The organism is Propionivibrio sp., from assembly GCF_049316945.1.
Classification (GTDB): domain Bacteria; phylum Pseudomonadota; class Gammaproteobacteria; order Burkholderiales; family Rhodocyclaceae; genus Propionivibrio.
The window spans coordinates 1-103,171 of the sequence record NZ_JBMOJE010000002.1; the positions used below are offsets into that span (position 1 = coordinate 1).

Annotated in this window: 86 protein-coding genes, 2 tRNA genes, 2 pseudogenes and 1 riboswitch; of the genes and pseudogenes, 54 read left to right on the forward strand and 36 right to left on the reverse strand. The window is 57.4% G+C overall.

All coding sequences use genetic code 11. The features are described from left to right. Positions 1–172: 172 nt before the first annotated feature. The 4 genes from ACOYNV_RS00645 (at position 173) to ACOYNV_RS00660 (ending at position 4,036) form a co-directional block, all read left to right on the forward strand. Positions 173–1,426, forward strand: coding sequence for an ABC1 kinase family protein (locus ACOYNV_RS00645; protein ID WP_422897798.1), 1,254 nt, complete (start codon positions 173–175; stop codon positions 1,424–1,426). A 266-nt stretch (positions 1,427–1,692) separates the two neighbouring features. Then, positions 1,693–2,166 carry a hypothetical protein gene (locus ACOYNV_RS00650; protein ID WP_422897799.1) on the forward strand — a complete coding sequence of 158 codons (474 nt, stop codon included), beginning with the start codon at positions 1,693–1,695 and terminating at the stop codon, positions 2,164–2,166. A gap of 158 nt (positions 2,167–2,324) precedes the next feature. After that, the gene (locus ACOYNV_RS00655) at positions 2,325–3,344 is read left to right on the forward strand and encodes a radical SAM protein (RefSeq protein ID WP_422897800.1); all 1,020 of its coding nucleotides are present in this window, start codon (positions 2,325–2,327) and stop codon (positions 3,342–3,344) included. A gap of 92 nt (positions 3,345–3,436) precedes the next feature. Next, positions 3,437–4,036: a 2OG-Fe(II) oxygenase gene (locus tag ACOYNV_RS00660; protein WP_422897801.1), complete on the forward strand. Its 600-nt coding sequence runs from the start codon at positions 3,437–3,439 to the stop codon at positions 4,034–4,036. Between the two features lie 112 nt (positions 4,037–4,148). Here the strand turns inward: ACOYNV_RS00660 and ACOYNV_RS00665 are convergent, their stop codons facing one another. The 5 genes from ACOYNV_RS00665 to ACOYNV_RS00685 are packed head-to-tail and all read right to left on the reverse strand — an operon-like array spanning position 4,149 to position 12,680. Beyond that, a complete protein-coding gene (locus ACOYNV_RS00665) occupies positions 4,149–7,058 on the reverse strand; it encodes an NHLP bacteriocin export ABC transporter permease/ATPase subunit (RefSeq protein ID WP_422897802.1) in 2,910 nt (969 codons plus the stop codon). After that, positions 7,055–9,244 (reverse strand): NHLP family bacteriocin export ABC transporter peptidase/permease/ATPase subunit, encoded by a 2,190-nt coding sequence (locus ACOYNV_RS00670; protein ID WP_422897803.1) that lies wholly within the window; start codon positions 9,242–9,244, stop codon positions 7,055–7,057. The genes ACOYNV_RS00665 and ACOYNV_RS00670 overlap by 4 nt, the downstream gene beginning before the upstream one ends. Then, on the reverse strand, positions 9,245–10,510 hold the full coding sequence (locus ACOYNV_RS00675; protein WP_422897804.1) for an NHLP bacteriocin system secretion protein: 1,266 nt from the start codon (positions 10,508–10,510) through the stop codon (positions 9,245–9,247). Positions 10,511–10,522: 12 nt separating this feature from the next. Then, a complete protein-coding gene (locus tag ACOYNV_RS00680) occupies positions 10,523–12,109 on the reverse strand; it encodes a TolC family protein (RefSeq protein ID WP_422897805.1) in 1,587 nt (528 codons plus the stop codon). A 40-nt stretch (positions 12,110–12,149) separates the two neighbouring features. Then, complete coding sequence (locus tag ACOYNV_RS00685) at positions 12,150–12,680, reverse strand: cyclic nucleotide-binding domain-containing protein (RefSeq protein WP_422897806.1); 531 nt, start codon at positions 12,678–12,680, stop codon at positions 12,150–12,152. 351 nt (positions 12,681–13,031) lie between these two features. Between ACOYNV_RS00685 and ACOYNV_RS00690 the strand changes: the two genes are divergently transcribed. Then, positions 13,032–13,673, forward strand: a complete 642-nt coding sequence (locus tag ACOYNV_RS00690; RefSeq protein WP_422897807.1) for a Crp/Fnr family transcriptional regulator — start codon at positions 13,032–13,034, stop codon at positions 13,671–13,673. Between the two features lie 26 nt (positions 13,674–13,699). On the opposite strand, the gene ACOYNV_RS00695 is transcribed toward ACOYNV_RS00690, so the two are convergent. Both ACOYNV_RS00695 and ACOYNV_RS00700 read right to left on the reverse strand, forming a co-directional pair. Continuing rightward, a complete protein-coding gene (locus ACOYNV_RS00695) occupies positions 13,700–13,867 on the reverse strand; it encodes a bacteriocin (protein ID WP_422897808.1) in 168 nt (55 codons plus the stop codon). Between the two features lie 78 nt (positions 13,868–13,945). Then, positions 13,946–14,131 carry a hypothetical protein gene (locus ACOYNV_RS00700; protein WP_422897809.1) on the reverse strand — a complete coding sequence of 62 codons (186 nt, stop codon included), beginning with the start codon at positions 14,129–14,131 and terminating at the stop codon, positions 13,946–13,948. A gap of 59 nt (positions 14,132–14,190) precedes the next feature. Here ACOYNV_RS00700 and ACOYNV_RS00705 point away from each other — a divergent pair, with 59 nt between their 5' ends. Then, positions 14,191–14,472 (forward strand): hypothetical protein, encoded by a 282-nt coding sequence (locus ACOYNV_RS00705; RefSeq protein WP_422897810.1) that lies wholly within the window; start codon positions 14,191–14,193, stop codon positions 14,470–14,472. Positions 14,473–14,643: 171 nt separating this feature from the next. Here the strand turns inward: ACOYNV_RS00705 and ACOYNV_RS00710 are convergent, their stop codons facing one another. After that, positions 14,644–15,495 carry an acyl-CoA dehydrogenase gene (locus ACOYNV_RS00710; RefSeq protein ID WP_422897811.1) on the reverse strand — a complete coding sequence of 284 codons (852 nt, stop codon included), beginning with the start codon at positions 15,493–15,495 and terminating at the stop codon, positions 14,644–14,646. A 237-nt stretch (positions 15,496–15,732) separates the two neighbouring features. Between ACOYNV_RS00710 and ACOYNV_RS00715 the strand changes: the two genes are divergently transcribed. The 5 genes from ACOYNV_RS00715 to ACOYNV_RS00735 all read left to right on the forward strand — a co-directional run bounded on the left by ACOYNV_RS00715 (position 15,733) and on the right by ACOYNV_RS00735 (position 21,774). After that, complete coding sequence (locus ACOYNV_RS00715) at positions 15,733–17,061, forward strand: CaiB/BaiF CoA transferase family protein (RefSeq protein WP_422897812.1); 1,329 nt, start codon at positions 15,733–15,735, stop codon at positions 17,059–17,061. Between the two features lie 24 nt (positions 17,062–17,085). After that, positions 17,086–18,312 (forward strand): CaiB/BaiF CoA transferase family protein, encoded by a 1,227-nt coding sequence (locus tag ACOYNV_RS00720; protein ID WP_422897813.1) that lies wholly within the window; start codon positions 17,086–17,088, stop codon positions 18,310–18,312. Between the two features lie 21 nt (positions 18,313–18,333). Further along, complete coding sequence (locus ACOYNV_RS00725; RefSeq protein WP_422897814.1) at positions 18,334–19,560, forward strand: 2-methylfumaryl-CoA isomerase; 1,227 nt, start codon at positions 18,334–18,336, stop codon at positions 19,558–19,560. A gap of 78 nt (positions 19,561–19,638) precedes the next feature. Continuing rightward, positions 19,639–20,682, forward strand: a complete 1,044-nt coding sequence (locus tag ACOYNV_RS00730) for an HpcH/HpaI aldolase/citrate lyase family protein (RefSeq protein WP_422897815.1) — start codon at positions 19,639–19,641, stop codon at positions 20,680–20,682. A 33-nt stretch (positions 20,683–20,715) separates the two neighbouring features. After that, positions 20,716–21,774: a MaoC family dehydratase gene (locus ACOYNV_RS00735; RefSeq protein WP_422897816.1), complete on the forward strand. Its 1,059-nt coding sequence runs from the start codon at positions 20,716–20,718 to the stop codon at positions 21,772–21,774. Between the two features lie 442 nt (positions 21,775–22,216). On the opposite strand, the gene ACOYNV_RS00740 is transcribed toward ACOYNV_RS00735, so the two are convergent. The 5 genes from ACOYNV_RS00740 to ACOYNV_RS00760 are packed head-to-tail and all read right to left on the reverse strand — an operon-like array spanning position 22,217 to position 26,099. After that, positions 22,217–23,110 (reverse strand): alpha/beta hydrolase, encoded by an 894-nt coding sequence (locus ACOYNV_RS00740; RefSeq protein ID WP_422897817.1) that lies wholly within the window; start codon positions 23,108–23,110, stop codon positions 22,217–22,219. 39 nt (positions 23,111–23,149) lie between these two features. Beyond that, complete coding sequence (locus ACOYNV_RS00745; RefSeq protein WP_422897818.1) at positions 23,150–23,536, reverse strand: rhodanese-like domain-containing protein; 387 nt, start codon at positions 23,534–23,536, stop codon at positions 23,150–23,152. Positions 23,537–23,565: 29 nt separating this feature from the next. Continuing rightward, positions 23,566–23,946: an OsmC family protein gene (locus ACOYNV_RS00750; RefSeq protein ID WP_422897819.1), complete on the reverse strand. Its 381-nt coding sequence runs from the start codon at positions 23,944–23,946 to the stop codon at positions 23,566–23,568. 53 nt (positions 23,947–23,999) lie between these two features. Continuing rightward, positions 24,000–25,421, reverse strand: coding sequence for a cytochrome c oxidase accessory protein CcoG (ccoG, locus tag ACOYNV_RS00755; RefSeq protein WP_422897820.1), 1,422 nt, complete (start codon positions 25,419–25,421; stop codon positions 24,000–24,002). Between the two features lie 24 nt (positions 25,422–25,445). Next, positions 25,446–26,099, reverse strand: a complete 654-nt coding sequence (locus ACOYNV_RS00760) for an MBL fold metallo-hydrolase (RefSeq protein WP_422897821.1) — start codon at positions 26,097–26,099, stop codon at positions 25,446–25,448. A 280-nt stretch (positions 26,100–26,379) separates the two neighbouring features. Here ACOYNV_RS00760 and ACOYNV_RS00765 point away from each other — a divergent pair, with 280 nt between their 5' ends. Then, positions 26,380–27,744 (forward strand): sigma-54 interaction domain-containing protein, encoded by a 1,365-nt coding sequence (locus ACOYNV_RS00765; protein WP_422897822.1) that lies wholly within the window; start codon positions 26,380–26,382, stop codon positions 27,742–27,744. A gap of 164 nt (positions 27,745–27,908) precedes the next feature. Here ACOYNV_RS00765 and ACOYNV_RS00770 read toward each other — a convergent pair whose 3' ends face one another. Then, positions 27,909–28,700 (reverse strand): sulfite exporter TauE/SafE family protein, encoded by a 792-nt coding sequence (locus ACOYNV_RS00770; protein WP_422897823.1) that lies wholly within the window; start codon positions 28,698–28,700, stop codon positions 27,909–27,911. 245 nt (positions 28,701–28,945) lie between these two features. Between ACOYNV_RS00770 and ACOYNV_RS00775 the strand changes: the two genes are divergently transcribed. After that, positions 28,946–29,200, forward strand: coding sequence for a hypothetical protein (locus ACOYNV_RS00775; RefSeq protein WP_422897824.1), 255 nt, complete (start codon positions 28,946–28,948; stop codon positions 29,198–29,200). 187 nt (positions 29,201–29,387) lie between these two features. Here the strand turns inward: ACOYNV_RS00775 and pgeF are convergent, their stop codons facing one another. Together pgeF and rluD are read right to left on the reverse strand one after the other, a co-directional pair. Then, complete coding sequence (pgeF, locus tag ACOYNV_RS00780) at positions 29,388–30,146, reverse strand: peptidoglycan editing factor PgeF (protein ID WP_422897825.1); 759 nt, start codon at positions 30,144–30,146, stop codon at positions 29,388–29,390. Next, a complete protein-coding gene (gene rluD / locus ACOYNV_RS00785) occupies positions 30,136–31,266 on the reverse strand; it encodes a 23S rRNA pseudouridine(1911/1915/1917) synthase RluD (protein ID WP_422897882.1) in 1,131 nt (376 codons plus the stop codon). The genes pgeF and rluD overlap by 11 nt, the downstream gene beginning before the upstream one ends. 1 nt (position 31,267) lies before the next feature. On the opposite strand from rluD, the gene ACOYNV_RS00790 reads away from it, so the two are divergent. After that, the gene (locus ACOYNV_RS00790) at positions 31,268–32,062 is read left to right on the forward strand and encodes an outer membrane protein assembly factor BamD (RefSeq protein ID WP_422897826.1); all 795 of its coding nucleotides are present in this window, start codon (positions 31,268–31,270) and stop codon (positions 32,060–32,062) included. Between the two features lie 65 nt (positions 32,063–32,127). On the opposite strand, the gene ACOYNV_RS00795 is transcribed toward ACOYNV_RS00790, so the two are convergent. The 4 genes from ACOYNV_RS00795 to ACOYNV_RS00810 all read right to left on the reverse strand — a co-directional run bounded on the left by ACOYNV_RS00795 (position 32,128) and on the right by ACOYNV_RS00810 (position 40,142). Then, a complete protein-coding gene (locus tag ACOYNV_RS00795; RefSeq protein ID WP_422897827.1) occupies positions 32,128–34,542 on the reverse strand; it encodes a protein kinase domain-containing protein in 2,415 nt (804 codons plus the stop codon). Positions 34,543–34,623: 81 nt separating this feature from the next. Next, complete coding sequence (locus tag ACOYNV_RS00800) at positions 34,624–35,034, reverse strand: DUF3293 domain-containing protein (protein WP_422897828.1); 411 nt, start codon at positions 35,032–35,034, stop codon at positions 34,624–34,626. Further along, entirely contained in the window at positions 35,031–36,377 is a 1,347-nt protein-coding gene (gene rmuC / locus ACOYNV_RS00805; RefSeq protein WP_422897829.1) for a DNA recombination protein RmuC, read from the reverse strand. The genes ACOYNV_RS00800 and rmuC overlap by 4 nt, the downstream gene beginning before the upstream one ends. Positions 36,378–36,716: 339 nt before the next feature. Continuing rightward, positions 36,717–40,142 (reverse strand): DUF748 domain-containing protein, encoded by a 3,426-nt coding sequence (locus ACOYNV_RS00810; RefSeq protein WP_422897830.1) that lies wholly within the window; start codon positions 40,140–40,142, stop codon positions 36,717–36,719. A gap of 340 nt (positions 40,143–40,482) precedes the next feature. On the opposite strand from ACOYNV_RS00810, the gene ACOYNV_RS00815 reads away from it, so the two are divergent. Next, positions 40,483–41,013, forward strand: a complete 531-nt coding sequence (locus ACOYNV_RS00815) for a phasin family protein (protein WP_422897831.1) — start codon at positions 40,483–40,485, stop codon at positions 41,011–41,013. A gap of 142 nt (positions 41,014–41,155) precedes the next feature. Here the strand turns inward: ACOYNV_RS00815 and ssb are convergent, their stop codons facing one another. Continuing rightward, positions 41,156–41,629 carry a single-stranded DNA-binding protein gene (ssb, locus tag ACOYNV_RS00820; protein ID WP_422897832.1) on the reverse strand — a complete coding sequence of 158 codons (474 nt, stop codon included), beginning with the start codon at positions 41,627–41,629 and terminating at the stop codon, positions 41,156–41,158. A 43-nt stretch (positions 41,630–41,672) separates the two neighbouring features. Beyond that, positions 41,673–42,878: an MFS transporter gene (locus ACOYNV_RS00825; protein ID WP_422897833.1), complete on the reverse strand. Its 1,206-nt coding sequence runs from the start codon at positions 42,876–42,878 to the stop codon at positions 41,673–41,675. 116 nt (positions 42,879–42,994) lie between these two features. Between ACOYNV_RS00825 and uvrA the strand changes: the two genes are divergently transcribed. The 6 genes from uvrA (at position 42,995) to ACOYNV_RS00855 (ending at position 49,067) form a co-directional block, all read left to right on the forward strand. Then, positions 42,995–45,841 carry an excinuclease ABC subunit UvrA gene (gene uvrA, locus ACOYNV_RS00830; protein ID WP_422897834.1) on the forward strand — a complete coding sequence of 949 codons (2,847 nt, stop codon included), beginning with the start codon at positions 42,995–42,997 and terminating at the stop codon, positions 45,839–45,841. A 160-nt stretch (positions 45,842–46,001) separates the two neighbouring features. Beyond that, entirely contained in the window at positions 46,002–46,298 is a 297-nt protein-coding gene (locus tag ACOYNV_RS00835; protein WP_422897835.1) for an HU family DNA-binding protein, read from the forward strand. 209 nt (positions 46,299–46,507) lie between these two features. Further along, a tRNA-Ala gene (locus tag ACOYNV_RS00840) sits at positions 46,508–46,583 on the forward strand. Between the two features lie 113 nt (positions 46,584–46,696). Next, on the forward strand, positions 46,697–46,855 hold the full coding sequence (locus ACOYNV_RS00845; RefSeq protein WP_422897836.1) for a hypothetical protein: 159 nt from the start codon (positions 46,697–46,699) through the stop codon (positions 46,853–46,855). A gap of 403 nt (positions 46,856–47,258) precedes the next feature. After that, positions 47,259–47,522, forward strand: coding sequence for a hypothetical protein (locus tag ACOYNV_RS00850; protein ID WP_422897837.1), 264 nt, complete (start codon positions 47,259–47,261; stop codon positions 47,520–47,522). A 303-nt stretch (positions 47,523–47,825) separates the two neighbouring features. Then, positions 47,826–49,067: a hypothetical protein gene (locus ACOYNV_RS00855; protein WP_422897838.1), complete on the forward strand. Its 1,242-nt coding sequence runs from the start codon at positions 47,826–47,828 to the stop codon at positions 49,065–49,067. A gap of 683 nt (positions 49,068–49,750) precedes the next feature. Here ACOYNV_RS00855 and ACOYNV_RS00860 read toward each other — a convergent pair. Together ACOYNV_RS00860 and ACOYNV_RS00865 are read right to left on the reverse strand one after the other, a co-directional pair. Further along, positions 49,751–55,042 (reverse strand): caspase family protein, encoded by a 5,292-nt coding sequence (locus tag ACOYNV_RS00860; RefSeq protein WP_422897839.1) that lies wholly within the window; start codon positions 55,040–55,042, stop codon positions 49,751–49,753. 24 nt (positions 55,043–55,066) lie between these two features. Beyond that, entirely contained in the window at positions 55,067–56,653 is a 1,587-nt protein-coding gene (locus tag ACOYNV_RS00865) for a ShlB/FhaC/HecB family hemolysin secretion/activation protein (protein WP_422897840.1), read from the reverse strand. 943 nt (positions 56,654–57,596) lie between these two features. Between ACOYNV_RS00865 and ACOYNV_RS00870 the strand changes: the two genes are divergently transcribed. The 8 genes and pseudogenes from ACOYNV_RS00870 to ribD all read left to right on the forward strand — a co-directional run bounded on the left by ACOYNV_RS00870 (position 57,597) and on the right by ribD (position 66,375). Then, positions 57,597–59,210 (forward strand): 4-hydroxyphenylacetate 3-hydroxylase family protein, encoded by a 1,614-nt coding sequence (locus ACOYNV_RS00870; RefSeq protein ID WP_422897841.1) that lies wholly within the window; start codon positions 57,597–57,599, stop codon positions 59,208–59,210. Between the two features lie 384 nt (positions 59,211–59,594). Continuing rightward, complete coding sequence (locus ACOYNV_RS00875; protein WP_422897842.1) at positions 59,595–60,290, forward strand: dienelactone hydrolase family protein; 696 nt, start codon at positions 59,595–59,597, stop codon at positions 60,288–60,290. 401 nt (positions 60,291–60,691) lie between these two features. After that, positions 60,692–61,477 carry a transglycosylase SLT domain-containing protein gene (locus tag ACOYNV_RS00880; RefSeq protein ID WP_422897843.1) on the forward strand — a complete coding sequence of 262 codons (786 nt, stop codon included), beginning with the start codon at positions 60,692–60,694 and terminating at the stop codon, positions 61,475–61,477. Positions 61,478–61,568: 91 nt separating this feature from the next. Continuing rightward, positions 61,569–61,955: pseudogene (locus ACOYNV_RS00885) on the forward strand (IS21 family transposase); the annotation flags it as partial. A gap of 64 nt (positions 61,956–62,019) precedes the next feature. Beyond that, a pseudogene (locus ACOYNV_RS00890) lies at positions 62,020–62,498 on the forward strand (IS3 family transposase); the annotation flags it as partial. Between the two features lie 784 nt (positions 62,499–63,282). Beyond that, positions 63,283–64,545, forward strand: a complete 1,263-nt coding sequence (glyA, locus tag ACOYNV_RS00895; RefSeq protein WP_422897844.1) for a serine hydroxymethyltransferase — start codon at positions 63,283–63,285, stop codon at positions 64,543–64,545. Positions 64,546–64,810: 265 nt separating this feature from the next. Beyond that, a complete protein-coding gene (nrdR, locus tag ACOYNV_RS00900; RefSeq protein WP_422897845.1) occupies positions 64,811–65,281 on the forward strand; it encodes a transcriptional regulator NrdR in 471 nt (156 codons plus the stop codon). Positions 65,282–65,289: 8 nt separating this feature from the next. After that, the gene (gene ribD / locus ACOYNV_RS00905; RefSeq protein WP_422897846.1) at positions 65,290–66,375 is read left to right on the forward strand and encodes a bifunctional diaminohydroxyphosphoribosylaminopyrimidine deaminase/5-amino-6-(5-phosphoribosylamino)uracil reductase RibD; all 1,086 of its coding nucleotides are present in this window, start codon (positions 65,290–65,292) and stop codon (positions 66,373–66,375) included. A gap of 112 nt (positions 66,376–66,487) precedes the next feature. Here the strand turns inward: ribD and ACOYNV_RS00910 are convergent, their stop codons facing one another. The 4 genes from ACOYNV_RS00910 to ACOYNV_RS00925 all read right to left on the reverse strand — a co-directional run bounded on the left by ACOYNV_RS00910 (position 66,488) and on the right by ACOYNV_RS00925 (position 70,506). Beyond that, on the reverse strand, positions 66,488–67,237 hold the full coding sequence (locus ACOYNV_RS00910; protein ID WP_422897847.1) for a HesA/MoeB/ThiF family protein: 750 nt from the start codon (positions 67,235–67,237) through the stop codon (positions 66,488–66,490). Positions 67,238–67,397: 160 nt separating this feature from the next. Further along, positions 67,398–67,832, reverse strand: a complete 435-nt coding sequence (locus ACOYNV_RS00915) for a hypothetical protein (protein WP_422897848.1) — start codon at positions 67,830–67,832, stop codon at positions 67,398–67,400. 20 nt (positions 67,833–67,852) lie between these two features. Then, complete coding sequence (locus tag ACOYNV_RS00920) at positions 67,853–69,253, reverse strand: S41 family peptidase (protein WP_422897849.1); 1,401 nt, start codon at positions 69,251–69,253, stop codon at positions 67,853–67,855. 20 nt (positions 69,254–69,273) lie between these two features. Next, the gene (locus ACOYNV_RS00925) at positions 69,274–70,506 is read right to left on the reverse strand and encodes a murein hydrolase activator EnvC family protein (protein ID WP_422897850.1); all 1,233 of its coding nucleotides are present in this window, start codon (positions 70,504–70,506) and stop codon (positions 69,274–69,276) included. Positions 70,507–70,707: 201 nt separating this feature from the next. Here ACOYNV_RS00925 and ACOYNV_RS00930 point away from each other — a divergent pair, with 201 nt between their 5' ends. From ACOYNV_RS00930 to ACOYNV_RS00965, 8 genes are all read left to right on the forward strand, one after another. Further along, entirely contained in the window at positions 70,708–71,016 is a 309-nt protein-coding gene (locus ACOYNV_RS00930) for an ArsR/SmtB family transcription factor (protein WP_422897851.1), read from the forward strand. 93 nt (positions 71,017–71,109) lie between these two features. Further along, on the forward strand, positions 71,110–71,529 hold the full coding sequence (locus ACOYNV_RS00935) for a rhodanese-like domain-containing protein (RefSeq protein WP_422897852.1): 420 nt from the start codon (positions 71,110–71,112) through the stop codon (positions 71,527–71,529). Then, entirely contained in the window at positions 71,526–71,804 is a 279-nt protein-coding gene (grxC, locus tag ACOYNV_RS00940) for a glutaredoxin 3 (protein ID WP_422897853.1), read from the forward strand. Before ACOYNV_RS00935 ends, grxC begins: the two co-directional genes overlap by 4 nt. 55 nt (positions 71,805–71,859) lie before the next feature. Further along, positions 71,860–72,345, forward strand: coding sequence for a protein-export chaperone SecB (secB, locus tag ACOYNV_RS00945; RefSeq protein WP_422897854.1), 486 nt, complete (start codon positions 71,860–71,862; stop codon positions 72,343–72,345). Between the two features lie 14 nt (positions 72,346–72,359). Beyond that, complete coding sequence (locus ACOYNV_RS00950; RefSeq protein WP_422897855.1) at positions 72,360–72,797, forward strand: SH3 domain-containing protein; 438 nt, start codon at positions 72,360–72,362, stop codon at positions 72,795–72,797. A 2-nt stretch (positions 72,798–72,799) separates the two neighbouring features. Continuing rightward, on the forward strand, positions 72,800–73,789 hold the full coding sequence (locus ACOYNV_RS00955; protein ID WP_422897856.1) for an NAD(P)H-dependent glycerol-3-phosphate dehydrogenase: 990 nt from the start codon (positions 72,800–72,802) through the stop codon (positions 73,787–73,789). Positions 73,790–73,984: 195 nt separating this feature from the next. Then, entirely contained in the window at positions 73,985–75,352 is a 1,368-nt protein-coding gene (locus tag ACOYNV_RS00960) for a hypothetical protein (RefSeq protein ID WP_422897857.1), read from the forward strand. 11 nt (positions 75,353–75,363) lie between these two features. Then, entirely contained in the window at positions 75,364–77,088 is a 1,725-nt protein-coding gene (locus tag ACOYNV_RS00965; protein WP_422897858.1) for a FecR domain-containing protein, read from the forward strand. 207 nt (positions 77,089–77,295) lie between these two features. Here the strand turns inward: ACOYNV_RS00965 and ACOYNV_RS00970 are convergent, their stop codons facing one another. Continuing rightward, a complete protein-coding gene (locus tag ACOYNV_RS00970) occupies positions 77,296–77,430 on the reverse strand; it encodes a hypothetical protein (RefSeq protein WP_422897859.1) in 135 nt (44 codons plus the stop codon). A gap of 95 nt (positions 77,431–77,525) precedes the next feature. On the opposite strand from ACOYNV_RS00970, the gene ACOYNV_RS00975 reads away from it, so the two are divergent. Beyond that, a complete protein-coding gene (locus ACOYNV_RS00975; protein WP_422897860.1) occupies positions 77,526–77,750 on the forward strand; it encodes an AbrB/MazE/SpoVT family DNA-binding domain-containing protein in 225 nt (74 codons plus the stop codon). Then, entirely contained in the window at positions 77,747–78,130 is a 384-nt protein-coding gene (locus tag ACOYNV_RS00980) for a type II toxin-antitoxin system death-on-curing family toxin (protein WP_422897861.1), read from the forward strand. The genes ACOYNV_RS00975 and ACOYNV_RS00980 overlap by 4 nt, the downstream gene beginning before the upstream one ends. On the opposite strand, the gene thiC is transcribed toward ACOYNV_RS00980, so the two are convergent. Then, positions 78,131–80,164 (reverse strand): phosphomethylpyrimidine synthase ThiC, encoded by a 2,034-nt coding sequence (gene thiC, locus ACOYNV_RS00985; RefSeq protein ID WP_422897862.1) that lies wholly within the window; start codon positions 80,162–80,164, stop codon positions 78,131–78,133. It lies immediately after the preceding gene. Next, a riboswitch (TPP riboswitch) is annotated at positions 80,133–80,232 on the reverse strand. Its footprint overlaps the gene before it by 32 nt. Before the next feature lie 363 nt (positions 80,233–80,595). Between thiC and ACOYNV_RS00990 the strand changes: the two genes are divergently transcribed. From ACOYNV_RS00990 to ACOYNV_RS01010, 5 genes are all read left to right on the forward strand, one after another. Beyond that, complete coding sequence (locus ACOYNV_RS00990) at positions 80,596–81,870, forward strand: carbonic anhydrase (RefSeq protein ID WP_422897863.1); 1,275 nt, start codon at positions 80,596–80,598, stop codon at positions 81,868–81,870. Between the two features lie 129 nt (positions 81,871–81,999). After that, positions 82,000–82,896, forward strand: a complete 897-nt coding sequence (locus tag ACOYNV_RS00995) for a glutamate/aspartate ABC transporter substrate-binding protein (protein ID WP_422897864.1) — start codon at positions 82,000–82,002, stop codon at positions 82,894–82,896. 165 nt (positions 82,897–83,061) lie between these two features. Beyond that, complete coding sequence (locus ACOYNV_RS01000) at positions 83,062–83,799, forward strand: amino acid ABC transporter permease (protein ID WP_422897865.1); 738 nt, start codon at positions 83,062–83,064, stop codon at positions 83,797–83,799. A gap of 1 nt (position 83,800) precedes the next feature. Further along, positions 83,801–84,481 (forward strand): glutamate/aspartate ABC transporter permease GltK, encoded by a 681-nt coding sequence (gltK, locus tag ACOYNV_RS01005; RefSeq protein WP_422897866.1) that lies wholly within the window; start codon positions 83,801–83,803, stop codon positions 84,479–84,481. A 34-nt stretch (positions 84,482–84,515) separates the two neighbouring features. Continuing rightward, positions 84,516–85,244, forward strand: a complete 729-nt coding sequence (locus ACOYNV_RS01010; protein ID WP_422897867.1) for an amino acid ABC transporter ATP-binding protein — start codon at positions 84,516–84,518, stop codon at positions 85,242–85,244. 372 nt (positions 85,245–85,616) lie between these two features. Here the strand turns inward: ACOYNV_RS01010 and ACOYNV_RS01015 are convergent, their stop codons facing one another. From ACOYNV_RS01015 to ACOYNV_RS01030, 4 genes are all read right to left on the reverse strand, one after another. After that, complete coding sequence (locus ACOYNV_RS01015) at positions 85,617–86,240, reverse strand: AAA family ATPase (protein ID WP_422897868.1); 624 nt, start codon at positions 86,238–86,240, stop codon at positions 85,617–85,619. Beyond that, positions 86,237–87,571, reverse strand: a complete 1,335-nt coding sequence (locus tag ACOYNV_RS01020; protein WP_422897869.1) for a TAXI family TRAP transporter solute-binding subunit — start codon at positions 87,569–87,571, stop codon at positions 86,237–86,239. The genes ACOYNV_RS01015 and ACOYNV_RS01020 overlap by 4 nt, the downstream gene beginning before the upstream one ends. Then, the gene (locus ACOYNV_RS01025) at positions 87,571–88,545 is read right to left on the reverse strand and encodes a quinone oxidoreductase family protein (RefSeq protein ID WP_422897870.1); all 975 of its coding nucleotides are present in this window, start codon (positions 88,543–88,545) and stop codon (positions 87,571–87,573) included. The genes ACOYNV_RS01020 and ACOYNV_RS01025 overlap by 1 nt, the downstream gene beginning before the upstream one ends. Positions 88,546–89,063: 518 nt before the next feature. After that, a complete protein-coding gene (locus tag ACOYNV_RS01030; protein ID WP_422897871.1) occupies positions 89,064–91,265 on the reverse strand; it encodes a UvrD-helicase domain-containing protein in 2,202 nt (733 codons plus the stop codon). 418 nt (positions 91,266–91,683) lie between these two features. Here ACOYNV_RS01030 and ACOYNV_RS01035 point away from each other — a divergent pair, with 418 nt between their 5' ends. Next, positions 91,684–92,028: a hypothetical protein gene (locus ACOYNV_RS01035; protein WP_422897872.1), complete on the forward strand. Its 345-nt coding sequence runs from the start codon at positions 91,684–91,686 to the stop codon at positions 92,026–92,028. 76 nt (positions 92,029–92,104) lie between these two features. Here the strand turns inward: ACOYNV_RS01035 and ACOYNV_RS01040 are convergent, their stop codons facing one another. After that, positions 92,105–93,001 carry a FecR domain-containing protein gene (locus ACOYNV_RS01040; protein ID WP_422897873.1) on the reverse strand — a complete coding sequence of 299 codons (897 nt, stop codon included), beginning with the start codon at positions 92,999–93,001 and terminating at the stop codon, positions 92,105–92,107. Between the two features lie 191 nt (positions 93,002–93,192). On the opposite strand from ACOYNV_RS01040, the gene fbaA reads away from it, so the two are divergent. The 9 genes from fbaA to cysC all read left to right on the forward strand — a co-directional run bounded on the left by fbaA (position 93,193) and on the right by cysC (position 102,601). Beyond that, a complete protein-coding gene (fbaA, locus tag ACOYNV_RS01045) occupies positions 93,193–94,266 on the forward strand; it encodes a class II fructose-bisphosphate aldolase (protein WP_422897874.1) in 1,074 nt (357 codons plus the stop codon). 110 nt (positions 94,267–94,376) lie between these two features. Next, positions 94,377–95,606, forward strand: coding sequence for an ISAzo13 family transposase (locus ACOYNV_RS01050; RefSeq protein WP_422897875.1), 1,230 nt, complete (start codon positions 94,377–94,379; stop codon positions 95,604–95,606). A 339-nt stretch (positions 95,607–95,945) separates the two neighbouring features. Continuing rightward, on the forward strand, positions 95,946–99,074 hold the full coding sequence (locus tag ACOYNV_RS01055) for a transglycosylase domain-containing protein (RefSeq protein WP_422897876.1): 3,129 nt from the start codon (positions 95,946–95,948) through the stop codon (positions 99,072–99,074). A 149-nt stretch (positions 99,075–99,223) separates the two neighbouring features. Continuing rightward, positions 99,224–99,299 (forward strand) — tRNA-Phe (locus ACOYNV_RS01060). Positions 99,300–99,421: 122 nt separating this feature from the next. Beyond that, complete coding sequence (locus ACOYNV_RS01065) at positions 99,422–99,583, forward strand: hypothetical protein (protein ID WP_422897877.1); 162 nt, start codon at positions 99,422–99,424, stop codon at positions 99,581–99,583. Positions 99,584–100,251: 668 nt separating this feature from the next. Next, a complete protein-coding gene (locus ACOYNV_RS01070; RefSeq protein ID WP_422897878.1) occupies positions 100,252–100,533 on the forward strand; it encodes a hypothetical protein in 282 nt (93 codons plus the stop codon). 97 nt (positions 100,534–100,630) lie between these two features. Then, a complete protein-coding gene (locus ACOYNV_RS01075) occupies positions 100,631–101,590 on the forward strand; it encodes an IS1595 family transposase (protein WP_422897883.1) in 960 nt (319 codons plus the stop codon). Positions 101,591–101,966: 376 nt separating this feature from the next. Then, positions 101,967–102,191 carry a hypothetical protein gene (locus ACOYNV_RS01080; protein ID WP_422897879.1) on the forward strand — a complete coding sequence of 75 codons (225 nt, stop codon included), beginning with the start codon at positions 101,967–101,969 and terminating at the stop codon, positions 102,189–102,191. Next, entirely contained in the window at positions 102,188–102,601 is a 414-nt protein-coding gene (cysC, locus tag ACOYNV_RS01085) for an adenylyl-sulfate kinase (protein ID WP_422897880.1), read from the forward strand. The genes ACOYNV_RS01080 and cysC overlap by 4 nt, the downstream gene beginning before the upstream one ends. On the opposite strand, the gene ACOYNV_RS01090 is transcribed toward cysC, so the two are convergent. Further along, positions 102,591–103,171, reverse strand: a 581-nt coding sequence (locus ACOYNV_RS01090) for a putative transposase (RefSeq protein ID WP_422897881.1), incomplete at its 5' end; no start/stop codon positions are given. The genes cysC and ACOYNV_RS01090 overlap by 11 nt on opposite strands.

Here is a 103,171-nt window from a genome sequence, read left to right on the forward strand (position 1 = left end):
TGATGAAAGGCCCGGCCTATGTCGCCGACGCCTATCCGCTTGAAGATTCGGATACGCCAACGGGTAACAAGAAGGCGGACAGTCCGCATCCACCACTTCCTGAATGAGCGGGAAGAATCCCGACAGCATAACCTCGCCCGTCCCCAGCGGACGCTGGTCACGAATGGCCAGAATGGGTAGCCTGGCCACCGGCATCGCTGGCGGCATGTTGGCCGAAGGGATGCGCCAGTTTGCTCAAGGCCAGCGCCCCCGGCTCGGGGATATGTTGCTGACACCCGCCAATGCCCGTCGGGTCACGGCTCAGCTTGCGCAATTGCGCGGTGCGGCGATGAAAGTCGGACAGATGATGTCCATGGATGCGGGAGATTTCTTACCGCCCGAGCTGGCTGAAATTCTGGCCAGGCTGCGTGCCGAGGCCCGGCCTATGCCGATGAGCCAGCTGGTGGCCGTACTCGATGCCAACTGGGGCGAAGGCTGGGACCGGCATTTCCGGAAGTTCTCCTTCACTCCGCTGGCGGCCGCATCCATCGGTCAGGTGCACCTTGCACAGACGCTGGATGGACGGCACCTGGCGATCAAGGTCCAGTATCCCGGTGTGCGCCAGAGCATCGACAGCGACATCGACAATGTCGCCACCCTGCTGCGCATTTCCGGCCTGCTGCCCAAAGGGCTGGACATCAAACCGCTATTGCAGGATGCCAAGCGCCAGTTGCACGCCGAAGCCGACTACCTGCGCGAAGGTGCCTGGCTGGACCAATACGGAGGCCTGTTGGCCAACAACCCCGAGTTTGTCCTGCCTGAATTGCAAGCCGATCTGACGACAGAGAACGTTCTGGCCATGTCCTATATGGAGGGCGTGCCGGTCGAATCGTTGATACACGCCCCGCAGACCGAGCGTGATCGCGTGGTCGGGCTGTTGATCACCCTGCTGTTTCGTGAGATTTTTGAATTCCAGCTGATCCAGACCGACCCGAACTTTGCCAACTATCACTACAACACGTCATCGCGCCAACTGATCCTGCTCGACTTCGGCGCCACCCGCGCCTATCCGCCCGCCATGGTCAATGCCTATCGTCGGCTGATGGGCAGCGCCATTGCCGGAAATCGACCGGCGATGAGCCTGGCCGCCTCGGATATCGGCTATTTCAAGGCCGCCATTCAGGAAAAGCACCGTCAGGCGGTTCTCGATATTTTCTCGCAAGCCTGCGAACCCCTGAGCCACACCGGCAACTATGATTTCGGACAATCGGACCTCGCCGCACGCATCCGCGATGCCGGTCTGGCTTTGAGCCGGGAAAAGGATCTCTGGCATACCCCGCCGGCCAATGCCCTATTCCTGCATCGCAAACTCGGCGGACTATATCTGCTGGCCGCCAAGCTGAAGGCACGGGTCAATGTACAGAGCTTGGTGGAAGGCTTTTTGTAGCGCCTGGGAGTTATAAAGTAAGGCTCCGTCGCTACCCCATGTACTCTTCCATCAAGCTCGTGCATTCAGGATATTTTTCCTAAGGCATCGCAAACAGCGCGAAATTGCTTAGATCTGCACTGCACTGGAACTCGCGAATTTTCGCTGTCGAATGGATCAATCAGTTCCTATTCTTTTTCTCCAGAACCTATCATGCGCTGGGTGTCGTCGGTTGGTTCGGGTAACCAACGCCCGCTTCGGACTGTAAGCCGCCTGATGACTTTTGCATGACTATTGCTTGGATTCCAGACTTTCTGGCAATTCCATTTTCTTTCGTGAAACTCAGCAACGCAGATAGTCAAGATAGCGCCCTTGAGATACTAAAACATAGTGAATTGGTCACAACAGTGCAGCGACATGTTGCACTCGCCAATATCTTGATACATGTGTATTGTTTGAAAACTGGCTTGAATCTCAGCTCAGCGGGAGGCATCCGACGGGGAACTTACTCGCCACCCCGGTGCAAACGGCGGGAATTTCGTATTTTTTTGGAGACTACAATGACTAAAGACTCGAAGCCAGAATCTGCAGATAAAGAAAAAAAAGGCCCCGATACCAGTGGCGTCAAACTCGATGACGCAGGTCGGTTTGAATTAAACGAAGAGGAGCTTGGCGAGGTGTCCGGTGGCGCGAGAAAAATTATGCAAGTGTGCTGCCCATCAGTGACGAAGTGCACCGTCGGTAGTGCTTGTCGATCGTGATAATGACGCAGCACGAAGCATTCTAAAGTGTTGAACCGGCTGTTTTCCCGGTCCTTGGATCAAGGACCGGGGACTTCTCCGGGTGTGGATCTTGTACAAATGCAAGCATGCTACTCAGGCTTGCATCCATTGTGACACTCATGATTCAAGAGGATTCCATGGAAAATCGAGACTTTCCTTCTCAGCAGGAACTGGCGATAGCCTTGTCGCCCCGGTCGTTGACCTTGATGATACTCCCGACAGAGCAATGTAATTTTCGCTGCGTTTACTGCTACGAGGATTTCAGTGCAGGGAAAATGAAGCCGGAACTGGTTGAAGGAATCAAGCAACTCATTGATCGCCGGATTGACGGACTGACCTACATTGCCTTGTCCTGGTTTGGCGGGGAGCCCCTGGTGGCGAAGGACATTGTCTTCGATATTTCCGAGCACGTTGATCGTCGTTGTCGTGAACATGGGGTTGTTCATACCAGGGGCGTCATGACGACCAATGGCTACCTCCTGACCCCGAGCGTGATGGAGAGGCTGACCAAGGCCAACCAGTCGTATTTCCAGATTTCTCTTGACGGGCTTGGAGAAACGCATGATGCCACCAGACCCTTGATGTCAGGCAAAGGGACTTTTGACACACTCTGGAAAAACTTGCAGGGACTGCGACAAAGCACTTATGACTTTCAAATTGAATTGCGTCTGCATTTCGGCGGGTGTGATCCAGCGGAATCTGAGGCACTCTGCCGCGAAATCAACGGAAGTTTCGGGGGCGATCCGCGCTTTAGCGTCTATCTAAAATGTATCGAAGACTACGGGGGGCCGAACGGCGGTCGCATCAAGCCCCTGCCTCGGGATATTGCCGAGAAAACCAGCGAGCACCTCGCAACGCTCTTGCCGGATATTGTGACGTCGCACATGTATCAGGAAAAAATGCTGGAGATCTGTTATGCCGCACATCCCAATAACCTGCTGATCCGGGCCGATGGACGTGTGGGCAAGTGCGCTCTGGCGCTAAAAGATCCACGCAATACCATTGGGCATCTGGACGAGGAGGGTCGTTTGCACATTGACAATCAGCGGTTTCAGCCGTGGATGGAAGGTTTCAAGGAACTCGATGAAGAGTTGCTCGCCTGCCCTTATCACGGCATCAACAAGACGCCTCACCTCCAGGAAATTATTTTTTCCTGAACAGTGGATAACCGAAAGCGGCTCTTTGACGATCAATAGGGCCCAGCAGCAACGCATAGTAAAGTTTTCTGCACGAGGATAAGCACATCCCGATGGATACAGCACATCAAGAAATCTCAGTTTTTTTTCAGGCAGTGCCTCGTTCGGTTTGCGACGCAATTCTTGAAATGGGAGAAAGCCGAACACCGAGTCAAGCTGAGATCTCCAAGGGAGAAGATGTTACGGAAGATCTGAGTTTTCGCGATAGCGAGGTCTCCTTCTTGTCCCTTGATTCCTGGGTGGCCGGTCTGATGCGACACTTCATAGACTTGGCAAACGCCGGCAAATGGAATTACCCGCTGTCCGAACTGCAAGCACTGCAATATGCGGTCTACAGGGTTAACGGCCATTTCGGCTGGCACCAGGATGGTCGGGAAGTAGAAGGCCCTGAATCCTATGGTTCGGATGCGGAAACAGGGGCGTCGGGATTCGCAAGAAGAGTGACGGGCGTCCTGTTTCTTAGTGACAACACTGAATATAGCGGTGGACGGTTGGAGCTAAGGGATGAACACGGCGTGATACACACTGACCCGAGCTTCCTTGTTGCAGGTACGTGCGTTGTTTTTCCATCGCATGTATTCCATCGCGTCACCCCCGTCGTCTCCGGGATCCGCAAGACCCTGGCAACTTGGGCGCTTGGTCCTGCCGCATAAAGAAGTGAAGCGCTGACGGTGCAGTTGGAACGGCCATCTGGATCATCACCGAATATCTTTGCCAACGTGTTTTATGGAAAATGCCGCTGAGTGCAAATGGCATGGCCCCTCATCATGCCAACTGACGTTCCGCAAGGTCGCGGAAAAGACCTCCCCGCGCCATTAGTTCGGCGTAGGTTCCAGACTGTACGATGCGACCGCGATCCATCACCAGTATTCGGTCAGCATTGATGATGGTGCTTAAACGGTGAGCGATAGCGATGCGGGTAGCCTTCAAACGCTCTACGGAATGACTCACCTGTGCCTGGGTACGGTTGTCCAAGGCGCTGGTGGCTTCATCGAAAAGTAAAATACGGGGGCGCCTGACAATGGCTCGAGCAATCATGATGCGTTGCTTCTGGCCACCGGACAGGGTCGAAGCGCCCTCGGCAAGCATCGTATGCATGCCCATTGGCATGGCTTCGATGTCGGCATCCAAGCCACAGAGGCGTGCGGCTTCCCAGGCATCTTCGACGGTCAGATTCAGGGCACCGACAATATTGGTGTAAATGTCTCCAGGCATCAGTTGTCCGGATTGAAGCACTACCCCCATGTGCTTCCTTAAAGATTGTAAATCCAGATCTTCCATATCCTTGCCGTCGAAGTACAAGGAACCTGATTCAGGCCGATCAAAACCCAGCAACAAGCGCATCAGCGTTGATTTTCCGGAACCCGAAGGCCCAACAATCGCCAGGAATTCCCCCTCCCTGACCGAAAAAGAGACCCCGTCAAGAATTGGCGGCCCATCCTGCCGGTAGCGAAAGACGAGATTCGAAGCTGAAATGTTTCCTCTAAGCTCAGTAACACGCTTTCGAACAGGATCTGCTTCGGGCTGAGCTTCCAGAATAGGTTTGGCTCGTTCCATCTGTGGCAGGATGTGCAGAAGGGAAAGCAGGGTGTTGATCAGGTCGATAAATTGCAGAAAAAAATTGGCAAAAATGCCCGTGAAGGCAACAAATGCTCCGGTGGTGAGCAAGTTGCCCACCGAATTTCCGTCCGGATTAGGCTGTGCTACCAGGTAAAAAATGACTGCGCTCGCCACGACAGAGAATGTGGAGACGAATACGTCTGCTGTATTGCGCAAACGCTGGGCGTCAATGTGTAACGATTTTGCCTGGGCAAAGCTCTCTGCCCAACGGGCGAATCCACGTCCCTCAGCCGCAGCGACGCGAAGCTTGGCAATGCCGTTGAGAAAGTCGAGCACCAGACTGCTGAGTTTGCCCTGAAGCGCGACATACTTACGCTCTTTGCGAAGAATCAGAAATGCAAGAATTGCATTTACAGCGACCGCAATCAGCACCAGGCCAAGGGCCATTAGCGCGAGCAGTGGTGAGAGATAGAACAGCAGTGCGAGATTCAGGAACGAGAACATGCCGCCCAGAAGCCCACTGATTGTTGTGCCGGAGAGGTGCTGGTAGATGTCGTTTACGGCGTTGATTCTCTGCGCGAGATCACCGGCCGAGTAATTACGGAAGAACCGGACGGGGAGTTTCAAGACACGGTCCCAGATGGCCGCCTGGATCGCCAACTCCGAACTGGTCTCCAGACGCAGTAGGACTTCGGAACGAAACAGCGAGAAGAGCAAAGTGGCCAAAGCTGCTCCAAGCAAGGCGGCTACCATTTGCAAGAGCTGGCTTTGATCCGCCTCAGGAATGACGTGGTCAAAAAGATAGCCCATGGCCAACGGGGCGACGGTGCCAAGGATGCCCAATAGCGCAGCCATGGACAAGACCATTCCTGTTTCGCGACTTCGGCCACTGAGACCCAGGCGAACCAGATCTATAATGGCGATGGGCTTTGCCGGAAGACTTCTGAAGAAATCGTAGGCGAAATGGGCTAGAGTCGCTGCCAGCACGGAGTCTATTTTTTTTCGCTCGCCGGTTTGCGGAGATACTGTGGAATAACCCCCAGTCCGATCCGGCAACATGGCGAATGGATACCCGGTTTCCATGTCAAATCCAACCAAGGGGCCGGCATCCTCTTCCCACCAGCGCCCACGCAAGGCCACCCGGCGTTTCTGTACATGTGCCATATCCGCCAAGAGCGACAATTGCTCGTAGCTGGATAGGTCCGCCGCACTTGATGGCAGATCCGGAAAGGTGATTCCCAGTTGTTCGCCAACAATCCGGCAGGCTGACAGCACGGGATCGATGCCTCCATGCCAGGTGGCTTTGGGTAATCCGGGATCCAGGATGCCCGCGAGCCGCCGCAACCCTCCCTCCATCTGCCGCCCGATCTGTTCGCGCCTGAGTTGAATTCGTTGTGCATCGGCCATGTCATCGGCAGTGAGTCGTGCCAAAAAGGCTCGCAATAGCGCCAATTGCATGTTAACCATTGTCAACAGAAGACGGTGGTCGATGAGCAGTTTTTGGAAATCGACCACCTGTAGCAAAGCATTACCGCAACCGACAATCCATGCGTCTGCATGGAGACAAACCATGGAGCCGCTGGAGAAAACCAGATCGGCGTTCCCCATCAGGGTTACCTGGCCCTCGATGACTTCCAGCCACTTCATTCCGGAAGGAACCGCGCATACCTCGGCATCCCGGATCTGGAAAGGGTTCGCTGGCTCGGGCTCCCGGTACTCAGAGGGCGCCAGGCAAGATCGCCCGGCGCGGATCAGGCTGCCAATCGAGCGGGCCGCGCCGGCTTCCAGTTCGTCTCCAGGGGGAAGCGGGCCACCAGCCATCAGCGAATCGAGGGGAAGCAAACGCGTACCCGGTAGAGGCACAAAGCGCGCTTGGTAACCCGGCAATTGATCCTGCAGGTCGTTATTGATTAGGAAGTCACCAGCCGTAATCCGGCATACAGGCCGCAATGCCTGGGCCGTGCCAGCGTGTTTGATCTCGGTGAGAAACAGGTCGACGGCACCGTCGATGACCAGGAAGGCACGAGGAAGCCCTGCGCACACAACCGCAGATCCCGGCACTGCATTAGCTTCCTGTGCCAGCATCCACGACGACCAATCGCTGTTCAGGGTCATTCCGATACCGCCAGGCGCCGGTAGATTCCTGCAGGAATCGCTAAAAGTTCATCATGTGTTCCCGCCTCAACGATCTTGCCTTCTTGCAGAACATAGATACGGTCACAGTCACGCACGGTACTAAGGCGATGTGCGACGATGACACAGGTGCATCCGCGGCGCCGCAGATTCAGATCGATCTCCTTTTCGACTACGGGGTCGAGCGCACTGGTGGCCTCATCAAGAACCAGCATTCGTGGTTCATTGACCAGGGCGCGAGCCAACTCCAGTCGTTGGCATTGTCCGCCGCTGAAATTCCGCCCACCCTGATCGATTGGCCCATCGTAACCACCTGGCCGTTCAACAATGGCTTCATGCATGCATGCGTCGGTAGCTGCTCGCACCAGGGCCTCATCGGAAACCGTACCATCCCAAAGGGTCAGGTTGTCTCGAATACTCCCTTCGAAGAGAACGATCTCCTGATCAACGACCGCCAGCGATAAGGCGAGCAGATCACGAACCCAGAATTGCCGGGGCTGGCCATCAAGCAGCACCTCACCTGACCAGGGTTTATAAAGACCCATCAACAGCTTTGACACCGTAGATTTCCCACATCCCGAAGGGCCAACCAGAGCAATACGCTGTCCGGGCTCTACTGTGAGGGAGAAGTCGTTAATCAGTGGTTGAGCCGTCCGGTTGTAACCAAAAGTAACGTTGCAGAGTTCGATTCGACCTTGGAGCCTGGCATTGCCTTGAGGCATGTCCGTGGTCGACAGAAGACCAGTATCGATTTCGGGAATAACGCGTTGGACATCATCAAGACGATCCATGTCGCCCTGAAGCTGCTGGATTTGCGATCCCAAGTTGACCAGCGACTGTACCGGTCCAGAAAAGCTCTGGGCAAGGCTCTGAAAGGCCACCAGCATGCCAAGAGTCATCGCGCCATCCATCACCCGGAAACCGCCAAGCCCGACAATCGCTGCGGCTTCGACCGCCGAAAGGGTAATGGGTAGCGTATTGAGCAGCAAGGAGGCGCGTGCCTGAGCCTGGGTCGACATCATCCAGCGTGCCTGATAACCCGCCCACTTTTCAAAAAAATCGGATTCTGCACCGGATGCCTTGATGGTTTCCATCAGCATGAGGCCGTTCATCGATGTCCCGACCACTTTGCCGCCGTCGATCGCCAGCCGTTGATTCGCGGCCTTGCGCTGCCCGGCTACCGATTGCAGCAGCCAGATGTTGGCCACGGCAAAGCTCAGACTGACCAGTGACAGCGCGACGTCATAGCTGAGCATCACCGAAAGGAAAAACAGGGCAGTGACCAGATTGAGGCCGGCGGCCGGCAGTTCGCTGGAAACCATCTGTGCAACCCGATCGCTGATGGCCAAGCGTGAGCCGATCTCACCGGCGTAGCGCTGGGTATAAAACTCGATGGGCAGGTGCAACATATGCCAGAAAAGCCGGCTCCCGGTTGCAATGGAGATCGAAGACTCCATGCGCAGCAGGTAATGCTTCTCGATGGCCATCAGTCCGCCGCGCAGCAGTGCGGTCAAGGTCATGCCAATGACTAGGGGCAACAACCACGAATGCTGTCCGCCGATCATATAATCGTCAACGAAAATTCTGGAGAAGGCCGGGATGGCCAGTCCAGGCACGACCATAGTCAGACCGACCAGCGACAAGAAGGCAAACGCAGCCTTGTATCCCGAGACTCTGGACAGCAAGGCCTTGAGCACACTGGGTGGTTCGCCTGAGGGCCGGAATTCCGGAGTGGTCTCGAAAGTCAGCACGACGCCAGTGAATGATTGGTCGAATTCCTCCCAGGATGCATTTCTGCGCCCGCCTGCGGGGTCATTCAGGCATACACCCTCTGCAGTAAAACCCTCGACGACCAAGAAGTGATTGAAGTTCCAGAATACGATCATCGGCAAAGGCAAATCCGACAAGGCGGCCAGTTCCTTGCGGAAGCCGCGGGCGACCAGTCCGTAGCCTCTGGCGGCCTTGATGACGTTGCTGGCCTTGCTGCCGTCCCGAGAAACGCCGCACTGCAGACGCAGTTCATTCAGCGGCACCCAGCATCCGTAAAAGGCAAGAATGCTCGCCAGGGCCGCCGCGCCGCATTCCGCCGCCTCCATTTGCAGAATAACCGGCGTCTTGACCTGCCGTAGCCGAAAACCTTCCGGAGCCGAAGTGGCCGCCTGTTGCATCTATAGCCCCCCCAGGGCCTGGCGTAACGCCGGTATGAGCAAGGAGATGGGCGGCTGTCGTCGCACCACGATTTCGGCTTGCGCGGGTGTGCCGGCCGAAACTTTCACTGGTGGCCCCTGCTTGGAAGACCACTGGTAACCACTGGCCGTATCGGCACGCACCAGCTTGGCGCGAAGTTCGATCGGTGACAGACTGCCAGAGAGCTCTCGTACCAGTTCTTCATTCTGCAAGGTGCTGCGCATACTCTGTTGCGTTGCAGGATAGTCGGAGACATAAAATACTTCGCCGATCAGGTAACCATATTCCTCACGTCGTACATTGGCTGGCGCTACATGCACCGTCATGCCCTTGGTTACCTTCTTGCCGTCACTCGCGGCAAGATAGATCGCCACCTCCAGCCCATCGGCTGCCTCGCCTTCTGGCTCGATCATGACCAAAGGCGTGCCAGGTGACACCAAGGCTCCAGGTGATACACGCACCTCGACGACCCGACCGGCGTACGGACTCTCAACGAGGGTCGTCAGCCGCTCGGTCTCGGCAAGTCCTTCTACGGACCTTTGCGCCTCAGCTACCTGTGACTGTATCTGGCTTAATTGGGACTCGGCCTGCTTTTTTGTGTCCAACTGCTTGAGCGCAAGTTGCCGGACTTGAACACGAACGTTCTCTGACTCAAGCCGGGCGTTGGTCAAGTCCATCTGGGTGGCGAGCAGTGACTGGCGCGTAATCAGTCCCTGCTCCAGCAGGATTCTCTGCGCTGCCACTCGCTCACCCAGAAGGCGGCTACGTTCTTCGGCTGCCTTCTGCTGCTGGTTATACATCTGCTGCTGTTGTTTGAGCGATGCATCGCTGATGTTCTCGCCCTGCAGAAGCAGCGAGTTGATCCGGACTTCCTGGCGATGAAGCTCCGCCAAACGATCTATCGCCTGCCGTTGCCGTTCAGTCAATTCCGGCTGGGATATGCGGACAATCGTCTGTCCACGATTAACATGGCTCCCGATGCCGACCAGCAAATCCGTTACTCGCCCCTGGGCCGCCGAACTAACCTCGGCCAGGCCGCCTCGTTGGAGAAGAATGGCCCGACCCGAGACTACCGTCGGTACTGAACCGAGGAAGCCCCACAAGAGCGCACCAATTACGAGTCCGGCTAGCGGTGTCCAGAGCAACCATCCCCGCGGCGTGATTACATGGACCAATTGATCCAGTTGTTCCGGAGAAGAGAGCCTCTCAAGCGAAACCTGACGGAAGATGTTTTGTCGGACTGACATGGGATTCCGTCCTTATGGCAAGGCAAAGCGCATGAAGCTTGCGAGATTCACTTCTAACTGATCGCCCGTTGTTCCGACCAGGGCATCGACATCATGCCCGAGGCGGGCCAGGCTGGCGGCATAATTGCTGCGGCGTTGTACATCATCAAGCAGCGCGCGGAAGTAGCGATCTTCCACATTGACAACATCGATCAAGGTGGCGACGCCGAGTCGACGCCGGGTGCGCTCATGATCGAGGGTTTTGGCGTAGCGCAAGACGATCTGCTCCGATCCACGCATAGCCTCGGCCGAGCGGCGGACCTGAGCCGATGACGCTTCAACAGCCGCACCAATGTCTGCGCGAAGCGACTCGCGACGGATTTCGGCTTCGGTCAGCAGGGCTGATGTCTGCCGGACCAGTCCGTTGGCGGCATTGTTACCGACCGGAAGCTGAAAGTTAAGAATGGCAGCGACAGATGGTCCCGAGGAATTTCCAGCCAGAGGGTTCGCTGCTCCAGAGAGGCTTGCGCCTTCCTGCAGACTGTTGGAACTAACGAACAGGGACAAATCAATCTGGGGCCGGGCTAGGTCCCTGGCACCGGTCAAGCGTTCTCCGAGAGCCAGGATGCGCAGTTCGATCGCCTGCCAATCCCCGCGCCGGAGCAGCGCCCTTTCCAGCAACAGTTTTAGACCGGGCAGGTCGGAAACTCCGGAAGGGGGTGGCGGCGGGGTGAGCGGTTGGCCGATTTCCCTCTGCAACTGTGAGGTCAGGCCCATACTTCTTCCCATGGACTGCTGGGCTTCCAGCAACGCCTGCTCGGCACTGATGCGAGTATTGATTCGCTCGAAGTGATTGGCTTGGGCAAGGTCGATATCGGCCGCCGGAACCTCATCCGCCGCGACCAGTTTTCGCAACTCCTGGAGCAGACCCAGCGTCCGCTCTTCGCCGCTGCGGGAGATTTCCAACTGTCGCCAACGGCTACTGTATTCCCAATAAGCAATCGCCGCATCCCGTAGTGCCAAGGAAACTGCAAAGCGTTTTTCTGCGGTCGCTGCTGCGAAACTTTGCTCGACCGACTTCAGGTTTGCGTTTGCGGCATTGCTTTCGCCAGCACCTCTGAACAACGGAACACGCAACCCGAAAGCAATAGACCGGGTAGTCTGGGAGGGAAGTCCCAACAGCCTGGAAGTGTTGTTCTGCAGGTAGGTGGAGGTAGCGCTGCCCAAGAGGGTCTGCCCCGATCGCAGGCGCTTCTCCACCTTCGCATCAAAACCGGATCCACTGCCGCTTAGATCGGTAAGAACCGGCGTAAGTAATTGTTCTGCCTGGTTCAAGGGGCGCCGGTCTTCGTTACGTCGCGCTTCGATGGCAAGCAAAGGATCGAAGACGCCCTGCGCCTGCTGCACAACGGCACCTGCGACCTGCACCTGAGTCTCGCCGATCTGCACGTCGCGATTGCTGTGCAGGGTCAAATGAATGGCATCATTGAAAGATAAGCCGCTGACTGTCTGAGCAAATGCCGAAGCCGCGGAGCCGATAAACAATCCTGCCGCAAATGCAGCAACCGCCATGGACTGATGCCGTCGGCAGTAGCCAACCAGAGTTGCAGTGTTGATCATGCCAAGGTTCGCACCCAATGGACTCCGGACCTTTTCCGACTTAACCGATGAGCTTCTTGAGGATGCGATCGAATCTGCTTCCTGCCAGATGCAAGGTATCCAGCACGTGACCATCAAGTTCCCCAAGTCGCATCTCATCGACGTCGTCAGGCGACTCGCCATAACCGAATCGAGAGAGCACATTGCGCATGCGATCAGCTAAGAAAATCGCAATTGACTTATAAAAGCGGGCCGCAAAAGCCGCATCTGACGCCATTTTCTGGCTGATCAGACGATGCTCGACTGCCAGGACCAGCACATCGCTGACTGCCTGCACCGAAGCCGAGGTGGGACTGTCATCAACGAAAGACATTTCTCCCAGGATATCGCCCACCCCAACTTTTGCTATTTCCTGGCCATGAGCAGCGAGGACTTTGAGTTCACCATCGAGGACAATGAACAATTGCTCCAGACGTACGCCTTGTTGAACCAGCATCTCACCGGATTTGACCTGAAGCCGCTTGCCGACCGTCGCCAACCAGTCGGTGTCTTGATCGGTCAGCTGACCGAGAATGTATAAAACTTTGCGCATATACCCCGCCTTCTTGGCGTTTCTGCTGGTTATTGAAAGACTGCGCAAAATGGGCGAACCCTTGTTTATTCGGAGCAAATCCTGTCACCATTGATAATGGTAACAGTAAACTGCATGAGGGCAACCTCCACCCGAGCGAGCAATTAGCGGTTTTATATATCCTGACCAGTTTGTTAACCGACGTGATTTTCTTTTAAATCTCACCGCGTTACTGTATGTTCAATCAATTAACGAATTCACATTGGTGTCCATCGTCAGCATGAACGCTCACTTTAAAGTCAGCAGGCGCCTATTCTTTTCACCGCTTGCACATCAACCTTATGCCTTTCAAGCACTAGTTTCAGGCGATGCATGATGGAACTTCTTCCAGGCTCCTCTGACCTTAACCCCTCCGAGCTTGCCACCCTGCTCGCGAGTGCAGTGATTCGCTCTTATCCCAAAAATGCAGTCATACTCAATGAGGGTGACGAGGGCGACAGCGTTTATTTCGTCCTTGCAGGCAAGGTCAAGATATTCTTGTCAAATGATCAGGGGCGCGAAGTCGTAATTGGTCAGTTCGGGCCGGGTGACTATTTCGGTGAAATGTTACTTGAACCTGGCTCTCGCTCTGCGTCGGTCATGACCCTGGACGCCTCGCGGTTTGCCGTCGTACGACTCGAAGAATTTCGGGAATTCCTGAAAACCCACCCTGATTTCATGCTCGCTCTCGTGGGCAAATTGATACGACGCAGCCGCACCTTGGCGCGCAACGTCAAGAGTTTGGCCTTGCTTGACGTCTATGGCCGCCTTGCCCAGCTTCTGCACGAAATGGCTCGGCCGCATGGAAATACCTGGTTCATTGACGAACCGCTGACGCAGCAGGAAATTGCCAACCGCATAGGATCTTCTCGGGAAATGATTAGCCGTATTTTCAAGGATCTGGTGGCAGGTGGTTACCTGATCGTTTCTCGCCAACGAATCGAGATCAAGCGCCACCTCCCAACCGCATGGTAATCGCGTCCAAAGTGGATCGATGGGAACTACCGTTCAACTTCGAGATCTTTCAGGTCGTCGTCTCCCCCTCGCACCATTCTCTTGAGTCCGCCACTTACTTTGGCAAGTTGTTCGTCTGTCAGTTCGAGGGTTGGATCGTTGTCGATGTGTTGCTTTTTTTGTTTAACGGAATCTTTCGTCTCGTCATTACTCATTTGAATTTCCTCCAAAATGATTCTCAGCAGAGATGTAGTTCGAATTCATCCCTGCGCTGAAGTGCTGTTAGATTGCAATCAACCGACGTAAACATCGTCCTCTGTCTGCGTTCCCGGGCCTGTTACAGATAATCTGCTTGTCCTGATACTTCCCCCAGACACCTTGTCAAGGGCCTCTTCTGATAGCTCGCTCTCCAGAAATGTATCTACTTCCTTATCTTTATCCGCGGTCACATTTGAAGATGGCTGGCTGGTATTCGACATTTTTTCTCCTTTGTTAGTGGGCTCACGCTACCGGGTCGTAACGCTTGATCGCAATATAAATGAATATCACGAGCGTAGCCATTGACTTTCAGCACAACCGATATGTGACGTATTCACCCACTCCCGATAAAGTTAAAACAGTGGAATGCTCGGACACGCTCAAGCCCCGCGAAAACAACCAGGCTCCATGCAATGTTTTTTCGGCAACTTCCCCTGAGGCGGCGATCCGATTTTTCCCGCCGCTCCGATTCTGGAATGGTCTGGAGGATCAGGATGTCGGGGCCGTCGCACATCAGGAACTCGCACTGGATGCGGTTCTGCAGTACCCGCGCATTGCCTGACCAAGGCTGGCTAGTTAGAGTTTTTCATCTATTGCACGGGACGGGCTATCAGGATTCTTGGATAGCCAACCCTGTTGTGTACAAGACGGTGAACTATCACTTTGGTTCGTGATGGATCGCACCAACCCTGGAATGCATATAGCCGTTATAAATCCCTGTTTGGCGGATTGCTTACCCAGCGATTTCGGCGCTGGCGCTCATTGCTGTCACGCCATCCGGGCCCTGCGCTTCCAGGGAAACCTGCCCGTTGTCTGCGCTGCCGACCAGGCGAAACGGGGCCAGGTCGAAGAGGGGCGCCAGTCCCCGGAAGCTGAATCCCTTTACCGGCCGTTGCTCATGCTGTCGAACCAGTTCCATCAGCAGGACGGCGGTCAGCGGCCCGTGCACTACCAGGCCCGGATAGCCTTCTTCGCCGGTCGCGTAGGGGCGGTCGTAATGAATCCGGTGGGCATTGAAGGTCAGCGCCGAAAAACGGAACAGCAGTTTCGGGTCAGGCATCACGATACGTGACCAGGCGCCTTGCGGAGCGGGCGGCCAGTCGATGACTTGCGGGCAGGCAACAGCCGGACCCGGTTCACGATAGACGATGTCCTGTTCTTCCTCGATGCACAACTGGCCATCCTGGTAATAGCTGCAGAGCACGGAAACAAAGGCCAGCGACCCGGAACGCCCCGACTTCTGGCGGATGTCGCGAATCTCGGCTTCGCGGCGCGCTGGCTGACAAATGACCAGCGGTCGATGGAAGCGCATGCGGGCACCGGCGAACATCCGCCTCGGGTAGGGAATCGGTGGCATGAAGCCACCACGCTGCGGATGCCCGTCGACGTCAAGCTGCGTTTGCGGCGCTCTCGGCAGAAAGTAGAACCAGTGCCACAACGGCGGTAGTGCGCTGCCTTTCCCGAAATGCGTCACCGTGTCATCGAGCGTGGCCGCCGCGGCCAGCGCCGGCGTCAGGCTCAGGTCATCTTCGGTTATCTCGCGGCGGCCAATCCACTGGGAGAAATCCGTTGTCGTGTCGGTCATGAACTTATTCCTTTCGTTTTTGCCTTAACAATTTGGCAAGTACAACACAGCATGAGGGCGAACTCAAGTTGCCGCACGATCAGTGCTGAATCGAATAAGACGATCAGTCATTCACCTTAGGCCAATCAATTTCCCCATTTGCCCTTATTTTATTGTTTTGCTATTCTTCGCCGCCGGACCTGGCGCGAAATGATGGTTTTAAAGCGTTTCAAGGCACGGCTGTCGAGAGGAGCGACTATGAAACAGGGAGCAGGTACCACGAAGTCTGCCCCGCTAAGGTCTGGATCTGCGGCCAATGCGGACGAAACACCAGCCAGCCCTCAGCCGCAGCAGGACGGCCAGGATCAGGAGCGCTTGCCCGACAATGAAAACCTGCCGATGAGCGGTGTGCGCGTCATCGACGTCGGCACTTTTCTGGCCGGTCCTTATGCCGCATCGATGCTTGGCGAATTCGGCGCAGAAATTCTCAAGGTCGAGCATCCGATTGCCGGTGATCCGATGCGGCGTTTCGGAACGGCATCGAAACGCCACGATGCGACGCTGGCCTGGCTGAGCGAAGGCCGCAACAAAAAATCGGTGACCCTCGACCTGCGTCAGCAGGAGGGCGTCGAACTGTTTCTGAAACTGGTTGCCAAGTCCGACGTGCTGATCGAGAACTTCCGACCCGGCACGATGGAGGAATGGGGGCTCGGCTGGGACGTGTTGAGCAAGGCCAACCCCGGCCTGGTGATGCTGCGGGTCTCCGGATACGGGCAGACCGGGCCGTATCGCAATCGTTCGGGCTTCGCGCACATCGCCCATGGCTTCGCCGGACTTTCCTACCTCGCCGGTTTTCCCGGCGAAACTCCGGTGGTTCCCGGTACCACGCCGCTGGGTGACTATCTGTCCAGCCTCTATGGCGCCATCGGCATCCTGCTGGCACTGCGTCACAGCGAAGCCACCGGCGAAGGGCAGATCATCGACATCGGCATCTACGAAGCCGTTTTCCGCCAGATGGACGAGATCGCCGCCGCCTACGGCCTGTTCGGCAAGGTTCGCGAGCGCGAAGGCGCTGGCAGCTACGTTGCCGTTCCACACGGACATTTCCGCACCGTCGATGACAAGTGGGTCGCCATCGCGTGCACCACCGACAAGATGTTCGAACGCATTGCGGCCGCGATGGGCCGGCCGGAACTTGCTTCGGCCGAAGTCTATGGCAATCAGCGCAAGCGCCTGGCAGCGCGCGACGAGGTCAACCGGATCGTCATCGAATGGGTTGGCTCGCTGACCCGCGACGAGATAATGAAGTTGTGCATCGACGGCGAAGTGCCGATCGGCAAGGTCAACAGCATTGCCGACATTTTTGAGGACGAGCATTTCCTGGCGCGCGGCAACCTGGCCCGCCTGAAAGAGGAAGGGCTGGGTGAAGTGGTGGTTCCCGGTGTGGTGCCGACGCTGTCCGAGACGCCGGGCAGGATCTCCAATCTTGGGCCACCGCTGGGCAATGCGACGTATGAAGTCCTGCGCGAACTGCTCGGGATTTCGGCGCAGGAAATACAGCGGTTGCGGCAACGCAAGATCATCTGAACAGACCATCGCGAGGACTCCAACATGACCACTGAACAGACCGGAACCCGGCTCCCGCTCGAAGGCATTCGTGTCATCGACGCCGCCACGGTCATTGCCGCCCCCTACAGCGCCTGCATTCTCGGTGAATTCGGCGCCGATGTAATCAAGGTTGAAAACCCCAAGGGCGGCGATCCGATGCGTTACTTCGGCACGCCTACCAAGCGCAAGGACACGCTGGCCTGGCTGAGCGAAGCACGCAACAAGAAATCGGTAACCCTCGACCTGCACCTGCCGGAAGGCGTCGAACTGTTCAAGAAACTGATCGAGCAGTCGGACGTGCTGTGCGAAAACTTCCGGCCCGGGACGCTCGAAAAATGGGGACTGGGCTGGGAGGTGCTGCAAAAGATCAACCCGCGCCTGATCATGCTGCGCGTTACCGGCTACGGGCAAACCGGCCCCTACAAGGACCGCCCCGGATTTGCCCGCGTCGCGCACGCGGTCGGCGGGATCGCCTTTCTTTCGGGCATGCCGAGGGGAACGCCGGTCACGCCGGGTTCGACCACCATCGGCGACTACCTTACCGGGCTCTATGGCTGCATCGGCATCCTGATGGCCTTGCGCCACCGCGAGCGCACCGGCCGTGGCCAGTACATCGACGCTGCCCTGTACGAATCGGTGTTTCGCTGCACCGACGAACTGGCACCGGCCTATGGAATGTACGGAAAGGTGCGCGAGCGGCACGGACCGACACACAACGATTTTGCCTGCCCGCATGGGCATTTTCCGACCAAGGACAACGGCAAGTGGGTGGCCATTTCGTGCGTCACCGACAAACTGTTCGAACGACTGGCGCAAGCCATGGGACGACCCGAACTGGCGGCCGCGCACGTCTATGGGAATCAGAAGGTACGGTTGGAGAGCCGTCACGACGTCAACGAAATCGTCCGTGACTGGTGCGGATCGCTGCCGCGCGAAGAACTGCTTTCGCGCTGCTTCGCGGCGGGAGCACCGGCCGGCCCGTTGAACAGCATTGCCGACGTTTTCGGCGATCGGCAGTTTCATGCCCGGCGCAATCTGGTGGCTATCGACGAGGCGGATATCGGCGAGACGGTCATCGTACCGTCAGTGATTCCGCGCCTGTCGGCAACGCCGGGACGCATCAAGCACCTCGGCCCAAAGCTCGGGCAGCATACCGATGAAGTACTCTCCGATCTGCTCGGAATGAACCAGCAAGAAATTGATGAACTTCGCAAGAAGCGCGTGATCTGAACACCCGCAGGGATAATGAAAATGAAAATGGACGGAATTCTCAAAGGCTTGCGTGTCGTCGAAGGCTCGGCGTTTGTTGCCGCGCCGCTCGGTGGCATGACCCTGGCCCAGCTTGGTGCGGAGGTCATTCGTTTCGACCCGATCGACGGAGGGCTCGACAACAATCGCTGGCCACTGACCCTGGATGGAAAACACAGCCTGTTCTGGGCTGGCCTGAACAAGGGCAAGCGTTCGATCGCCGTCGATTTTCGCAAGCCGCGTGGACAGGAGTTGCTGACCCAGTTGATCTGCGCACCGGGCGAAAACGCCGGCCTGTTCAGCACCAACTTCCCGGCCAAAGGCTGGCTGGGTTATGAAGCGCTGAAAGCCCATCGCGCCGACCTGATCATGCTCAACTTCATGGGGCGCCGTGATGGCGGTTCAGAGGTGGATTACACCGTGAACCCACAGGTCGGCTTGCCCTTCATGAACGGGCCAATTACTTCATCCGACGTTGTTAATGACTCGTTTCCGGCGTGGGATTACATCAGCGGGCAGATGATCGCCATCGGCCTGCTCGCCGCCGAAAGACACCGACGGCTGACCGGCGAAGGGCAACTGGTTCGTCTGGCGCTGAAGGACGTGGCGCTGGCGATGCTTGGCAATCTCGGGTTGCTGGCCGAAGTGATGGTCAACAACACGGACCGGGCAAAGCATGGCAACTATCTCTATGGCTCTTTTGGGCGCGATTTCACGACGCTCGATGGCAAGCACCTGATGATCATCGGCCTGACCGACATGCAGTGGCGGTGCCTGCTCAAAGCCACCGGCCTGCAACAGGCAATGAACGAACTCGGTGCCCGGCTTGACCTTGACCTCGCCGATGATGGCAACCGCTTTCGCGCCCGGCAACAGATCGCCGCGCTCATTGAGCCATGGTTCTGCGCCCGCACGCTAGCCGAAGCGACCAGTATTCTCAATGCCAACCGCGTCACCTGGGGCCCTTATCGCGGCGTGCGCGAAGCGATTGCCAGTGATCCCGATTGCTCGGTCGACAATCCGATGTTCTCGATGACCGAACAGCCGGGCATCGGCTCCTACCTGATGCCGGCGACGCCGCTCGACTTCGATCGGGTACCACGCCTGCCGGCGATGCCGGCACCGGTTCTCGGCCAGCACACCGACCAGATTCTGCTCGACATCCTCGGCTTGAGCGAAGCCGAGGTCGGCCGTCTGCACGATGACGGCGTCGTCGCCGGGCCAGCCTGAAACTGCACTGCATAGCTCAATTACTTCCGTCTGTTTTTCGTCTGTTCCATCCGCGTTCTTTTAATAAAGGAAAATGCCATGAAGCTCCCCGTTCATTTCTACAAGCCACTCGCCATCGGCGCGCCACAACCCTTGCGCGAACTGCCGGTGCGACCGGAACGGATGATCCATTTCTTTCCTCCGCACATTGAGAAAATCCGCAACAAGGCCCCCGAGACCGCCAAACAATGCGATGTGATGTGCGGCAACCTAGAAGACGCCATCCCGATCGAATCCAAGGATGCGGCGCGCGCCGGCTTCATCGAACTGCTGAGCAACAACGACTTCGGCGACACCGCGATGTGGGTGCGCGTCAATGCCTTGAACAGCCCCTGGATACTCGATGACTTGCACGACATCATCAAGCACGTCGGCAACAAGGTCGATGTGATCATGATTCCCAAGGTCGAAGGGCCGTGGGATATTCACTTCGTCGACCAATACGTTTCCCTGCTCGAAGCGAAATATGGCATCAAGAAACCGATTCTGCTGCATGCCCTGCTTGAAACCGCGCAAGGCGTGACCAACGTCGAAGCCATCTGCGGCGCCAGTCCGCGCATGCATGGCCTGAGCCTCGGCCCGGCCGATCTGGCCGCCTCGCGCGGCATGAAGACGACCCGGGTGGGTGGCGGACATCCCGGCTACGGCGTACTGGTCGACGAGGAAGAAGGCAAGGCGACGCGCGCCTTCTATCAACAGGATCTCTGGCACTACACCATCGCGCGCATGGTCGATGCCGCCGTGGCGCACGGCTTGCATTCGTTCTACGGCCCGTTCGGCGACCTCAAGGACGAAGCCGCCTGCGAAGCGCAATTCCGCAATGCTTTCCTGATGGGCTGCTCGGGTGCCTGGTCATTGGCGCCGAACCAGATCGCCATTGCCAAGCGCGTCTTCAGCCCGGACGTCAAGGAAGTGCTGTTCGCCAAGCGCATCCTCGAAGCGATGCCCGATGGCAGCGGCGTGGCGACCATCGACGGCAAGATGCAGGATGACGCGACCTGGAAACAGGCCAAGGTCATCGTCGATTTGGCACGTCTGGTCGCCCAGCGCGATCCGGAACTGGCCACGGCCTACGGCTGGTAAGGTTTTTCAGAGTTTGACAGGGAGGAATGTCCAATGAGCCAGAAAACCAGACTGGGTAACTTCTTTGAGGATTTCAGCGTCGGGCAGAAGATCGCCCACGCCACGCCGAGAACCATTACGGAAGGCGACGTGGCGCTTTACACGGCGCTGACCGGCTCGCGCTTTGCCAGCGTTTCGGCAGACACCTTTGCCCAACGCATGGGTTTCCCGCGTTCGCCAGTCGACGATCTGCTGGCCTTCAACATGGTCTTTGGCAAGACCGTGCCGGACATCTCCCTGAATGCCGTTGCCAATCTTGGTTATGCCGCTGGCCGCTTTGGCCAGCCGGTCTATCCGGGCGATACGCTGACCTCCGATTCGACGGTGATCGGCCTGAAAGAGAACCGCGATGGCAAGACCGGCGTCGTGTACGTGCGCTCGCGTGGCGTCAATCAGCGCGGTGAAATGGTCCTTGATTATTGCCGCTGGGTCATGGTGCGCAAGAAAGATCCAGCGTCTGCGCCACCCGAAGCCATCGTGCCCGAGCTTCCAGATGCCGTGGCCGCCAACGAACTGATCGTGCCGGCGGGTATCCGCGTCGACCAGTACGACTGCGCGCTGGCCGGCAGTCCCGACTTGTGGGACGATTACCAGGTCGGCGAAAAGATCGATCACGTGGACGGCATGACCATCGAAGAAAGCGAACATATGATGGCCACCCGCCTGTACCAGAACACCGCCCGTGTGCACTTCAACCAGCACGCCGAAAAAGACGGCCGCTTTGGCCGCCGCATCGTCTATGGCGGCTACGTCATCAGCCTGGCCCGGTCCTTGTCCTTCAACGGGCTGGCCAATGCCTTCAAGGTCGTCGCCATCAATGGCGGCCGCCACGTTTCACCGGCCTTTGCCGGGATTACGGTTTATGCCTGGTCGGAAGTGCTCGAAAAGCTGGCCTTGCCGGGCCGCAACGATGTCGGAGCGCTACGGCTGCGTACCGTAGCGACCAAGGACCGTTCCTGCGCCGACTTCCCCTACAAAGTCGCTGACGGAAGCTACGATTCGAGCGTCCTCCTCGACTTCGACTACACGGTGCTGATGCCGAGAAAGTTGTAGAAAAGGCCGAGGGGCATCCGGAGTAAGAAAGTTTAAATCGTACTGCCCTGCAGACCGCATGAATAGGCGATCTCCATCATCTATGGCTGGAGATCAGCGTATTCATTGGCTCTAAGAAATAGATGGTTGTAGAACGCCTATCGGCGTGGCTTCCAGCCTGGCACCGTAATCATGGCTAAACAACAGGAATGAACAAAAGGGTTTCTCAAGAAAGTAATGAAAACCGTGGTTTGTCCGGCTGTTGTTTCACACAGGGTTTGCAAACCGCACGATTTGCGAATGCGGATAGCGGGTTTCAAACAGCCATCAAGACATCGCCGCCATGTGCCCACGTGCGGTTTTGTAGGGTGTGAAACGCGAAGCGTTGCGCACCTTCAAGGGGATCAAGCACGTCGGTGCACGCGGGGGATTCCGCGTGCGCAAGGAAAATAATTTGCGCACCCTACCGGGCTTCTCCTGCTCGCCTGGCTTCATCGAGAAAGCTGATCACCGTCCCGATGTGGCGTTCCATTTCTGCGTATTCGTCATGGCTGCCGGGCATCAGCAACAGGCGAACCTTCTCGTCGCGGCGGTTGGCGTAAATTTCCTGCGCTTCGCTGACCGGCACCATGTCATCCTCGGTGCCGTGCGCCAGCAATACCGGGCAATTCACCGCGCTGATGGTGTGGCACGGCGCGATGTCGTCAAAGCGGTAGCCGATGACGCGCTGGATGTAGAAAAGAATGTAGGCGCCGAGCGGCCAGTAGGGAATCCGCTTGAGTTGCAGCCAGCGCCGCATGATCCCCGCCGGATGGGCAAAGGCGGCCAGACTTACAGCCGCGAACAGATCCCGTCGCCGCGATGCCAGCAGCAGCCCGGCGCCGGCCCCTACCGAATGCCCGATAACGCCGACGCGCTGCGCATCCACTTCGGGCTGCGCTTGCAGCCAGTCGACCGCCTGTTCCAGGTCTTCGGCAAAGCGCGGCAAGGAGGCGAAGGTATCGACATCGCTGCGACCATGGCTGCGTGCATCGAATAATAGAAGAGAATACCCGGCTGCATGCAGTGGTTTTGCCAAGGGCAACATCATTTCGGCATTGCCACCCCAGCCATGAACAATGGCCAGTGCCGGCGCACCGTCGGCCGCCGGGATGAACCAGCCGAACAGGGTCATGCCGCGCACCGTGGGAATCTGCACTTCGCGCCACGGCAAGCCATCCGGCATGCCGGTTTCGCGTACGCACGGTGCAGCCAGACTGGAGCGAATCAGGCGATTGATGCCGAGCATGGCCAGACTGGCGAGCAGGACGACAGCAAACGCCCAGAGTACTATTGCAAAGACACCCGCCTCACCCATCAATGGCGCTCTGATGGAAAGTACAGGTTTTCCGTTCTCTTACTCAAAAGCGATCACACGGGGTTTGTCCACTGCCCGGTCATCAGCTACCCAGGCCTCGATTCCACCGGCCAGCGACACCACGTTCTTGAACCCCATCGCCTGCATTGCCACAACGGACAGCGCGGCGCGCCCGCTGTTCTTGCAATAGACGATGATGGGACGTGTCAGATTCTGCAGCGTTGGTTCATTGGAAATCTTGAATTCCAGGAGCCCGCGCGGGATGTTCTCGGCCCCCGAGAGATGCCCCTGCTGATATTCGTCAGGCTCACGAACGTCGACCAGCAGGGTATCCGGAATAGCCATCTTGTCGTGAATCTCGGCAGGAAGGCATTCCTTGATTGATTTCCTGGCTTCTTGAACCAGTTCGTGTGCGCTCTTGAACATCAAGTTCTCCATTGATTGATTGTTACTGCTCAGCTTGCGTCGACCACCGAGAATTGAATGTCGGCACCCAGCTTGACCAACTCCTTGACGGCACAGTTCTCGATTGATTCAAGAATAACGGCACGGGCACTCGACTCGATGTGCGCGGGAAACTTGACCGAAGTCAGCAACTTGTCGGGCATCAGCGGGTTGTTCGCCTTGACGACGGGACGGACGTTAATCGCAATACCCTCATCGGAAATTCCAAGTTTTTTACAGGATTTTTTCGCGTACACGCCGGCACAACCCGCTAAAGAGGCGTAGAAGGCCTCAAGGGGGTTGGGAAATGACCCATCGACTGAATAGCTGAAAGAATAAGCGCGATAGGCCACATCGATGCGTGGACCAGTGTGAAGTTCGACCTTATACATAGCAAAGCTCCGAGTTGTTTAACGGTTTGTATTGAAGGCCCAGTTCAGCGCTTTCAAGGCAGCATGAACGAGGCTTTCTCCCTGGTTTTGATCGCTGCATCCTCGGAGGCTTCGATAGAAAACAGGATCGGATTGGCGCCCTGCTTGCCGGAATCAGCATCGGTATTCACGCCGATCAAAAACGATTGCAGGGTGGCCGCCGGCACTTTCAGAATCTGCCCCGAGGACAGGCTGATGGACTTCAGTCCTTCAACGCCGATGCGGTAGCTATGCTCGAATTCGTCGGTATTCATGATGCGCAAGGTATAGATGTTTTCGATCCGCCCATCGTCCATTTCCTGCGACAGCATCGAACGGTCGCGCAGGACATCGACCTTGAGCGGGATGCGGTGCGCCAGCGACCACCCGGCGGCGGTGATGATGGCCACCAGGATCGCGCTGTAGAGCAGCACGCGAGGGCGACGGACGTGGGCGAACATTTCCTTGCGGCTCATGTGCTGGGCCAGCGCGTTTTCGGTCGAATAGCGGATCAGGCCACGCGGAAAGCTCATCTTGTCCATGATCTGGTCGCAGGCGTCGACACAGGCGGCGCAGCCAATGCACTCGTATTGCAGCCCGTTGCGGATGTCGATGCCGGTCGGGCAGACCTGGACGCAGATGTTGCAATCGACGCATTCGCCGAGTGCTGTTTGTTTTGCTGGCGCGTTTTTCCGGCGCACACCGCGCGGTTCGCCACGCTCGGTGTCGTAGGTCACGATCAGCGTGTCGGGGTCGAACATCACGCTCTGGAAGCGGGCGTAGGGGCACATGTATTTGCACACCTGCTCGCGCATGAAACCGGCAAACAGATAGGTCATTCCGCCATAGCCAAAAATCCAGAAGGTTTCCCACCCGCCGAGGCTGCCGCTGGTAATCGCGTGCATCACCTCCTTGACTGGCGTGAAGTAGCTGACAAATGTCAGTCCGGTCCATAGACCGAGCAGAAGCCATAGCCCGTGTTTAGTGACTTTCAGGCGCAACTTGCGGCTGGACATCGGCTGTTGATCGAGCTTGATGCGGGCTGGCCGCTCGCCTTCGACCTTGCGCTCTATCCACATGAATATTTCGGTATAAACCGTCTGTGGACAGGCGTAACCGCAGAACACCCGCCCGGCCATGGCCGTGAACAAGAACAATCCGTAGGCTGAGATGACCAGCAGGATGGCGAGATAAATCGCATCCTGCGGCCAGAAAACCATGCCGAAAATGTAGAACTTGCGTTCGACGAGGTGGAACAGAACGGCTTGCCGACCGTTCCAGTCGATCCAGCATAGCCCGTAAAAAATGGCCTGGGTTACAAAGACCATCACCCAGCGCCAGTTGTTGAACACGCCGCTAACTGAACGCATGTAAATCGTCTTGTGTTCTTCGAACAGGCTGACTGTTTCGCTGACCTTGGCAACTTCTGGAACAGTTGCCTCATTGACTTGTTTCATATCGACTCTTTCTGACGGGTGGTGTTAGTTGTTTGCTTCGGATGATTGGGGTGTCGTGGCTTGGCGCTGCCGCTGGATGAACTCGTCGCGCGTGATGCCGGTGAGTTTGGGGTTCTTCTCGCGCGCCTCGCCGATGCAACTGACGCGCCGGCCGGAAAAATCATGGGCCGGGTAAACCAGCGTTTCGTCGGGCAAGGTCAGCAGGTGGCGCGTCAGGCTGTCGAACAGCATTCCGGGATCGCTGTCGGCCGCATTGGTTGCCCCGCAATCGCCGATCAGCAGCGTATCGCCGGTAAACACGCGGTCGCGCCACAGATAGCTGATGCAGCCGCGGGTATGCCCCGGGGTGGATAAGGCACGCAGCAACTCATCGCCGAAAACGATGTACTCGCCCTCCTGCAGCAGCCGGTCGGCATGGATCAAGCCGCTTTGTGCACCAGCAGCCAGAATGGCCCCGGTACTCAGACGCAATGTCCCGGCCGCCGGCGCTTGCGGATTGTGTACGTGGGTCAGCAGGAGATGCGTCAGGCGCAACTGCAGTTCATCGAGCAGTGCCAGATAGAGCGTCGCCTTGTCGTCGACCGGGTCGATCAAGATGGCCTCCCGCTTGCCCATGTCCGCCAGCAAGTAAGCGAAGCTGCTCGATCGGGTGTCCGCTATCTGCCGGAAATGCGTCATGCCATTTTGCTCCGCGCCGACTTGCCTGTCAGGCGGCGTTGCGTGTTGTCACAGGAACAGGTCATGGCGGCTAACGAGGATAAGTTAGCTTTCTCTACTCAAGTACCGTGCCAGCTTTTGCACTCTCCTCAATACTCATGCAAGCAATTGATATTCAAGTAATAATTATCATGGCACCCTGTGTTGCCGGCGATGGCATTGAACGCGTAGCGCCAATAGTGGCACTCTCACCTGGACAAAAGTTATAATTACGCCAATTCTGGCACTCGACGAAACGACCATGAGCCAAGCTGTTAAATCGCTGCCCGAACTTCTCTCCTTCCTGGATAGCCAGCCCGAACCGCGCATCGTGATGGATGCGGATTACCGGATCGTTGCCGCGAATCGTGCTTACGTGCGCGAGTTTTCGCAGGGTCGTCCAATCCGCGGCCGCCATTGCTACGAGGTATCGCATCACTTCACCGTCCCCTGCGACCAGGCGGGCGAGTCCTGCCCCTTGCGCATGAGCCAGGAAGACGGCACCTCGCACCAGGTGCTGCATTTGCACCATACCTCGCGTGGCGAAGAACATGTGGTCGTCGAGACCAATCCATTGCGTGACGATCAGGGCGCCATCGTTTATTTCGTCGAAACCCTGCGCGTCGTCAAGCACGCCTCCAGCAAGGCGGCGGCAGAAGGCCTGGTCGGTCGCGCACCGGCGTTCAACCGCATGCTCGGGCTACTCATGCGCGTCGCGCCAACGAGCGCGACTGTCGTCCTCCTGGGCGAAACGGGTACCGGCAAGGAACTGGTAGCGCGTCTGATCCACGAATCAAGCCTGCGCGCCAGCGGTCCGTTCGTCGCGGTGGATTGCTCGGGGCTGACCGAAACCCTGTTCGAGAGCGAACTGTTCGGTTACGAGAAAGGCGCTTTCACCGGCGCGACTCATCGCAAGATCGGGCTGGTCGAGGCGGCCAGCGGCGGCACGCTGTTTCTCGACGAGATCGGCGACATTCCCCTGTTCCTGCAGGTCAAGCTGCTGCGCCTGCTGGAAACCGGAACCTACCGTCGGGTCGGCAGCGTCGAGGCCCTGCACGCTGATTTCCGGCTGGTCTGCGCGACACACCGCGATCTGGCGGCGATGGTCGAAAACGAAACCTTTCGCCGCGATCTCTATCACCGGATCAATGTTTTCCCCGTGCGTACACCCGCGCTCGCCGAACGCAGCGAGGACATACCGCTACTCGCCGCTTCGCTGCTCAAACGGGTTGCCGGCGACCGCGATTTGCAACTCTCGGCGTCGGCCCTCGCGCTGCTCAGCCAACAAGCGTATTCGGGAAATATCCGCGAACTGCGCAATCTGATCGAACGCGCCTCGATTCTGGCCGACGGCAACGAGATACTGCCGGAACATCTTTTCTTCAATGAAACGAGCATTGCCGTGAAAGCGGGTGTGGCCGGGTCATTCGTCGAACCAGGCACAGGAGATATACCTCAGAATTTTCATGTTGATCAGTTGATATCGCTGGAAGCGCTGGAATCAGGCTATCTCACCTGGGCGGCGCTGCGTTTCCCTGGCGGGCGACGAGAACTCGCGCAGCAGTTGGGCATCAGCCCGAGGACGCTATTCCGGAAACTCACACCGGAGATGCCCGGAAAAGGCTGAGAGCCTGTGAAAATATCAAGAATCCACCGCAGAGGCGCAAAGGCGCAGAGAAGACGCAGAGGAAACCCCATATTTTTTCAAGGTTTTCTCTGCGAAACCTCTGCGCCTTTGCGTCTCTGCGGTGGGGGTTAGTTTTTTTTCACAGCCTCTGAGAACAAAACCAATCAGATTCCCGCCAACACCTTGACGAGCAAGGCGAGGCTGGCCAGTAGACAGAGGCTGGCAAAAATCCGGCGCAAGGGGGCTTCGGGAATACGGGGAGAAAGCTGACGGGCAATGGCCATTCCGGCGACAGCGCCCAAAGCGAACGGAATTCCGATCGCCCATTCGACTCCTGAACTGGCCGACCATTGCAGCAAACCGCCGGTCGAAATCAACGCCAGCACCATGAGCGAGGTGGCGGTAACCGAGTGCATGGGCAGCGTGGTGTTCTTGCGTAGCGCCGGAACCAGGATGAAGCCGCCGCCGACGCCGAGCAAGCCGGAGAGAAACCCTGCCCCCATCCCAGAGCGCAGCATGGCCAGCGCACAGGGGCGATTCCAGATGAATCTGCCGGTCGTGCTATCGAGCACGCAGGGCAATTTGACGGTTGTCGATGATTCGCCGCCACGCCAATAGCGCCATGCCTGGTAGGCCAGAAGCGCCGAAAAAGCCAGGACCAGCGGCGTATTGGGCAGAATTCTGGAGAGATGAATGCCGAAGGGCGTTGCCAGCAAGCCGGCGCCGGCCATCAGAAACGCCGCGCGGTAACGAACGATGCCCTGGCGCAGGCCGATGAGCATCCCCAGACCAGCGCCCAATGCCATGGCGATCAGCGATATCGGCGCGCCCTTGGCCAACGGAAGGTGCATGACCAGCATCAGCAAGGGAGCCGCCAGAATGCCTCCACCGGCCCCGGTCAACCCGAGCAGCAGTCCGGTAATCAAGCCCAGAACACCCGGCAGCATGGCTTCCATTGAATATTCCTGTCTTCCTTTTTTTACGGATCAACCTGACCCGCCCGATTCACGGCTTGCAGGCAACAAGCACGATCATTGCCGAACAGAAACTGCTCTCCGGCCTCCCGCTAGCGATTGCTCCATGCGATTTCCTGGTTCATTCAACGCCTATCCTTTCTCATTCACAGGACACCGGATAAACAGGCATCATGGCGCATCTTCTAGTTGCCACAGGCCTCGATCAACTTTCCGGAGTTTCACCCATGCGATCCACCAAGGCCAGCGCGGCCGTCGAGCGACTCAGGAAACGCAGCGGCATTGCACTGTATTCGATGTCTTGCCGCTCGGACGGACTATTTTCCTTGCATCGGATGTCCACCACCGGGCAATCAGAACTCGTCGGCTCTCCCTTGCCGATGGATGAGTTCGTGCATTTCGTCAATGGACTCTCGCCTGAAAAGCCAAGGCGGGTGAGCAAGCTGGATGAAGCATTCAGGAGTCAGTTGAACAAGAAATGAATGCTCAGGACCAAGCCGCAGCAAATGCACAGTTGCTGCGCCGTGCATGACTGCAGGCCTTATGGACAGGTGATCTACAGCCTATACTACTGAAGGATGGCGTATTCATTGGCTAACCGGGGTGCATGCTTGTAGAACGCCTATTGGCGCGGCTTCCAGCGATTGGTATTGATGCAGAATAAATGTCCTACGCTGAATCGAGCCAGATCATCGACGCCATGCGTCCGCTCTGTCCATCCCGCCGGTAGGAGAAGAAACGATCCGCTTCGCTGGCGGTGCACAATGAACCGCCGAAAGCTCTGTCAATGCCTTGTCCTGCGAGACGCTGGCGCGCCAGCAGATAGATGTCGGCCAGCCACTTGCCCGACTCCGATGGCTTGAAGGCCGTAGCCGCATTCCCGTCCCTCCTGACGAACGCCGAACGTACCTCTTCGCCGACCTCAAAGGCCTGCGGCCCGATGGCCGGCCCCAGATAGGCCATCAATTCCCTCCCGGCCACGCCCATGGCCGCGATGGTTTCCTCCAGAACCCCGGCGAGCAGACCGCGCCAGCCGGCATGGGCCGCCGCAACGACGGTACCAGCGTCATCGCAGAACAGCACCGGCAGGCAATCGGCGGTCATCACCACGCAAGCCACCCCGGGCTGGCGCGAAAACGCGGCATCGGCCCGTGGTGCTTGATCGCCTTCCGTCCAGGTCGCCGCATCGATAACCCGGGTGCCATGAACCTGCTCCAGCCAGACGGGAGCGCAACCGGGTTCACCTGCAACCCACCCGCTGACCAGTGCGCGATTGGCGGCCACCGCACGCGGGTCATCGCCAACGTGACTGCCCAGGTTGAGGCTCGCATAAACCCCTGAACTTGCACCGCCGTTGCGCGTCGTCAGCAGGCTGCGCACATTCGGCGGCGCAGGCCAGTCAGGGACAATCCATTCCTTACTGCTCACACTCGTCCTCGTCCTCATCTTCAACAGGGCCATCGCCACGGGCATAGATGATTTCGGGACCACCCTCCAGTTCGTCGTCCCAGTCCTCGTCTTCTTCTTCGATGGCACGTGCCTCGAAAGCCAGCATGCGCGCCGTCTGGACCAATTCGGCCAGGTCATCGGGCAAGTTCGACCGCCACAGCATCGGCTTGCCGCTCGCCGGATGCACCAGCCCCAGGCGACGGGCATGCAGTGCCTGACGATGGAATTGTGGCCCGATCGGCACCCGGCTGGCACCCCCGCCATAAACCGGATCGCCAACCAGCGGATGCTTGATGGAGGTCAGGTGTACGCGAATCTGGTGCGTCCGACCGGTTTCCAGCGCACATTCGATCAGTGTGCAATCGATGAAGCGCTCGACGATACGATAATGGGTTCGCGCCGGCTTGCCGGTTTTCACCACGGCCATTTTGGTCCGTTGCGTCGGGTGGCGGGCAATCGGCGCATCGACCGTTCCGCCGCGTTCAACGCTGCCGCGCACCAGTGCCTGATAGTAGCGTTTGACCGTATGCGCCTGCATCTGGCGCACCAGATCGGTCTGCGCCTCCAGTGTCTTGGCGACGACCATCAGGCCGCTGGTGTCCTTGTCGAGTCGATGCACGATACCGGCACGAGGAATGTTTTCGAGGGCCGGTTCGTGGTAAAGCAAGGCGTTGAGCAACGTACCGCTCCAGTTGCCGCTGCCCGGATGCACCACCAGGCCGGCCTGTTTGTCGAGTACGATCAGCGTGTCATCCTCATGGACGATATTGAGCTCAATTGCTTCCGGAGAATACGCTTGCTTATGCTCATCCGGCGCTTCGGCCAGTTCGATGCGCTCTCCGCCCCAAAGCTTCTGCTTCGGTTCGCTGACAATCGCTCCGTCTACGGAAACCCGGTCTTCACGTATCCAGTTCTGCAGACGGCTACGCGAATGCTGAGGCCGAAGGCGGGCAAGAACCTGATCCAGACGTTGACCTCCGCAATCGGCGGGAACGCTCAGGGCAAGCCGGGGGTTTGCGCTATAATCTGCGCGCTCAATGCTTTCCCCGGTGTTTTCTTTGGCTTGATCGACTTCTGTTTTCTTATGTGGAATTTTCATCATGCGTAGTTTAGCGGTTATCGCAGCGCTTTTCCTGGCCACGCTCATCGGCGGTTGCGGACTTCTACCCGATGTAAAGGATGAAACCGCCGGCTGGTCGGCCAACAAATTGTATTCCGAAGCCAAGGAAGCCCTCAACGACGGCTCCTACGAAAAGGCGATCAAGTATTTCGAAAAGCTCGAATCACGCTACCCCTTCGGCAGTTTTGCCCAGCAAGCACAGATGGACATTGCCTATGCCTACTGGAAGGACAACGAACCCGCTGCAGCCGTTGCCGCCTGTGACCGGTTCATCAAGTTGCATCCGAATCACCCGAACGTCGACTATGTTTATTACCTGCGCGGACTGGTGAATTTCAACGAGGATCTGGGCATCATGGGTCAGATCAGTCAGCAGGACATGACCGAACGTGACCCGAAAGGTGCTCGCGAATCCTTTGATGCCTTCAGGGATCTGGTCACCCGCTTCCCGGACAGCAAATACGCGCCGGACGCCATATTGCGCATGAAGTACCTGGTCAATGCGCTGGCCTCGCTGGAGGTGCACGTCGCGCGCTACTACATGAAGCGCAACGCCTATCTGGCCGCCATCAACCGGGCCCAGTACGCATTGAAAAACTACCCGGAAGCGCCGGCGACCGAAGAAGCCCTGTTCATCATGGTCAAGGCCTACGACCTGATGGGCATGGACGACCTGCGCGACGACGTCGAACGCATAATGCGCAAGAACTATCCGGACAGCGTCTATTACACACGCGGCCTTGAGCGCAAGGAACCATGGTGGAAGCTGTGGTAGGTTGCTGCTGAACCGCCAGCACCACACGAAAACGACCGCCAGCCGGTCGTTTTCATTTTGCACCCTCAGCTTGACTGCTTGATCGCCAGTACCGCCTGATTGCGCAAGGTGCGTAGCAGGGACAATTCCTTCTCGGAGATCACAATCTCACCGGCGCGATCACAGTCGGCATAAATCATCGCGACTGGATTGCTCTTGATGCACAGGGGAAAGATGACAAATGTTCCGGCGTTTACCCCCTTGCGAAACCACTCGGGGATGCGTGCGGAAATTTTTTGATCGCGGCTATCGCTGATCAGAATATCGACGCCTTTGGACAAGGCCGCATGGAAGATATCCGGCGTGAAGGTCAGGGAAAAGTTGAAGCGCCTGGCTATCTCCAGCGCATCCGGGCCAAAGCCGAAACGGCCTAGCATCGTATTGTTGCGTGCATCGCGAACACAAAGGATGACCCGCTTGAATCCTTTGCCGCGGTACATTGTTTCCAGGATGATGCGCAGCACATCATTGATCTTGAAATCTTCGACCAGTGTATTGCTGATGTCCTGAATGCCTGCCATCAGGATGACTTCTGAATCACCGGTTTCAGCTGCCGCCTCGGCGTCATCCTCTTCACCCTCAACTAGCGGGCTGCCTGGGGCGCCTGCGGGAACAACGTCGCAAAGCACGGTTTCCGCGCTTTCATCAACCCCCTCTGGCACCGGCCCCACCACTCCTGCAGGTTCCGGCTTGGCACTCCACGTCTTCATTTGCCGGCCAAACGCGGATTGCTTCAGATTGACACCGATGATGCCGGCGAACTGGGTCACTTCCAGAAACGATTTTTCCATCGTCTCGCGCAAAGCCTGCTCGCTGAGCGCGATGTTTGCGCCGAAACGAGTCTTGACCTTGTTCAACTCTTTTTGCCTTTGCTCAGGCTCGACATCGGAAATCAACGTACACAGCTCATTTGCGAAGGCCGACAGTACCCGCATGCGCTCTTCGATGGTGTTTGCCTTGCGCACGTTACCTGCAGGCAACTTGCGCATGCTATTGACGATAAGACTTGGAAAGCCCCAGGTGCGGGAAATGCCGATGCCCAGATCCTCGAACGAAATGCCGAGCACCTGTACTGTCGCGGCTTCCTCGCTACAGGGCTTTTGCTCGATCACCCGCTTGATTTCTTCGCTTTCATCCGGGAAGTAATACTGGCTCAACATCCGTCCGAGGTTATGAAACATCGAACAGATGAATACCTGCTCCACGTCGCGCGACGAAGATTTCTCGCCAATATCCTTGGCCAGGATGGCGGCCAGATTGGCGCGAAGGAATTCCTCCTTGAGCTGGCTGGCATTCCCCTTGTTTTGCAAGTGCTCGAAGAGCATTACCGTAATCGAAATATTGCGTACTGCATCAAAGCCGAGCACCAGAACGGCACGTGAAATCGTACTGATGTTTCCGCCGCCCGCCTGGCGGTAAAAAACGGAATTGACCAGGCGAAGAATCTTGTTGGTCAGCGAAAAATCCTTGAGGATCGAGTTGGAGAGGTTGGAGACACTCTCCTTGTCGGAACCCGTAATCTTGTTGATCGTGCTGACCGACTCCGACAGGGCCGGAAAATCACTCTTGTGACGCATGCGCCGTAACAGAAAATCGATGGTGCTCTGCTTGGTATCTGCCGAGGCAACCGGATCGCCTGGTTCCAGATAGCTATCCAGCGCCTCGCGCATCTCGATGATCGAGGCGAAACGCTGCTGCGGATTACGTGCAATGGATTTGTAGAGCACGCTGGCAAGCTGGTCATCGAACTCTGTGCCGGCCTTCTTTGGCAACTTGATATCTTCATTGGCCAACCGGTTCATGACTTCATAGACATTGTCGCCCTGCACCGCACGCTGCCCGGTCAACAATTCGTAGAAGACCAGACCGGCCGAAAAAACATCGGTGCGTTCGCTACTTTCCCTAAGGTCGATATATTCAGGAGCCATATAGCAAGGCGTCCCCATGTAGGCTTCACCGTTATTGGACTGCGCCTCGACGCGCGCAGCAATGCCGAAGTCCATCACACGCGGCATGCCATTGTTGTCGATCAGGATATTGTTTGGTTTGAGGTCCCGATGAATGATGCCTGCCGCGTGGGCATGGGCTATCGCATCCAGCACCGGATACAGGATCGCGATCGCTTTCACCGGTGTCAGGTGGCCACCGGACTTCAGGTAATCGCCAAGATTCTTGCCCGGAACGAACTCGAATACGAGGTAAATATCCCCATCTTCTTCACCGGCTTCAAAAATCGGAACGATATTTGGATGGCGCAACTGGCTGACCATGCGCGCTTCGGAAAGAAGTTGCTGATTCTTCTGCGGATCAGGGCGGGAAAAATGCATCGTCTTGATCGCCACCTCGCGCTGCAGATGCGGATCACGGGCCAGATATACAACACTCTGGGATCCCCGACCCAATTCGCGAACGATCTCGAAACGTCCAATTTTCTTGCTCATGGCACCCATCACTTATGTCGTGAATTGATACTACCTGCAACCAGCAGCGAGGAAAAGAGACTAAACACCAAGCCCGTTTTGCTATATCCAGACAAGGCGCGGTGCAGCTCCGATGTTGCCACAAACACAGGCCAACTGAAAAAGCTCTGCAGCCAGATTGCACACCTCCTTTTCACTAACCTGCAAGAGCAGACAACCCGGTTCCGCCGGCCACAGACCATCATCGGCGAGGTTGCAGGCAGTCAGGCAAGGCCAGCCGAGCGCCTGCAATCGTTCCCGCAAACGAGTCTGGCGCAGCGGGTTTTCAGCGTCGCAGCGGACGCCACCCGGGTTGCAGGCGGTGAGCAGTCCCCAGCAAGAAACTCCCTGCTTGCGCAGAAAGTCATCAAACCCGGAATTCAATTCACCAATCCGCAAATCGAAAACCCCTTCAATGGTCTCAACCCGATAGGTCGTCGCCCGAAACGCGGCCTCGATTGCGTCCGTTCTCATACCTCTTCTTCAGCCGACTCGATTTCTTCCAGCGCGCCCAAGCGTTCCTGTGCGTCAATCAACGGCAAGGCTTCGACGCCTTTCAGCTTGCGCTCGATCTGGCGGGTGCGCACGCTGGCTGATTCGATGCTCTTGGTCGCCTGCTCAAGTTTCTTGCGCGTTGCTTCAAGGGCATCGCCAAACTTTCCGAATTCTGTCTTGATCGCGCCCAGCACGCCCCATACTTCCGAAGAGCGCTTCTCGATGGCCAACGTCCGGAAACCCATCTGCAAACTGTTGAGCAAGGCCGCCAATGTGGTCGGCCCGGCAATGCTGATGCGGAAATCGCGCTGCAGGCCATCGGCCAGGCCGGGACGGCGCAAGGCTTCGGCGTACAGCCCCTCGGTCGGCAAATAGAGAATGGCGAAATCCGTGGTGTACGGCGGCTCGACATATTTGTCGCGGATTTTCTTCGCCTCATCGCGCAGACGAAGCTCAAGGGCTTTGGACGCCAACTCAACGGCTACCGGATCTGCTCTGTCCTGTGCTTCGATCAGGCGCTGATAATCTTCCATCGGGAATTTAGCGTCGATCGGCAACCATACCGGACGCTTGTCGTCCTCACCCATCTCGCGGCCCGGCAGGCAAATGGCAAATTCAACGCGCTCATTGCTGTTCGGTCGCGTAATCACATTCTTCTGGTACTGCTCGGCGGTCAGCACCTGATCGAGCAAGGCCTCAAGTTGCACCTCACCCCAGGTGCCCCGCGTCTTGACGTTGGTCAGCACCTTCTTCAAATCGCCGACACCGGCGGCCAGTGCCTGCATCTCGCCGAGCCCCTTATGCACCAGTTCCAGTCGCTCGCTGACCAGCTTGAACGAGTCACCGAGGCGCTGCTCCAGCGTCGCGTGCAACTTTTCATCGACGGTCTTGCGCATCTCCTCCAGTTTGCTCGCGTTATCGGCCTGAATGGCGCCGAGGCGCGCCTCGATCGACAGGCGCAATTGCTCGAAACGCTGCTCGTTGCTTTGCGTCAGGCGAGCCAACTGCTGCGCAAACGACTCAAGCTGCTGGCCCTGCAAGGTACCGAGCTGCCCCACCTGGGCCGACAGCGTTTTAGCCAGACGATCAAGCGACTGCGACTGCTCATCACGATCCCCGCGCGCTGCGGTCGCTGCTTCCTGGCGACCCCGCGCCATTTCCTGCCGCAATTCGCGCTCCACCCTTTCCAGTCCCCCTTCCAGGGAGCGAAAATAAGGATCAAGAGAATCGTCCTTGCGTCCGCTGCGCTGCAATAACACCACCAGCAACAACAACCCGACGATGCCAATCGCTACCAGCCCGTACAACAAGAACTCACCCATGCATTTCTTTCAACAATTGGCCGCGCAGCAGCAAAAACAAAACGTCCACCGCAAAGGCGCGAAGAGCGCAAAGGATTCGCAAAGAAGAGCAATAACCAGAAAATCAGAGGTTTTCTTTGCATTTGCTTTGCGCTCTTCGCGGCTCTGCGGTGGACTCTAGTAGTCAGTCATGCTGAAATCTATGGAAATCCCCGTCATTCCGGGCTTGACCCGGAATCCAGAGGTGCACCACTGGATTCCGGGTCAAGCCCGGAATGACGAATATTTTTTCAGCACATTTCAACATGACTGACTACTAGTGCCAAATAAGACTAACCTTTACACCCTGCGCAGAAAAGCTCACTTCAGTGAGAAATCAACACGACTGCTCTTGGCCTTTTCGTCAGATCCCGACTTCGCTGCGGTGTCACCGAGTTTGCTTGGCAGCAGGAAAACCCGCTCGGCAGATACTTCGCGCTCAATGAGCCAGTCACGCACCGCCTTTGCCCGACGCTCACCCAGTTGGCGCAAATCATCGTCGTCAACGATCGAATTGGCCAGCATCAGTTTTTCCATTTCCTCAACCGGCAGACTCTTGACCATGCCGATCATGTTGCGCGGCTTGGGAAATTTTTCTGCCTTGTACACCCGTTCAAGCAGCGCCGGGTATTCCTGATCGCTGACCTCGACTGTTTCGGCCGAACCGCTTTCTACGCTCTTTTTCGTCAGATCCTCACGCTTCAACGCCCGCACCTTGCGATCGATACGTGCGCTCTTCAAACCCTCGCGATCTTGCTCAAGATCGACACGCCCCTCAACCTCCAGCTTGAGCGCCGGCCGATCAATCAGCGCCTTGGTCAAATTCTCCAGGCGCTTCTGTGACGCTGGTGTAATCGCCGCTCGTCCGTAGTCGAATTCGACGTTCGACAATTCCTCGCTACTGCCGAACATCGAGCCGATCAAGGCAAAGGGCGAGGTCACCGCCTTGATAAAGAGATTGACGATGACCTTGATGACCAGGCTGCCGATGCTGAACTGCGGATCATTGAGCGAGCCGGAAATGGGCAGATTGAGATCGATCTCGCCGTTCCTGTTCTTCAACAGCGAAACCGCCAGCGTTACCGGAAGTTTGGTCGCATCCGGGCTTTCAACCGGGTCGCCGAAAGTCAGTTGATCGAGAAATATCCGGTTCTCGGCTTCCAGTTGATCGTTTTCGATCTTGTATTTCACGGTCAGGGAAAGCTTGCCCTTTTCGATCGCGTAACCTGCGTACTTGCCGGAATAAGAAGAAAACGAAGTCAACTCGATACCTTTGATCTCCGCCTGCAAATCAAGATAAGGCTTGGCCGACAGCGGATTGATCTGTGCCGTTACAGTGAGTGGTGCCACGTTGTCGTAATTGCCGCGCAATTCAAGGCTGGCGATGCTGCCTGGTTCCGACGACAGGCCGGTAATGCGACCGCCAATCTTCTTTAGATTCGCCGTGTAGTTGGGCTTGACGAAGTTATCGCTGAATCTGACATTGCCACCCTGCAAGGTGATCTTGCCGATCTTGATCGGAAACACCGGCTTGCTTTCGGCAACGGTCGGTGCCACAGGATTAAGCGGTGCCACCGCCTTGCCATCTGAAGTTTTCGTTGCCGGTGCTTCTGCTGGAGCCGCGCCCTGATCAGCCGCCGGCGGAACAACGGCAACCGCTGCCGCTTCATCCTTGCGCACGACCTGCATCAGGTTGAGCTTGCCCTCGGGGCTGATAATCACTCGTGCAAAAAAGTCGGAAAGCGCGATCTCGCCGATCGAGAGCGAGTCCGGCTTCAAGCGTGCTTCAACCTTGCCGAAATAAAGCGACTTCCAGCGCAGGAAATCCGCCGAGTTCAGCTTATCCACCGCGTTGAAATCGCCAATCGTCGCCTGCCCGTTGAATCCGCCGGCCAGAACGGGCGGATCAGTCTTCTTGCCGCTCTCTTCCTGTCGCAACTGAACATTGCCATTGACCGTCAACTGCCCACGAGTCACGTCGATGTTCAGTTTCTCGGCAAAATACGGCTGCAGCGGCAGCAACTCAAGTGTCTTGATATCCAGATTCAGGTTGGCATCGAGCGGGAACGGTTTGACGGTTCCATCCAGCGCAATCTCACCCTTGTTGTTGAACTTGAAACGCGCCGCCAGTTTGGCCGTCTGCCCCGGCTCGGTCGACAGGTTCTCTATTTCACAGGCAAAGCCAGATACAACGTGAGTTGCCGCCGGAGATACGGCACGGTCTTCAAAGCGAACACCGATATCCTCGCAGACATACTTGGCCATCGTGATCTTCCACGGCGCCGAGGTATCTTTCTGCGACGCCTCAAGGACACGCAATGCCGGCGTCTGCAGCCAGTCGATCCTGCCCTCGGCAGTACGCCGGATCAGGGCGCGCACACCCCGTGCCTGGGCGTCGCCTACCGATACTTCATGTTTGGCCAGATCAAGCTTCCCGCCCTTGACCGCGAAGCTATCGACCTTCAGCCACTCCTCGGCAATCACCCGCCATGCAGCATCAAATTCGGCCGGCGCCGTGCCTTTGCTGTCGAGCTTCCTTAGATCCAGTTCAACGGCTTCGACACTGGCGTTGAACGGCTTGCCGTGCGACTCGTCTAGCCAGCGCAGCGCACCGCCAGCAACTTTCGCTTCTCCGAGCGACCACTCAAGCGGCGCCGCAGGTTCCACTTTCTCGACGGCTTGCGCCATCGGTTTGCCCGCCTCCAGCTCCTTGCGGAAAAACTCGATCCAGTTGATCGTACCTTGCCGGCTGACCCGCGCATGAATCTCCGGCGAATCAACGGCAACACGATCAATGACGAACTTTCTGCTCAGCACATCGGCCGAGCCGATCACCAGATCAAGCTGCTTGAACGACAGCAGCGAAGCGCCGGACGAATCCTTGACATCAAGGCTCTTGATGGCCGTCGTGCCGGAGAGAACCAGCGTTGAAGGCTTGTCCTTCTCCTGATGGAACACGAGTTTCAGATTCGTATCCAGCGCACCGGACAGCACCTTGATCGGCAAGTCGAACGGAATGTAATCCGCATACTTGGCGATCTGCAGTTCGCTCAGATCAAGCGCCAGTTCACTCTCCAGCGAACTTGCGAAAGGCTTGCTCTTGCCTTTGATGAGCAGCGGCGCACCGTTGATGCTCGCCGAGAATGCCGGTTCGACAAAGCTCTCAACGGCATAAGCCATGCTCGAAATAAAGGGCAAGGTCAGATTGATGTCGCTGACGACATGCTTTTCGTCAAGCAGTCGGTCATCAAACTCAATCACCCCTCCCGTCAACTGGATATTGTTGAGCGAAAACAGTGGCGTCGGATCGTCGTTCTTCGGCTTGGCCAGGAACTCGTCAACCAGGTCGGAGAAGTTATAGCGCTTGTCGGACAAACGCACGACCCTGAGCTTGGGGTTCACCAGCCGGATCTCGCCGATAACCGGTCCGCCCCGAAATATCGAGAGCGCCTCAAGGTTCAGATACAGGCTGTCAAAACTGGCAAAGGTCTCGCTCCCCTCTCGTTCCTTGATGGCAAAGCCCTCCAGGGTAACGGACAGAGCGTAGGGGTTGATGCTGACGCTATTGACTGTAACCGGCCGGTGCAGCGCTTCACCAAGTTTCTCAAGCAGAGTGGATTTGACAAAGGGCGGCAGGACAAAAAAACCAAGCACTCCGACCAGTACAAATGCCACCAGAAAACGCAAAGCGTATTTGCGTGTTTTTTCGGAATGAAGAACCATCTTTATTTTTTCATAATCGATCATGATATCCAGCCGTAATTGTCTTGCAAGAAAGGATAATTTATCACGATCGAACAGTTTAGTTGGCGGGATCAGATGGCTAGCAAAGCAAGAAGCCTGGATATAAAAACACGGACAGGGGAAAACCAAGTGGGCTGATCAGCATTAGACTCAATTTCCCAATTCCAGCGGATGGATTAACCAATATTCCAAATAAATCATGAAATGTTTTTTGCTGCGTCGCAGCAAGGATCACTTGACATAGGTGTTCCCATACATATAATCGCAACATGGTGCAGTGCAGCAAACCACGTGTCTCATTGGATACTGCCTATGCCATAGTTCATTCCAAAGGAGATTTTCCATGATTACGACCCCCGAAAAATTTGTTGCCGCCAACAAGGCAGTTGTTGATTCCCTGCTATCCCTCGCCAACACGGCTCTGTCCAGCGCTGAACGTATCGCTGCACTGAATCTGAATACTGCCCGCTCGATACTGGAAGATGGTGTAGCAAACGCCAAAGCTTTGATCAGCGCCAAGGATCCACAGGAAGCATTCAAACTGTCGGTAGCGCAGGCTCAACCGGTTGTTGAGCAGGTCGTTGCCTACAGCCGCAGCCTTTACGAGATTTCGGCGCATTCGAAAGAAGACATATCCAAACTGCTCGAAAGTCAGTTCAGCGACTTCCAGCAGCAGGTTTCCAGCCTCATTGCGACGGCAGCCAAAAACGCCCCGGTCGGTTCGGATGTTGCTGTTGCCGCCGTCAAGTCAGCACTTGAGGCCGCCAACTCATCGTTTGGCAACATGAGGAACATGGTCAAGCAGGCAACTGAAATTGCTGAAGCCAACATCGTCAAGGCAAGCAATGCGGCGACCAGTTTCGGCAAGAAATAATAAATTCTGATCGACTGATTCTCGCGCTTGCGCAAAGCCAACGGCCATAATTCAATCAACAGTTTTTCCACGTCGACAATGCAAAAAGCCCGCAAATGCGGGCTTTTTTTGTTATTTCTACATTTCGTAGAAAACGTAATCCTCAGAACGGTATGTCATCATCCATATCTTCAAAACTTGGAACCTTTTTGGCTGGTGCCGCGCGTGGTGCTGCCGAGGCTCCCGAGGTAGGCATGCTGCCGCCGTATTCTGCCTCGCCACCAGAGGATGATGCGGTGTTTTGACGGCCGCCGAGCATCTGCATTTCGTTGGCTTCGATTTCAGTCGTGTAACGTTCCTGACCCTCTTTGTCCTGCCACTTGCGGGTGCGGATGCGGCCTTCGACATAGACTGCCGAACCTTTTTTAAGGTATTGCCCAACGATTTCCGCAAGTTTGCGATAGAAGACAACTCGATGCCACTCGGTGAGTTCCTTTTTCTCGCCGGATGCCTTGTCTTTCCACGATTCCGTGGTGGCCAGGCGAATATTCGCAACGGCGTCGCCATTAGGCATGTAGCGGGTTTCCGGATCGGCTCCCAGATTGCCGACGAGAATCACTTTATTGACCGATGCCATGTTGCCTCCATGAAGTGTGTTCGAAACGCGGATTATAGAATATTTATACGGAGGGCTGCCGGGCGCGCGGAGTCGGCATGGTCATGCTCATCGCAAACCCTAGCCAGACGAGCGCCAGCGTAGCGCTGACCAGCCACACGGCGGCCGGGCCCGAGAATTTGACCAGCACTCCGCCGAGGGTGCCACCCAGAAAAAGACCGAGAGACTGAGTCGTGTTGTATATCCCCAAAGCTGCTCCTTTGGCGTGCGCCGGGGCAATGCGAGAAATCAGCGAAGGTTGGGTCGCTTCCAAAACGTTGAAGGCGACAAAGAAAAGTAGCAACCAGAAGAACAAGGCATAAGCTCCAGAACCAAAGAAACCGAAGCCTGCTTGAACAACAAGCAACAGCACAATTGCTGCATTGAATACAAGTTTCATCTTTCCGTGTTTTTCAGCGGCAATAATGGCCGGAACCATCACCACAAAAGACAGCAATACGGCCGGCAGATAGACCTTCCAGTGTTCGGCAACGGGCAGACCAGCGCTGCTGACCAGCGCCGAAGGCACCAGTATCCACATCGCCGTCTGTATCAGGTGCAAGGTAAAAACCCCGAAATTCATGCGCAGCAACTGGGGATGGACAAGTACCTCGACAAAACTGGGCCAGCCAGGCTGTCGGGGAATGGCAGGTGCTGCCGGAACAACCTTGAGCACGACGAAAATTGCCAGCAGCGAAAGAACTCCGGTCAGAGCGAAGATGCCGGGCATGCCGATAGTGGCGTAGAGCAGTGGCGCGCCGACCATCGACAGGGCAAAAACCAGACCGATGGAAGAGCCGATCATCGCCATCACCTTGGTCAGATGTTGCTCGCGGGTGAGATCGGCAGCCAGCGCGGTCACTGCGGCAGAAATGGCGCCAGCACCCTGCAGAACGCGCCCGCCGATGATGCCGTAAATATCATGCGACATGGCAGCTACAAAGCTGCCAACAGCGAAAAGCACAAGGCCGAAAACAATCACCGGCTTGCGCCCGAAACGATCCGAAGCGGCACCATAGGCGATCTGCAGGAAAGTCTGGGTCAGCCCGTAAGCACCGAGAGCCAGGCCAACCAGCGCCATGTCGTTGCCTGAAGGCAATTCCTTGGCGTAAATTGAGAAGACCGGCAGGATCAGGAACAACCCCAGCATGCGCAATGCAAAAATCGAGGCCAACCCGGCACCGGCACGACGCTCGGCAGATGTCATCGAATCATTGGTGGGAGATAACATCGGGGCGACACCGGAAATCAGAGCGAAATAGGAACAAGGAGGAACAAGGATTGGTTTGAGCGGTCGGAATTGCGTATATTAACAGGTTTGCTCCACCCCTCAGGCACTGCTCCCCAATGGATGAACTACGAGAAATCAGGATTCGTGGCGCGCGCACGCACAATCTGAAAAACATAAATCTTGATCTGCCGCGCAACCGGTTGATCGTAATTACCGGACTTTCCGGCTCCGGCAAATCCTCGCTCGCTTTTGACACGCTTTACGCCGAAGGCCAGCGGCGCTATGTCGAATCCTTGTCGGCTTATGCCCGTCAATTCCTGCAACGCATGGACAAGCCGGATGTCGATCTGATCGAGGGGCTGTCGCCGGCCATCTCGATCGAGCAGAAGGCGACAAGCCACAACCCGCGTTCGACGGTCGGCACGGTTACCGAAATCCACGATTACCTGCGCCTGCTTTTTGCCCGCGCCGGCACGCCCTATTGCCCTGAGCATCAGCTACCGCTGGATTCACAGACCGTATCGCAGATGGTCGATCACGTGCTGGCTCTCCCCGCCGAAACCCGGCTGATGATTTTGGCTCCGGTGGTTGCCAACCGCAAGGGCGAGCAACTGGAACTCTTTGCCGAACTGCGCGCACAGGGCTTCGCTCGTTTGCGTGTTGACGGGGCGATTTACGAAATCGACGCGTTGCCCAAACTGGCCAAAACGCAGAAGCATACGGTTGATGTGGTCGTTGACCGCCTCAAGGTGCGCAACGACATGCGCCAGCGTCTGGCCGAGTCGTTTGAAACTGCCCTGCGTCACGCCGATGGGCGCGCCATCGCCTATGAGATGGATTCGCAGAAGGAATACCTCTTCTCGGCCAAATTCTCCTGCCCGGTGTGCTCCTACTCCCTGCAGGAACTTGAACCACGAATTTTTTCGTTCAACAACCCGATGGGGGCCTGCCCGACCTGCGACGGTCTCGGCGTCATCCAGTTCTTCGACCCCAAACGCATTGTTGCCCGACCTGAAATTTCGCTGGCTGCAGGGGCCATTCGCGGCTGGGATCGGCGCAATCAGTTTTACTTCCAGTTGCTGACCTCCCTTGCTACTCACTATGGTTTCGACGTCGAAATGCCGTTCGCCAACCTCCCGGAAAATATCCGGAAAATTTTGCTGTATGGCTCAGGGCGCGACACGATCCCCTTCAACTACCTCAACGAGCGCGGCAAGAGCACCATCAGTGAGCACAGCTTCGAAGGCATCGTTTGCAACTTTGAACGCCGCTACAAGGAAACCGACTCGGTGGCCGTGCGCGAGGAACTCGCCAAGCTGATCAGCAACAAAATCTGTCCAGGCTGTGAGGGCGCCCGCCTTCGTGAAGAGGCGCGTAACGTACGCATCGGAGCGAATGCAGGCGCGCTTACCCTGCATGAAATCAGTCGCCTGCCACTCGGCCTGGCGCGCGACCATTTCCTGGCACTGCAACTGGTGGGTAACAAGGCACAGGTCGCCGAAAAAATCCTCAAGGAAATCACCAGCCGCCTGCAGTTCCTGATCAACGTCGGTCTCGACTACCTCTCGCTCGACCGCTCGGCTGAAACACTCTCCGGCGGCGAAGCACAACGCATCCGTCTGGCCTCGCAGATAGGCTCCGGGCTGACCGGTGTGATGTACGTTCTCGACGAACCGTCCATCGGCCTGCATCAGCGGGACAACAGCCGGCTGCTGGAAACCCTCAAGCAACTGCGTGACATCGGCAACACAGTGATCGTCGTCGAGCACGACGAAGATGCCATCCGTAGCGCCGATTACGTCGTCGACATCGGCCCTGGAGCAGGCGTACACGGTGGCTTTATCGTCGCCGAAGGCACCCCGGAACAAGTGGCCGCCAACCCGGCGTCAATGACCGGCGACTATCTTTCCGGCCGCCGTCGTATCCAGGCACCCGGCAAGCCGCGCCAGCCCGACCCGGCACGCCAGTTGAAGCTGACCGGTGCGCGCGGCAACAATCTCAAGAACGTCACACTGGAACTGCCGGTCGGTTTGCTCACCTGCATTACTGGGGTTTCCGGCTCCGGTAAATCAACACTGATCAACGACACGCTCTATGCCGCCGCCGCAAGACACCTCTATGGCTCGACAGCAGAACCCGCCGAACACGACGAAATCATCGGCCTCGATCATTTCGACAAGGTAATCAATGTCGACCAGTCACCGATCGGTCGCACTCCCCGTTCCAATCCAGCCACCTACACTGGCTTGCTGACGCCGATCCGCGAACTGTTCGCCGGGGTGCCGGAATCGCGTTCGCGCGGCTACAGCCCCGGCCGCTTCTCGTTCAACGTCAAGGGCGGGCGCTGCGAGGCCTGCCAGGGCGACGGAGTAATCAAGGTCGAGATGCACTTTCTGCCCGACATCTACGTCACCTGCGACGTCTGCCACGGCAAACGCTACAACCGTGAAACACTGGAAGTGCATTACAAGGGCAAGAACATCCACGAAATCCTGCTGATGACCGTCGAACTGGCGCGTGAATTTTTCGATGCCGTGCCGGTCATCGCACGCAAACTGCAAACGCTGGTCGATGTCGGCCTTTCCTACATTACGCTCGGCCAGGCCGCAACCACCCTCTCCGGCGGCGAGGCCCAGCGTGTGAAGCTGGCGCTTGAACTCTCGAAACGCGACACCGGAAGAACGCTGTACATTCTCGACGAACCAACTACCGGTCTGCACTTCCAGGATATCGAAATGTTGCTCACGGTACTCCATCGCCTGGCCGATCACGGCAACACTGTGGTCGTCATCGAGCACAATCTGGATGTGATCAGAACAGCCGACTGGATCGTCGACCTTGGTCCGGAGGGCGGTGATGGCGGCGGTCGAATTCTTGCTGCAGGTACGCCTAAAGTCATAGGCAGAGCGGCAGGGAGCCACACTGGTCGTTTCCTGAAACTCCTGCTGACGCGCAGTAAATAAGCGCTCAGCGACTGCCTGCATCAGGCAAACACCCAAAAAAACAACAAAATTCTCATTTTCTTTACAAATACAAGGCTTACCCCCCTTCCCAGCGGGCGCATGAAGTGCAAGAATCGCGGCAGAGTGTCAGTACGGCTCTCAACAATTAACAGGGGATACTATGAACAAGTCCGAATTTATCGACGCAATCGCTGCTCGTACCGAACTGTCCAAGGTTGCTTCCGGCAAAGCGCTGGATGCAGTAATCGAAACAATCGTAGAGGCTGTTGCCAACGGAGATGGCGTGAGCCTCGTTGGTTTCGGCACCTTCAAAGCTGCCGCTCGTGCTGCTCGTGAAGGCAAGAACCCGAAGACGGGTGAAAAAATCAAGATCGCCGCGACGACCGTGCCGAAGTTCTCAGCCGGCGCCACCTTCAAGGCAACTGTTGCTGCTGCTCAGGGCAAGAAAAAGAAGTAATCCGCATCCAAGAAAAACAATAAATTGGCTTGCATTGATGCAAGCCTTTTTTCTTTTAATTGTTTAATTTCATCAGAGTGGATTGCCGCCCAAGTTCTGATGCCTTGATCGCCCAGCAAGGAAATAGGCTGTATTTACTTGCTCTTACTGGATGCGCCGTAGCCACATGATTGACGCGTCATTTCGCGCCGCGTAGAATTTCCGTTTTCGGGGGCATAGCTCAGTTGGGAGAGCGTCTGGTTCGCAATCAGAAGGTCGACAGTTCGATCCTGTCTGTCTCCACCAGTGATACCAAGGCTTACAGCGATGTGAGCCTTTTTCTTTTTTAGACCGGGCTAACACCGGGCTAACAGCGCAGGGGAAAGCGCCCACAAATCACAGTCAAAGAAAAACCAGCAATGAACACAGACAAACAGAAGAAACTCAACCAGGACTACGCTGATTTTCTGGTCGAACATGAAGCGGCCAAAGCACAAGGCAAGTTCATCGGCAACTTCCTCTCATGGATACACGCCACAGGCCGGGGTCAGATAGCAATCAGGGAACGCGGCAAGTAGTCCGGCATTCTGTGACTGTCACGAAATAGAACCACCTCAATTTGAGTAAGTTTTTATCGTTCGTACGATATTCAAGCATCAGCTGAAAATTCAGCCGCTGTGTTTCGTGACAGTCACGCCAGCATTCGTAACATAGCCGTGCAGCACATGGAAACCACCCGCAAATTACAGACAAAATAAAACGGCCATTACAGCCGGTCGGTCGTTACCGCGGAGCGGGTCAGGCATCCATCCAAGCGCATTCAAGAACAACGTCAGCATAGCCCGTTTGCCAGCGCGCTTCGCGCGCATGCTGCATTAGGTGCAGGGTGAGTACACCCTGCACGGATAGAAGTTCGTTCGAGCACTGGCTCAAACTCATGTCATACCCCGACCTTGGATCCGGATGTAACCGCGTCAGACCATGGCTGAACTCGACAGCCACCCATCCGCCTGCCCTTCCCGCCGGCGGGAAGGGAGCGAGTCGCCCTCTGTCGTCAGGCTTGCTGGCCGAAAATACTCGACCAGCAAACCCTCCGTCAGCGTCGGCGGTTGCGATCGTCTCGTCAAGGCCAAGCCCTTCGGGCGGCCTTCGGCCGGCCTTGACAAGCCGCCTGCCACCGCGGGCATCAACCACCGTGCATGCACTGATCAGGGGGCCATGAACTCTGGTCAATGGATGACGTAATCAAAACGGCTTGACAAACAAGTCCCCATAGAAGCAGCCATTGATCCAGCGTATTCACCCGAAAGCGGTCGTTGGAATCGTGCAGTTCAATTCCTTTGATTTAAGGGCCACAGTGCAACGAAAATCACAATTGACAGGGCTTGAGAGAACAACAAAATTTTGATCGACCTCTGTCAACTTCAATCCGCCGTTCAAACGGGTCGAATCAGCAACCGGAATTGATTTCCCTCCTGCCTTGAAATGAGTATGCTTCAATAGTCGCTGGAAACGTCACTTGATCCCTGTTAATCCCGAGGTTGCCACATGAAATTCTCCCTGAGTCGCTCTAGAACAATCTGTTTTTCAGCCGTTGCCGGCCTGTTGTTGCTTACCGGCGCCACGCTTCCTGGCGGGTATGCTGTCGCAGCAGAAACGAAGGCAGCAAACCCGGAAACGGGGAAGCGCTTTGCAGCGGTCTGGCGCATTCGGGGGGAAGTCTTGGCCTCCGGCGGTGTTACCGGGAAGGACCGGCAGTTGCGAGAAGGTGATCCGGTATTCGTCGGTGAGCGCGTGCACGCCACGTCCTCCGCAGAAGCCGTGCTGAAGACCGACGACGCCGGAATCGTCGCCGTCCGTCCCGGAGCCGAGTTTGTTGCCGAGCGCTTTGCCGCGCAAGGCGACGCCAACGACAGCTTGACCCTGCGCATCCTGACCGGATCGCTGCGCATTATTACCGGCTGGATTGGCCGCACGAATCAGGCCGGGCACCGCGTTGTCACGCCATCGGCCACCATCGGCATTCGTGGCACCGACCACGAGCCTTACGTGCTATCTCCCGACATGTTGGCGGCAGCCACAAACAAGCCGGGGACTTACGATAAGGTGAATCGAGGCGGGACGACGCTGGACGTCAACGGCCAGAGTCTCGACATCGATGCCGGCCGGGTCGGCTTCGTTCGCCTGGTTCGTGTCAAGGAGCGTGCTTTGCTGACCCTGTTGCTGCCGGCCCTGCTGGACAAGGTGCCAGACTTTTACGTGCCCGGTGAGTTCGACGCGGAACTTGACCTCTACTCGCAGACTGCCGACGAAACTGCACTCCAGCAACTGGAGAAAAAGCGAAAGTCTGCGTCAGCCAAAGGGGCTGCTGTATGTGTTCCGAAAACAGTCGCCAAGCAGTGGCTAGACCGGCTGGATCGCGGCATCGCCAAGGGCGATGCGGATGCAATCGTAGCGATGTTTGCTCCCGATGTTGAGGTTCGGGCCGTCGTGATCCTGAAAGACGGCAGTACGTCGACTGTAGTTTTCGGGCGTCAGGAGATGGTGCAGAGTACGCTCGCTGCCATGAAGACACTGAAGGACTACAAGCACCGCCGCCTCTCGCTCGACGCCGGACTGGCGAATCCCGAAGCGACAGCGGAATGCACCCGTCTCAAGGTGAAGTCGGTGGTAATCGAACAGGGGATACAGGCTGGAAAACGCTTCAGATTCGAATCGCAAGAGGAGTATCTGCTTGAGTTGCAGGCGGGCACCTGGCTCGCAATCAAAGCCGAAACGACGCAGCGCTAGCCTGCAATCATCCTTAAAACCGCAGTTGGATGTGTGCCAATGTCGCAAGCCCTCATCCCCGGCCCTTCTCCCGCGGGGAGAAGGGTGCAAAACCCCCTCTCCCCGCGGGAGAGGGTTGGGGTGAGGGCCAAGCACGCGTCAAACCTGGCTTTGCGGTCAGTTTGTCGCGGTCAACAGCGCTTTCCAGGATCAACGACGAGGCTTCGCGGCCCATGCCCCGGAATCGGGAGTGCACAGACCCGATGACTTGTGCCACGGAAGCAAGCCGGCATGCTGCAGATATTGGATATGCTCTGAAAGCCTCGCCAATAGGCGTTCAGCAAGCACATGCCATGAAGAGCCAATAAAAACGCCACTCTTCAGGATAATAGGTTGTAGATCGTTTATACATGCGGGTTTCAGCCTTGCGCCCTTGGCTGACTCATCCGGCAGGTGACAAGATTTACCACCGGGTGAACCATCCGGGGTCGGCAGTTCCAATTCACAATAACTGATCAAAAAAGAGGGAGTTGCTGTGCAGCACAGCAACTCCCTCCATCCCGATAAAAGCTTCTCTCAGACAACCGTGGCCAGCATCCTGGCCTGCACCGTCGCCCTGGAGGGTCTCCGACGAAGGCCCCGGTGGCCAATTACCCGGCTAGTACGACGCTGCCTGTCGGATAATGGCCACCGCAATCCCAACGCTACTTGAACGAGCGCGCCTCGAAGAGATAGTCGCCACCGGTCGTGTGACCGGCCGAAACCGCGCCACCATATTGCGGCACTTGCGGGAATTCGCGGCGTACTTCAGTCTTCACCGATTCAAACACCGTGCCGGCGGGCTCGACATCCTTGATCGACTTCAATGCGTTCATGAAGCTGTACGCAAAGATCGAGTGCCCATCCTTGCCTTCATCGGAAACCGGCTCTTCACCGCCCGACGACATGACCGTTACCGAGCGCTTGGCCAGGATTTTGGCCGGATCGGACTGCCCCGCACCCGATATCCACTGCTCCTTGGTCAGCGAGCCGGAGTAACAGGAATCCGAAACCAGCATTATCTGCTTGGCCGGGATATTGGTCAGCAACTTGGCGATGTCGTTATTCGAAATCCATTGATCCGGACTTGAAATCTTCGCGTCCGCCGGAATCCAGTAGCCGGTATTGCTCTTCTCGTTCAAATAGCCGTGTCCAGCGTAGTAAATCGTAACGCTGTCGTCCGGGCCGACTTCACGCGCCAGCCGGTTCAGGCTGGTAACGATATCGGCGCGGCTGGCATCGGGCAGCACGCGCACTTCATAACCCAGTTGGTCCTGAAGTTGCTGAGCGACGGCCTTGGCGTCCGGCTGCGCGGTATCAAGCGCAGGAATGGCCGGATCGCTGTAGTTGTTGATCCCGACCAGCAGGGCCACCTTGCGCTGGATTTGCGGCAGGAAGGAAGCCGTCGGCATCAGCGGCGGCGGCAAGGTGATGGCGCCCGGCATACCGTCCGGCACACAGACAATCGCCGAACCGGCGCACGACGGCAGATTGGCGGCCAGCGGGTTGCGCTCGAGAATGTTGAGTGCCGGCTTGAAAGCTTCGGTCTTCAGTTCATGACGCAGACTAACGAGCGCTTCCAGGCTTTCACGCGAGGCGCCAGCGGTAGTTACCCTGCCGAAGGCCTTGGCCGATTCGCTGCGGCGTTCTTCACCACGCCGGGTTTCAGCGACACGATGTTCTTCGGCCTTTTTGTCGGCGACGACCTTCTTCTGCTCCGCTTCGACTTTCTTCTTTTCGCCTTCCGCTTTCCGTGACTCGGCTTCGGCCTTCTTGCCCTCGGCTCTCTTCTCGGCTTCGGCCTTCTTCTGGTTATTCTTTGCGCTGCTGGCTTCGCTGCGCGCCTGTTGTTCTTCGGAACGTGCTTTCTTTTCGCCGGCCTCGGCCTGCTTCACCTCAGCCTCCGCCTGCTTTTGCTCGCCTTCGGCCTTCCTGGCGTCAGCACGTTTCTCGCTCACGGCACGGCCACCCGGCGAACGCATGGTCTTGGCTTCGGCTTCGGCGTACTTGCCTTCAGCCTTGGCTTGTTTGCCTTCGGCTTCGATCAGCTTGGCCTCGGCCTCGGTCTTCTTGACATCGGCTTCGCTGCGCTTGCTTTCGGCGCGTTTCTCGGCGGCTACCTTCTGCTCGGGCGTTTTGGCTTGCCTGGCTTCGCCTTCGGACTTCCGGGCATCGCCTTCGGCCTTGCGCGCCTGGGCTTCGACCTGCTTGCCTTCGGCTTCTGTCTTGCGGGCGTCGCTTTCGGCTTTGTGGGCCTGGGCTTCGGTTTTCCTGGATTCGGCCTTGAGCGTGGCGGCGAGCTTTTGTTCCGGGGACTTGGCGCTGCGCACTTCCGCTTCGGCCTGTTTGGCATCCGCTTCGGCTTGTCTGGCGCGGGAATCCGCTTGCTTGCCCTTGACTTCGGCTTGTTTGCCTTCGGCCGTGGCTTGCTTGCTCCGGGCTTCGGATGTCTTGACATCGGCTTCGGTGCGCTTGCTTTCGGCACGTTTCTCGGCGACGGCGCGGGCTTGCGGAGTTGGCGCGGCCTTGACTTCGGCTTCGGCCTGCCGGGCTTCGGCATCTATCTTGCGCGCTTGAGACTCGGTGCGTTTGGCATCGGCTTCGACGCGCCTGGCTTCGGCGGTCTTCTGGGCGATTTCCTTCTGCTCGGGCGTCCTGGCGGATTTGGCTTCGCTGGAGGCCTGACGGGCTTCTGCATCGGCACGCTTGGCATCGGCGTCGGCACGCTTGATTTCGGCGCGCGCCAGGCGTGTTTCGGCCTCGCTACGGCGAACGCTAGCGACGGTTCCGGTTCCGGTCCCGGCCCCGGTCTCGGCAACCACCTGCTTGGTGTCGGCGAGGGCGTCGCGGCTTTCGGCTTCGGCACGCTTGGCTTCGGCCTGGGCTTTCTTCACGTCGGCTTCGGCACGCTTGGCTTCGGCGCGGCGCTGGGCGTTTTCGCGCTGCTGCGGGGTCTTCGCCGTATTGGCTTCCGCCTCGGCCTGGAGGGCTTCTTTTTCGGCTTGCTTGGCTTCCATTTCGGCTTTGCCGGCATCGCTCACCGCCTGTTTGGCTTCTTCACGGACTTCTACGCCGGTTTTTTCCTGGTCGGTTTTTTTAGCCTTGTCCGAGGTATTTAACTGGGCGGTGATGGTTTTCTCTGCCGCCGTATCGCTGCGAACAACGTAGCGATCATCGCCGGTGAGTGTGGCGGCAATGCTCAGCGGAGCGTCCAGTGCCGGATTGACGGGGCCGACCGTGGCCTGGATGCTGTTGGGGTTAGTGGCGGTGGGGTCGGCGATCGGGGCGCAGATGGCCGGGTTCAGGACACACGGATCTTCGACGCGGATGATGGGTGTGGGTGTGGGTGTGGGTGTGGGTGTGGGTGGCAAGGAACCGATTACATAAAACGAGGTGTTTTCGTTTCTGTTCCAAATTGAATTCTTTAAGTACCCAGCCGCCTTCAACGCATTGATGTCCGAGTAAAAGGTATATTCATAGCCGGCCAGGCCGCTGACGTCAAACAGCGCTCCCTCCGGGACCATGATCCACCAAGGCTTGCCGTTGCCGGCATTTACCGCATTCGGGCCATACACATTCTTGAACTGCCCGATCAGACCAGTGTAACCCGTGCTATCGCCCAGGCCGAAAATGACCGTCGGATCGATTGCGGTCGGGTTGTAATTGCTATTATCTCCCGGCGTATTGCGCGGTGCCAGTGCACCGGTACCGGTGACGGTGCTATTGAGCTTGATATAGCCGGATTGATCGGTCCCTATCGAGACATAACTGGCTTCCACCGGACTGTTGACGTATACGTTGCTGTAGCTAGAATAGATATCCAGCCAGCCTGCGACGGTGAGCGGGCTTCTGATGAAGACATTTCCCGAAGCTTCGATGGTGAGGTTTGGGGCACGCGGATTGAAGGGTCCCACCACTTCCAGGACGTCAGAGGTTCCAGTCGAAGAACCCCAGGCCGATATGGTTGTTTGCTTCCAGGAACCGGTAAAGAACTGTGCCATATCGTTAAAGCAGAAACTACCTGACGGACAGTTAGCCGAAGTCGCGCCCAGAAGCACAGACGAAAAACTCCGGGGTGAGAGCGCCAACTCCCATGCGTCAATGTTTACCGGGGTTCCGCTGAAGTAATCAACCTCAAATGCGACAAGCCCGGCCTTGACCGTGCCACCAAAATTCTGCGCGTATTGGGCATGCAGCAGAACGGCACCGGAATTGTTCGCCGGGTTGCCGACATCAATCAACGCGCCGGATCGGGCAATGATGCCGCTCTGCGCGTCGATACGAAAGTCAGAGCCGTTATACCAATCGAAATTATTTCCCGGAATCGGCTGCCCCGATCCTGGCAAGAGAAATTTGCTGCCCGAATCCATTTCAACCGTCGCTGAGCTGGAAGAAAACGTTGAACTCGAACCAAGGGCATCGATCCAAAATTTGATATTGACGTTGTTGGTGCGAGCATCAAACGTCCCGTTGCTATAGACATAAGGGGCCTGTATGTTGAGCACTCCGCCGCTGGGTACGGCCATATAGCCACCGACGGTGTAGGTGCCGCCATTCGGCATGAAGGCCAAATAATCGGTTGCCTGAATCGTCAAGCTTCCATTCGATGACAATGCATAATCAAGCATTGTTGGCGTCATCACGGTGGCCATATAAACCATGGGATCTGAACCCCCGCTGCAGGTTGTAACGCCATTCGGCAGGATACAAACTTTGGCCGGGTCAAGCAGCCAAGAGCCGCTTGTTCCCTGTGGCGCCAGGGTATTCACCGTACCCCCAAGCTGCAACTGATTATGCCCCGAGGTTTCCACCTGCCCGCCGTTGCCGCCCTGGGGGCCGCCACGGGCAAAGATGCTGCCCTTGAAGTCGGTCGTATCATTGGCCCACAGCACGACCTTGCCGCCATCGCTGTTGCCGGTGGCATCGGCCTTGATGAGCGCACCGGCCTGCATGGTGGTATTGCTTGCATTCTGGACGCTGGCGTTGCGGCCTTGCCAGTCGCCACCGACGAGCACGCTGCCGCCACCGCTGGTGCCGGAGGCATCGAGGCTGGCGCTGCTGGTCAGGGTTACGTTGTTGCCGAGCACCTGTATCTCGCCACCCTTGCCGGCGCTGTTGGTCGCGCTGATCGTGCCGGAAACAACGGTGCTGTCGCTGGCCTTGAGGATGATGCGGCCCTGCGCGTCGACGCTGGCGCTATCGGCGCTGAGCAGGCCGTGTTGATCGATGAGCGCGCCGAACATGTTGATCTGGCCGCCGGCGGCGGTAATGGTGCCGAGGTTGACCGCGCGGTTGCCGTTGGCGCTGAGCGTCACGCTCAACTCCGGGCCAGCCGAATCGGAAAGGCTGACGCTATTGCCCGCCGCCAGGACGACCTGGCCTTGGGGTGTGGTGATGACGCCTTCGTTGCGCACGTCGGTACCGATCAGGTAGACGTTGCCGCCGAGCGGGGTCGAAATCCGGCCCTGATTGAGCAGGGGACCGAAACCGCCGCCGGCAAAGGAGAAGCGCTTGGCGAGGAAGTCGGTATCGCTCAGGTTGAGGGTGGAGGCCACCAGTTTGTTGACATCGATGATCGAATTGGGGCCAAACAGGATGCCGCTCTGGTTGATCAGGTAGACCTGGCCGTTCGATTGCAAGGTGCCGTAGATACGGCTCATGTCGCCGCCGACGACCCGGTTCAGGATGGCCGAATTGGCCGACTGCTGAACGAAGCGCGTGGTCTCGCTGGCGCCAATGTTGAACTGTTGCCAGTTGATGATGGTTCCCGGCGTATTGGTGACCGAGAGGGTTTGGCCGGTGCTGTTGATCTGGGCACTACCGGCGGCGATTTGTGCCCCGGTCGGGTTGGCCAGGACGATGCCGGAATGGGCGAAACAAGCCGCAACCGCCAGGCTGGCGAGGGTGGGCTTGAAGACGAAAAGCGGACGGGCAGACTCTTGGGTGTGGCGTTTCATGGCGCGACTCTCCGACATGCTGGCTTAGAACTGCAGATTGATGGCGGCGTGACCATAGGCTTCGCCTTGCTGGCGATTGGCCCCGGCCGGATCCGGTGTGACGATGTACTTCTCCTGGGCGAAGCCGACATCAAGGCGAACGTCAAGTTGGCGGTTGAAGTTGAGGCGCAATCCAGCACCTATACTGCTGAGCGGTTGCTGTTTTTCACCGTTGCGGGCGTTGCTGAAGGAAATTTCGCCGAAGTCGTAGAAGAGCAGGGCGCGGGCATTGAGGTCTGTGGTGATGTGCTTGCCGAAGTCGGGCGAATAGAATTCGATGTTGACGGTGTAGCCGTGATCGCCGCTGACCGTACGCTCAATATAGCCGCGCACCGAACTGGCGCCGCCCAGACCAAATTGTTCGCCGGGAACCAGGCGGTTGTTGCTTAACTGGCCAGTAGCGGCGATGCGCGCCTGATAATCGGCGGGAAGTGGCAGGCTCAAGCCAATGTTGGCGCGGACAGCGTTCCAGTCGGGCGTGGCGCCATCGCGTGCGGCCTGGTATTGCTGTTGGCCCCCGTTGGGCCCGCCTTCGATGTTTTGCGCGAAGGTGAGGCCGCCGCTGAGTTGATACTCAGGCTTGGCGAGGGTGGCAAAGTAGGTGAGGCTGAGCGGTTGTGCGGTAACGGTGCCGCAGGTGCCCGCACCTACTCCGGTGCAGGTGTTGTCGAAATCCTTGTAGTCAAAGCCGTAGATCAGGCGGTGACGGAATTCACCCGCGCTGGGCAGTGACTGATTGAGGCGCAGTCCGAGCATGTTGCCCTGCCCCGAGAAGTTGGTGCTGCCGAAGCCGACATTGGTGGTGGCAGTGGATTTGGAGTAGGCGCCGATGACGTCCAGCGAGAGGCCGAGATCGTAGAAGGGAACACGGTAGCCGGCCGAGACTTGCTGGCTCCGCTCCGGGTAATCGATCGATGTACCCAATTGCAGCGTAACCATGTGGTCGAGGTTGAACAGGTTGGCGTTCTGGTAGCCGGCATTGAGCCGATTGACGCCGGTGGACTTGCTGCCCATGTTGTCGTAGGTGAGAATGAATTTTTCCGGGCGGTCTTCGGTGACGGTGACCACGGCATCAATCTCGCCGACTTGTTCGGCTGACTGGAAGTTGACGGCCACCTGCTTGGCCGGGTTTTCGTTGGCGGCGGCAATGGCGGCAACGATTTTCTTGGCGTTGGGTTTCGTTTTTTCCTGCAGGGGCGGCAGGCTGGAACGGATGTTGGCCTCATCGTAGGCCTTGTTGCCCTTGATGGTGATCGATTGCACTTGCCCTTCGATGACTTTGAGGGTGACTCGACCATCAGCGGCCGTTTGCGCCGGCGGGAAGACTTTGATGACCGGGTAGCCCGCGTCTTCATAGGCTTTGCGCAGGGCTTCGGCGGCGGCGTTGATGTCTTCAAGGCTGCGATCGGTACCGAGGTAGCCGGAGAGTATCTGCTCTACCCTGGCTTCCGGCAGGAGGGTGTTTCCTTCAACCTGGTAGCTGGAAATGGCGAATCTGGCACCTTGCGCCCAGGCGCCAGTGGTCAGGGCAAGCAGCATGGCTACCGTCCTTAGTGCAAACCTCTTCTTCATGAAACCCCCGAAATGCCGTGTAGCGGCGATTGAGCTAGAGTGGCTTGAGATGCAGCCGTCTGAAAATTTTTTACCCATAATACGGTATATCCAGCTTCGGCGGCAACAACCATGTAGTCAAATGGGGTAATGAACATTTATTGTTGCAATGGAGTTTCGACGATGCCGATTCGATTTTCTCCAGTCGCAAAAGGGGATGTGCTTAAACTGGGAAATCCTGCGTCAGCTTGAAATGCACTTGGGGTGCAAAGCTGTACTTGGCGACCTCGAAAAAGCGGGCAAGGAAAAGCAACTCAATCGCAGAGCCGGCGACCAGTAACCACGAGCCAGACAATCCAAAAGGAGGGGCAACCAACAACGACTGATTGGCGCCGTCTTGCCTTGGCCACCGTGCTCCGCTACGCTACGCCCGTTGGCCAAGGCAAGACAAAACCAGCAACCCAACGGATCTCATCAGAGATCTTCTTCATGAACCGACTGGCCCCTTTTTACGCCGCCATTCGGCCCCAAATTCCTCCGCCATTTACACCTGCCGTTCGCGCAAAAAATGCTCGGCGTTGCAGCCAGCGGCGGCTTAAGACTGTAAGCGGCCTGATGACTTTTGCATGCCCAGCGACCGCTGCACTCTGATTCCTGCCTTTCGAATGCATCAGCGCTTTATGATGACAACCAGCGACCCATACCTGCCAGTCGGGGTTTTGAAAAGAGGCCATTCGCAGGGAACGCTGAAGAAGTAGAAGCAGCCGATTATTATGTTTATATTGTATATTTTCCTGACCGTCTGTGGATTTGATGCAAATCAAAGCGGGAACAAATTCAGAACCGGCCAGGAAGTGCGGTGAGGTTTGGGCAAAATTTCTGAACACATCGCTTACTATCCCAGAACGTTCTCGGACCATTTTGAATGGTGATCAATTCAGATAAGCGGTGATCAGGAGACCCTATGGAAAAGTCAGCAACAGCAAACCACGATACCCGTAATTTAATGTCGGGCACCGATTTTCGAGAATCCCTGCGGCGCTTGAAGCCGATAGTCTATGTTGATGGTCAACTGATTGAATCCGTGGTCGATGCACCCTCGTTGCAGCCGGGCATAAACGCACTGGCGGTGACCTACGACTTCGCGCTCGATGCCGACAGGTCGCGGTTGATGACCGCCGTCCAGTCGAGTTCTGGCAAGACCGTCAATCGCATGCTGCACATCAACGAGTCGGCTGGCGACCTGCTCAACAAGCTGGAGGCGGTGCGCCTGCTTTGCCAGGAGACTGGCTGCGCCCAGCGCTATCTGGCGCACGATGCACTTAACAGTATTGGACAGGTCGGCGCTCGTCTGGATGACGCCAAGGGCAGCACCGGGAATCGCGCCCGCTTCGCAGCTTATTTGCAGCATGTGCAGGACGAAGACCTCAGCCTGGGCATTGCCATGACGGATGCCAAGGGCGACCGCAGCAAACGGCCCCATCAACAGCTCAACCTCGATGTTTACGTTCATGTTGTCGAGCGTAACGGCAAGGGCATTGTTATTTCCGGCACCAAGGCTATCGTTACTGCGGCCCCCTATGTTCATGAATTTCTGGTCATGCCCTCGCGTAACATGGGCGAGGAGGATGCCGACTTCGCTGTATGTTGTGCCGTGCCTGTCGATGCCCCGGGGGTGACCATCGTTGCCAGGCCCGCAGGGCGGCCCGGTGAAAAGCCTGAGCACGGTTCCCCGTTATTCTCCCGTCGCTATGGCCAGTCCACCGGCGTCGTTATTTTCGATCGCGTTTTTGTGCCATGGGAACGCGTCTTCCTGGATGGTGAATGGGAGTATTCCGGAGCCATCACTTACAACTACGCCACGCATCATCGTCATAGTTGCATCGGCGCCCGTGCGGGCTTCGGCGACCTGCTGATCGGCGCCGGTGCGCTGATGTGCGAGGCAAACGGGTTTGATCCTGGCCGCAAGGCCAGCCTGCGCGACCCGATGGTCGAGCTGATCAAGATTACCGAAGGCTTCTTCGCTTGTGGGGTGGCAGCCAGCGTCTATGCCGTGCATGACCAATACTCCAACAGCTTCATGCCGGAACCGGTCTTCTCCAATATTGGCAAGCTGCTGCTGTCCACCCAGATCTACGATATGCACCGTCTTGCGCATGAAGTATCCGGCGGGCTGATTGTGGCGCTACCGGGACCCGACGAGGATCACAACCCGGCCACTGCCGCAACCCTTGCCGAGGTTCTGCGTGCCAACCCGGACGTTCCCTACGACAAGCGTATCGAAGTCGCACGCTTCATCGAGGATCTGACTGCTTCCTACCAGGGCGGCTGGTACTCATTGATCAGCCTGCATGGCGGCGGCTCACCAAGCGCCTTGAAGCAGGAAATCTGGCGCAACTACCCGCTGGGTGACAAGGTCGATCTGGTCGAGCGCTTGCTGGACCGCGGGGTGCTGGCCGACGAATCACGGGCCATTACCCGCAACCGCCAGCCAGGCCGCTGCTGCGATGCCGGCTGTAGCCAGCCGGGGCAATCGGTAATGGTGCCGTTGCCAACGACACGGCGCGAGGAACCATGAACTCCTAGCTGACCAAGGGTGAACTGCTGAAGCAAGGTTGCGACGAAGGAGTCGTGCACTTTAATGGCGAGGTGGTCGTCCATGCTCATCATCTCCAGCAGCAAGGCTGCGGTCGCGATTTGTAGCGCCTTTTTTCCGTCAGCCTCGTTCTGCCTCGTCCCTGGTTCGATGAATTGCTTGAAAAATTCCTCAATGCTGGTATTCATGTATGTCTTTACGCGTTACTGCGCGATCAAAATTAGCCATCATTCGCAAATTATACTTACCAGCCATTTTCATGCAATTTTCGCGAAGAATCAGGGTTTGAAGGTGCTTTAGTCTGGTCAAACAACAACGCGCAAGATGGTCAATCTGACTCGTGCAAACAACCTTGGAGGAGTCCAAATGAATTGCCTATGGATCGATATTACTCACGCCCAAGGCGAAACCTTTTCTGGCTATCTTTCGCTACCGCCGTCAGGCCGAGGTCCGGGCATCGTGCTGGTACAGGAAATATGGGGTGTAAATGAACACATCCGCGCTGTAGCCGACCAATACGCACTTGACGGCTACGTGGTACTGGCTCCGGATATTTTCTGGCGTTTAGAGCGACGTGTCGATTTGACGTACGATCCGGAAGGCACTGCCCAAGCTCGCGCACTCCTTCAGAAAGTTGATACGGCAAAGGCGGTCGCTGACCTTTCAAGCGCTGTAGATACACTGCGTAAGCTGCCCGAGGTGACCGGCAAGGTTGCCACACTCGGATTCTGCCTCGGTGGTCAATTGGCCTATCGTACCGCAGCGACTGGCAAGTGCGATGCAGCAGTCGCCTATTATGGCGGCGGTATCCAGCAGCATCTCGACGTGGCAGATCAGATCACTCAGCCGATCCTGTTCCACTACGCTGGGCAGGATGCCCACATTCCACAATGTGCAGTAGCCGATGTGAAAGCCAGTTTTGCCGGCAGGACGAACGCCATCTTCTTCGACTACCCGGCTGCCGATCACGGTTTCAATTGCTGGGGTCGTCCAATGTACAACCAAAATGCTGCCGCCCTAGCACATGGCAGGACGCTGGTGTTTCTTGCTGAACATTTGTAGGTCTCCGCACTTTTTTGATTTGTCTTCGGTAACGTTCTGTTACAGAAACAAAGACAACGCACAACAGACTTAATGTCAGTGTGTCAGTAACATCCTGCCGGTGCAGTTTTCAAGGATACGCTCCCTGCTTTTTTGTGCCAAAAGAACTTCCCAAGACATTCAAGCCATGGCACTTGGAAACGTCGCAAGAGCATGAGTTTCTCTTCGCAAATGACTTCCCATTCCTCGATTGGCTGTTGGCGGAGATAAGGTTACAGAGGGAGGCTGACCGACTTCGGAGGATCAGCCCGCTGAAACAGGAAAGCAAGCCAACGCAATCGAAGCACGAAAGTGGGTGCTACGCGAGCCTCTTGTCGAGACACGCGAGATGATCAAACCTTATATAACGAAAGGGCAAATGGATGGAATTCTCAAAAGTTGCCTTTTCAATTCTTTTGATCCTCGCTTCGACGACCAGTAGTGCGGACATCTACGGGTATGTCGATGACCAGGGTGTATCGCATTTCTCTGCTGAAAAACTGGATGCACATTATCAACTGTGGTTGAAAGGCAAGCTTGGGTCGGTGGAGATTGAGTCCGCTGGACGAGAAAGCCAGCCCCAGTCAAATCGTCTTACACAACATCCCAACCTGCGAAAGTACGAGCCGCTACTGAAACTCGCAAGCCTTGAGTTTTCGGTCGAGCCTCACTTGCTCAAGGCGGTCATGGCAGCGGAGTCCGGATTCAATCCTGACGCCATCTCACCCAAAGGGGCCATTGGCCTGATGCAAGTTATGCCTTCAACCGCTGAACGCTATGGCTTATTCGGGGATAAAAGAAAGACTCTCGAACAGAAGTTGCGGGACCCTGAAACCAACATTCGCTTGGGGGCACGCTACCTGTCCGACCTGTCCAAAATATTTCCCGAACAACAGAATCTAGTGATCGCTTCCTACAATGCCGGTGAGGGGGCGGTTAAGCAATACCAGAACACCATTCCGCCCTATCGCGAAACACGCAATTACGTTCAGTTAGTGACGCAGCTATATAAAGTCTATCAACCAAAATTGGTTTCCAGAAAATCTGGAGCAATGGTGTTGAAAGACGCATCGAGTGCAACAAAACGCATTCGTTTGACCATTGATGGGGCAACTAACGTCGTGTCCGCTCGGCCACTCCCCTCTGTGTTGACGCTGACCGAAAACTGACCTACGTAGAGGGTTAATGCCGATCCAAAACTGACCCAGGTGTTCTACTTGCCCTGCCTAATTTTTAGGCAGGAGATAAAGGGTGATCACCATGGAAATGTTCGGCAAGATTCGACGGATGTATTTACGCGACAAGTTGTCGCTGCACGAAATAACGAAGCGCACGGGTTTATCGCGCAACACGATACGCAGATGGCTGCGAACACCCGAGGAGGCGGCTACGCCGACGTACCAGCGGCGTGAGATGCCTGGCAAATTGACGGCATTCCACGAGGCGCTGGAGCAGGCGCTCAAAGCCGATGCCCACGGCACAAAGCAGAACCGGCGTACGGCCAAGGCGCTGTTTGCGCAAATCAAGGAAGACGGCTATGTCGGTGGCTACAGCCAAGTCACCGATTTCATCCGGAACTGGCGTGGGCGCGCAGGCAAGACCCCACACGCCTTTGTGCCACTGAAGTTCGATTTGGGCGAGGCATTCTATAGTGGTCCCTGATTTCAAGGCAGTGGTTTAAGCTGTCCGCTGTCATAAGGAACGAGCAGAAATGAGTGAGCCGAAGAAGAGGAAAGTGCCGACGTCGGAGTTCAAGGCGAAGGTGGGGTTGGAAGCCTTGCGAGGGATGAAGACGTTAAACGAGATTGTCCAGGAATTTGGTGTTCACCCCGGCCAGGTTGGGCTATGGAAGAAGGCCATCCAGGAGCAAGCCAAGAGCCTGTTTGAAGGCAAGCGCGGCCCCAAGCCGATAGCGGCACATCAGGAGCCGGACCTGCTGTACAGCGAGATTGGCAAGCTGAAAGTAGAACTCGACTGGCTCAAAAAAAAGTCTGGGATCAGCCTGCCATGATCCGTCGCACATGGATCGACAAAGGGGATGCGGTGTCTGTCGTCCAGCAATGCGCCCTGGCCGGGGTATCCCGCGCCACGGTCTATGCGCGGCAGCAACCCAAGCCTGTCGATCAAAGCGACCTGCTGCACAGTCATTTGATTGACGAGGAGTTCACACGGCACCCCTTCTACGGAACCTTCAGCCGCACGCCAGCGTTCTTGTCCACGGAAAAGGTCGAAAGGAGCGTTGCTTATGCAAAGTTTGAAACTATGTGCAGGTTGGCGCTGAATCGCTGTATCTGACGGCGTCGAGGCCGGCAATGCTGCACATGGTTTTTGGCATGTCACGTCCCCCAAACATTTTTTTCCTCGCAATCGCCAAGAGCCAATCTTCGGCGTCACTCGCAGGGAATGTCTTCCGTGTTCACCGCCGATGCCGTCAATTCGCGGCATCTGGCATCATGGGTGTCTCCTCGCTTTTGCACAAACCGGATCGCGTTGAGCCGGTCGCCGTATTGCACGAAATGTATTGCTACGCTCCCTGACGCCGAAACTATGTACAGTTTTTCGCTGATGAACTTCGTCCAATGCCAGGCACTGCCGGATTGGCGACCGCTCTATTCACGCGGGGTGCACATAGTTTCAAATTGTGCATAGGGGTCGATGACCGCCATTCGGTTGCTCCATGCAACATACCAGTCGACAATAAACATGTTGCGTTGCACAACGCCATGAGCCTATCACCACTGAATCCGAATAGCCCAATTGATTTACTAACCCACCGCAGTGGTACAGAGGCAGGGAGAAACCGCTCTGCAAAGCTTGATTTCATGGGGTTCTCTGCGATAGCTCAGCGTCTCTGTGCCTCTGCGGTGAAGCCAGGTTTTCGGTCCTTTCCCAAGCATCCCGCCGCCATATGGCCGCTTCACCCTTGCCTCGCGTGATACAATTTTGCCCTTTCTAATGGCTTGTGAGGCATACGATGTTTTCCGCAAAAGACACCCTGGCAAAAGTTGATCCTGAACTCTGGAAGTCGATTGAAGACGAGAATCGCCGCCAGGAAGAGCACATCGAGCTGATCGCCTCCGAGAACTATGTCAGCAAGGCAGTCATGGAAGCTCAGGGTTCGCAGTTGACCAACAAGTACGCCGAAGGCTATCCGGGCAAGCGCTACTACGGCGGTTGCGAATACGTCGACGTTGCCGAGCAGATCGCCATCGATCGCCTGAAGAAACTGTTCGGCGCCAATGAACACCACTACGCCGCCAACGTGCAGCCGAATTCCGGCTCGCAGGCCAACCAGGCGGTGCTGCTGGCCTTTGCCAAGCCGGGCGACACGATCCTCGGCATGAGTCTGGCCGAAGGCGGTCACCTGACGCACGGCATGGCGCTCAACATGTCCGGCAAGTGGTTCAAGGCCGTTTCCTACGGTCTCGATGCCAAGGAAGCGATCGACTACGAGCAGATGGAAGCGCTGGCCCGCGAACACAAGCCGAAGATCATCATCGCCGGTGCTTCGGCCTATTCGCTGCGTATCGACTTCGAGCGCTTTGCCAAGGTGGCCAAGGAAGTCGGCGCCATTTTCTGGGTCGATATGGCGCACTACGCCGGCCTGATTGCTGCCGGCTGCTATCCGAGCCCGCTGCCGCACGCCGACGTGGTGACTTCAACCACGCACAAGACGCTGCGCGGCCCGCGCGGCGGCGTCATCCTGATGAAGGCCGAGTACGAGAAGGCCATCAACTCGGCGATTTTCCCCGGCTTGCAGGGCGGTCCACTGATGCATGTGATCGCCGCCAAGGCGGTGGCTTTCAAGGAAGCGGCTACTCCCGCGTTCCGCGCCTATCAGGAACTGGTGGTGGCCAATGCCCGTGTGCTGTCGCGTGTTTTGTCCGAGGAACGCGGCCTGCGTATCGTCTCCGGGCGCACCGAATCGCACGTTTTCCTCGTCGATCTGCGCGCCAAGAACGTTACCGGCAAGGAAGCCGAAGCGGCGCTGGGCAAGGCGCACATCACGGTCAACAAGAACTCGATCCCGAACGATCCGCAGAAACCGATGGTTACGTCCGGCATCCGTATCGGCTCGCCGGCCATGACCACGCGCGGCTTCACCGAAATCGAGGCCGAACAGGTCGCCCACCTGATCGCCGACGTGCTCGATGCGCCAAACGATGAAGCCGTGCTGGCGCGGGTTCGTGGCGAGGTATCAACCCTGTGCAAGAAGTTCCCGGTTTACGGCAAATAACGGGCATGGCTTTGAAAGGCGCCCCAAATTATGAAAGTCATGCCCGTTTCCCTCCCTTGCAGGGCGCATTCCGGCTTACCAGCCGGAATCGCTCGATGGGCGCGGAGCCATGCTCCGCGAATTCCCCATCTCGCCCCCCGACCCCTCTGATGAAGCTACTAGCCATTCGACTAAGCTGCCAAAAAACGGCAGCCAAGTCGCTGGTTATCCCAATGGGCGAGGGGAGGTTCGAGAGTCGCTCGCGCGACTTTCACGTTAAAACGCGATGAAATGCCCTTTTTGCGGTGCGGCTGACACGACCGTTGCGGATACGCGCATCAATGACGACGGCGACATTGTTCGTCGCCGGCGTCGTTGCCTGACCTGCGAAAAGCGCTTTTCAACCTACGAGCGGGCGGAAATCCGTCTGCCGCAGGTGGTCAAGAAAAATGGTTCGCGCGTCGATTTCGACCGCGAGAAACTATCCGGCAGTCTGTGGCTGTCTCTGCGCAAGCGTCCGGTGACCGTCGAGGCGGTTGATGCGGCGATTACCCGCATCGAAGAAAAGCTGCTGACGCTGGGCGAGCGCGAAATTCCCTCCGAAAAGGTCGGGGAGATGGTCATGCGCGAATTGAAGAAGCTGGACAAGGTGGCCTATGTCCGCTTTGCTTCGGTCTATCGCAACTTTGAAGATGTCGATGAGTTTTCCGAGCTGGTCCGCGAAGTATCGCGTCCTGCTCCGCGGCGTAGCCGGTAGTTCCGCGCATGTTCAGCGCCGCCGATCACGAGTTCATGGCGCGGGCCTTGCGTCTTGCCGAACTCGGCCTTTTTTCCACTACACCCAATCCACGCGTCGGTTGCGTCATCGCCAAGGACGGTACGGTTGTCGGCGAAGGCTGGCACCGGCATACCGGTGAAGCGCACGCTGAAATCCATGCCCTGCAAATGGCCGGCCGCCAGGCGCACGGCGCCACCGCGTATGTAAGCCTCGAACCCTGCAGTCACCATGGCCGCACGCCGCCCTGTGCCGAAGCGCTGATTACCGCCGGGGTGTCGCGCGTGGTCGCGGCCATGCAGGACCCCAACCCACTGGTGGCCGGGCGAGGATTGTCGTTGTTGGCGGCGGCGGGCATTGCCGCTGACTGCGGCTTGCAGGAAGTGGAAGCGCACGAACTCAATATCGGTTTCGTCTCGCGCATGATGCGTGGCCGGCCCTGGCTGCGCATGAAACTGGCAGCCAGCCTGGACGGCAAGACAGCGCTTGAGAATGGCGTCAGCCAGTGGATTACCGGCCCGGCGGCCAGGCAGGACGGGCATCGCTGGCGGGCACGGGCCTGCGCCATTCTGAGCGGCATCGGCACAATGCGCGACGACGATCCGCAACTCAACGTGCGCGGGGTCGAAACATCGCGCCAGCCGTTGAAAGTGGTGGTCGATAGCCGCCTCGAATTGCCGCTGCAGGCCAGGGTGTTGAACGGTGGCGGCGTATTGCTGGCGACCGCAAGCGATGACAGTGAAAAATCAGCGGTACTGCGCGAACGCGGGGCGGAAATCCTGCACCTGCCGAATGCCGACGGCAAGGTGGATCTGCCAGCGCTGATGACGGAACTCAGTCAGCGTGGCATCAACGAACTGCACGTCGAAGGTGGCTTTCGGCTCAACGGCGCGTTGCTGGCGGCCGGTCTGGTCGATGAACTGCTGCTCTATCTCTCGCCCTGCCTGGTCGGCGATACGGCGCGCGGGATGTTCGACCTGCCGGCGCTTGAGTCGCTGGAAGGCAAGCATCGACTGAATGTTCGCGACATGCGCATGCTCGGTGCCGACCTGCGTATCCTGGCGCGTTTCAGTTAGCGGGCATGGCTTTGTCAGGCGCCCCCAAATAATGAAAGCCCTGCCCGTTTCCCTCACCCCCGGCCCCTCTCCCAGAGGGCGAGGGGAGGTTCGAGAGTCGCTGGCGCGACTTTCACGTTGCCGCGCAGACGGCGCACTGCGGGTCCCTGCCGAACTTCACGCTGCGCCATTCCATCTTCAAACCGTCAAGCAACAGGAGACGGCCAACGGCTGGCTCCCCGGCGCCACTGATGACTTTCAGCGCTTCGGCGGCCTGCATGGCGCCGATGATTCCGGTAAGCGGGGCAAAGATGCCCATCACGGCGCAACGTGTTTCTTCGACGTCGTCACCCTCCGGAAACAGGCAGTGGTAACACGGTGAGTTCTCGCGTCGCAAATCGAATACCGAGAGTTGTCCGCTAAAGCGGATGGCCGCTCCGGAAACCAGCGGCGTGCGATGTTTGACGCAGGCACGGTTGACGGCATGCCGGGTGGCGAAGTTGTCGCAACAGTCGAGGACGACATCGGCGTCGGCAACCAGCGCTTCCAGCCGTTCGCCGACCAGGCGTTCACTGATCGGTTCGACCGTCACTTCCGGATTGATCAGCGACAGAGCGGTTTGTCCGGAGACGGCTTTCAACTGTCCGACGCGCTCCTGGGTGTGCAGGATCTGGCGTTGTAGATTGGTCAGGTCAACCGTGTCGCCATCGGCCAGCGTGATGCGGCCAACGCCGGCCGAAGCCAGATAGAGGGCGGCGGGTGAACCCAGTCCGCCGGCACCGATCACCAGTGCGTGCGCGCCGATGATCCTTGACTGGCCTTCGATACCGATTTCGTCAAGCAGGATATGGCGGCTGTAGCGCAGTAACTGTTCGTCGTTCATGCGGAAGGGATCAAGCTACAAGCCGCATCAATTGGCGTTCTGTAAGGACCATGGCAGGATAGCCAATGAATACGCCACTCTTCAGGCGTATGAGTTGCAGATCGCCTATCCATGCGGGTTACAGCCTTGCCGTCTGGAATTGTCTGAAAAATTCTCGGCCTTACTTGTATTCGCGCCATTCCGGCGGCGTGTCGTCGTGATCGCCGTGCGGGTGGCGTTCCCAGGCGTGGGTATAGGCTTCGTGCTGCGACTTCTTGAGCGGGCGATCGGGTGCTTCGAGGTTGTGCAACTGGGTTTCCTCGACGTAGTAGATCAGTGCGCGCATCATCTTGCTCATCAGCGTGTTGTCGAGGTGATAGCCCTTGTCCTCAAGCGTCCCTTCGAGTTCCTGCAGCGAATGATCGTGCAGGTCGTAGGCGACGCCGACCGCACGCCGCTCAACGCGCGGTTCTACTTCCAGGTCATCCATCTTGCCGAGGAAGTCGGACGCTTCGGGCACCTGGCCGGGCGGAAACTTCGAAAACTGAACATTCCGCTCCTTGCGGATCGGTGCCGTTTTGTGCGGATTGTGCGGCGAAGCGACCGGTCGTTTCATGTTTCGCTCCCGCGGAATGCTTAAGGCCTGTTCTGCATGATCTGCAGACCCTTGAGCAGGTTGAGTGCCTGATTGAGCTGGTAGTCCTTCTTCGAGGCCAGTTCGCGGCTCGGTGGCTCGAACACTTCCTCGCCCTCATCCTTGGCCGGGCCGCTCTTCGGCTTGGCTGGCGCCTTGCTTTGCGGTTTGGCCGGTGTGCTGGCTTCTTTGTCCGTGCTGTTTTCCAGATGTTTTTCCAGGTCGACTTCACGCAGGCGTGTTGACGAATTGCCGTTGGCACTTTCTTCGACGACGATGTCGGGAACGATGCCTTTGGCCTGAATTGAACGGCCGGACGGCGTGAAATAGCGGGCCGTCGTCAGCTTGATGGCGGTGTTGCCGGGCAGGGGCAGGACGGTCTGCACCGAGCCTTTGCCAAAGCTGGTGGTGCCGAGCAGGACCGCGCGCTTGTGATCCTGCAGTGCACCAGCCACGATTTCGGAAGCGGACGCCGAGCCACCGTTGATCAGCACGACCATCGGCACCTTGCGCGCTTCAGCCGGCAGACTCTGGATGTAGTCGTCCCGGCTGCCGCGCATGTAATCCTCGGGCAAAGCGTAAAACTGGTGCTTGGCGTCCGGCGTGCGACCATCGGTCGAAGTGACCAGGGTTTTCGGAGGAAGGAACGCGGCCGAGACGCCAATGGCCGTATTCAGCAAGCCACCCGGGTCGTTGCGCAGGTCGAGTACCAGACCCTTGAGGGGCCCCGATTTATAGAGGTCGTTCAGGTGTTTGACCACCGAGGCCCCGGTGTTCTCCTGGAACGAGGCAATGCGCAAGTAACCGTAGCCATCTTCGAGCCGCTTGGATTTGACGCTCTGCACCTTGATGACTTCGCGCGTCAGCGTGAGCTCAATGGGTTTGGCTTCGCCTTTGCGCAGGATGGTAAGCTTGATCTGGGTCTTCGGCTTGCCGCGCATGCGCTTCACCGCATCGGAGAGCGTCAGCCCTTTGACCAGGGTATCGTCGAGCTTGAATATCAGGTCGCCGGACTTGACGCCGGCGCGGTCGGCGGGGGTGTCCTCGATCGGCGAGACGACCTTGACCAGGCCATCTTCCATGCCGACCTCGATGCCGAGCCCGCCAAACTCGCCCTGGGTGCCAACCTGCAAATCCTTGTAGGCGTCGGCATCCAGATAGGCGGAGTGCGGATCAAGGTTGGAGAGCATGCCGCTGATCGCGTGGGTGATCAGTTTCTTGTCTTCTACCGGCTCGACATAGCCCTGCTTGATGGCGTTGAAGACCTCGGCGAAGGTCCGCAGTTCCTCGATGGGCAGACTGGCACGCGTCTCTTTTTCGGCCATTGCCGAAAACTGCAGGCTGATCAGGATGCCGCCCAGTAATCCGGCGCAAATCAGTCCGGCTTGCTTCAACTTACCCATCTACTTCTCTCCAAGACATATCATTTCAGATTGACCCATTTCAGCGGGTCGAGCGGTTGCCCCTGATGACGCAACTCAAAGTATAAACCGGATTCCGGGTTGCCACCGCTGTTCCCCACCGAGGCGATGGTGTCGCCAGCGCGGATGTCGTCCCCGACCTGTTTCAGCAGTGCGTCATTGTTGCCGTAGATCGACAGGTAGTTGCTGCCGTGGTCGACGATCATCAGATTGCCAAAACCGCGCATCCAGTCGGCAAAAACCACGCGACCGCCGGCAATGGCCTTGACACTGCTGCCTGGGTTGGCAAGGATGAACAGTCCTTTCCAGGTGCTGCCCTCCTGACGTGCGCCGCCAAAGCGGTTGCTGACAACACCGCGTGTCGGCAAGCGCAAGTCGCCTTTAAGACGGGCAAAATTTCCGGTGGCTGCGGCTTCCGGCGTGCTCTCGTTACTGATCCCGGTTGTCGATGGTTTCACTGGGGGGGGCGGGGCCGTTCCCTGCCGTGTCACTTTGCGCGGTACGTCACGACGCGGGGCAGGTTTTGCGGCGATGATCTTGGCCAGCCGAACGATCAGTTGTGAAAGCTGTTTCTCGTCGCGCTGCAGGGTGCCGATCTGGCGCCGCTGGTCGAGAATTTTCGCCGAGATATTTTCCAGCACCAATTTTCTTTGTTCACGCTGCGCAACAAGTTTTCCGTGCTGTTCCTTCTGCCTGGCCTCGATGGCCGCAAGTTCATCGGCGCGTTCCTGCGTGTCTGCAGCAAGCGCCTTCTTGCGCTGCAAAGAGGTTTCAATTTCACCCAGGAGCTGGCTGCGTGCCAGGCCAATGGCGGCGAGGTAATGCAGGTCGCGTGCCATCTGGCTCGGGTCGTCGCCGTTGAGCAGCAGCCGCAATGAATCCGGCGTGCCCTGCAGGTATTGACGATAAACGAGCATTTCCAGTTGTACCTGCTGATTGTTCAGGCGGGTTTCCAGTTCGCGCGACTGGGCGCCCAGATACTTCATCGTCCCCTGCAGTTTGTCGCGCTGGGTGGTCAGATTGTGCAAATCGCGCTGGGTGGCCGAAATTACCTGCTCGACTTCTTTCAACTGGTCGGCGGCGTCGGTCCGTTTCCCCTCAGCACTGGCCATTCCCTTGCGCAGCGATTCGATCTGTTCGCGCAGTTCCTTCAGGTCCCCTTTTTTCTCGGTAATTTCGCTACTCGTTGGCGGTACGTTCTGCTTTTCCTTGGTTAGCCCATGGGCGGGGATCATCAAACCAGCGCAAATCAGAGCGCAAAACAAACTGCAGGAAAAACGCCTTCCAAACAGGTTTGGACTGATACTGCGGTAGAAGTGCTTCCTGGATTTGCTGATGAGGTTCATGCGACTGCCTAAGGGGGTTGCCTTGGGGGTGCCCCCCGGATCGTTAATTATTCTATAATGATTCCTCATACTTAACGAGTCTCAGGCATCGTGGCGATACAAGTTAGCCTCATTGACAAGCAGGAACACATCGAACAGGCAGCGCGCGCGCTCAAGTCGATATCACATCCCCTGCGCCTGAAAATACTGTGTGTGGTCGGCGATCAGGAGGCCTGCGTACAGGAGATCGTTGAGGCGGTCGGTACTTCGCAAAGCAATATCTCCCAGCATCTGGCCATTTTGCGCGACAAGGGCGTGCTACTTACGCGCAAGGAAGCCAACCGTGTCTATTATCGTGTTGGCGACACGCGCACCTTGCAGTTGATCGGCATGATGCGTGAGGTTTTCTGCGGTAATTAGTAGCGGCCCGTTTCATGCATATACCCTGATCGGCTTGTCGCGACTAATCCGCAATTAGTCTTTTTTCTTTTTTCGCAGTCTCTGGAGCCTCGCTTGGAATTCATTCAACAAAACATCTACCTTGTAATCATTGCCATCATCAGCGGCACCATGGTTGCCGTCATGTCGTTTCGCCGCCCTGGCGACAGCAATTCACTGACGCCGACCCAGGCCACCATGTTGATCAATCGTGAGAACGCCCAGATCATCGATGTGCGAGAACCCGATGAATATGTGGCTGGGCATTTGCCGGAATCACGCAATTTTCCGGCTGGGCGGCTTCAAGAGCGTGCTGGCGAGCTCGACAAACTCAAGGACACTCCTCTGATTCTTATTTGTCAGTCCGGAGCGCGTTCATCTGGCGCCTGCAAGCAATTGGCAAAGCTTGGCTTTACCAAGGTTCACAATCTGGACGGCGGAATCAATGCCTGGCGCGCGGTCGGTCTGCCCCTTAAAAAAGGCACGAAAAAATGAGTGCTGCGCCTCGCGTCCTGATGTACTCGACGGCTGTTTGTCCGTTCTGCGTGCGCGCCGAACAGTTGCTGCGTGCGCGCGGTGTGACCGAGATCGAAAAGGTGCGTATCGATCTTGATCCGGCGCGTCGTGTCGAGATGATGGACAGGACAGCGCGCCGTACTGTTCCGCAAATCTATATTGGCGACACCCATGTCGGCGGCTGTGATGAACTGGTCGCTCTCGATCACGCCGGAAAACTGCTTCCCCTGCTGTCATGCGGCACTGCTGCCTGACAGATTCTCAGCCAGCCGGACTATTCCTGCTATTCAACTAACCAAGAAAATCATCATGACTGAACAACAAGAAGCTCCCTCATTTGCCATTGAAAAACTCTACGTCAAAGACCTTTCGCTTGAGGTCCCGAACGCCCCGGAAATCTATCTGGAGCGTGAAAGCCCCGAAGTCAACATCCAGTTGCAGACCGGCGTCAAGGTTCTTGGCGACGGCGCCTATGAAGTCACCCTGACGGTAACGGTAACGGCCAAGCTGGTCGAAAAGACCGTGTTTCTTGTTGAAGTCGGTCAGGCCGGGATCTTCCGCGTCAAGAATGTGCCGGAAGACAACCTTGAGCCGCTGCTTTCGATTGCCTGCCCGAACATCCTCTTCCCCTATGCCCGTGAAGTGGTTTCCGAGTCGATTACGCGTGCCGGTTTTGCCCCCGTGCTTTTGCAGCCGGTCAATTTTGAAGCCCTGTACGCTGCTCGCGCCCAGCAGGAACAAGCGGGGGCAGAGGCTGGTGCGACGGCTGCGGCAAGTACGGACACGATTCAGTAACAGGAGTGCTTGAAATGAAGCGACTGCTGACCTTGATGCTCGTCACGGCGGGCTTCTCACTGCCAGCGAACGCCATCGAATACCGCACGGTGGATGCGGCGGCGGTGCTCTACGACGCGCCCTCGCAGCGCGGCAGCAAGCTCTTCGTCATCAAGCGCGACACCCCGGTCGAGGTGGTAGTCAGCCTCGAAGGCTGGTCCAAGGTACGGGATGCCGAGGGTGGCCTGGCCTGGATCGAGAAGAAATATCTGTCTGAAAAGCGATCGGTCATCGTTACGGCCAATCGCGCCGAGGTGCGGCAGAAGGCGGAAGAGGGTTCGCCGCTGGTATTCGCGGCCGAAAAGAACGTAGCTCTCGAGTATCTGGAAGCGATGCCCGGTGGCTGGATCAAGGTCCGCCATCTTGACGGCCAGTCCGGTTTTGTTCGCGCCAATCAGATCTGGGGTCTTTGAGCTTGAATCTCACCGTCATCGCTGCCGGCGCCTGGGGCACGGCGCTGGCCATCACCTTTAGCGCCAGGCATCGCGTTACGCTGTGGACGCGCGAGGACGACGTCACGCAAACCATGCTGGCCGAGCGCGAGAACCGGCGATTTTTCCCCGGCCATCGCCTGCCCGATGCCTTGTTGATTGGTACTGATTTTGACGCTTCGGTTGCCGATGCCGAATTGCTGATTTTTGCCACCCCGCTGATCGGTTTCCGTCCGACACTGCGCCGTTTGCATGAAGCCAATCAGGTGAAGCCGCTGATCTGGGTGTGCAAGGGGATGGAAGCCGAAACGGCAAAGCTCCCGCATCAGATCGTTGCCGAAGAACTGGGTGAAGATGCCCTGTGTGGTGCGTTGACCGGGCCAAGTTTTGCCGAGGAAGTCGGTAAGGGGCTGCCGACGGCAATCACCCTGGCGGCCAATAATCCGGATTTCGCTCGAAAAACAGCGCTCGAATTGCACAGCCATTGCCTGCGGATTTACGCCAATGACGACTTGCCCGGCGTTGAAGTGGGCGGAGCCGTCAAGAACGTCATGGCTATCGCCACCGGCATCTGCGATGGACTCGGGCTGGGTCTCAACGCCCGTGCGGCGCTGATGACGCGCGGCCTGGCCGAGATTGCCCGGCTCGGCGTGGCGCTTGGCGGACACCCGAATACCTTCATGGGGCTGGCCGGCATGGGCGACCTCATCCTGACCTGCACCGGCGACTTGTCGCGCAACCGTCAGGTCGGGCTGGCGCTGGCATCAGGCAAAAAGCTGTCGCAGATTCTCACCGATCTCGGACACGTCGCCGAAGGCGTCAGCACAGCGCGTGAAGTCGCGCGGCTGGCCGAGCAACTCGCTATCGACATGCCGATCACGCAGGCGGTCGATGCCATCCTGCACAAAGACGTGCCGGCGGCTGAGGCGGTTGAAAAACTGCTAAGCCGTGACCCGAAGCCGGAGATGCAGTAACACGGCAGTAACACGGCAGTAAGCGCAAGTCGGTCACCCCGGCTTTCGACAAGTCCGTGGCAGGCCGCTACCCAGAGTGCAAGCCCCACGGTAAATATCACTTTTTGCCTATCACTTTAGCTATACCCCCCTCAAGACCCTGTTATTATGGCGGTCTAATTCCAAAGGTGTTTTTACAAAAAGGGGGGGGGAAGTATGAGAGTTAAATTACTGGCCGCACTGATATCGCTCGTTTGCGCCAATGCGTTTGGCGCGGTTGTCGACGACATCAAGGCGCTGATGGAGGAAAACAAGTTTGCCGAAGCCTATCAACTCGGCAAACAAAACCCGGATCTACTCGGCGATCCGCTGTTCGACTTCTACTACGGTATTGCCGCGCTCGATGCCGGCGCACCGGGCGAAGGCGTCCTGGCGCTGGAACGTTATAGCCTCACTTACCCTGACAATACCAACGCCCGCTTCAACCTGGCGCGCGGCTATTACATCCTCGGCGAAGACCAGCGTGCACGCGACGAATTCGACGGGCTGCGCGGCGACGCCAGCGGCGAGCAACTGGCCGCCATCGAGCGCTACCTCGACGCCATCCGCGCCCGCGAGTCACGTTACCAGCCGACCGCCAACCTGTGGCTGGAAGCCGGTGGTGGTTACGACAGCAACATCATTTCCGGGGTTAATAACAATTCGCTCGTCAGCATCCCGGGCCTCGGGTCGTTCACCCCGATCTCCAACAGCGTTGCCGTCAAGGAGTCCGATGGATTCTATAGTTACGCAGGCGGCGTGCAGGGGACGCTTCCTGTTTCACCCGGTGTGGCACTCTTCGGATCGGCCAGTTTCGATGCGCGGAATTACTTCAAATCCAATAACGACCAGTTCGACCAGCTCAACTACGGTGCAACCGGCGGCGTCTCGTACCTGACCGGGAAGAATCTGTTCCGTGGCGGCGTGGCCGTTCAACAGCAAACGGTTTACCGTCAGAACTACCTGCTGACCTATGGCCTGACCGGCGAATGGACGCACCAGTTCGACCAGTTCAATCGCTTCAACCTGGGGGCCTTCTACGGCCGGCAGGATTTCAGCAATATGGACGTCTATGCGCTCAAGGACAAGAGCGATGCCAAGCAAAACTCCGGCTCGGAGGTACGCACCGCCGACAACTGGGGAATAGCTGGGGGCTGGACGCATGTTTTCGGGATGACCTGGCAACCGGTATTGAGTCTCTCTGCCGGTTATGGGCGTGAAGACAATACAAAGGATCGTCCTGATTACACCCGCGACATTTACACCGCCCGCGCCCAGGTCAGCCTGACCCCGGCACCGCGCTGGGGAGCGTCGATTGGAGCGAGTTATCTGCAGTCCGACTACCAGGGCAATTTCGGCATGTTCCCCACCTCGGAACCCAGGCGTGACCACGGCAACAGCGTCGACGCCGTTGTCTCTTACCGCATCGACAAATTCTGGTCGGTACGCGGCGAAGCGCAATGGACGACCCAGGACTCGAATGTCGGGTTGTTTGACTATTCGCGCACGGCAGCGGCTGCCAAAATTCGTTACGAATTCAACTGAGGAGAACAAAAATGATCAATAACAAGTTGAGTTTTGCCAGCCTGGCCCTGATGCTGGCGTGGGGTTCGCTGCATGCGGCTGAGCCGGCAGGCAAGGTCCTGATGTTGCAGGGAACGGCCGTCGCCGTTCGTGGCGCGCTGGAAGTTCCGTTACTGCGCGGTACCGTCGTCGAAACCGGTGATCTGCTGCGTGTTGCGGCGGACAGTTCGCTGCAGGTGCGCTTTACCGATGAATCGGTAGTGGCCTTGCGCGCCAATACCCAATTCAAGATCGATGAGTACAAATTCAGTGATAAGGGGGCCGGCGACTCGTCCTTCTTCAGCCTGCTCAAGGGCGGCATGCGCACCATTACCGGCCTGATCGGCAAGCGCTCTCCCGACGCCTACCAGATGCGTGGGGTAACGGCGACCATCGGCATTCGCGGCACGCATTTCACCGCCGTCAGTTGCGCGGCGGACTGCAGCAATGCCGACGGTTCGAAAGCCGAAGACGGGCTTTATGGCTCGGTAACCGATGGCCGAATTGTCGTCAGGAATGAAGCCGGCGAATCCGAGTTTATCCGCGACCAGTATTTCGTGGTGACCGCCAAGGACACCCTGCCCAAGGCGCTGCTGGCCCCGCCCAGCTTCCTGCGCGACAAGCTCGATGGCCTGGTCAAAGCAAAGGGCAAGGGAGAACAAGGGAAAGCCGCCGAGGTGACCGTGGCAGGCAGCAGTGGCAGTTCGTCCGTCGCGGAAACTACCTCGCCCGTGGCCGGTGTCGTTCCAGGCGCCATGGTGGCTGCTCCGGCAACCAACTACGTACCGACTGAAACACCGCTTGCCGTAGCCGTCATCACTGGTCTCTCGGCAACCGCGACGAACAACCCGTGGCTTAATTTCATAGATCTCGGTACCTGGAGCAGCAAAGTTGTTCGTACTGGCCCTAACCCAGGATCTTGGCAAGATGTAAATACCTATGGAGAACAAGTCCAACTTGATCCAACAACCTTTTCTGCCAATGTGGATTGGGTAAAACTCCAGGCTGCCGGGTTTTTTAGCATTGCTGATTTTTACAAAGTGGCGTTCAGCGATACCTCTACCGATACTTATGGCGGTGTTACCTACAACTCTAGCTACACCAAATCGGCCTCTACCGAGATTGGATTCAGTGCCGCAGCGGGCAATGTTTCCTGGGGGCGCTATACGGAGCACGAAGTCAAGAATGGCTCGGATGGTTCAGTTGAGACCAGGGACAGCATCTCGCATTGGGCAACGAGTAACGATCTGACTACTGCGCCGCCCACCTCAGGGATTTATACCTACAACCCAATCGGCGGCACCTCGCCGACCGATCAAAATGGCAATGTCGGTTCAATGAGCAGTCGTGGCCAGTGGACGGTAAATTTCGGCGCCAAGACGATGGGCACATCGCTGCCGATTACCTGGTCAATTGCCGGTTCGGCTTACTCAGTCTCAGTACCCTCCCAGACTTATCAGATCAATAGCACTCTTGGACCTGTTGGTATTCCCGGGGGTGGCACCTACCAGACAATTTCAGCTAGCGGTGGGACAGGACTCATCTCCACAACTACATGTAGTGGCGGTTCCTGTATGAGTCCGACTACGCAGGTAAGTGTGATTCCCTTTGGCGCTCAAGCACAAGGGTTGGGCGTTGGTTTGGCGACAAGCTCAACAACTGGTGTTACTTCCCCGGCTCCCCAAAGTATATCTTCTGTGCAAATCTACCAACGCTGAACTGCATCATCCTGAATGATTTGAGGGCGCCAAGGCGCCCTCAAATCATTCAACTCTCCGATACACGTCGGATCCGGCCTTCAATTATTCAGGCCTGAAACGGCAATACTGTCACGATCAACTTATGACTATCCGGACTGGGTAACCAGAACTATTATTTCCGACGAAAGAATTTTTACATTCCGGCCTCTGGCCAGAGGGAATGTTTCAGATTTTACGGTAAACCTGCGCTCCAGCCTTCACGAACTCGACGGCCTTGACTTCCATCCCCTTTGCCAGCGCTTCATTCTCGATAACGCCTTGCGCCACCGCGAACTCGCGCACTTCCTGGGTGATTTTCATCAAGCAGAAGTGCGGGCTAAAGTGCTGATGAGGGCTGACAAGCGCTGTTATTGTGACTATTATTACGTCTGTAATTACACCATCCAGGACAATAAATGTCGGCGCTGAAACTCACGCAAATCGGTAACTCTGTCGGTGTCGTTTTCCCCAAGGAAATGCTGGCACACATGAAAGTCGAGAAGGGCGATACCGTCTTCCTGACGGAGACTCCTGGCGGGTATAAACTGACGCCCTATGACCCTGGCCTTGCCAGGCAACTGGACGCCGGACGCGAGTTCATGCGTGAATTCCGGGATACCTTCCACGAATTGGCCAAGTGAATTGGCGCTGGGTCGACAAGCAGGCGTTGCTGCTACTCCATGACGAGAGCCTCGCCGAGCATGGCGGAGCCTCTGGATTGCGGGATGAGGGCTTGCTCGATTCGGCGCTGGCCCGACCACTGAACCGGGTGGCCTACGAAGTGCCGGACGTGGCGGCACTGGCCGCCAGCTATGGGTACGGCGTCGTCAAGAACCACGCTTTTGTCGATGGAAACAAGCGCGTAGCGTTTCTCTGCGTGGGTTTGTTTCTGGCCATTAATGGCTGGCGACTGAAGGCCTCGCAACTGGAGGCCACTTCGGCGATGCTGGCCGTGGCCGCCGGTGAGCTTGACGAAGCCGCCTTTGCCGAATGGCTGCGGCGGCATCTCGTGGCGCGCTGATCAGATTTTACGGTAAACCTGTGCCCCGGCCTTCACGAATTCCACCGCCTTGACTTCCATCCCCTTCGCCAGCGCCTCGTTCTCGCTGACGCCCTGCGCCGCAGCAAACTCACGGACCTCCTGGGTGATCTTCATCGAGCAGAAGTGCGGGCCGCACATCGAGCAGAAGTGGGCGACCTTGGCCGATTCCTTGGGCAGCGTCTCGTCGTGGAATTCGCGCGCCTTGTCGGGGTCGAGGCCGAGGTTGAACTGGTCGTCCCAGCGGAACTCGAATCTCGCCTTGGATAGCGCGTTGTCGCGGATCTGCGCACCGGGGTGGCCCTTGGCCAGGTCGGCGGCGTGGGCGGCAAGCTTGTAGGTGATGATGCCGACCTTGACGTCGTTCTTGTCGGGCAGGCCAAGGTGCTCCTTGGGTGTCACGTAGCAGAGCATGGCCGTGCCGAACCAGCCGATCATGGCGGCGCCGATGCCGCTGGTGATGTGGTCGTAGCCGGGGGCGATGTCGGTGGTTAGCGGGCCGAGGGTGTAGAACGGGGCTTCGTCGCACTGCTCAAGCTGCAGGTCCATGTTCTCCTTGATCATGTGCATCGGCACGTGGCCGGGGCCTTCGATCATCACCTGCACGTCGTGCTTCCAGGCGATCTGCGTCAACTCTCCGAGCGTCTTCAGTTCGCCGAGCTGAGCTTCGTCGTTAGCGTCGTAGATCGAGCCGGGGCGCAGGCCGTCGCCAAGGCTGAAGGCGACGTCGTAGGCCTTCATGATTTCGCAGATGTCTTCGAAGTGCGTGTACAGGAAGCTTTCCTTGTGGTGCGCCAGGCACCACTTGGCCATGATCGAGCCGCCGCGCGAGACGATGCCGGTCAGGCGCTTGGCGGTCAGCGGCACGTAGCGCAGCAGCACGCCGGCGTGGATGGTGAAGTAGTCGACGCCCTGCTCGGCCTGTTCGATCAGCGTGTCGCGGAAGATTTCCCAGGTCAGGTCTTCGGCCTTGCCGTTGACCTTTTCCAGCGCCTGATAGATCGGCACCGTGCCGATGGCGACCGGGCTGTTGCGGATGATCCACTCGCGTGTTTCGTGAATATTCTTGCCGGTGGACAGATCCATCACCGTGTCGCCGCCCCAGCGGATCGACCAGGTCATTTTCTCGACTTCTTCCTGAATGCTCGAACCGAGCGCCGAGTTGCCGATATTGGCGTTGATCTTGGTCAGGAAGTTGCGGCCGATGATCATCGGCTCGGATTCGGGGTGGTTGATGTTGTTCGGGATGATGGCGCGGCCACGGGCGACTTCGGAGCGCACGAATTCCGGGGTGATCTCGTCCGGGATCGACGCGCCGAAGCTGTGTCCGGGGTGCTGACGGCAGAGGATTTCGGCGAAGCGTTCGCCCTGCTCACCTGACGCTTTTAGCTGCTCGACGTAGGCGCGGCGGTTGTTATTTTCGCGGATGGCGACGTATTCCATCTCCGGGGTGATGAGGCCGCGCCGGGCGTAGTGCATCTGGCTGACATTGGCGCCTGGCTTGGCACGCAGCGGTTTGCGCTGCAAACCGGGGAAGCGCAGTTCGTCGAGTTCCGTGTCGGCGGCGCGGATGCGGCCGAAGTCGGAGGTGAGGTCGGCCAACTCATCGGTATCGCCGCGCTCGGCGATCCATTCGGCACGCAGGGCGGGCAGGCCGTTGCGGATGTCGATCCTGGCTTGTGGATCCGAATAGGGGCCAGAGCAGTCGTAAACGTAGATCGGCGGATTCTTCTCTCCGCCAAAAGCGGTGTCGGTGTCCGCCTGCGAAATTTCGCGCATCGGGACGCGGATGTCCGGACGGCTGCCTTCAACGTAGATCTTGCGTGAATTCGGCAGGGGCTTGATGGCCGCTGCGTCCACGTGGGCGTCGGAGGCGAGAAACTTATCGGTGGCGTTCATGGCGTTTCCTTGCGAAGAGGCGTGATCAATATGACGAAAAACAAAACAGCAGGCAAGGGATGTCGTGGCGGATGCGAAGGCATGAAAACAGGGCCTTCCGCTTCCCTGCGACGGCATTACCCGTACAGGTTCAAAGGGACTGTCTCAGCGACACCGGGTTGGGTGCGGCACCCCTAACGTGACTGCGCAAAATACTGGAATTGCAGACTTTAAGCAAGACTGGACGAGCTTTGTTGCAGGGAAAATTTGTTCTAACCATCCGCCGTCATACCGGCGAAGGCCGGTATCCAGATTCGTCCATCTGATCAAGATGTTAAAAGACCTGTTTGATAAACGAACTGGATTCCGGGTCAAGCCCGGAATGAGCGCGAAGCCTGGCCTCGGGCCACGGTAAATCAATGGGTTAGCGGTAGAATAAATTTACACTGACGTTTGATGTCATCACGTCGAAGTTTGTTCCCGGCGTTTCGGGGAATTCGGCTAAAGTATTCCTCAGCTTTTCCCTGAGATATAAGATGAACAGAATAACCAATAATGGAAGTCCGATCATGCGTCTCAAGCTTGTTGCCGCCCTCATTGCGCTAGCGATTCCGGCAATGGCTTCCGCCGCCTGGCAGGTAGTAGCTGCCGAACAAGGCAAACGCGTCGAGATCGACCGCGCCAGCATCGCCTCCGATCCGGCCGGTGTGGCGACGGCGAAAGGACGGATTGTGCTCGACAAGCCGATCGTCGACCCGAAAACTTCGACGTCCTACCGCATTATCGAAGTGTCGAATCGTTTTAATTGCACGGAGCGCACGCTCGCCACACTGAAACGCAGCTACTTCAAGGACGAGGGCGAATTGCTGCGCCAGGAAGAAGTGAAGGTTCCCTTCGATATGCCGGTGCGCTCGGGAACGCCTGACGACAAGCTGTTTCGCGAAGTTTGCCGCCCGAAATCCGGAAGCGATGCGGCGGCAGCGGCAAGCAAGACTGCCGAGAAGGTCAGCGAGGTAGCCGGTGACTTGCGCCAGGCTAATGAGGCGCTCATCGCCAAGGAGGTCAGGAAGGATTTGCAGCGGTCGACTTCGCGGACAATGCTGCCAGGTTCGGCGAGGCGTGTGGCTGCATCGGGGAGCGCGATGAAAGTGGCGGTTCCCCTGGCGTCAAACAACGCCTGGTCGTACGACGGTTTGGGCGGGCCGGATAACTGGGGCAAGCTGAAGCCCGAGTATGCGACCTGTGCTTCCGGTCGTCGCCAGTCCCCGATCGACATTCGCGACGGCATCGCGGTTGATCTTGAGCCGATTCAATTTGCCTATCGGCCTTCGTCATTCCGGGTGGCTGACAGCGGCCGCAACGTCGAGATGGCCGTGTATGGCGGCAGCTTCAGTCTGCTCGGCAAGAGCTATGAGCTGATCAAGATTCAGTTCCATCGGCCCTCCGAGCTAACGGTAGAGGGCAAGTCGTTCGAGATGGAAGCACAGCTTGTGCACAAGTCGGAGGATGGCCGGCTGGCCATTGTCGCCGTGCTGCTTGATAAGGGGGCGGAGAATCAGGTTTTGCAGACGGCGTTGAACAACCTGCCCCTCGAAAAGGGGAGCGAAATGGCACCCCCGGCCCAGAGTGTTGATGTGAACCGTTTGCTGCCGGAAAATCGGCGCTATTTCACTTTCATGGGCTCGCTGACAACGCCGCCGTGTACCGAGGATGTGCTCTGGCTGGTGCTCATGCAGCCGCAGCAGATATCGCCCGAGCAACTGGCAATTTTTCACCGCCTCTACAAGCCCAATGCACGCCCGGCACAACCAGGGTTTGGTCGCCTGATCAAGGAATCGAGGTAGGATGAAGTGGCCATTTACCTAGACTGGTTACAGGGTTATTTGTTTTCATAATAAGTTGTGCTATACATAACACCCGGCCTGCGCCTGCCGACCATCTGATCCAAAACAGCTTTCAAGGAGATTCTGCTCATGCCTTCGACCCGTATTTTCATGGCGGCGTTGTTTGCCACCACCCTTTTTTCGGCACCAGCATTTTCACTGGAGTCCGGTACGCTCGCCAAAATCAAGGACACCGGGCTGATTACCCTCGGTCACCGCGAGTCTTCGATCCCTTTTTCCTATTACGATGACAAGCAGCAAGTCATCGGTTATTCGCACGAAATCATGCTCAAGGCGGTAGACGCCATCAAGTCAGAACTGAAGATGGCCAAGCTCGACATCAAGTTGATGCCGGTGACCTCGGCTAATCGCATCACACTGATACAGAATGGCGCCGTCGATATCGAGTGCGGCTCGACGACCAATAACACTGAACGCCAGAAGCAGGTGGCCTTCTCCAATACCATCTTTGTCATCGGCACCAAACTGATGGCGAAGAAGGGTTCCGGGATCAACGACTTCCCTGATCTGGCCGGCAAAAACGTCGTCACTACCGCCGGCACGACCTCCGAGCGCCTGCTGCGCAAGATGAACGAAGACAAGAAGATGAATATGAGCGTGATTTCCGCCAAGGATCACGGCGAATCCTTCCTGACGCTGGAAACCGGACGAGCCGTGGCCTTCATGATGGACGACGCACTGCTTTACGGCGAGACGGCGAAGGCCAAGCGCCCGGCGGAATGGGATGTGGTTGGCACGGCGCAATCCAAGGAAGCCTACGGATGCATGATGCGCAAGGACGATCCAGCCTTCAAGCAGGTGGTTGACAAGGCGATCGCCACCGTCATGGCCTCGTCAGATGCCGTGAAAATCTACAACAAGTGGTTCATGAACCCCATCCCGCCGAAAGGCTTGAATCTCAATATGCCGCTGTCGGCAGAAATGAAGACATTGTTCAGCGCACCGAACGACAAGGCTTTCGACTGATATAGAGCCAAACAAGCCGGGCCATCCGGCCGGGAAGCCGCGTGCAGCAACGATCTTCAGGCACGTGCCTCGAAGATCAAGGCTGGGAGCGCCTTCCCGGTGATGCCATCCGGAGATTGCCTGTTGGTGCGGTGTTCGGGGTAGTTCCACTTATTGGAGTGAGCAATGGGCTATAGCTGGAACTGGGGTGTATTCCTGCAGCCATCGGCGACGGGAGACGACACCTATCTTGGCTGGATGATCTACGGCTTCAAGATGACCATTGGCTTGTCGCTATCGGCATGGCTGATGGCGGTGATTCTGGGGGCGGTGATCGGGGTCTTGCGCACGGTTCCCAACAAGCTGTTGTCCGGCATGGCCATGGCCTACGTCGAACTGTTCCGCAATGTGCCGCTGCTGGTGCAGCTCTTTCTCTGGTATTTCGTCCTGCCGGAACTCTTGCCGCAAAGTCTGGGCAACGCCTTCAAGCAAAGCAATCCGGTCGTCCAGCAGTTTCTCGCATCGATGATCTGTCTCGGGCTGTTTACCAGCGCCCGGGTCGCCGAGCAGGTACGTTCCGGGATCAATTCGCTGCCGCCTGGCCAGAAGAACGCCAGTCTGGCCATCGGTTTCACCCTGCCGCAGACCTATCGCTACGTGATGTTGCCGATGGCTTTTCGTCTGGTGGTGCCGCCACTGACCTCGGAATTCCTCAACATCTTCAAGAATTCGGCCGTCTGCTCGACCATCGGCCTGCTTGAACTGGCGGCCCAGGGACGGCAACTGGTCGATTACACGGCGCAGCCTTACGAATCGTTTATCGCCGTGACGTTGGCCTACATGCTGATCAACGTCGTGGTGATGTTTGCCATGCGCTGGGTGGAAGCCCATGTGCGTGTTCCCGGCTATATCGGAGGCCAATGACATGTACGAATTTGACTGGTCTTCGATTCCCGGCGCCTTGCCATTCCTCGCCGATGGCATGCTGATTTCCGTAAAGATAACGGCCACGGCGGTGATTTTCGGCATCGTCTGGGGAACCCTGCTGGCCATGATGCGGCTCTCGTCAGTCACCGTTCTGTCGTGGTTTGCCGCCGGCTACGTCAATTTCTTCCGCGCCATCCCGCTGGTCATGGTGCTGCTGTGGTTCTTCCTGATCGTTCCGCATCTGCTCGAAACCCTGCTCGGTTTCCCGCGCGGCTCCGACATGCGCCTGGGCTCGGCGATTGCCGGTTTCGCGCTGTTTGAGGCCGCCTATTACTCGGAGATCATCCGCGCCGGGATCCAGTCGGTTCCCAAGGGCCAGATGGCAGCGGCCAACGCGCTGGGAATGACCTACGGGCAATCGATGAAGCTGGTTGTCCTGCCGCAGGCGTTTCGCAACATGGTGCCCTTGCTGTTGACGCAGGGCATCATTCTTTTCCAGGACACTTCGCTGGTCTATGTCTCCGCACTGGCCGACTTCTTTGGCGCCGCCTACAAGGTCGGCGACCGCGACGGGCGTCTGGTCGAAATGCTTATGTTTGCCGGTGCCGTCTATTTCGTGATTTGCTTCGCCGTTTCACAGCTTGTGCGCTATTACCAGAAAAAACTCAAGACGGCTTGATACCGGCTGTAAAACGATCCCAGGAGAATCATCAATGATTTCGATGAACAAGGTCAGCAAGCACTACGGCGCCTTTCAGGTACTGACTGACTGTACGACCCAGGTTAACAAGGGCGAGGTGGTTGTCGTATGCGGCCCTTCCGGATCGGGGAAATCGACGCTGATCAAATGTGTCAATGGTCTGGAACCGTTTCAGGGCGGCGAGATCACGGTCAATGGCGTGTCGGTCGGCGATCCGAAGACCAACCTGTCGAAGTTGCGCTCGACCGTCGGCATGGTGTTCCAGAACTTTGAACTGTTCCCGCACATGTCGATAGTCGAGAACTTGACCATCGCCCAGGTCAAGGTGCTCGGTCGGGACAAGGCCGAGGCAGAAGCCAAGGGGATGCAGCTTCTGGATCGCGTCGGGCTTAAAGAGCAGGCCTTGAAATATCCGGGGCAACTTTCCGGCGGACAGCAGCAACGCGTGGCGATTGCCCGGGCGCTGGCCATGGACCCGATTTGCATGCTGTTCGACGAACCGACCTCGGCACTTGATCCGGAGATGATCAACGAAGTGCTTGATGTGATGACCGAGCTGGCGCTGGAAGGCATGACCATGATGTGTGTTACGCACGAAATGGGCTTTGCCAAGCGCGTCGCGCACCGGGTGATCTTCATGGATCAGGGGCGCATCGTCGAGGACGATAGCAAGGATGCGTTCTTTGACAATCCGCGTTCCGAGCGGGCGCAACAATTCCTGGCCAAGATTCTGCAGCACTGAAAAATCGCTTCTCCCGACGACCTGCCTGCACGCCTTTAAATACGGCAGCCTTGAAGTTGCCACCAGCAGGAGTCAATAGCCATGCGGGTGTCCAGGCATTGAACGCGGAGATCGCCTATCGACGGGCATTGCAGGGCAATGAACCTAAAAACCGCAGTTCAAACCACGGCGACAGCGCGAAGCCTCCCTGCAGAGGGACGGCGGGCACAGCGAAAAGCTGCTGCGAAGCAAATACTCTTGGGGTGCTCAGCATTTCAGGATTTCATTGCTCACCCAAAGGGTGATTCATGAAAACATTGCAAGTCATTGTTTTTCCGATGTGTTCGCTGTGTTCGCCGTGGTCAACTGCTTTTTCTAGGATGAACCTCACTGCTAAGCATCAACCCAGTCGATGATCGGCTGCCATTGCGCCATCTCCTTATCGGCGCGTGATGGCGAGAGATCGAAGACGGTCATGCCGTTGGCGACCAGTTGCACGTAGCGTTGCGTATCGCGCAGACAGGTCAGGACGGGCAGTTCGTAGGAAGCCAGAAAGCGCTCCAGTTCGGCAGCGGCCCGCGTGCGCGCATCGACGCGCATGCCGATCACCGCGACAAAGGCTTGCGCCTTGCGCACGGCTTTTTCTTCGAGCAGCATTTCGAGGAAATGGCGTGTAGCGAGAATGTCGAAAAGCGAAGGCTGCACTGGAACAATGACGCGATTGACCTGCTTGAGCACCCGTTCGAGCGATTTGCCGTGCAGTCCAGCCGCCGTATCGAGCACGACATGGGTGGTGCCTTTGGGTGGCCGTGCCGGCAGGCCTTTTACGACGTCCCAGTTGCCGATCGGCGGCAGCATGGGCGGGCGGATAGTGAGCCATTCACTCGCCGATTGCTGGCGGTCGGTGTCGCCGAGCATGACCTGATGGCCGCAACGGGCGAAATAGCCGGCGAGATTGGTGGCCAGCGTCGATTTCCCCGAGCCGCCCTTGGGGTTGGCGATCAGATAGGATTTCATGGCTTGTTGTTGGGTGTAGCCCCGGATTCAAGGTGGGTAAGCTTTTCGCGCACCAGGTTGATGTGTACGCGCAGGGTGTAGAGCATATCGCTGAACGCAAGCGGGATGTTGCGCGTATAAGCGTCTTCCTCGATGCGGTCGAGCCGGAGCAGATAATCTGCGTGGCGCGACGCAACGTAGCTCTGGCGCAACTCGTTCTCCAGGAACTTCAGGTCGCCATAGCAGCGAAATATCTTGGAGCGCACCCGCCAGTTGTAAATTGAAGGCGCAATCTTGAGCAGAGGGAACAGCAGAATGATGATCGGCAGGATCAGCACGAACAGGCGCTCGACCAGTACGGCAATCCAGAAGGGCAGGTAGCGCTGCAGGAAGGGCGGCCCGGATTTGTAGTAACGCTTCGCCTCGTCCGACAGTGCAAAGCTGTGATCCTTGTAGGCCGGAAATTCACCCGCGCGCTGGAAGAAGCCGTTCTTTCCGTTGACCTCGGTCATGGCCTGCAGCATGAGGCTGACCAGTGCCGGATGCAAATCGTCCCGCACCACCACGTTGGCGGTGGTGGCCAGCAGAACGGTATCTCGCGGCGGCGTGTCGCGCACCAGATCGACCACACCACGCGGCAGGACGACTTTCGAGAGAAAGGGGAAGCGCCGGGTATAGGCATCGGCCTGAATGAAACTCATCACCCGCACGTCGGGCAAACGCTGCATCACCTGCACCACAGGAGCCTCCTGCGCAGCGACGATGAAGGCGGCATCGATTTCCCCGCGCTGCAGGGCTTCGGCCGCACTGAGTCCGGCAATCGGCAGCAGATTCTTGCTGTTCGCCGGAATCTCGTTGGCCTCCAGCAATTTCATGGCAAGCCCGCGAATACCGCTGCCCTCTTCACCGACGGCAATACGCTGTGTGCTGAGATGATGCAGTTTGTCGAACCGGTACTCGCTGCGATAGAAGATCCAGACCGGCTCGTAGGACACGCTGCCGAGCGAGCGAAGGTCGCTTTGATCTTCGCCTTCAAGAGATTCCTCAACCCCGCCCTGGATCAGCGCAATGTCGGCCTCGCCCTTTTTGACGCGCTCCAGATTCTGCAGGGAGCCAGCCGAGGTCTTGATTTCCAGCGTGATGCCGTTGACCGCGAGAAGTTCGGCGTAGCGCCTGGCATAGGCATAGTAAGCGCCCGACTCGCTACCCGTCGTAATCGTCATGCTGCTCGGCGGTGCCGGCTCGACAAACTGGTAGGCGACGACAAAACCGATGGCGGTGATCAGTACGATCGGCCAGGCCGTCGCCAGCAGGTCACGTATCGAAACGAACTTGGCGCGAATACTCTTCATCAGGGCAGCAATATCGTCGAACCGGTTGTTTTGCGTGCCTCAAGGTCGCGATGCGCATTGGCGGCATCGGCCAGCGCGTAGGTTTGATTGACCTCGATTTTGACTTTTCCCGAACTGACAACGGCAAACAGTTCTGCGCCGAGGGCAACCAGTTCGTCACGCTTGGCGGTGTAATGCATCAAGGTCGGCCGGGTGAAGAATAGCGAGCCCTTCTGCGACAGCAACAGCGCATCAAGTAGCGGCAAGGGGCCGGAGGCATTGCCAAAGCTGACCATCATGCCGCGCACGCGCAGGCTGTCGAGCGATCCCATGAAGGTATCCTTGCCGACGCCATCGTAGACCACGGCCACGCCCTCGCCAGCGGTGATCTCGCGCACCCGTTTGGCCACATCCTCCCGCGTGTAGTAAATGACGTGGTCACAGCCGTGCGCCAAGGCCAGTGCCGCCTTGGCCTCGTTCGACACCGTGCCGATCACCGTTGCACCAAGTGCCTTGGCCCACTGGCAAGCGATCAGGCCAACACCACCGGCCGCTGCATGCACCAGGACCGCGTCGCCGGGCTGTACAGGATAAGTGCGACGCAGCAGATAGGCACTGGTCAGGCCTTGCAGCATCATTGCCGCCCCGGTACGAAAATCAATGCCATCCGGCATCTTCAGCAGGCGATGCGCCGGCAGGCAGCGCACCTGGCTGTAGGCACCCACCGGGCCACCGGCATAGGCCACACGGTCACCGGGCTTGAGTTCGGTGACGCCAGCGCCAACCGCTTCGACGACCCCCGCTCCCTCCATGCCCAATCCAGCCGGCAAGGCCAGAGGATAGAGTCCGTTGCGATGATAAACATCAATGTAGTTGAGGCCCACCGCCTCATGGCGTACGCGCGCTTCATCGGGCGCTGGATCGCCTGCGGCAACCTCCTCCCAGCGCATGACTTCGGGACCACCGGTCTGATGAATTCGAATGGCAAAGGGCATGATTTACTCCTGGGAAAAGAACGAGGAACGAGGACGAGGGCCGGTCGGGTCAAGAGATTGTATTCGCCCGACCGGTGGTGAGAATGCATACGAACTCTAGCCTAGCCGCTACGCGCTGTCCGGGCAAGTCAGGCAGCATAGCCAGAAACAATCCACAGACTTGCCCACAACCCCTGTGAGAAACCTGTGGATTGTCTCAGAGGCTTTGAAAAAAAACCGGAACATCCACCGCGGAGGCGCAGAGCCGCAGAGGTTTCGCAGAGAAAATCTTTAAACCTAGAAAAAGCAGTTCGTCCACGAAAAGCACCAAAAGCACGAAAAGAATCAAGGAGATAATAAGCTGAAGATCGACACCAAAGGGTGAATAGAGAAAACACATCAAGTTGTTGTTTTTGTTCGTGTCTTTCGTGATTTTCGTGGATAGGCTGATGTTTTTAGGTTAAAAACAATAGGGTTCCTCTGCGTTTTCTCTGCGGCTCTGCGCCTCCGCGGTGGATTCTTGATATTTTCAAAAGGTATCAGGCTGGCGTCAGCTTGGCGATCTCCAGTGCCAGCCACTTCATGCCCTGGGCGCCGAAATTCACTAGCACACGCGCATCCGGCCCGCGCCCTTCAGCCGAAACGATCACGCCCAGTCCAAATTTGGCGTGCTCTACGTTCTGCCCGATGCGAAAGCTGCCTGCGGAGGAGTTGCTGGTTGTGGTGGCGTACGCAGGACTCAACGCAGCACTCTTGTACGGGGGCGCCTTGGTGGCAAAAGCCGGCGTATGGCCGACCTTGCGCAACAATTCCTCAGGCAACTCTTCCAGAAACAGCGAGGGCAGGCAATAGCGCGTCTTGCCGTGCAGCATGCGGGTTTGAGCGTGCGAGAGGTAGAGCCGCTGCCGGGCGCGGGTTACGGCGACGTACATCAGCCGCCGCTCCTCCTCCAGACCGTCGCGTTCCTGCGCGGCGTTATCGTGCGGGAACAGCCCCTGTTCCAGCCCGGTGATGAACACCGCGTCGAATTCCAGTCCCTTGGCGGCGTGCACGGTCATCAACTGAACTGCCTCCTGGCCTTCGCCGGCCTGATGCTCTCCGGCTTCGAGCGAGGCATGCGAAAGGAACGAGGCAAGTGGGCCGCCATTCTGCTCTTCGCCGTCGTCAGTGCTGTTGTCGGACTCTTCCTGCAGGAAATTGGTCGCGGCGTTGATCAGTTCGTCGAGGTTTTCCAGCCGCTCGCTGCCTTCCTTCTCGCTGAGGTAATGCTGGCGCAGACCGCTTTTTTCGATGATGTGATCGATGACTTCCGGCAGTGGCAGATTTTCCGTTTCGACGCGCAGCGTTTCGATCAGGCGGATAAAGGCCCCAATAGACGCGCCCGGCTTGCCGCCGAGGCTTGCGGCCGCGTTGTAGAGGCTGGAGTTTGCGCGGTGCGCAACTTCCTGCAAGGCATCGGTACTGCGCGTGCCGATGCCGCGCGTCGGAAAATTGACCACGCGGGCAAAGGCCGTGTCGTCGTCGGGGTTGCCGATCAGGCGCAGATAGGCCAGCGCATGCTTGATTTCCTGACGATCGAAGAAACGCAGGCCGCCATAAACGCGATACGGCAAGCCGGCAGTGAATAACTGATGTTCGAGGACGCGTGACTGGGCGTTGGAGCGGTAGAGCAGGGCGATCTGGTTACGCGAGAACCCGTCGCGTACCAGTTCGCGCGCTTCATCGACGACAAAACGGGCTTCGTCGATATCCGAAAAGCCTTCGAAGACACGAATCGACTCGCCCGCCCCCGCATCGGTCCACAGGTTCTTGCCGAGACGTCCGCGATTGTTCTTGATCAGCGCATTGGCGGCATCGAGGATGTTGCCGTGCGAGCGATAGTTCTGTTCGAGGCGGATCACGTTGGCGACTTTGAACTCGCGTTCAAGGTCGCGCATATTGCCAACCTCGGCACCGCGAAAGGCGTAAATCGACTGGTCGTCATCGCCGACCGCAAAAAGGCAGGCGCCATTCGTCTGCGTCGTCCGGCCGTCGTGCCCGGCCAGCAGTTTCAGCCACGCATACTGCAAGCGGTTGGTGTCCTGGAACTCGTCAACCAATATGTGCCGGAAGCGCTCCTGGTAGTGGTGGCGCAGTGGTTCGTTGCGCTGCAACAATTCGTAGGAACGCAGCAGCAATTCGGCGAAGTCGACCACGCCTTCTCGCTGGCACTGGCTTTCGTATTCGGCGTAAAGCTCTACGCGGCGGCTGGTGTAATCGTCGTAAGCCTCGGCTTGCGCCGCCCGGATGCCTTGTTCCTTGTGCGCGTTGATGAAACCCGCGAGTTCGCGCGGCGGAAACTTCTCGTCGTCGACGTTAAGGTTTTTCAGCAGGCGTTTGATGGCCGAAAGCTGGTCGGATGAGTCGAGAATCTGGAACTGCGCCGGCAATCCTGCATCGCGGTGATGGGCGCGCAGCAGTCGGTTGCACAGGCCGTGGAAAGTGCCGATCCACATGCCGCGCGCGTTGATCGGCAGCATTGCGGAAAGGCGCGCCAGCATTTCCTTGGCCGCCTTGTTGGTGAAGGTCACGGCAAGAATCCCGTGCGGGCCGACCTGCCCGGTTGAAATCAGCCAGGCGATCCGCGTCGTCAACACGCGCGTCTTGCCGCTACCGGCTCCGGCAAGGATCAGGGAATGCTGCGGCGGCAGGGTGACGGCAGCGAGTTGCGGCGGATTGAGATTGGCAAGCAGATCGGACATTTAAGCACTTTAGCGTGAAAGTCGCCCCAGTGACTCTCGAATCTCCCCTCGCCCTCCGGGAGAGGGGTCGGGGGGCGAGATGGGGATTTCGCGGAGCATGCTCCGCGCCCATCGAGCGATTCCGGCTGGTAAGCCGGAATACGCCCTGCAAGGGAGGGAAACGGGCATGACTTTCATAATTTGGGGCGCCTTGCAAAGCCATGCCCGTTAGGGGGAAGTGCCGTCGATTATAGCTGCCGCACCGATGAGCGAATATTGCACTTGTGTAAAGCAACAAAAAAAGTTTTTCAAAGCAGGAAAAAAATCACGGCAGATTTTCCGGAGTCGAATTATAATTATGTTGCACTGCACCAATACAAGGCTCACAAGGTCGAACATCCCAGTGCCTGGCTACCACCAGAATACAAGGAGCAACACCATGAAAGCACCGAAAATACTACCGTGGGTCGCCCGCAAAGCCGGCATCAGCGACGAGCTTGCGCTGAGAATGTGGCGCCGTGCAGCCGGAGAGGCTGAAGAAATGACCGGTTGCTGCAACAGTTCTGACTATTACCGCCTGGCCGTTGAGCGTTTCATTGATTTGTCGGAAGAAGAAGGCGAGAAGTACGCCGAGCGTGGTCTACCCAAAAATTGTTGCGTTAGCCGGATTTGGCGTTACCAGAAGCGGTTATCGCAAGGGAATCTGCTCGCCGCCCAAAAGATTTGCCGATTATGGCTGACCAGTTGGGAAAGCCTGGTCACCGGCCATAAACAGGCCGCCTGAATGCGCGGACAGCCTGTTGTCACCTGCTGCCGCAGGCGTATACACAGTCGCAGTGCATTGCGCAGTGCAGTGATTTCTAACGTGTTACCACGGGAGCAGTTAGCGCCAGTTGCAGTTTGAGTTTTTCTGCCAGGACAGCCGCCTCCGCTGGTGACGGCAACTGGGTAACGCGCACCGAGTATCGATAGCCACCCCCTGCCGCCGCCCGCGGTTTGATGCGCACCGCGTAACCAGCCGCACGCGCAAGATAATACAAGGCCAGCGTATCGGACTCGCCGTCCAGAGTCGCCAATTCAACATTCCACTTGCCACCCCGCCGAGCGTAGCCGCTACCCGGCCGGACTTCCGTCTGCGTCGCCCATTTGCTGACCTGTTCGGCATCAACCTGGCCAAGCGGGTTGGGCACAAGCCCCTTGGGTGCGACGTAGAAGCTCAGTGCTTCGCTCATCTCGCGCGGCTCGTCCTGAGGATGCACTACGGTAATCCGCCCTTCGAGCAGGCAGACAAGATCACGTTCGGCATCCGAACTTCCCCACAGATCCGTGCCGCGAATACCGGCGGTGATTGTCCCGAGGCGGACATTGACGGCACGTTGTTGGCGCCACGTCGAGAAAACCCCGGTGGTGAAGCGGAAAGCGCCCTGCGCGACATCCAGCGCCGCAGTGAAAACGCGGTTCTCGCGCCGTCCGAGCGCATTGAGATCCAGTTGAGCGTTTTCTCCCAGTTTGACCGCGCTTCCCTCTGCCAACTGAATGAGTACGCGAGCGTCGGCACCAGTCGCCACACGGTCACGGTTTTGCAGCACCTTACCCGGCTCGAGCGGCTGCCGGACGCCGTGGCGCTCGACCCAGGCAGGCATCTGCACACTATCAACAACAGCATAAGCACGCTCTGCTGCCACAACCGCTGGTGCTGAAATGCCGCAGAACAACAGGCCAGCAGCGAGCAAAAAACGCGGGAAGCACTTCTTCATCGAACAACCTTTCACATGAGGGACGAACGCGATTCTAACAGGCTGCCCGACCAGCGGGGATTTCACCCGATCCCATGCCCTGCAAGGTTGTGCCTTTATATTGATCTCACTGGCTCAGCAATGAATTGACCGGAAATAAGTATACATAGTAGGATTAACTTTCTCGATCAACCGTTATTGGAACCGAAACCATGAATGCTCCACAGATAAAGCCGGGTGTTGTATCCGGTGACGATTTGCAAGCCCTGTTCGCGCTGGCCAAGGCCAGGAGTTTCGCCCTGCCGGCGATCAACGTCATCAACACCAGCACGGTCAATGCCGTCCTGGAAACGGCCGCAGAACTCAAGTCCCCGGCCATTCTCCAGTTCTCCAACGGTGGCGCCCAGTTTTATGCCGGAAAAGCCCTGAAAAACGAAGGTCAGCGCGCCTGTGTCGCCGGCGCTGTTTCCGCCGCAAACCATGTCCATGCAATGGCCGGGCTGTACGGCGCGACCGTTGTCCTGCACACCGACCACGCGGCCAAGAAGTTGCTGCCCTGGATCGACGGCCTGATGGATGAGGGCGAGAAGTTTTATAAAGCCAATGGCAAGCCACTGTTCAGCTCGCACATGCTCGACCTGTCGGAAGAGCCGCTGGAAGAGAACATCGAAATCTGCTCGCGCTATCTGCAGCGCATGAGCAAGATCGGCATGACGCTGGAAATCGAACTTGGCGTCACGGGTGGTGAAGAAGACGGCGTCGACAACAGTGATGTCGATAGTTCCAAGCTCTACACCCAGCCTGAAGACGTGGCCTACGCCTACGAGCAACTGTCGAAGATCAGCAACCGCTTCACCATTGCCGCTTCCTTCGGCAACGTGCACGGTGTCTACAAACCCGGCAACGTCAAGCTGCAACCGATCATCCTGAAGAACTCGCAGGAATTCATCCAGAAGAAGTTCGGCACCAAGGCCCAGCCGATCGACTTCGTGTTCCACGGTGGTTCGGGTTCAAGCCTCGAAGAAATCCGCGAAGCCATTTCCTACGGCGTCATCAAGATGAACATTGACACCGATACGCAATGGGCCTTCTGGGAAGGCGTCAAGAACTACTACAAGAAGAATGAAGGCTTCCTGCAAGGCCAGATCGGCAACCCCGATGGCGACGACAAGCCGAACAAGAAGTACTACGACCCGCGCGCCTGGCTGCGCAAGGGCGAAGAGACCTTCATTGCACGCCTCAAGCAGGCCTTTGCTGACCTCAACAACGTCGGCACCCTGGGCTGATCAGCCGTTTGAAATGACCAAAGCCGGCTCAGGAATGAGCCGGTTTTTGTCATTAAGGAGTTAAGCAATAATAACTTGAACAAATAAGACATTTCGTCTATCTTAAGTACATGGATGAGATGACGGTGATCGAAAGCAAGTTTCAAGCGCTGTCAGGCCGGTTGGATGAGGCTACGTTGCGCGTTTGGGCGGCAACGGAAGCGCGCGGTCTTGGCCGGGGTGGCGTGAGCGCAGTAGCCAAGGCCACCGGTCTGTCGCGAACGACAATTCATGCGGGGCTCACTGAACTGAAGGCACCCGCGCCGGTCGGTTTGAGTAAAGGTGATAAACGCCCACGTATCCGAGCGATCGGGGGCGGCCGGAAGAAGCTGACCGACAAGGACGACCAGCTGCTGCACGACCTTGATGCGTTGGTCGAACCGATGTCACGTGGCGATCCCATGTCGCCGCTACGCTGGACCTGCAAGAGTACCTATCACTTGGCGAACGAGCTAAAACGACAAGGACACGAAGTCAGTCAGCGCACGGTTTGTGATCTACTGAGCCAGATGAGCTACAGCCTGCAATCGACGCGTAAAACACGCGAAGGCGGTCGCCACGAAGATCGGGATGCCCAGTTTGCGCACATCGCCAAGACGGTGGCCAACTACCAGGCGGCGGGAGAGCCCGTTATTTCGGTCGATACGAAGAAAAAGGAACTGATTGGCGACTTCAAAAACGCCGGTAGGGAATGGCATCACCAGGGCACGCCGGAGGAAGTCAGGGTCTATGACTTCATCGATCCTGAATTAGGCAAGGTTGCGCCTTATGGCGTCTATGACCTGACGACGAATACAGGGTGGGTCAACGTCGGTATCGATCATGACACAGCAGAATTCGCAGTCGAGAGCATTCGTCGGTGGTGGCGGGAAATGGGTCAAGCCGTGTATCAACATCCCGGTCGCCTGCTGATAACCGCCGACTGCGGCGGCAGCAATGGCTATCGGGTGCGCTTGTGGCATAGAGAGTTACAGGCCCTCGCCGATGAACTGCAATTGCAGATACAAGTCTGTCATTTCCCGCCAGGCACCAGCAAATGGAACAAGATTGAACACCGCATGTTCTGCCACATCACCGCCAACTGGCGAGGTCGCCCGCTGGTTAGCCGAGAAGTCGTCGTCAATTTAATCGGAAGTACGACGACCCAAGAAGGCTTGCGCATCAAAGCAGCTCTCGATGAAAAAATCTATATGCCAGGAATCAAAATCTCCGACGAGGAACTGGCTACGCTCGCCATTGAACGCGACGAATTTCATGGCGAATGGAACTATCGTTTGATGCCTCGAAGTCCGATCGTCTAAATCGTATTGTTCATGTTATTTTTGCTCGACTCCTAAGGGCAATTCCTGCCGGCTCAAGTGTAATGACAAGTCTTTTATTGGGGTTACTGGCCTGGGAACATTTCGTCGTCTCTCAGGGAACGTTGCGAATGCGTGAATGTCCACGCTTGGCCTTGCAAATGGCCGAACCTGTATTGCCTTCTTCGATAGCAATTTCCACTGATCGGTGGCCGGCAAGGGCGATATCTGGAATTCAAGCGTCAAAGCTTTCAACATCAAATATGAAGCGCCATTGATTGGCCAATGAAGTGGTGACTTTTTTTGTGTAAATACTGATTGGCTTTTGAGATGGCAGACAAAATGGAAAGCGAATGCTTCCTCACCAGCACCCGGCTCGCAAAGCGTCGGCGGCGACGCAATATTTTCTGGGGCGCGATCACCGGCACGTTTCTGGCGGCAATGGCGGCGGTGGCATGGGTCGAAGCCCGGGATTCGCACTTGCAGGCGCATTTTTTCTCAGTTATGGCGCGCGGTATCGGCTGGGAGGTGCAGGCCGGGGCCAATGACGAACTCTGGCTGCCCCAATCCGGCCCCTACAGCACGCGTCTCGGTTACAGCCAGATGAAGGCGATGCTGCCGCGTCTGGTTGCGTCGGGCTATGATGTTTCCGCGCAGGCCCGACAGTCAGATGAGTTTCTGAGGATCACTGGCCGCGGCTATTACCCGATCTACCGCGAAAAATCACAGGCCGGCCTGGCTCTGCTCGACCGCAACGGAAAGATGCTCTATAGCAGTCGCTATCCGGAGCGGCAATACGCTTCGTTCGAGGCCATTCCGCCAGTGCTGGTTAACGCCTTGCTCTATGTCGAGAACCGCGACCTGCTTGACCCCGAGCACCCGATGCGCAACCCGGCGGTGGATTGGGGGCGCTTTACTCGCGCGGCGCTGGGTCGGACCTTGCGCGTCCTCAACCTCGAAGGAGGGCGTGCGGGCGGCAGTACGCTGGCCACCCAGATCGAAAAATTCCGGCATTCCCCGGGCGGCCGCACACGCGACGCTGACGACAAATTGCAGCAGATGGTCTCCGCCTCGCTACGTGCCTACCAGGATGGCGAAGATACGCTGGCCGCGCGCAAGCGCATCGTCCTCGACTATCTCAACTCCGTTCCACTGGCCGGGCTGGCCGGCTACGGCGAGGTCAATGGCCTCGGGGACGGTTTGTGGGCCTGGTATGGCCGCGACTTCGACGAAGCCACCCGTTTGCTGGCTGACCCCGAAGCCGACCCGGCAGCCCGGGCGCAGGTGCTCAGGGAAGCGATGTCACTCATCGTCGCGCAACGCCGCCCTTCCGGTCTCCTGCTCGACTCAACCGAGCGTCTCGACAGTCTGACCGACAGTTACCTGCGCCTGCTGACCAGTGATGGCGGCATTCCCGAAGCCCTGCGTGACGATGCCTTGCGCGCCCGGCTGACGCTGGCGCGCAAGGCGCGCGAGGTCGGCGCCATCTCTTTCGTCGAGCGCAAAGCCGTGAACGATGTGCGCGGGACGCTTGGTGACCTCATCGGGGTTGACGACCTTTACGCTCTCGATCGCTTCGATCTGGAGGCGCGAACCACGCTCGATGCGGTTGCACAATCCAGGGTAACAGCCTATCTCGGCCGTCTCGCCAAAACGGATTACCTTCGTTGCGCCGGATTCAAGGCGCATCGCATGCTCGATCGCGGCGATCCGGCCGGGGTCAACTACAGTTTCACCCTTTATGAGCGGACGCCCCTCGGCAACATGTTGCGCGTGCAGGCCGACAATCTCAACCAGCCGCTCGACATCAACGCCGGAACAAAACTCGATCTGGGCTCCAGCGCCAAGTTCCGGACGCTGATCACGTACCTCAATGTCGTCGCCGACCTGCACCAGCGCTACGCCGGCCTCGACGACAAGGAACTGGCCGGCATTGCCACCAAGCCCAGCGACCGGCTGAGCGTCTGGGCCATCGCTTATCTGCGTGGCAACACAGATCGCAGCCTGACGCCGATGCTCGAAGCGGCCATGGAGCGGACCTATTCGGCCAGTCCCGGCGAGGCCTTCTTCACCGGCGGTGGCGTGCACCATTTTTCAAACTTCAAGCATGAAGACGACGGGCAGAATCCGACCGTGGCCGGAGCGCTCGAGCAGTCGGTGAATCTGGTCTTTGTCCGCATCATGCGCGATGTGGTGCATTACCACGCCTACGAGGCAGTTGATGCGCCGGCGCGATCACTGCGTGAGGGCGACGAGAGTAGCAAGGAAGCCCGGCAGGATTTCCTTAACCGTTTTGCCGAGCGTGAAGGCATCGGTTTCCTGCGTACCTTCTGGCACAAGTACCGCGATGTCTCCCCGCAGGATCGCCTTGAAGTCCTGGCCGATTCTGTGCCGGATCGACAATCGCCGCAGGCGGCGGCATTTCTGACGGTGCAACCGGAGAGCGATTTTCCCACCTTCCTCGCCTTCATGCGCCAGCGTCTCGGCGACAAGGCAGGGACCGATGCCGGCCTGCGCCGCATTTACGACAACCATGCGACGCGCAACTACAACTTGTCCGACCAGGGCTATCTGGCGCGCGTGCACCCGCTCGAACTGTGGCTAGTTCGCCATCTGCGTACGAATCCCGACGCCGGGCTGCAGTCGGTTGTCGCGGCGAGTGTCGCCGAACGCCGCGAGGCTTCACGCTGGTTGTTCTCCAGCCGTTTAAAGCATGCCCAGGATGTGCGTATCCACATCATCGTCGAGGTAGCGGCCTTTGAGCGCATCGCTGCCGAATGGCGCAGGCTGGGTTATCCCTTCGAGCACTTGGTGCCCTCGCTGGCGACCGCGATCGGCAGTTCGGCCGACCGCCCGGCAGCGCTTGCCGAACTCATGGGGATCGTGGTCAACGATGGAATCCGGCGCCCCACGGTACGCATCGACAGGCTGCGCTTCGCTGCCGCAACGCCCTTCGAAACCCTGCTTGAGCGTCGTTACGAGCCGGGTGAGCGGGTGCTGCCGGCCGAAATCACCCAGGTTGCGCGGCGCGCCCTGTTGCGCGTGGTTGACAGTGGAACGGCTCGGCGCGTCAAGGGCACTTTCCGTGATGCCGACGACAAGCCCCTGCCGGTTGGCGGCAAGACGGGAACCGGCGACCATCGCTTCCAGGTCATCGGTGCTGGCGGTGCGGTCAAGAGTTCGCGCGTGATGAACCGTGCGGCAACTTTCGCCTTCTACATCGGCGACCGCTTCTACGGCGTCGTCACGGCCTTCGTCCCAGGGGCGAAAGCGGCTGGCTACGACTTCACTTCGGCGCTGCCGGTGCAGATTCTCAAGGAACTCCAGCCGGCGCTGCTGCCCCTGATAGCCGGGAAAGAGGCGCCGCCTTCCGGACGTTGCGCCGAAGCCCCCCGGCGCAACGAAGACCAGCGGACGGTGGAAGGTACGCTCGACGGTCTCGCTGCGGGGATCACCAAAACAGGTGGTTGAATGGTTGAATGGTTCAATTAGCGGGAGGGTTTGGAGCTATTACAGGGGGTGAAAAGTTGGTCGCCTGATAGGTTCCCATTTTAATCACACCTTGGACAATGCTTGTTTTTGACGAAGTTGGGACGACTCGTTATAATTCCACGCTTGTTGGCCAGTTAGCTCAGTTGGTAGAGCAGCGGATTGAAAATCCGCGTGTCCGTGGTTCGATTCCGCGACTGGCCACCAGAGATACCAAGCGATCAGCCCAGCCCACAAGGTTGGGCTTTTTGCTTTCTGGTTTATGTGTAGCCACCATGTAGCCACTTTCCTGCAATACGAATCAACACGTACCAATGAAAGAACCGGCAATGACCACGGACAAGCAAAAGAAATTGAGTCAGGACTACGCGGATTTTCTGGTCGAACATGCAGCGGCCAAAGCGCAAGGCAAGGTTCTAGGCAACTTTCTTGAGTGGATACACGCCACAGGTCGGGTGCAGATAACAATCAGGGAACGCGGCGGCAAGTAGTCCGGCATGTAAGCGGGAACGGCCTAGCATGGCGCGATGATATGGGAATCCCCCACTTCCCCTGTCCTGCATTCTGTGACCGACACGAAATAGCAGCGAGGGGGAACCGTTTGGGCGGCCAATTACGAACGAACGAAATTGAAACTGCCGGAATTCCGGCAATTAAGCCGAACGATATTACCGGCCTGACTGGTAATCACTGCTGGCGTTACTTTTGACGAGTGCAGCCTGCGTGACTATCCAAATCTGGTTCGTCCTCTGTTACCCGGTCGTTGCTGAAACGTTAAACGGGCGTTACTGCGTAACAGCGGGGGAACTGTCAGGCGGTCAATTCCGTGCGAACGATATTACCGGGCAGTACGGTATTTGCCGGGTGGAGTCCATTACCAGCACAGGCGGTAACGGTCGGAAATAAAGTTAGGTCTCCTGCCCACTCGGATTTCAAATCCATGTGGCGAGACTGATTGCCGTTTCAAAGGGTTCGATTTCAAATCCGACCCTTCTAGATTTCAAATCTGAAAGGGCCAAATAGATCGCCTCAAAACTGAGGACATCTTTACACAGGCTTGCACAGTTGCACCTTGCTGCGTCCAGCCATTCACCCCACGGCAAACAAACCGCACAGTGGCCATGCTGCAATGTAATCGCGGCTAACTATAGCGCGTGCTATGCTTTTCCAGTCCGATAACCCGATTCTTTCGCCGACCAATGAGCAAACAAAAGTATTACAAACACTCAAAGATTCCCTTGGAAAAGATTCAGGGCGTGCCAAAGTATCTGATGCTGGCATTCGGTCCATCACTCTCCAGCAGGTGCCTGACGCCTATGATGGATTCGTATCTACCGTACAAAAACTGTTCGGAGTCAGAATCCAGTTCGTCCGAGCCCAAGGACTCACCAGAGGAATAGAGTTTTCAGGCGACTATCGTGCGCAGCATTCCGTTTCCTGATTAGCGCTGATCTTCAGCCAACGGTTTCGAGGCTCATCCTATGAGCCTTTCCATTGTTAGCCTGACACCTGTTAATCCTATCGGAGGACAGGCGATCATGGCAAAGATGAACCGAGTTCAGTTTCAACCGAGCATGAGCTTGACGGAATTTCTGGAGCAGTATGGAACCGAGAGCCAGTGCGAAGCGGCGGTTGAAAAAAACCGCTGGCCCAATGGGTTTGTCTGCCCTGAATGCCAGGGAACGGGCCATTGTGTGGTGTGGCATGACCAGGTGAAAACCTTCCAATGCGCTACCTGTCGCCAACAAACGACGCTGACCGGGGGCACGATATTTCACGCGACCAAGCTGCCGCTGAGAAAGTGGTTCCAGGCCATGTACTTTCTGACCCAGACCAAGAATAACGTTTCGGCGCTCGAACTCAAACGGCTGATTGGCGTTTGTTATCGAACCGCGTGTCGCCTCAAGCACAAGTTGTTGCAAGTGATGACCGAGCGCGAGGCCCCGCGCCAGTTGGATGGGCGCGTTGAGATCGATGACGCCTATCTCGGGGGCGAACTTCCTGGCGGCAAAGCAGGCCGTGGATCGGAAAACAAGGTTTCGTTTATTGCCGCTGTGAAGACGACTGATGATCACCACCCCCTCCTGGCGGTGTTCTCGCGGGTGAAGACGTTCAGTCTGGCTGAGGTGGAAGCGTGGGCGACGAAACATCTGGCGGCCTCTGCCACGGTGGTATCTGACGGATTGGCTTGTTTCAGTGCGGTGACCAAGGCGGGGTGTCAGCATGAGCAAGAAGTAGTTGGCAAAAAACGCAAGAGTACCGACATGCCTTGCTTCCTCTGGGTCAATACGATTCTTGGAAATCTCAAAACAGCGATTAACGGAACGTATCATGCGTTCGATTTTGAGAAGTATGGCTATCGTTATCTTGCAGAGATGCAATATCGATTCAATCGCCGCTTTGATCTCGCCGTCATCCTGCCTCGGCTGCTTCGCGCTGCCACGATCACGGGCAAGCGCACCGAGGTGTGGTTAAGGCTGGCTGAAGATCAGCGCTAATCAGGTTCCGTTTTGTGTGCGGTCTATTGCAACGGCAAACCGTTGGTTGAGGTTGTAACCTTTACGAAAACCATCGGTTGTAACCTTTGATTTGTGCGGTGAACATTGAACGGTCAGCCCACCAGGTCACGTTCCGCCGATAGCCCTTGCCAATATGCGGTATCAGTGGACAGCATGGCAGGCAAACCATCGCGCGGCATCTGGAGGTTATAAAATTTTCCCTGACCGTCTGCTTTGCAGCAGAAAGCTGACGGTCGCTTGCCAAACTTGCCTGGCAGCTCCCGGCCAGTTGCGGACGGTGGCGTTTTTTCTCCAAAGCCGACGTTGAACTGGGCCGCGCACCTGAAAGCGGACGTTGTATTGAGGCGATCTTTTTTTGCTGCTGAACGGCTCTTCCGAAGCGATTGCCGTTCAGGCTCATACCTCATTGGACAACGATGTTCTGGATTTTCCTCTTTGGTTCCGGCTCGTCCGGTTTGGGATTATTCTTGCAGGCACTGCTAAAACAATGCCCAACATTTCAATGATCATCGACAGCCTCATTCATTCTGCCCGGCCGAACCAGGCAGGGCTCGATTTCCCCGGGATTGCCCGGCCATGAACAAGTCGTCCGATTTGGTGCGGCAGCACGCCACCGTTACCCGAGAACGAAGAGAACGGCAGAATGGGCATAAGTCATTCGTGCTGTGTTTCACCGGTTTGTCCGGGGCGGGCAAATCAACCCTTGCGAATGCCGTTGAAGAGCAATTGCATCAGGCGGGTCGACGCACTTTTGTCCTCGATGGCGACAACATTCGCCATGGGCTGAACCGTGATCTGGGGTTCAGCCAGGAAGACAGGGGCGAGAACCTTAGGCGCGTAGGAGAGCTATCCTCGTTATTTGTCGAGGCGGGAGTAATAACTCTGGTCGCCCTGATCTCTCCTTACAAACAAGACCGAGAACTCGTAAGAACGATGTTCAAGCCCGGTGAATTTTTCGAAATTTCAGACGACCTGATATCTAGGATTTAGTGATGTCCACAAAATCAGCGCGAACCGTCTCTTTTATGGAAGTTTTTGTTTTCCCCAGTTCAAAAATCATCCGCAAGTCTGTTCGCGGGAATACCGTCTCGGTTGGATTGAGTTCATCGCACAGCAAGGCGGCGGCCTGATCTGATCTGAGCTGCGCGAGGTGATGCAGGCGAACGGTCAGTGTTTTATTCTGGTAGTCGGGCAACAAATCCGCTTCCGTTGTGTAGATTGAACACAACAAAGTGCGAGCCTCATCAACACGCGTCAATGACTCGCGCAAGAAATTGGCCATCGCCGTCTCCGCACGGTAGGCCACCATCTTGATGGCATCAACAAAATGTTTGCTGTGCGTGCTGAGCTGGGTAAATTGCAGCTCCTGGGGCAAGTCCTTGACGGCGATATGCCGATCGGTGGCTTTCCTGGTGGCTTTGAGCGCGACGAGCTTGACCTGCAAAGCGTCGATTTCATCCTTGAGCGCGGCCTTCTTCTGGGTAAAAGCCTCCATGCGCGCGGGTTCAATCGTCTGTTCAATATTCAAGGCGCCAAACAGCGCCAAGGATCGGCTGAGTT

Coding starts and splice junctions, on each gene's coding strand:
- ACOYNV_RS00645 (WP_422897798.1), top strand. CDS start 173: ATGGGTAGCCTGGCCACCGGCATCGCTGGCGGCATGTTGGCCGAAGGG.
- ACOYNV_RS00650 (WP_422897799.1), top strand. CDS start 1,693: ATGACTATTGCTTGGATTCCAGACTTTCTGGCAATTCCATTTTCTTTC.
- ACOYNV_RS00655 (WP_422897800.1), top strand. CDS start 2,325: ATGGAAAATCGAGACTTTCCTTCTCAGCAGGAACTGGCGATAGCCTTG.
- ACOYNV_RS00660 (WP_422897801.1), top strand. CDS start 3,437: ATGGATACAGCACATCAAGAAATCTCAGTTTTTTTTCAGGCAGTGCCT.
- ACOYNV_RS00665 (WP_422897802.1), bottom strand. CDS start 7,058: ATGACCCTGAACAGCGATTGGTCGTCGTGGATGCTGGCACAGGAAGCT.
- ACOYNV_RS00670 (WP_422897803.1), bottom strand. CDS start 9,244: ATGCAACAGGCGGCCACTTCGGCTCCGGAAGGTTTTCGGCTACGGCAG.
- ACOYNV_RS00675 (WP_422897804.1), bottom strand. CDS start 10,510: ATGTCAGTCCGACAAAACATCTTCCGTCAGGTTTCGCTTGAGAGGCTC.
- ACOYNV_RS00680 (WP_422897805.1), bottom strand. CDS start 12,109: ATGATCAACACTGCAACTCTGGTTGGCTACTGCCGACGGCATCAGTCC.
- ACOYNV_RS00685 (WP_422897806.1), bottom strand. CDS start 12,680: ATGCGCAAAGTTTTATACATTCTCGGTCAGCTGACCGATCAAGACACC.
- ACOYNV_RS00690 (WP_422897807.1), top strand. CDS start 13,032: ATGATGGAACTTCTTCCAGGCTCCTCTGACCTTAACCCCTCCGAGCTT.
- ACOYNV_RS00695 (WP_422897808.1), bottom strand. CDS start 13,867: ATGAGTAATGACGAGACGAAAGATTCCGTTAAACAAAAAAAGCAACAC.
- ACOYNV_RS00700 (WP_422897809.1), bottom strand. CDS start 14,131: ATGTCGAATACCAGCCAGCCATCTTCAAATGTGACCGCGGATAAAGAT.
- ACOYNV_RS00705 (WP_422897810.1), top strand. CDS start 14,191: ATGAATATCACGAGCGTAGCCATTGACTTTCAGCACAACCGATATGTG.
- ACOYNV_RS00710 (WP_422897811.1), bottom strand. CDS start 15,495: ATGACCGACACGACAACGGATTTCTCCCAGTGGATTGGCCGCCGCGAG.
- ACOYNV_RS00715 (WP_422897812.1), top strand. CDS start 15,733: ATGAAACAGGGAGCAGGTACCACGAAGTCTGCCCCGCTAAGGTCTGGA.
- ACOYNV_RS00720 (WP_422897813.1), top strand. CDS start 17,086: ATGACCACTGAACAGACCGGAACCCGGCTCCCGCTCGAAGGCATTCGT.
- ACOYNV_RS00725 (WP_422897814.1), top strand. CDS start 18,334: ATGAAAATGGACGGAATTCTCAAAGGCTTGCGTGTCGTCGAAGGCTCG.
- ACOYNV_RS00730 (WP_422897815.1), top strand. CDS start 19,639: ATGAAGCTCCCCGTTCATTTCTACAAGCCACTCGCCATCGGCGCGCCA.
- ACOYNV_RS00735 (WP_422897816.1), top strand. CDS start 20,716: ATGAGCCAGAAAACCAGACTGGGTAACTTCTTTGAGGATTTCAGCGTC.
- ACOYNV_RS00740 (WP_422897817.1), bottom strand. CDS start 23,110: ATGGGTGAGGCGGGTGTCTTTGCAATAGTACTCTGGGCGTTTGCTGTC.
- ACOYNV_RS00745 (WP_422897818.1), bottom strand. CDS start 23,536: ATGTTCAAGAGCGCACACGAACTGGTTCAAGAAGCCAGGAAATCAATC.
- ACOYNV_RS00750 (WP_422897819.1), bottom strand. CDS start 23,946: ATGTATAAGGTCGAACTTCACACTGGTCCACGCATCGATGTGGCCTAT.
- ccoG (WP_422897820.1), bottom strand. CDS start 25,421: ATGAAACAAGTCAATGAGGCAACTGTTCCAGAAGTTGCCAAGGTCAGC.
- ACOYNV_RS00760 (WP_422897821.1), bottom strand. CDS start 26,099: ATGACGCATTTCCGGCAGATAGCGGACACCCGATCGAGCAGCTTCGCT.
- ACOYNV_RS00765 (WP_422897822.1), top strand. CDS start 26,380: ATGAGCCAAGCTGTTAAATCGCTGCCCGAACTTCTCTCCTTCCTGGAT.
- ACOYNV_RS00770 (WP_422897823.1), bottom strand. CDS start 28,700: ATGGAAGCCATGCTGCCGGGTGTTCTGGGCTTGATTACCGGACTGCTG.
- ACOYNV_RS00775 (WP_422897824.1), top strand. CDS start 28,946: ATGCGATCCACCAAGGCCAGCGCGGCCGTCGAGCGACTCAGGAAACGC.
- rluD (WP_422897882.1), bottom strand. CDS start 31,266: ATGAAAATTCCACATAAGAAAACAGAAGTCGATCAAGCCAAAGAAAAC.
- ACOYNV_RS00790 (WP_422897826.1), top strand. CDS start 31,268: ATGCGTAGTTTAGCGGTTATCGCAGCGCTTTTCCTGGCCACGCTCATC.
- ACOYNV_RS00795 (WP_422897827.1), bottom strand. CDS start 34,542: ATGAGCAAGAAAATTGGACGTTTCGAGATCGTTCGCGAATTGGGTCGG.
- ACOYNV_RS00800 (WP_422897828.1), bottom strand. CDS start 35,034: ATGAGAACGGACGCAATCGAGGCCGCGTTTCGGGCGACGACCTATCGG.
- rmuC (WP_422897829.1), bottom strand. CDS start 36,377: ATGGGTGAGTTCTTGTTGTACGGGCTGGTAGCGATTGGCATCGTCGGG.
- ACOYNV_RS00810 (WP_422897830.1), bottom strand. CDS start 40,142: ATGATCGATTATGAAAAAATAAAGATGGTTCTTCATTCCGAAAAAACA.
- ACOYNV_RS00815 (WP_422897831.1), top strand. CDS start 40,483: ATGATTACGACCCCCGAAAAATTTGTTGCCGCCAACAAGGCAGTTGTT.
- ssb (WP_422897832.1), bottom strand. CDS start 41,629: ATGGCATCGGTCAATAAAGTGATTCTCGTCGGCAATCTGGGAGCCGAT.
- ACOYNV_RS00825 (WP_422897833.1), bottom strand. CDS start 42,878: ATGTTATCTCCCACCAATGATTCGATGACATCTGCCGAGCGTCGTGCC.
- uvrA (WP_422897834.1), top strand. CDS start 42,995: ATGGATGAACTACGAGAAATCAGGATTCGTGGCGCGCGCACGCACAAT.
- ACOYNV_RS00835 (WP_422897835.1), top strand. CDS start 46,002: ATGAACAAGTCCGAATTTATCGACGCAATCGCTGCTCGTACCGAACTG.
- ACOYNV_RS00845 (WP_422897836.1), top strand. CDS start 46,697: ATGAACACAGACAAACAGAAGAAACTCAACCAGGACTACGCTGATTTT.
- ACOYNV_RS00850 (WP_422897837.1), top strand. CDS start 47,259: ATGGCTGAACTCGACAGCCACCCATCCGCCTGCCCTTCCCGCCGGCGG.
- ACOYNV_RS00855 (WP_422897838.1), top strand. CDS start 47,826: ATGAAATTCTCCCTGAGTCGCTCTAGAACAATCTGTTTTTCAGCCGTT.
- ACOYNV_RS00860 (WP_422897839.1), bottom strand. CDS start 55,042: ATGAAACGCCACACCCAAGAGTCTGCCCGTCCGCTTTTCGTCTTCAAG.
- ACOYNV_RS00865 (WP_422897840.1), bottom strand. CDS start 56,653: ATGAAGAAGAGGTTTGCACTAAGGACGGTAGCCATGCTGCTTGCCCTG.
- ACOYNV_RS00870 (WP_422897841.1), top strand. CDS start 57,597: ATGGAAAAGTCAGCAACAGCAAACCACGATACCCGTAATTTAATGTCG.
- ACOYNV_RS00875 (WP_422897842.1), top strand. CDS start 59,595: ATGAATTGCCTATGGATCGATATTACTCACGCCCAAGGCGAAACCTTT.
- ACOYNV_RS00880 (WP_422897843.1), top strand. CDS start 60,692: ATGGAATTCTCAAAAGTTGCCTTTTCAATTCTTTTGATCCTCGCTTCG.
- glyA (WP_422897844.1), top strand. CDS start 63,283: ATGTTTTCCGCAAAAGACACCCTGGCAAAAGTTGATCCTGAACTCTGG.
- nrdR (WP_422897845.1), top strand. CDS start 64,811: ATGAAATGCCCTTTTTGCGGTGCGGCTGACACGACCGTTGCGGATACG.
- ribD (WP_422897846.1), top strand. CDS start 65,290: ATGTTCAGCGCCGCCGATCACGAGTTCATGGCGCGGGCCTTGCGTCTT.
- ACOYNV_RS00910 (WP_422897847.1), bottom strand. CDS start 67,237: ATGAACGACGAACAGTTACTGCGCTACAGCCGCCATATCCTGCTTGAC.
- ACOYNV_RS00915 (WP_422897848.1), bottom strand. CDS start 67,832: ATGAAACGACCGGTCGCTTCGCCGCACAATCCGCACAAAACGGCACCG.
- ACOYNV_RS00920 (WP_422897849.1), bottom strand. CDS start 69,253: ATGGGTAAGTTGAAGCAAGCCGGACTGATTTGCGCCGGATTACTGGGC.
- ACOYNV_RS00925 (WP_422897850.1), bottom strand. CDS start 70,506: ATGATCCCCGCCCATGGGCTAACCAAGGAAAAGCAGAACGTACCGCCA.
- grxC (WP_422897853.1), top strand. CDS start 71,526: ATGAGTGCTGCGCCTCGCGTCCTGATGTACTCGACGGCTGTTTGTCCG.
- secB (WP_422897854.1), top strand. CDS start 71,860: ATGACTGAACAACAAGAAGCTCCCTCATTTGCCATTGAAAAACTCTAC.
- ACOYNV_RS00950 (WP_422897855.1), top strand. CDS start 72,360: ATGAAGCGACTGCTGACCTTGATGCTCGTCACGGCGGGCTTCTCACTG.
- ACOYNV_RS00960 (WP_422897857.1), top strand. CDS start 73,985: ATGAGAGTTAAATTACTGGCCGCACTGATATCGCTCGTTTGCGCCAAT.
- ACOYNV_RS00965 (WP_422897858.1), top strand. CDS start 75,364: ATGATCAATAACAAGTTGAGTTTTGCCAGCCTGGCCCTGATGCTGGCG.
- ACOYNV_RS00970 (WP_422897859.1), bottom strand. CDS start 77,430: ATGAAAATCACCCAGGAAGTGCGCGAGTTCGCGGTGGCGCAAGGCGTT.
- ACOYNV_RS00975 (WP_422897860.1), top strand. CDS start 77,526: ATGTCGGCGCTGAAACTCACGCAAATCGGTAACTCTGTCGGTGTCGTT.
- thiC (WP_422897862.1), bottom strand. CDS start 80,164: ATGCCGTCGCAGGGAAGCGGAAGGCCCTGTTTTCATGCCTTCGCATCC.
- ACOYNV_RS00990 (WP_422897863.1), top strand. CDS start 80,596: ATGCGTCTCAAGCTTGTTGCCGCCCTCATTGCGCTAGCGATTCCGGCA.
- ACOYNV_RS00995 (WP_422897864.1), top strand. CDS start 82,000: ATGCCTTCGACCCGTATTTTCATGGCGGCGTTGTTTGCCACCACCCTT.
- ACOYNV_RS01000 (WP_422897865.1), top strand. CDS start 83,062: ATGGGCTATAGCTGGAACTGGGGTGTATTCCTGCAGCCATCGGCGACG.
- gltK (WP_422897866.1), top strand. CDS start 83,801: ATGTACGAATTTGACTGGTCTTCGATTCCCGGCGCCTTGCCATTCCTC.
- ACOYNV_RS01010 (WP_422897867.1), top strand. CDS start 84,516: ATGATTTCGATGAACAAGGTCAGCAAGCACTACGGCGCCTTTCAGGTA.
- ACOYNV_RS01015 (WP_422897868.1), bottom strand. CDS start 86,240: ATGAAATCCTATCTGATCGCCAACCCCAAGGGCGGCTCGGGGAAATCG.
- ACOYNV_RS01020 (WP_422897869.1), bottom strand. CDS start 87,571: ATGAAGAGTATTCGCGCCAAGTTCGTTTCGATACGTGACCTGCTGGCG.
- ACOYNV_RS01025 (WP_422897870.1), bottom strand. CDS start 88,545: ATGCCCTTTGCCATTCGAATTCATCAGACCGGTGGTCCCGAAGTCATG.
- ACOYNV_RS01030 (WP_422897871.1), bottom strand. CDS start 91,265: ATGTCCGATCTGCTTGCCAATCTCAATCCGCCGCAACTCGCTGCCGTC.
- ACOYNV_RS01035 (WP_422897872.1), top strand. CDS start 91,684: ATGAAAGCACCGAAAATACTACCGTGGGTCGCCCGCAAAGCCGGCATC.
- ACOYNV_RS01040 (WP_422897873.1), bottom strand. CDS start 93,001: ATGAAGAAGTGCTTCCCGCGTTTTTTGCTCGCTGCTGGCCTGTTGTTC.
- fbaA (WP_422897874.1), top strand. CDS start 93,193: ATGAATGCTCCACAGATAAAGCCGGGTGTTGTATCCGGTGACGATTTG.
- ACOYNV_RS01050 (WP_422897875.1), top strand. CDS start 94,377: ATGGATGAGATGACGGTGATCGAAAGCAAGTTTCAAGCGCTGTCAGGC.
- ACOYNV_RS01055 (WP_422897876.1), top strand. CDS start 95,946: ATGGAAAGCGAATGCTTCCTCACCAGCACCCGGCTCGCAAAGCGTCGG.
- ACOYNV_RS01065 (WP_422897877.1), top strand. CDS start 99,422: ATGACCACGGACAAGCAAAAGAAATTGAGTCAGGACTACGCGGATTTT.
- ACOYNV_RS01070 (WP_422897878.1), top strand. CDS start 100,252: ATGCTTTTCCAGTCCGATAACCCGATTCTTTCGCCGACCAATGAGCAA.
- ACOYNV_RS01075 (WP_422897883.1), top strand. CDS start 100,631: ATGGCAAAGATGAACCGAGTTCAGTTTCAACCGAGCATGAGCTTGACG.
- cysC (WP_422897880.1), top strand. CDS start 102,188: ATGAACAAGTCGTCCGATTTGGTGCGGCAGCACGCCACCGTTACCCGA.